This is a genomic window from Listeria grayi DSM 20601, assembly GCF_000148995.1.
Classification (GTDB): domain Bacteria; phylum Bacillota; class Bacilli; order Lactobacillales; family Listeriaceae; genus Listeria; species Listeria grayi.
In genome coordinates this window covers 1-115,343 of the sequence record NZ_GL538352.1, presented here as the reverse complement: position 1 = coordinate 115,343, position 115,343 = coordinate 1, and the positions used below count along the sequence as shown (strand labels likewise).

111 protein-coding genes, 14 tRNA genes, 2 rRNA genes, 2 pseudogenes and 1 other annotated feature (1 of these 130 running past the window's edge) are annotated in these 115,343 nt (G+C 40.8%); of the genes and pseudogenes, 44 read left to right on the top strand and 85 right to left on the bottom strand.

Features of this window, described 5'->3' with window-relative positions:
- The 7 genes from mecA to HMPREF0556_RS00605 form a co-directional block, all read right to left on the bottom strand.
- On the bottom strand, positions 1-343 hold the 5' portion of the coding sequence (gene mecA / locus HMPREF0556_RS00635; protein WP_003754499.1) for an adaptor protein MecA. Its footprint begins 308 nt before the window's first position; only the first 343 of its 651 coding nucleotides appear in the window; its start codon is at positions 341-343; its stop codon lies beyond the left edge, outside the window.
- Positions 344-520: 177 nt separating this feature from the next.
- Positions 521-916 carry a transcriptional regulator SpxA gene (gene spxA, locus HMPREF0556_RS00630; RefSeq protein ID WP_003754497.1) on the bottom strand — a complete coding sequence of 132 codons (396 nt, stop codon included), beginning with the start codon at positions 914-916 and terminating at the stop codon, positions 521-523.
- A gap of 316 nt (positions 917-1,232) precedes the next feature.
- On the bottom strand, positions 1,233-2,168 hold the full coding sequence (locus HMPREF0556_RS00625) for an ABC transporter ATP-binding protein (protein WP_003754496.1): 936 nt from the start codon (positions 2,166-2,168) through the stop codon (positions 1,233-1,235).
- On the bottom strand, positions 2,161-3,240 hold the full coding sequence (locus tag HMPREF0556_RS00620) for an ABC transporter ATP-binding protein (protein ID WP_003754494.1): 1,080 nt from the start codon (positions 3,238-3,240) through the stop codon (positions 2,161-2,163). Before HMPREF0556_RS00620 ends, HMPREF0556_RS00625 begins: the two co-directional genes overlap by 8 nt.
- 15 nt (positions 3,241-3,255) lie before the next feature.
- The gene (gene opp3C, locus HMPREF0556_RS00615; RefSeq protein ID WP_003754480.1) at positions 3,256-4,275 is read right to left on the bottom strand and encodes an oligopeptide ABC transporter permease; all 1,020 of its coding nucleotides are present in this window, start codon (positions 4,273-4,275) and stop codon (positions 3,256-3,258) included.
- A complete protein-coding gene (gene opp3b / locus HMPREF0556_RS00610; RefSeq protein WP_003754479.1) occupies positions 4,276-5,205 on the bottom strand; it encodes an oligopeptide ABC transporter permease in 930 nt (309 codons plus the stop codon). It lies immediately after the preceding gene.
- A 247-nt stretch (positions 5,206-5,452) separates the two neighbouring features.
- The gene (locus HMPREF0556_RS00605; RefSeq protein WP_003754478.1) at positions 5,453-7,120 is read right to left on the bottom strand and encodes a peptide ABC transporter substrate-binding protein; all 1,668 of its coding nucleotides are present in this window, start codon (positions 7,118-7,120) and stop codon (positions 5,453-5,455) included.
- Between the two features lie 484 nt (positions 7,121-7,604).
- On the opposite strand from HMPREF0556_RS00605, the gene HMPREF0556_RS00600 reads away from it, so the two are divergent.
- Together HMPREF0556_RS00600 and trpS are read left to right on the top strand one after the other, a co-directional pair.
- Positions 7,605-7,949 carry a DUF3899 domain-containing protein gene (locus HMPREF0556_RS00600; protein WP_036104864.1) on the top strand — a complete coding sequence of 115 codons (345 nt, stop codon included), beginning with the start codon at positions 7,605-7,607 and terminating at the stop codon, positions 7,947-7,949.
- A gap of 46 nt (positions 7,950-7,995) precedes the next feature.
- Positions 7,996-8,226: a binding site (T-box leader), on the top strand.
- Between the two features lie 79 nt (positions 8,227-8,305).
- Positions 8,306-9,298: a tryptophan--tRNA ligase gene (gene trpS, locus HMPREF0556_RS00595; RefSeq protein ID WP_003754471.1), complete on the top strand. Its 993-nt coding sequence runs from the start codon at positions 8,306-8,308 to the stop codon at positions 9,296-9,298.
- 48 nt (positions 9,299-9,346) lie between these two features.
- On the opposite strand, the gene HMPREF0556_RS00590 is transcribed toward trpS, so the two are convergent.
- From HMPREF0556_RS00590 to HMPREF0556_RS00575, 4 genes are all read right to left on the bottom strand, one after another.
- On the bottom strand, positions 9,347-9,763 hold the full coding sequence (locus tag HMPREF0556_RS00590) for an organic hydroperoxide resistance protein (RefSeq protein WP_003754469.1): 417 nt from the start codon (positions 9,761-9,763) through the stop codon (positions 9,347-9,349).
- Positions 9,747-10,199: a MarR family winged helix-turn-helix transcriptional regulator gene (locus HMPREF0556_RS00585; protein ID WP_040486355.1), complete on the bottom strand. Its 453-nt coding sequence runs from the start codon at positions 10,197-10,199 to the stop codon at positions 9,747-9,749. The genes HMPREF0556_RS00590 and HMPREF0556_RS00585 overlap by 17 nt, the downstream gene beginning before the upstream one ends.
- 120 nt (positions 10,200-10,319) lie before the next feature.
- Complete coding sequence (gene fabF / locus HMPREF0556_RS00580) at positions 10,320-11,561, bottom strand: beta-ketoacyl-ACP synthase II (protein WP_003754464.1); 1,242 nt, start codon at positions 11,559-11,561, stop codon at positions 10,320-10,322.
- A gap of 199 nt (positions 11,562-11,760) precedes the next feature.
- Positions 11,761-12,699 (bottom strand): beta-ketoacyl-ACP synthase III, encoded by a 939-nt coding sequence (locus HMPREF0556_RS00575; RefSeq protein WP_003754462.1) that lies wholly within the window; start codon positions 12,697-12,699, stop codon positions 11,761-11,763.
- A 191-nt stretch (positions 12,700-12,890) separates the two neighbouring features.
- On the opposite strand from HMPREF0556_RS00575, the gene HMPREF0556_RS00570 reads away from it, so the two are divergent.
- A complete protein-coding gene (locus HMPREF0556_RS00570) occupies positions 12,891-13,079 on the top strand; it encodes a YjzD family protein (RefSeq protein ID WP_003754460.1) in 189 nt (62 codons plus the stop codon).
- Between the two features lie 375 nt (positions 13,080-13,454).
- Here the strand turns inward: HMPREF0556_RS00570 and gpmA are convergent, their stop codons facing one another.
- The 8 genes from gpmA to hemE form a co-directional block, all read right to left on the bottom strand.
- The gene (gene gpmA, locus HMPREF0556_RS00565; RefSeq protein WP_003754457.1) at positions 13,455-14,147 is read right to left on the bottom strand and encodes a 2,3-diphosphoglycerate-dependent phosphoglycerate mutase; all 693 of its coding nucleotides are present in this window, start codon (positions 14,145-14,147) and stop codon (positions 13,455-13,457) included.
- A gap of 66 nt (positions 14,148-14,213) precedes the next feature.
- Positions 14,214-16,817, bottom strand: a complete 2,604-nt coding sequence (clpB, locus tag HMPREF0556_RS00560; protein WP_036104855.1) for an ATP-dependent chaperone ClpB — start codon at positions 16,815-16,817, stop codon at positions 14,214-14,216.
- 111 nt (positions 16,818-16,928) lie between these two features.
- Positions 16,929-17,606 (bottom strand): Bax inhibitor-1/YccA family protein, encoded by a 678-nt coding sequence (locus HMPREF0556_RS00555; protein WP_040486354.1) that lies wholly within the window; start codon positions 17,604-17,606, stop codon positions 16,929-16,931.
- 23 nt (positions 17,607-17,629) lie between these two features.
- Entirely contained in the window at positions 17,630-18,400 is a 771-nt protein-coding gene (locus HMPREF0556_RS00550; RefSeq protein ID WP_040486353.1) for a Cof-type HAD-IIB family hydrolase, read from the bottom strand.
- A gap of 64 nt (positions 18,401-18,464) precedes the next feature.
- Entirely contained in the window at positions 18,465-19,250 is a 786-nt protein-coding gene (locus tag HMPREF0556_RS00545; protein WP_040486352.1) for a GNAT family N-acetyltransferase, read from the bottom strand.
- Between the two features lie 113 nt (positions 19,251-19,363).
- On the bottom strand, positions 19,364-19,702 hold the full coding sequence (locus HMPREF0556_RS00540; RefSeq protein ID WP_040486351.1) for a hypothetical protein: 339 nt from the start codon (positions 19,700-19,702) through the stop codon (positions 19,364-19,366).
- Positions 19,703-19,861: 159 nt separating this feature from the next.
- Positions 19,862-20,794 (bottom strand): ferrochelatase, encoded by a 933-nt coding sequence (hemH, locus tag HMPREF0556_RS00535; protein ID WP_003754446.1) that lies wholly within the window; start codon positions 20,792-20,794, stop codon positions 19,862-19,864.
- Between the two features lie 6 nt (positions 20,795-20,800).
- Positions 20,801-21,853: a uroporphyrinogen decarboxylase gene (hemE, locus tag HMPREF0556_RS00530; RefSeq protein ID WP_003754444.1), complete on the bottom strand. Its 1,053-nt coding sequence runs from the start codon at positions 21,851-21,853 to the stop codon at positions 20,801-20,803.
- 186 nt (positions 21,854-22,039) lie between these two features.
- On the opposite strand from hemE, the gene HMPREF0556_RS00525 reads away from it, so the two are divergent.
- Entirely contained in the window at positions 22,040-22,543 is a 504-nt protein-coding gene (locus HMPREF0556_RS00525) for an antibiotic biosynthesis monooxygenase family protein (RefSeq protein ID WP_040486350.1), read from the top strand.
- 57 nt (positions 22,544-22,600) lie between these two features.
- Here HMPREF0556_RS00525 and HMPREF0556_RS00520 read toward each other — a convergent pair whose 3' ends face one another.
- Together HMPREF0556_RS00520 and HMPREF0556_RS00515 are read right to left on the bottom strand one after the other, a co-directional pair.
- The gene (locus tag HMPREF0556_RS00520; RefSeq protein WP_003754440.1) at positions 22,601-23,815 is read right to left on the bottom strand and encodes an ABC transporter permease; all 1,215 of its coding nucleotides are present in this window, start codon (positions 23,813-23,815) and stop codon (positions 22,601-22,603) included.
- On the bottom strand, positions 23,805-24,557 hold the full coding sequence (locus HMPREF0556_RS00515; protein ID WP_003754439.1) for an ABC transporter ATP-binding protein: 753 nt from the start codon (positions 24,555-24,557) through the stop codon (positions 23,805-23,807). The genes HMPREF0556_RS00520 and HMPREF0556_RS00515 overlap by 11 nt, the downstream gene beginning before the upstream one ends.
- Before the next feature lie 165 nt (positions 24,558-24,722).
- Between HMPREF0556_RS00515 and HMPREF0556_RS00510 the strand changes: the two genes are divergently transcribed.
- The 4 genes from HMPREF0556_RS00510 to HMPREF0556_RS00495 all read left to right on the top strand — a co-directional run bounded on the left by HMPREF0556_RS00510 (position 24,723) and on the right by HMPREF0556_RS00495 (position 27,251).
- Complete coding sequence (locus HMPREF0556_RS00510; protein ID WP_003754437.1) at positions 24,723-25,145, top strand: HIT family protein; 423 nt, start codon at positions 24,723-24,725, stop codon at positions 25,143-25,145.
- Positions 25,146-25,203: 58 nt separating this feature from the next.
- The gene (locus HMPREF0556_RS00505) at positions 25,204-25,569 is read left to right on the top strand and encodes a YtxH domain-containing protein (RefSeq protein ID WP_003754435.1); all 366 of its coding nucleotides are present in this window, start codon (positions 25,204-25,206) and stop codon (positions 25,567-25,569) included.
- A gap of 166 nt (positions 25,570-25,735) precedes the next feature.
- A complete protein-coding gene (locus tag HMPREF0556_RS00500; RefSeq protein ID WP_040486349.1) occupies positions 25,736-26,275 on the top strand; it encodes a DUF3267 domain-containing protein in 540 nt (179 codons plus the stop codon).
- A gap of 112 nt (positions 26,276-26,387) precedes the next feature.
- Positions 26,388-27,251 (top strand): peptidylprolyl isomerase, encoded by an 864-nt coding sequence (locus HMPREF0556_RS00495; protein ID WP_003754431.1) that lies wholly within the window; start codon positions 26,388-26,390, stop codon positions 27,249-27,251.
- A 46-nt stretch (positions 27,252-27,297) separates the two neighbouring features.
- Here the strand turns inward: HMPREF0556_RS00495 and yhaM are convergent, their stop codons facing one another.
- From yhaM to HMPREF0556_RS00465, 6 genes are all read right to left on the bottom strand, one after another.
- Positions 27,298-28,239: a 3'-5' exoribonuclease YhaM gene (gene yhaM / locus HMPREF0556_RS00490; protein WP_040486348.1), complete on the bottom strand. Its 942-nt coding sequence runs from the start codon at positions 28,237-28,239 to the stop codon at positions 27,298-27,300.
- 37 nt (positions 28,240-28,276) lie between these two features.
- Complete coding sequence (locus HMPREF0556_RS00485) at positions 28,277-31,054, bottom strand: ATP-binding protein (protein ID WP_003754428.1); 2,778 nt, start codon at positions 31,052-31,054, stop codon at positions 28,277-28,279.
- 2 nt (positions 31,055-31,056) lie between these two features.
- Positions 31,057-32,286, bottom strand: coding sequence for a metallophosphoesterase family protein (locus HMPREF0556_RS00480; protein ID WP_003754425.1), 1,230 nt, complete (start codon positions 32,284-32,286; stop codon positions 31,057-31,059).
- A 120-nt stretch (positions 32,287-32,406) separates the two neighbouring features.
- Positions 32,407-32,757, bottom strand: coding sequence for a YlbF/YmcA family competence regulator (locus HMPREF0556_RS00475; RefSeq protein WP_036104807.1), 351 nt, complete (start codon positions 32,755-32,757; stop codon positions 32,407-32,409).
- A 94-nt stretch (positions 32,758-32,851) separates the two neighbouring features.
- Positions 32,852-34,222: a class II fumarate hydratase gene (gene fumC / locus HMPREF0556_RS00470; protein ID WP_040486347.1), complete on the bottom strand. Its 1,371-nt coding sequence runs from the start codon at positions 34,220-34,222 to the stop codon at positions 32,852-32,854.
- Positions 34,223-34,246: 24 nt separating this feature from the next.
- Positions 34,247-36,355 carry a PBP1A family penicillin-binding protein gene (locus tag HMPREF0556_RS00465; RefSeq protein WP_003754420.1) on the bottom strand — a complete coding sequence of 703 codons (2,109 nt, stop codon included), beginning with the start codon at positions 36,353-36,355 and terminating at the stop codon, positions 34,247-34,249.
- Positions 36,356-36,588: 233 nt separating this feature from the next.
- Between HMPREF0556_RS00465 and HMPREF0556_RS00460 the strand changes: the two genes are divergently transcribed.
- The 5 genes from HMPREF0556_RS00460 (at position 36,589) to HMPREF0556_RS00440 (ending at position 40,893) form a co-directional block, all read left to right on the top strand.
- Positions 36,589-37,020 carry a low molecular weight phosphatase family protein gene (locus HMPREF0556_RS00460; RefSeq protein ID WP_003754419.1) on the top strand — a complete coding sequence of 144 codons (432 nt, stop codon included), beginning with the start codon at positions 36,589-36,591 and terminating at the stop codon, positions 37,018-37,020.
- A 307-nt stretch (positions 37,021-37,327) separates the two neighbouring features.
- Positions 37,328-38,641 carry a hemolysin family protein gene (locus HMPREF0556_RS00455; RefSeq protein ID WP_003754418.1) on the top strand — a complete coding sequence of 438 codons (1,314 nt, stop codon included), beginning with the start codon at positions 37,328-37,330 and terminating at the stop codon, positions 38,639-38,641.
- Between the two features lie 103 nt (positions 38,642-38,744).
- The gene (locus HMPREF0556_RS00450; RefSeq protein ID WP_003754417.1) at positions 38,745-39,512 is read left to right on the top strand and encodes a threonine/serine exporter family protein; all 768 of its coding nucleotides are present in this window, start codon (positions 38,745-38,747) and stop codon (positions 39,510-39,512) included.
- Between the two features lie 22 nt (positions 39,513-39,534).
- The gene (locus HMPREF0556_RS00445; protein ID WP_003754416.1) at positions 39,535-39,987 is read left to right on the top strand and encodes a threonine/serine exporter family protein; all 453 of its coding nucleotides are present in this window, start codon (positions 39,535-39,537) and stop codon (positions 39,985-39,987) included.
- A gap of 21 nt (positions 39,988-40,008) precedes the next feature.
- Complete coding sequence (locus HMPREF0556_RS00440; protein ID WP_003754415.1) at positions 40,009-40,893, top strand: RluA family pseudouridine synthase; 885 nt, start codon at positions 40,009-40,011, stop codon at positions 40,891-40,893.
- Between the two features lie 23 nt (positions 40,894-40,916).
- Here the strand turns inward: HMPREF0556_RS00440 and HMPREF0556_RS00435 are convergent, their stop codons facing one another.
- Entirely contained in the window at positions 40,917-41,822 is a 906-nt protein-coding gene (locus HMPREF0556_RS00435; RefSeq protein WP_003754414.1) for a magnesium transporter CorA family protein, read from the bottom strand.
- Between the two features lie 68 nt (positions 41,823-41,890).
- Positions 41,891-42,769, bottom strand: a complete 879-nt coding sequence (locus HMPREF0556_RS00430) for an aldo/keto reductase (protein ID WP_003754413.1) — start codon at positions 42,767-42,769, stop codon at positions 41,891-41,893.
- A gap of 359 nt (positions 42,770-43,128) precedes the next feature.
- On the opposite strand from HMPREF0556_RS00430, the gene HMPREF0556_RS00425 reads away from it, so the two are divergent.
- From HMPREF0556_RS00425 to HMPREF0556_RS00375, 11 genes are all read left to right on the top strand, one after another.
- The gene (locus tag HMPREF0556_RS00425; protein WP_036104794.1) at positions 43,129-43,749 is read left to right on the top strand and encodes a DUF47 domain-containing protein; all 621 of its coding nucleotides are present in this window, start codon (positions 43,129-43,131) and stop codon (positions 43,747-43,749) included.
- Between the two features lie 11 nt (positions 43,750-43,760).
- The gene (locus HMPREF0556_RS00420; protein ID WP_003754411.1) at positions 43,761-44,762 is read left to right on the top strand and encodes an inorganic phosphate transporter; all 1,002 of its coding nucleotides are present in this window, start codon (positions 43,761-43,763) and stop codon (positions 44,760-44,762) included.
- A gap of 136 nt (positions 44,763-44,898) precedes the next feature.
- Positions 44,899-46,176, top strand: a complete 1,278-nt coding sequence (locus HMPREF0556_RS00415) for a DUF3440 domain-containing protein (RefSeq protein ID WP_003754409.1) — start codon at positions 44,899-44,901, stop codon at positions 46,174-46,176.
- 10 nt (positions 46,177-46,186) lie between these two features.
- Positions 46,187-46,714, top strand: a complete 528-nt coding sequence (locus HMPREF0556_RS00410) for an IbrB-like domain-containing protein (protein ID WP_003754407.1) — start codon at positions 46,187-46,189, stop codon at positions 46,712-46,714.
- Between the two features lie 18 nt (positions 46,715-46,732).
- Positions 46,733-47,161, top strand: coding sequence for a hypothetical protein (locus HMPREF0556_RS12950; RefSeq protein WP_050776970.1), 429 nt, complete (start codon positions 46,733-46,735; stop codon positions 47,159-47,161).
- Positions 47,162-47,246: 85 nt separating this feature from the next.
- Entirely contained in the window at positions 47,247-47,774 is a 528-nt protein-coding gene (locus HMPREF0556_RS00400) for a hypothetical protein (RefSeq protein ID WP_003754403.1), read from the top strand.
- A gap of 158 nt (positions 47,775-47,932) precedes the next feature.
- Positions 47,933-49,396 carry an ABC transporter substrate-binding protein/permease gene (locus HMPREF0556_RS00395; RefSeq protein ID WP_003754402.1) on the top strand — a complete coding sequence of 488 codons (1,464 nt, stop codon included), beginning with the start codon at positions 47,933-47,935 and terminating at the stop codon, positions 49,394-49,396.
- Entirely contained in the window at positions 49,389-50,114 is a 726-nt protein-coding gene (locus HMPREF0556_RS00390; RefSeq protein WP_003754401.1) for an amino acid ABC transporter ATP-binding protein, read from the top strand. The genes HMPREF0556_RS00395 and HMPREF0556_RS00390 overlap by 8 nt, the downstream gene beginning before the upstream one ends.
- A 75-nt stretch (positions 50,115-50,189) precedes the next feature.
- Positions 50,190-51,338 carry a pyridoxal phosphate-dependent aminotransferase gene (locus HMPREF0556_RS00385; protein ID WP_003754400.1) on the top strand — a complete coding sequence of 383 codons (1,149 nt, stop codon included), beginning with the start codon at positions 50,190-50,192 and terminating at the stop codon, positions 51,336-51,338.
- A 98-nt stretch (positions 51,339-51,436) separates the two neighbouring features.
- Entirely contained in the window at positions 51,437-52,729 is a 1,293-nt protein-coding gene (locus tag HMPREF0556_RS00380; protein ID WP_003754398.1) for an NCS2 family permease, read from the top strand.
- A 66-nt stretch (positions 52,730-52,795) separates the two neighbouring features.
- Entirely contained in the window at positions 52,796-53,071 is a 276-nt protein-coding gene (locus HMPREF0556_RS00375; RefSeq protein ID WP_003754396.1) for a hypothetical protein, read from the top strand.
- Positions 53,072-53,293: 222 nt separating this feature from the next.
- On the opposite strand, the gene HMPREF0556_RS00370 is transcribed toward HMPREF0556_RS00375, so the two are convergent.
- Positions 53,294-53,815, bottom strand: a complete 522-nt coding sequence (locus HMPREF0556_RS00370; protein WP_040486346.1) for a type 1 glutamine amidotransferase domain-containing protein — start codon at positions 53,813-53,815, stop codon at positions 53,294-53,296.
- Positions 53,816-54,216: 401 nt separating this feature from the next.
- Positions 54,217-54,396, bottom strand: a complete 180-nt coding sequence (locus tag HMPREF0556_RS00365) for a hypothetical protein (protein ID WP_003754392.1) — start codon at positions 54,394-54,396, stop codon at positions 54,217-54,219.
- Positions 54,397-54,505: 109 nt separating this feature from the next.
- Here HMPREF0556_RS00365 and HMPREF0556_RS00360 point away from each other — a divergent pair, with 109 nt between their 5' ends.
- The 3 genes and pseudogenes from HMPREF0556_RS00360 (at position 54,506) to HMPREF0556_RS13745 (ending at position 55,836) form a co-directional block, all read left to right on the top strand.
- The gene (locus HMPREF0556_RS00360) at positions 54,506-54,853 is read left to right on the top strand and encodes a PTS lactose/cellobiose transporter subunit IIA (protein WP_003754390.1); all 348 of its coding nucleotides are present in this window, start codon (positions 54,506-54,508) and stop codon (positions 54,851-54,853) included.
- Positions 54,854-54,948: 95 nt separating this feature from the next.
- Positions 54,949-55,296: pseudogene (locus HMPREF0556_RS13750) on the top strand (PAS domain S-box protein); the annotation flags it as partial.
- Positions 55,297-55,419: 123 nt separating this feature from the next.
- A complete protein-coding gene (locus HMPREF0556_RS13745; RefSeq protein ID WP_256595519.1) occupies positions 55,420-55,836 on the top strand; it encodes a methyl-accepting chemotaxis protein in 417 nt (138 codons plus the stop codon).
- A gap of 43 nt (positions 55,837-55,879) precedes the next feature.
- On the opposite strand, the gene HMPREF0556_RS13345 is transcribed toward HMPREF0556_RS13745, so the two are convergent.
- The 3 genes from HMPREF0556_RS13345 to yjfP all read right to left on the bottom strand — a co-directional run bounded on the left by HMPREF0556_RS13345 (position 55,880) and on the right by yjfP (position 57,319).
- Complete coding sequence (locus tag HMPREF0556_RS13345) at positions 55,880-56,056, bottom strand: trypsin-like serine peptidase (protein ID WP_003754385.1); 177 nt, start codon at positions 56,054-56,056, stop codon at positions 55,880-55,882.
- Positions 56,057-56,187: 131 nt separating this feature from the next.
- Entirely contained in the window at positions 56,188-56,496 is a 309-nt protein-coding gene (locus tag HMPREF0556_RS00350; protein WP_040486344.1) for a metal-sulfur cluster assembly factor, read from the bottom strand.
- Positions 56,497-56,560: 64 nt separating this feature from the next.
- Entirely contained in the window at positions 56,561-57,319 is a 759-nt protein-coding gene (gene yjfP / locus HMPREF0556_RS00345; RefSeq protein WP_040486562.1) for an esterase, read from the bottom strand.
- 146 nt (positions 57,320-57,465) lie between these two features.
- On the opposite strand from yjfP, the gene HMPREF0556_RS00340 reads away from it, so the two are divergent.
- Complete coding sequence (locus HMPREF0556_RS00340; RefSeq protein WP_003754373.1) at positions 57,466-58,275, top strand: Cof-type HAD-IIB family hydrolase; 810 nt, start codon at positions 57,466-57,468, stop codon at positions 58,273-58,275.
- A gap of 24 nt (positions 58,276-58,299) precedes the next feature.
- Here the strand turns inward: HMPREF0556_RS00340 and HMPREF0556_RS00335 are convergent, their stop codons facing one another.
- From HMPREF0556_RS00335 to HMPREF0556_RS00305, 7 genes are all read right to left on the bottom strand, one after another.
- Positions 58,300-59,202 (bottom strand): YitT family protein, encoded by a 903-nt coding sequence (locus HMPREF0556_RS00335; RefSeq protein WP_003754371.1) that lies wholly within the window; start codon positions 59,200-59,202, stop codon positions 58,300-58,302.
- Between the two features lie 138 nt (positions 59,203-59,340).
- Positions 59,341-59,700 (bottom strand): YisL family protein, encoded by a 360-nt coding sequence (locus HMPREF0556_RS00330; protein WP_003754368.1) that lies wholly within the window; start codon positions 59,698-59,700, stop codon positions 59,341-59,343.
- Between the two features lie 12 nt (positions 59,701-59,712).
- Positions 59,713-60,570 (bottom strand): fumarylacetoacetate hydrolase family protein, encoded by an 858-nt coding sequence (locus tag HMPREF0556_RS00325; protein WP_040486343.1) that lies wholly within the window; start codon positions 60,568-60,570, stop codon positions 59,713-59,715.
- 2 nt (positions 60,571-60,572) lie between these two features.
- Positions 60,573-64,295, bottom strand: coding sequence for a helicase-exonuclease AddAB subunit AddA (gene addA / locus HMPREF0556_RS00320; protein ID WP_003754365.1), 3,723 nt, complete (start codon positions 64,293-64,295; stop codon positions 60,573-60,575).
- Positions 64,296-67,763 carry a helicase-exonuclease AddAB subunit AddB gene (gene addB / locus HMPREF0556_RS00315; protein WP_040486342.1) on the bottom strand — a complete coding sequence of 1,156 codons (3,468 nt, stop codon included), beginning with the start codon at positions 67,761-67,763 and terminating at the stop codon, positions 64,296-64,298.
- Positions 67,764-67,897: 134 nt separating this feature from the next.
- A complete protein-coding gene (locus tag HMPREF0556_RS00310) occupies positions 67,898-68,704 on the bottom strand; it encodes a Cof-type HAD-IIB family hydrolase (protein WP_003754361.1) in 807 nt (268 codons plus the stop codon).
- 23 nt (positions 68,705-68,727) lie between these two features.
- Positions 68,728-69,789 (bottom strand): LacI family DNA-binding transcriptional regulator, encoded by a 1,062-nt coding sequence (locus HMPREF0556_RS00305; protein ID WP_003754359.1) that lies wholly within the window; start codon positions 69,787-69,789, stop codon positions 68,728-68,730.
- Between HMPREF0556_RS00305 and HMPREF0556_RS00300 the strand changes: the two are divergent.
- From HMPREF0556_RS00300 to HMPREF0556_RS00290, 3 genes and pseudogenes are all read left to right on the top strand, one after another.
- Positions 69,783-71,572 (top strand): annotated as a pseudogene (locus HMPREF0556_RS00300) (glycoside hydrolase family 9 protein); the annotation flags it as partial. The gene HMPREF0556_RS00305 and the pseudogene HMPREF0556_RS00300 sit on opposite strands and share 7 nt — an antisense overlap.
- Before the next feature lie 24 nt (positions 71,573-71,596).
- Positions 71,597-72,967 (top strand): PTS sugar transporter subunit IIC, encoded by a 1,371-nt coding sequence (locus tag HMPREF0556_RS00295; RefSeq protein WP_003754353.1) that lies wholly within the window; start codon positions 71,597-71,599, stop codon positions 72,965-72,967.
- Positions 72,968-72,969: 2 nt separating this feature from the next.
- Positions 72,970-74,040 (top strand): SIS domain-containing protein, encoded by a 1,071-nt coding sequence (locus tag HMPREF0556_RS00290; RefSeq protein ID WP_003754351.1) that lies wholly within the window; start codon positions 72,970-72,972, stop codon positions 74,038-74,040.
- Positions 74,041-74,075: 35 nt separating this feature from the next.
- Here HMPREF0556_RS00290 and HMPREF0556_RS00285 read toward each other — a convergent pair whose 3' ends face one another.
- Positions 74,076-74,309, bottom strand: coding sequence for an IDEAL domain-containing protein (locus HMPREF0556_RS00285; protein WP_003754348.1), 234 nt, complete (start codon positions 74,307-74,309; stop codon positions 74,076-74,078).
- Between the two features lie 251 nt (positions 74,310-74,560).
- Between HMPREF0556_RS00285 and HMPREF0556_RS00280 the strand changes: the two genes are divergently transcribed.
- A complete protein-coding gene (locus HMPREF0556_RS00280) occupies positions 74,561-75,163 on the top strand; it encodes a competence protein ComK (protein WP_040486341.1) in 603 nt (200 codons plus the stop codon).
- A 1-nt stretch (position 75,164) separates the two neighbouring features.
- On the opposite strand, the gene HMPREF0556_RS00275 is transcribed toward HMPREF0556_RS00280, so the two are convergent.
- From HMPREF0556_RS00275 to HMPREF0556_RS00260, 4 genes are all read right to left on the bottom strand, one after another.
- Positions 75,165-75,512, bottom strand: a complete 348-nt coding sequence (locus tag HMPREF0556_RS00275) for a helix-turn-helix domain-containing protein (RefSeq protein ID WP_036108436.1) — start codon at positions 75,510-75,512, stop codon at positions 75,165-75,167.
- A gap of 100 nt (positions 75,513-75,612) precedes the next feature.
- Positions 75,613-77,478: a PTS fructose transporter subunit IIABC gene (locus tag HMPREF0556_RS00270; protein ID WP_003754342.1), complete on the bottom strand. Its 1,866-nt coding sequence runs from the start codon at positions 77,476-77,478 to the stop codon at positions 75,613-75,615.
- A gap of 1 nt (position 77,479) precedes the next feature.
- Positions 77,480-78,406, bottom strand: coding sequence for a 1-phosphofructokinase (pfkB, locus tag HMPREF0556_RS00265; RefSeq protein WP_003754340.1), 927 nt, complete (start codon positions 78,404-78,406; stop codon positions 77,480-77,482).
- On the bottom strand, positions 78,372-79,154 hold the full coding sequence (locus HMPREF0556_RS00260; RefSeq protein ID WP_050776969.1) for a DeoR/GlpR family DNA-binding transcription regulator: 783 nt from the start codon (positions 79,152-79,154) through the stop codon (positions 78,372-78,374). Before HMPREF0556_RS00260 ends, pfkB begins: the two co-directional genes overlap by 35 nt.
- A 132-nt stretch (positions 79,155-79,286) precedes the next feature.
- Here HMPREF0556_RS00260 and HMPREF0556_RS00255 point away from each other — a divergent pair, with 132 nt between their 5' ends.
- A complete protein-coding gene (locus HMPREF0556_RS00255; RefSeq protein WP_003754335.1) occupies positions 79,287-80,630 on the top strand; it encodes a C1 family peptidase in 1,344 nt (447 codons plus the stop codon).
- Positions 80,631-80,650: 20 nt separating this feature from the next.
- On the opposite strand, the gene HMPREF0556_RS00250 is transcribed toward HMPREF0556_RS00255, so the two are convergent.
- The 4 genes from HMPREF0556_RS00250 to HMPREF0556_RS00235 all read right to left on the bottom strand — a co-directional run bounded on the left by HMPREF0556_RS00250 (position 80,651) and on the right by HMPREF0556_RS00235 (position 85,118).
- Entirely contained in the window at positions 80,651-81,379 is a 729-nt protein-coding gene (locus HMPREF0556_RS00250; protein WP_003754333.1) for a pseudouridine synthase, read from the bottom strand.
- A 15-nt stretch (positions 81,380-81,394) separates the two neighbouring features.
- Entirely contained in the window at positions 81,395-82,087 is a 693-nt protein-coding gene (locus HMPREF0556_RS00245; RefSeq protein WP_003754331.1) for a histidine phosphatase family protein, read from the bottom strand.
- Positions 82,088-82,194: 107 nt separating this feature from the next.
- On the bottom strand, positions 82,195-83,694 hold the full coding sequence (locus tag HMPREF0556_RS00240) for a peptide MFS transporter (RefSeq protein ID WP_003754330.1): 1,500 nt from the start codon (positions 83,692-83,694) through the stop codon (positions 82,195-82,197).
- A gap of 239 nt (positions 83,695-83,933) precedes the next feature.
- Positions 83,934-85,118 carry an iron-containing alcohol dehydrogenase gene (locus HMPREF0556_RS00235; protein ID WP_003754328.1) on the bottom strand — a complete coding sequence of 395 codons (1,185 nt, stop codon included), beginning with the start codon at positions 85,116-85,118 and terminating at the stop codon, positions 83,934-83,936.
- 150 nt (positions 85,119-85,268) lie between these two features.
- Between HMPREF0556_RS00235 and cbpA the strand changes: the two genes are divergently transcribed.
- The 3 genes from cbpA to HMPREF0556_RS00220 all read left to right on the top strand — a co-directional run bounded on the left by cbpA (position 85,269) and on the right by HMPREF0556_RS00220 (position 88,070).
- On the top strand, positions 85,269-85,904 hold the full coding sequence (cbpA, locus tag HMPREF0556_RS00230; RefSeq protein WP_003754327.1) for a cyclic di-AMP binding protein CbpA: 636 nt from the start codon (positions 85,269-85,271) through the stop codon (positions 85,902-85,904).
- A gap of 114 nt (positions 85,905-86,018) precedes the next feature.
- Entirely contained in the window at positions 86,019-86,933 is a 915-nt protein-coding gene (locus HMPREF0556_RS00225; protein ID WP_040486340.1) for an ABC transporter substrate-binding protein, read from the top strand.
- A gap of 123 nt (positions 86,934-87,056) precedes the next feature.
- Positions 87,057-88,070, top strand: coding sequence for a tagatose-bisphosphate aldolase (locus HMPREF0556_RS00220; RefSeq protein ID WP_003754325.1), 1,014 nt, complete (start codon positions 87,057-87,059; stop codon positions 88,068-88,070).
- A gap of 50 nt (positions 88,071-88,120) precedes the next feature.
- Here HMPREF0556_RS00220 and HMPREF0556_RS00215 read toward each other — a convergent pair whose 3' ends face one another.
- A complete protein-coding gene (locus HMPREF0556_RS00215) occupies positions 88,121-90,238 on the bottom strand; it encodes a hypothetical protein (RefSeq protein ID WP_050776968.1) in 2,118 nt (705 codons plus the stop codon).
- Between the two features lie 151 nt (positions 90,239-90,389).
- Here HMPREF0556_RS00215 and HMPREF0556_RS13820 point away from each other — a divergent pair, with 151 nt between their 5' ends.
- Together HMPREF0556_RS13820 and HMPREF0556_RS00205 are read left to right on the top strand one after the other, a co-directional pair.
- Positions 90,390-91,280 carry a methyl-accepting chemotaxis protein gene (locus HMPREF0556_RS13820; protein ID WP_003754323.1) on the top strand — a complete coding sequence of 297 codons (891 nt, stop codon included), beginning with the start codon at positions 90,390-90,392 and terminating at the stop codon, positions 91,278-91,280.
- Positions 91,281-91,368: 88 nt separating this feature from the next.
- Positions 91,369-91,737, top strand: a complete 369-nt coding sequence (locus HMPREF0556_RS00205) for a DUF1304 domain-containing protein (protein ID WP_003754322.1) — start codon at positions 91,369-91,371, stop codon at positions 91,735-91,737.
- Between the two features lie 48 nt (positions 91,738-91,785).
- Here HMPREF0556_RS00205 and HMPREF0556_RS00200 read toward each other — a convergent pair whose 3' ends face one another.
- Positions 91,786-93,126 carry a 6-phospho-beta-glucosidase gene (locus HMPREF0556_RS00200; protein ID WP_003754321.1) on the bottom strand — a complete coding sequence of 447 codons (1,341 nt, stop codon included), beginning with the start codon at positions 93,124-93,126 and terminating at the stop codon, positions 91,786-91,788.
- Positions 93,127-93,252: 126 nt separating this feature from the next.
- On the opposite strand from HMPREF0556_RS00200, the gene HMPREF0556_RS00195 reads away from it, so the two are divergent.
- Positions 93,253-94,224, top strand: a complete 972-nt coding sequence (locus HMPREF0556_RS00195; RefSeq protein WP_003754320.1) for a LacI family DNA-binding transcriptional regulator — start codon at positions 93,253-93,255, stop codon at positions 94,222-94,224.
- 36 nt (positions 94,225-94,260) lie between these two features.
- On the opposite strand, the gene HMPREF0556_RS00190 is transcribed toward HMPREF0556_RS00195, so the two are convergent.
- The 3 genes from HMPREF0556_RS00190 to HMPREF0556_RS00180 all read right to left on the bottom strand — a co-directional run bounded on the left by HMPREF0556_RS00190 (position 94,261) and on the right by HMPREF0556_RS00180 (position 96,759).
- Positions 94,261-95,616 (bottom strand): PFL family protein, encoded by a 1,356-nt coding sequence (locus HMPREF0556_RS00190; RefSeq protein ID WP_003754318.1) that lies wholly within the window; start codon positions 95,614-95,616, stop codon positions 94,261-94,263.
- A gap of 20 nt (positions 95,617-95,636) precedes the next feature.
- The gene (locus tag HMPREF0556_RS00185) at positions 95,637-95,906 is read right to left on the bottom strand and encodes an ACT domain-containing protein (protein ID WP_003754316.1); all 270 of its coding nucleotides are present in this window, start codon (positions 95,904-95,906) and stop codon (positions 95,637-95,639) included.
- A gap of 100 nt (positions 95,907-96,006) precedes the next feature.
- Positions 96,007-96,759, bottom strand: coding sequence for a MurR/RpiR family transcriptional regulator (locus HMPREF0556_RS00180; protein WP_040486338.1), 753 nt, complete (start codon positions 96,757-96,759; stop codon positions 96,007-96,009).
- 195 nt (positions 96,760-96,954) lie between these two features.
- Here HMPREF0556_RS00180 and HMPREF0556_RS00175 point away from each other — a divergent pair, with 195 nt between their 5' ends.
- Positions 96,955-98,274, top strand: a complete 1,320-nt coding sequence (locus HMPREF0556_RS00175; protein WP_003754313.1) for a 6-phospho-beta-glucosidase — start codon at positions 96,955-96,957, stop codon at positions 98,272-98,274.
- Positions 98,275-98,310: 36 nt separating this feature from the next.
- Here HMPREF0556_RS00175 and HMPREF0556_RS00170 read toward each other — a convergent pair whose 3' ends face one another.
- The 4 genes from HMPREF0556_RS00170 to HMPREF0556_RS13660 all read right to left on the bottom strand — a co-directional run bounded on the left by HMPREF0556_RS00170 (position 98,311) and on the right by HMPREF0556_RS13660 (position 101,368).
- Complete coding sequence (locus tag HMPREF0556_RS00170) at positions 98,311-99,156, bottom strand: SDR family oxidoreductase (protein WP_003754311.1); 846 nt, start codon at positions 99,154-99,156, stop codon at positions 98,311-98,313.
- Between the two features lie 114 nt (positions 99,157-99,270).
- Positions 99,271-100,050 carry a chitin disaccharide deacetylase gene (gene chbG / locus HMPREF0556_RS00165; RefSeq protein WP_003754309.1) on the bottom strand — a complete coding sequence of 260 codons (780 nt, stop codon included), beginning with the start codon at positions 100,048-100,050 and terminating at the stop codon, positions 99,271-99,273.
- Complete coding sequence (locus tag HMPREF0556_RS00160) at positions 100,035-100,979, bottom strand: PTS sugar transporter subunit IIC (protein ID WP_003754306.1); 945 nt, start codon at positions 100,977-100,979, stop codon at positions 100,035-100,037. The genes chbG and HMPREF0556_RS00160 overlap by 16 nt, the downstream gene beginning before the upstream one ends.
- Complete coding sequence (locus HMPREF0556_RS13660; protein ID WP_050776966.1) at positions 100,946-101,368, bottom strand: PTS transporter subunit EIIC; 423 nt, start codon at positions 101,366-101,368, stop codon at positions 100,946-100,948. Before HMPREF0556_RS13660 ends, HMPREF0556_RS00160 begins: the two co-directional genes overlap by 34 nt.
- Before the next feature lie 171 nt (positions 101,369-101,539).
- Between HMPREF0556_RS13660 and HMPREF0556_RS00155 the strand changes: the two genes are divergently transcribed.
- A complete protein-coding gene (locus HMPREF0556_RS00155) occupies positions 101,540-102,097 on the top strand; it encodes a MurR/RpiR family transcriptional regulator (protein ID WP_003754304.1) in 558 nt (185 codons plus the stop codon).
- A gap of 56 nt (positions 102,098-102,153) precedes the next feature.
- Positions 102,154-102,291: a hypothetical protein gene (locus HMPREF0556_RS13480; RefSeq protein ID WP_197531918.1), complete on the top strand. Its 138-nt coding sequence runs from the start codon at positions 102,154-102,156 to the stop codon at positions 102,289-102,291.
- 23 nt (positions 102,292-102,314) lie between these two features.
- On the opposite strand, the gene HMPREF0556_RS12940 is transcribed toward HMPREF0556_RS13480, so the two are convergent.
- The 6 genes from HMPREF0556_RS12940 to HMPREF0556_RS13275 form a co-directional block, all read right to left on the bottom strand.
- Entirely contained in the window at positions 102,315-102,770 is a 456-nt protein-coding gene (locus HMPREF0556_RS12940; protein WP_003754302.1) for an NUDIX hydrolase, read from the bottom strand.
- A 616-nt stretch (positions 102,771-103,386) separates the two neighbouring features.
- The gene (locus HMPREF0556_RS00145; protein WP_003754301.1) at positions 103,387-105,045 is read right to left on the bottom strand and encodes a hypothetical protein; all 1,659 of its coding nucleotides are present in this window, start codon (positions 105,043-105,045) and stop codon (positions 103,387-103,389) included.
- A gap of 2 nt (positions 105,046-105,047) precedes the next feature.
- On the bottom strand, positions 105,048-105,986 hold the full coding sequence (locus HMPREF0556_RS00140) for a dsDNA nuclease domain-containing protein (RefSeq protein ID WP_003754300.1): 939 nt from the start codon (positions 105,984-105,986) through the stop codon (positions 105,048-105,050).
- 302 nt (positions 105,987-106,288) lie between these two features.
- Positions 106,289-107,401, bottom strand: coding sequence for a hypothetical protein (locus HMPREF0556_RS00135; protein ID WP_003754299.1), 1,113 nt, complete (start codon positions 107,399-107,401; stop codon positions 106,289-106,291).
- A 122-nt stretch (positions 107,402-107,523) separates the two neighbouring features.
- Entirely contained in the window at positions 107,524-108,507 is a 984-nt protein-coding gene (locus HMPREF0556_RS00130; RefSeq protein ID WP_003754297.1) for a DUF2971 domain-containing protein, read from the bottom strand.
- 275 nt (positions 108,508-108,782) lie between these two features.
- On the bottom strand, positions 108,783-108,974 hold the full coding sequence (locus tag HMPREF0556_RS13275) for an SMI1/KNR4 family protein (RefSeq protein ID WP_003754294.1): 192 nt from the start codon (positions 108,972-108,974) through the stop codon (positions 108,783-108,785).
- An 18-nt stretch (positions 108,975-108,992) separates the two neighbouring features.
- On the opposite strand from HMPREF0556_RS13275, the gene HMPREF0556_RS00125 reads away from it, so the two are divergent.
- Positions 108,993-109,499: a DUF4411 family protein gene (locus HMPREF0556_RS00125; RefSeq protein WP_003754292.1), complete on the top strand. Its 507-nt coding sequence runs from the start codon at positions 108,993-108,995 to the stop codon at positions 109,497-109,499.
- 199 nt (positions 109,500-109,698) lie between these two features.
- Here the strand turns inward: HMPREF0556_RS00125 and HMPREF0556_RS00120 are convergent, their stop codons facing one another.
- The 4 genes from HMPREF0556_RS00120 to HMPREF0556_RS00100 form a co-directional block, all read right to left on the bottom strand.
- Positions 109,699-110,811: an amidase domain-containing protein gene (locus HMPREF0556_RS00120; protein WP_003754289.1), complete on the bottom strand. Its 1,113-nt coding sequence runs from the start codon at positions 110,809-110,811 to the stop codon at positions 109,699-109,701.
- A gap of 664 nt (positions 110,812-111,475) precedes the next feature.
- Positions 111,476-111,847, bottom strand: coding sequence for a cystatin-like fold lipoprotein (locus HMPREF0556_RS00110; protein WP_040486335.1), 372 nt, complete (start codon positions 111,845-111,847; stop codon positions 111,476-111,478).
- A 70-nt stretch (positions 111,848-111,917) separates the two neighbouring features.
- Positions 111,918-112,511 (bottom strand): hypothetical protein, encoded by a 594-nt coding sequence (locus HMPREF0556_RS00105; protein WP_003754285.1) that lies wholly within the window; start codon positions 112,509-112,511, stop codon positions 111,918-111,920.
- Between the two features lie 16 nt (positions 112,512-112,527).
- Positions 112,528-112,833: a M23 family metallopeptidase gene (locus HMPREF0556_RS00100; protein ID WP_241762095.1), complete on the bottom strand. Its 306-nt coding sequence runs from the start codon at positions 112,831-112,833 to the stop codon at positions 112,528-112,530.
- Here HMPREF0556_RS00100 and HMPREF0556_RS00095 point away from each other — a divergent pair.
- Positions 112,796-113,260 (top strand): tyrosine-type recombinase/integrase, encoded by a 465-nt coding sequence (locus HMPREF0556_RS00095; RefSeq protein WP_003754281.1) that lies wholly within the window; start codon positions 112,796-112,798, stop codon positions 113,258-113,260. The two genes, HMPREF0556_RS00100 and HMPREF0556_RS00095, sit on opposite strands and share 38 nt — an antisense overlap.
- A 105-nt stretch (positions 113,261-113,365) precedes the next feature.
- On the opposite strand, the gene HMPREF0556_RS00090 is transcribed toward HMPREF0556_RS00095, so the two are convergent.
- From HMPREF0556_RS00090 to HMPREF0556_RS00015, 16 genes are all read right to left on the bottom strand, one after another.
- Positions 113,366-113,450 (bottom strand) — tRNA-Leu (locus HMPREF0556_RS00090).
- A gap of 42 nt (positions 113,451-113,492) precedes the next feature.
- Positions 113,493-113,566 (bottom strand) — tRNA-Cys (locus HMPREF0556_RS00085).
- 13 nt (positions 113,567-113,579) lie between these two features.
- Positions 113,580-113,651 (bottom strand) — tRNA-Gly (locus tag HMPREF0556_RS00080).
- 8 nt (positions 113,652-113,659) lie between these two features.
- Positions 113,660-113,731: transfer RNA gene (locus HMPREF0556_RS00075), tRNA-Gln, on the bottom strand.
- Between the two features lie 13 nt (positions 113,732-113,744).
- Positions 113,745-113,817, bottom strand: a tRNA-His gene (locus tag HMPREF0556_RS00070).
- 14 nt (positions 113,818-113,831) lie between these two features.
- Positions 113,832-113,905 (bottom strand) — tRNA-Trp (locus tag HMPREF0556_RS00065).
- A gap of 13 nt (positions 113,906-113,918) precedes the next feature.
- Positions 113,919-114,002, bottom strand: a tRNA-Tyr gene (locus HMPREF0556_RS00060).
- Between the two features lie 19 nt (positions 114,003-114,021).
- Positions 114,022-114,094: transfer RNA gene (locus HMPREF0556_RS00055), tRNA-Phe, on the bottom strand.
- Positions 114,095-114,097: 3 nt separating this feature from the next.
- Positions 114,098-114,173, bottom strand: a tRNA-Asp gene (locus HMPREF0556_RS00050).
- Between the two features lie 3 nt (positions 114,174-114,176).
- A tRNA-Met gene (locus tag HMPREF0556_RS00045) sits at positions 114,177-114,250 on the bottom strand.
- 9 nt (positions 114,251-114,259) lie between these two features.
- A tRNA-Val gene (locus tag HMPREF0556_RS00040) sits at positions 114,260-114,335 on the bottom strand.
- Between the two features lie 14 nt (positions 114,336-114,349).
- Positions 114,350-114,421 (bottom strand) — tRNA-Glu (locus HMPREF0556_RS00035).
- 25 nt (positions 114,422-114,446) lie between these two features.
- Positions 114,447-114,536, bottom strand: a tRNA-Ser gene (locus tag HMPREF0556_RS00030).
- Between the two features lie 4 nt (positions 114,537-114,540).
- A tRNA-Asn gene (locus HMPREF0556_RS00025) sits at positions 114,541-114,616 on the bottom strand.
- A gap of 12 nt (positions 114,617-114,628) precedes the next feature.
- Positions 114,629-114,744: ribosomal RNA gene (rrf, locus tag HMPREF0556_RS00020) — 5S ribosomal RNA — on the bottom strand.
- A 73-nt stretch (positions 114,745-114,817) separates the two neighbouring features.
- Positions 114,818-115,343, bottom strand: a 23S ribosomal RNA gene (locus tag HMPREF0556_RS00015); the annotation flags it as partial.

Below are 115,343 nucleotides of genomic sequence, written 5' to 3'. Positions count from 1 at the left end.
TGCGATTTGGATTGAAGTTTTCCTCGAGTAATTTTTCGATTTTTTCCTCTGCCAATTCATCATCATTCGATAAAGTAATATCAATCGTTCCATCATTTTTGCCAATTGTAGCTTTCGTTACCAGTACCTCTAAACCATGTTTTAAGGCTTGGACTTGAATCCACAATGGACCTTCTGGAGTAAATTCTTCTTCATATTTCAATTCTTCCATCATATCCCAGAAAAGCTCTTCGCTTTTCTCACGGTCATACCAGAAATCTTCTTGTTTGAAACCGCGTTCCTCTAAATCGATGTAAGAGATATAGAATTTGATCGTATTCTCATTGATTCTTTCAATTTCCATCGTTATTCGCTCCCTTCCCTATTGGTTGTTGACAACGAAGGGTAATACATTTCATGCCCCACTTTTCTATTAGTGGAACTATATAGTAGCGCATCTTTTAAAAAAACACAATACATATGCTTTTTATAAAAAAATTGCCGGACTTTTCCGTGCGGAACCATCCAGCAATTTGTTTTATTAATTAACCATTTTTTGAGCTTCGCGTAATTGATAGGTACGTACTTTTCTAGGTAAGAATCGGCGAATCTCATCTTCGTTATAGCCTACTTGGAGACGTTTTTCATCAATGATGATCGGTCTACGAAGCAAACCAGGATTTTTTTGAATTAGCTCAAACAGTTGTTGTAAAGGCAAACTGTCCAAATCAACATTCAATTTTTGGAATGTCTTCGAACGTGTGGAAATAATTTCGTCTGTACCATCTTCCGTCATCCGAAGAATTTCTTTAATTTCATCCAAATTAAGTGGTTCGGAAAAAATATTTCTTTCTTTATATGGAATTTCATGTTCTTCTAACCATGCACGTGCTTTTCGGCAAGATGTGCAGCTAGGTGAAGTGTATAACGTTACCATTAGACATTCACACTCCTTATCAGGTTATTGTCTCATCTATTAATTAATGACAGGATTTGCAGCTCACTATTTGGAAAGAATAGTTTATATCCTTTATTATACACCATTTTTGTGAAATTCTATAGATGTAATTTGAAATTTCTTTCAAATAATAGGTTGTAACGCCGATCATTAGTTAATTTATACCCCTAGTATACATGACTTAAACAAAAATCCAATGAAAAATGGAACTTTTATATTAAATTTTAATGAGAATATTATCATTTATTTCTAATAAAACATCACCTGCTGTTTCCGGCAGGTGATGCAACGATTCTTATTGATTTTTATATTGTTCTGCTTCTGCTTCTGAACAGAAAACAAAATGTCCGGGACGGATCTCGCGCATCTTGATTTCTTCGCCGTCTTTATAGTTATGGATGCTTGGGTCGTAGCTTTGACGTTTACGAGTACGTTCGTAGTTAGGGTCAGGAAGCGGGATCGCAGATAAAAGCGACTTTGTATATGGGTGGAACGGATGGGTATATAGATCATTAGCTGGTGCTAACTCCACTAATTTACCAAAATACATAACACCGATACGGTCACTGATATATTTGACCATCGATAGATCATGGGCAATAAACAGGTACGTAAGTCCTTTTTCTTTTTGTAGTTCGCGCAGTAAGTTAACTACTTGCGCTTGGATGGAAACATCGAGTGCAGAGATTGGTTCATCGGCAATGATAAATTCTGGCTGTACAGCTAGCGCACGGGCGATACCGATACGTTGACGTTGACCACCAGAGAATTCATGCGGATAACGTCCAGCATGCTCTTTGCTCAGTCCAACTGTTTCCAATAATTCATATACTTGCTGCGTCAATTCTGCATCAGATTTGGCAAGTTCGTGAATACGAATCCCTTCACCGATGATGTCTTTTACTTTCATCCGCGGATTAAGAGAAGCATATGGATCTTGGAAGATCATTTGCATTTTTCTGCGGAAGCTATGCATTTCTTTGCGTGATTTATGCGCATGCACATTTTCGCCATTATAGATCACTTTTCCGCCTGTTGCTTCATAAAGACGGATGATCGTGCGGCCAGTCGTCGATTTACCACAACCAGATTCTCCTACAAGACCAAGTGTTTCACCTTTATAAATATCAAACGAGATGTCATCAACGGCGCGAACTTCATTTGCAGTTCCTTGGTTGAAGTATTGTTTCAGATTTTGGATCTCAACTAATTTTTCTCTTGTTTCACTCATGTACTTCTACCCCTTTCGCATGCACTGCTTGCATATCAGGATGAAGTTTTGCGAAGTCTTCTTGGCGGCGCAGAACAGCATCTGGAGGAGTAACCTCTGGTGCGTCCGGATGTAGCAGCCAAGTCGCTGCAAAATGAGTGTCAGACACTTTGAATAGTGGTGGCTCTTCTTCTAAGTCGATTTGCATCGCATATTGGTTACGTGGTGCAAACGCATCTCCTTTTGGAGGATTAAGCAAGTCAGGCGGTGTACCTGGAATAACATATAGTTCTTCTTCTTCACTATCAAGTGTCGGCATAGAGCTAATCAATCCCCATGTATATGGATGTTGCGGATTGTAGAAAATCTCATCAACAGTTCCGATCTCAACGATCTTACCACCATACATAACAGCAACGCGGTCAGCAACATTCGCGACAACGCCAAGGTCATGGGTAATGAAAATGATCGACGTATCGATTTTCTTTTGCAGATCCTTCATCAAATCAAGGATCTGAGCTTGCATGGTTACATCAAGTGCGGTCGTCGGTTCATCCGCAATTAGGATCTGCGGATTACATGCTAGCGAGATCGCGATAACAACACGTTGTCTCATCCCACCGGAAAATTGGTGCGGATATTGCTTGATACGTTCTTCTGCTTTCGGAATACCAACTAATTGAAGTAAGCGTAATGCCGTTTTCTTGGCTTCAGCTTTGCTTATTTTTTGGTGCTTGATAAGTGGCTCAGAAATTTGTTTACCAATGGTCATCGTTGGATTCAGCGATGTCATTGGATCTTGGAAGATCATCGAAATTTCTTTACCGCGGATTTTTTGCATTTGTTTTTCTGAAGCTTTGGCAATATCTTTTCCATCGAATAAGATCTGCCCAGCTTTTATTTTTGAATTACTTTCAGGGAGCAGCCGCATCAGTGATTTTGTTGTAACTGATTTACCAGAACCTGATTCCCCTACAATTGCTAATGTTTCTCCTTTATAAAGGTCAAAGCTGACACCACGAATTGCTTGCACTTCACCAGCGTAAGTGTGGAAGGAAATGTGAAGGTCTTTGACTTCTAAAATTTTCTCCATTTAGCTTCGCCTCCCTTAATCTCTCATTTTCGGATCAAATGCGTCACGAAGACCATCTGCAATCAAGTTAAATGTAATCATGATCAGACATAGAACGATTGACGGGTACAGAATTAGATATGGTAATACTTGAAGCGATTTATACCCATCATTGATCAATGTACCTAACGATGCTTGCGGTGCAGATAATCCTAAACCGATGATCCCTAGAAATGCTTCGAAAAAGATAGCACTTGGAATACTGAACATGACGTTAATGATGATAACACCGATCGTATTTGGTAATAAATGTTTTGTTAAAATTTTAGGTGTCGATTCACCCAATGTTTTCGATGCTAATACGAATTCTTGGTCTTTCAGTTTCAAAACTTGTCCCCGAACGACCCGAGCCATGGTGACCCAACTTGTCATTGCAATCGCAATGATGATGGAAGTGATACCTGGATCTAAAACTAAGAGCATCAAGATAACGACAACTAAGTTTGGAATCGCAGAAATAATCTCTAGCACACGTTGCATGAAATCATCTACTCTTCCGCCGACATATCCGGAAATCAAGCCGTATGCGACCCCAATAATCAAATCACAGAGTGCGGCCACGACACCGATAAGCAAGGAAATACGCGTTCCTGCCCAAATACGTGCAAACTGGTCACGTCCAAGTGTATCGGATCCTAACCAATAATACGTATTTTTTTCGATATGTTTTGTTTTGTATACATTCACGTCTTCCCCACCAATGTCTTGATGACCATTTAAGAATGGTAGGTTATCAAAACCTTGTACCTTTGGTGGCAAACTTGCATGTGGTGCATTTACTTTATTAACTGGATAAGGACGAATCATCGGACCGATGATCGCCATAATAACGATGATCACTAAAATGACCAAGGAAACGATGGCAGCCTTATTTTTACGAATACGAATCCAAGAATCCTGTAGGAAATTAAGACTCGGTCGTGAAATTTTTTCAGCAACTGCATGGTCAACGTGGGCTGGTTGAAATTTTTCTTTTGGTATATTGTGTTCTACCATTTATTTTTTCCCTCCCGAAATACGGATTCTAGGATCAATTAGACCATACAAGATATCTACTACTAAAATAATCAAAATCAGCATTGCTGCGAATAAAATTGTTGTCCCCATGATAACAGGATAGTCATTCGTTTGGATAGAAGAAACGAATTGGCTACCGATTCCTGGGATACCATAGATATTTTCGATAACAAGTGAACCTGTCATCAAGCTTACTGCTAGTGGTCCAATTACCGTAATTAGTGGAATCAATGCATTACGGATCGCATGTTTGATCGCGATCTCAGAACGACTATTCCCTTTCGCTTTCGCAAGCAGGATATAATCCGAAGAAAATACATCGATCAATTCGGTACGCATGAAACGAGCCGCTGTTGCAAGCGGGAACATCGCAAGTGCGAATGCTGGTAAGACCGTATAAGAGAATGACCCCCACCCAGCAACGGGCAGCCATTGTAATTTAGCGCCGATCCAATACTGTAAGACAGTAGCAAATACGAAGGAAGGAACAGATTTACCAATTATCGCAATGAAAGTACTCGTATAATCAGGCCATTTATTTTGGTACATCGCGGCAATAACCCCGAGAATGATCCCAAAAAGTAATCCAAAAACAATAGCTTCTAAAGCTAATAAGACAGATGGTCCGATCAAAGCACCTAAGACTTCCGATACTGGTCTGTTATCAAGTTGGAAAGAAATACCTAGATCGCCTTTCAATAATCCCCCCATATAGTGAAGATATTGAACAGGTACTGAATCATTCAGTCCGTATTTTTCATTCATGATGTGGATTTGTTGATCAGAAAGTTTTTCTTGATTACGATACGGTGTTCCAGGTAAAAATTTCATTAAGAAGAATGTGACCGAAGTAATAATGAAGAGAGTGATCAGCATGTAAAGAATTCGCTTTAACGTATATTTTAACATCTATCTATACACCTCCCGGTAGTAGTTATTTTATAAAAGAACTAATCTTATTTTATGCTCGCAGGCTACTACGCAAGTCTATCATAAAAGCAGGACCAGTTTTATTTTCGATGTTCAGATAGCTAACAGTCGATTCCAATTTTTATATACAAAAAACATTGTACCACATATTAAATATCATCAAAAGGAGAGAGCATATCGGAATATACTCTCTCTCCTCCATCAAACAAAATTCTTATAAGCAGTTTTATTTAGAAATATAAGTTTCTTTGTATGTGTAATCAGGTCCGAATGGATTCTTTTGTAAGTTTTTGATGTAATCTTTTTGTAGGTAAGCATTAGCACGTTGATATAAAGGTGCAATCGCTACGTCGTCAGTTAATAGAACTTTTTCAGCTTTAACCATTAAGTCCCAACGTTTGCTTGCATCGCCAGCATATTTGTTGTCAGCATCTTTGATCAACTTGTCGTATTTAGAATCGGAATAATCCATTCTGTTTTGCGAACCGCCACTTACAAATAGATCTAAGAAAGTAGATGGATCTTGATAGTCAGGTCCCCAACCACTCATAGAGATATCATAATTTTGTTTTTGGTCATCTTGCAAACGAACTTTGAATGGAACGTTTCTTAGTTTAACAGTAAGACCTTTCAAGTTGCTTTCCAATTGGTCTTGGATAAACTCAGAAGATTTTTTCGCATTCTCAGTATCATCACTTGTGAATTCAAGCGAAAGGTTTTTAGTTCCTAGTTCTTTCAAACCAGCATCCCAAGCTTTTTTAGCTTCTTTCGCGTTGTATTCTAAGTGTTTACCAGATTGTTTCGTGAAGTCTTCTTTTGTTTTTGGATCAAAAGCAAATTTAGTAGGTACTAAGTTGTTTGCTGGGATACTACCATTTTGTAGTACTGTGTCAGCATAAGATTGTTTATTAAGTGAAAGCGCGATTGCTTTACGGATGTTTTTGTTAGCAAGCGGTGTTGATTTGCCATCACGTTTTTGGTTGAATTTGATGTAGAAAGTAGATGAATCTTGAACAGTTGTGTAATCTTTATCGTTTTTGTTTTGAGCTGCATAGTCTGCGCTTAAAACTGTACGATCGATTTTGCCTGTTTTATACAAGTTAACGCCAGTATTAGCATCTTGAACAACTTGTACATTGATTTGTTTCAATTTAACTTTGTCTTTATCCCAGTACTTATCGTTTTTCACGTAAGTCCATTTTTTATTTGTACCAGTCCAGTCTTTCAATACGAAAGGACCGTTTGCTAACAAGTTATCGCTGCTTGAAGCGTATTTGTCGCCTTTTTCTTTAACGAATTTTTCGTTAAGTGGGAAGAATGTTGGGAAAGCTAGTAAAGAGTTGATGTAAGAAGATGGTTTTGCAAGTGTGATTTCTAGAGTCTTATCATCTACTGCTTTAATACCCAATTCAGCAGGTTTTTTCTTACCTGCTACGATCTCATCGCCATTTTTGATAGCTGAGAATAGGTAAGAATATGTTGCAGCTGTTTTAGGATCAACAGCACGTTGCCAAGCAAATACATAATCTTTTGCAGTTACTGGATCTCCGTTAGACCATTTTTCGTCGCGAAGTTTAAAAGTAAGGACTTTTTTGTCAGAGCTTACTTTAGGTTCTTCTGCAGCACCAGCAATGGCAGGAACACCATCTTTATCTAATGCATACAAACCTTCGTTTGTTTGGTTAAGTACGTTCAGACCAACTTGGTCATCTGATTTTGTGCTGTCAGCAGATGGAATAAGTGCTGATTCTGACAAGTTTAGAACTTGTTCTCCAGATGCGTTACCTGAGCCTTTCGAACCGGAGCTGGAATCTTTGCCGCCTCCGCATGCTACTAAGACTAAGCTTAGTAAAAGTGTAAATCCAAGTGTTAAAAATAATTTAGATTTTTTCACTTAGTGAACCTCCCTTTTGTATTTTTCCGAAAAATTAATTCGTTTACTATTATACTCTAAGAATTAAATTTTTGTAAATTAAATTTACAAGTAAATTAAAAAAGTGTGAAAAGATACAATTTATTATAATATTTCCAAAAAACTGAAATATTAAGAAAACTTTGATCGCACAGAAATGGCTTCCATGCGCTTTATCTGTTTTCACACTATTCTAATTAAATTTTCTGAAAAAGAGAAACACATTGTCGCTATATTTCAGAAATCAAATTCATTTCATTAGAATAAAATGGCAACTACCTTAAAAATAAAGGTTATTTATATTTATATACTTTTTTTCCAGTGTTGTCTATATCATTTTACAAAAAAAATACGATATTTTTTTAGAAAACTCTGTAATCGTTGATATTACCTCACTTTTTTAAATAAAATTATTTTACTTATTTTTTCGGCGAAGCTGTGCTAAAATTTGATTGAGGTGACTTTTGTGGTAAAACGGATCTTATTATATACAGGAATACAGGAAATAATTATTTTTCTATTGATCATATGGAAAGAAACTGCACTTTCATTCAGGGCTTATAGCAATATTGCTTTTCTGGTAGGGTTCGCTTTATTTCTTATTACACTTCTCGTCTATATCATGCAGACTGGCTTTTTCGACCGGGTACACCACAGTTTCCGTGGGATGCTCCGAAAAGTGCGTGGTGAGGATGAAGACGATCGCTATGCTTCCATGATGCTTTCAGAGCTTGTCTCGCTACGATTTGCTAATTTGATGATCAGTGCTGCGATCGTGACGCTTAGCAGCTTTATTACGGCGCTTCTGTAAGTTGACAGTGCAATCAGCTGTTGGTAAAATAGAATTGAAAATATATATGGATGCGTTGACGAAGAGTAGTACGTCTGATGTTGGTTTTCAAGAGAGTTTGCGGTCGCTGTGAGCAAATAACCGATCAGATCGAATGGACTTCTAAGGACTGTTTGTGAACTAGTAGTAGCAAATGGCGGTACAGGGCCGTTATCCCTAAGATAGTTTTACGGAACTATCTGCTAAGTGGCCGTTTGGCACTTAGGGTGGCACCGCGGATTATACGTTCGTCCCTATTTTTATAGGGATGGGCGTTTTTTTATTTATCTCGGCGCAACTACCTCACGCAGCATGTAATATTAAAGGAGGAAACAACAATGAAGAAAACCGTATTTTCAGGCATACAGCCTACTGGGGATCTGACCCTAGGGAACTACATTGGTGCATTAAAACAATTTGGCCAGTTTCAAGAAGAATTCAACTGTTTCTATTGTATAGTCGATGAACATGCGATCACAGTCCCACAAGACCGGCTGAAGCTGCGTAAACAAACACTTAGTCTAGCGGCATTATACTTGGCTGTTGGACTTGATCCGGAGAAATCGACTTTGTTCATACAATCCGAAGTACCTGCTCACGCGCAAGCAGCGTGGATGATGCAGTGTAACGTCTATATTGGCGAACTAGAGCGCATGACGCAATTCAAAGACAAATCAGACGGCAAAGCAGGTGTGAGTGCTGGACTACTTACTTATCCGCCGCTGATGGCTGCAGATATTTTACTTTATCAAACAGATTTAGTCCCTGTCGGTGATGATCAAAAGCAGCATTTAGAATTGACACGTAATATCGCAGAACGTTTTAATAAGAAACATAATGATATCTTCGTATTACCGGAAATCTACGTGGCTTCTACAGGCGCTAGAGTCATGTCTTTGCAAGCGCCGACTAAAAAAATGAGTAAATCGGATACAAATGTGAAATCTGCCATTTATATGTTAGACGCACCAGATGTCATCCGCAAAAAAATCAAAAGTGCCGTTACTGATTCTTCTGGGATCATCGAAGTCGATAAAGAGCATAAACCAGGTATTACGAACCTGCTGACGATTTATTCTTCGATCTCGGGCGAATCCCCTGAGGCAATTGCAGAACGTTATCAAGGCGTGGGTTATGGACAATTTAAAGCTGATCTGGCTGAAGTCGTTGTCGATGAGCTGGAACCGATCCAAGAAAAATACTATGCGTACTTGGAATCAGAAGAATTGGATAAGATTCTTGATGAAGGCGCTGAAAAAGCTTCCAGAGTCGCTAACAAAACGCTGAAAAAAATGGAAAACGCCATGGGTCTTGGCCGCAAACGACGTTAAAAAAAGCTCTCCTTAAAACGGAGAGCTTTTTCTTTGTTATATTATCGCTTAGTTGATTTTCAATTCAACATCGATGTTACCGCGTGTTGCTTTAGAGTATGGGCATACTTCGTGTGCTTTTTTGATCAATTCTTCTGCTTTGTCTTTATCTACACCTTCAATGTGTCCTTCTAAGACAACGCCTAGTTTGAAGCCTTTATCTTCTGGATCTTCGTATAAAGAGACTGTTGCTTCGATTTGACTTTTCGCGTTGATTTTTTCTTTACTTAAAACAAGTTCTAACGCACTGTTGAAACATGCGCCATATCCTGCTGCAAATAATTGTTCTGGGTTAGTACCACTGCCGCCTTCTCCGCCTAATTCTTTCGGTGCTACGACGTCATATTGGAAAATGTTATCTGGAGAATGTACTTCTCCGCTTCTTCCTCCGGTATTGATGACAGTTGTTTCATAAAGTTTTTTCATTACTAATTCCCTCCAATTGATTCGTTATATCCTTTATACCCTTTAGCAAATGATTATAATCATCGCCAAGGAAATCCAGACGATCTAAACAGCCTTCTACCTCTCGAAGTACTTCTGGGCGAATCTTTTTTGCTTTGTCTGTTAAATGGATCGTCACGTGACGTTCATCTTCTGAGCTCCGAAGACGATCTAATAGTCCCTGACTCTCCATGCGTTTTAACATTGGCGTTAATGTCCCGCTATCCAAGTTTAGTTTATCCCCAAGTGTCGATACGGATAGACCGTCTTCTTCCCAAAGTGCCAATAGCGCAATATATTGCGGGTAGGTAAGCTGGAATTTTTTCAGCGGCTCGCGGTACAGCTTCGTGAATGCCCTAGACGCAGAATAAAGAGCAAAACATAATTGATCCTCTAGTAGTCGATTGCTAGTAGACATGTTCATTTCCTCCTTTTAAAGTTGTGCACAATTAGATTTTACACCATTTAAATAAAATAGCAACTCTTTTGCTCAAAAAAATATCCAGAAAGAAAAATTCTTTCTGGATCATTGTTATACTCAGTCTTCGATTGCTTTGAATACAAGCGTTGCGTTATGTCCGCCAAAACCAAAAGAATTGGATAAAGCAACTTTTACTTCTCTTTCACGAGCTTCATTCGGCACATAGTCCAAGTCGCAAGCTGGATCCGCTTCTTGTAAGTGGATCGTTGGTGCGATTTTTTGATCTCGGATCGTCAGAACAGCAAAAATCGCTTCGATACCGCCGGAAGCCCCTAATGTATGTCCGGTCATGGATTTTGTGGAACTGATTGCCAAAGAACTTGCTTGTTCTTGGAAAACAGATTTGATGGCTTGTGTTTCGTATTCATCATTGTAAGGTGTGCTTGTTCCGTGCGCATTGATGTAATCTACATCGCCGATCGCCACTTCTGCATCTTCTAATGCTGCTTTCATGGCTCTTGCAGCTCCCTCACCGTTTGGTGCAGGTGCAGTGATGTGATAAGCATCGCCTGTTGCTCCGTAACCAACGATTTCTGCATAGATTTTCGCGCCGCGTGCTTTTGCATGTTCGTATTCTTCCAGAATAACGATACCCGCACCTTCACCAATGATAAAGCCGTCACGGTTTTTATCGAACGGGCGACAAGCTGTTTCGGGATCAGGATTAAGTGATAATGCTTTATTTGCTGTAAAGCCGGCTAACGACATTTTGGTGATCGGTGCCTCTGCTCCACCCGTGATCATTGCATCTGCATCACCGCGCTGGATAACTTTGAAAGCATCTCCGATCGAATTCGTTCCTGTTGCACAGGCAGTTACCGTTGTTGAATTGATCCCTTTTGCACCAAAACGAATCGAAACTTGTCCAGAAGCCATATCTGGAATCATCATTGGTACAAAGAAAGGACTAACACGTCGTGCGCCGCGATTGATAAATGTATCGTATTGCGTTTCAAAGGTTTCCATTCCGCCAATACCAGAACCGATCCATACACCTACACGGGCTGCATTATCATCATTGATCTCTAATTTCGCGTCTTGGATCGCCATGTCTGCACTTGCAACTGCATAATGCGTGAAGCGGTCCATTTTACGTGCTTCTTTCTTTTCGATGAATTTTTCTACATCAAAATCTTTTAATTCCGCAGCGATTTTCACAGAAAAATCTTCTGGGTTCAAACGTGTAAGATCGGACACTCCATTTTTACCAGCCAGGGCATTTTTCCAAGACGTTTCTGCGTCATTGCCTAGTGGTGTTACGGCACCGATACCAGTAACGACAACTCTTCTCTTTTCCATTTGCTCATCTCCTTATAATGAATGAAATCACAGAAAAACAACTTCTACCTTTTGATAGGAGTTATTTCTCAAATAGACTTAAAAAATAGTAGTGCAATAAAAGATAATAAAATAAAGTCTAGGCTATTATAACATAATTAAAGAAGCATGTCTTAACTGATTATTTAAACGTTAAGACATACTTCGAGTTTACTTAGTCTTATTTACCGTAGCGAAGAACTAATGCGCCCCAAGTCAGGCCAGCACCGAATCCGACTAAAAGAAGCGCATCGTCATCTTTTACTCTGCCTTCTTCAACTGCGTCTACTAGTGCTAGTGCGATGGAAGAAGAAGAAGTGTTGCCGTATTTATGAACAGTTTTCATTAATTTCTCTTCTGGCAAACCTAAGCGTTCACGGCTTGCTTCCATGATGCGGATGTTTGCTTGATGCGGGATCAGTAAGTCGATCTCGTCTTGCGATAATTTTGCTTTTTCCATCACGCGTACTGCTGCTTCTCCCATTTGGCGAACAGCGAAGCGGAATACTTCTCTTCCGTTCATTGCCAAATGTTTGTTTTCGTCAAGGTTTAAATACTTACCACCGGAACCGTCTGAACCTAAATCGAACGACAATAAACCACGTCCGTCCGAAACTGGTCCCATGACGACTGCACCAGCACCATCACCGAATAATACGGCAGTGGAACGATCTTCCCAGTTTGTGATCTTCGACAATTTATCTGCACCAACGATCAATACATTTTTGTAAGCACCCGTTTGGATAAATTGCGCAGCTGTCACCATTCCGAAAGTAAAACCGGAGCACGCCGCTTCCATATCCATGCCGGCTGCCTTAGAAGCACCTAAGCGATCTTGGATAATATTTGCGACTGATGGAAAAGTGGCTTCTTGTGTTACTGTAGCCACAATGATCAAGTCGATGTCGTCTGGAGTCAAACCTGCATTTTCAATTGCTTTTTTTCCAGCTTCATAAGCCATATCATGTGTATATTCATCATCACGCGCAATGCGTCTTTCTTCTATACCAGTACGAGTTCTGATCCACTCGTCATTTGTATCTACCATTTTTTCTAAATCAAAGTTTGTTAAGATACGTTCAGGGATGTATTTTCCTAAACCCAAAATACCTGCGTTCATTCGATATCCTCCAAAATGATTCTTCTACTTTCCAAATCAAAAAAGAATCAGTAGTTTTTATGACCTGGTACTAATTTTAGCAGAAAACACGTATTTGTCAATGGATTATATTCTGCGATAAGATTTTTGGGAAAAGATTGCGCAATACCAAATTTGTGGTAAAATGTAATGGAGAGAAACGAGGTGGTTGCATGCGTTATATAGTAACAATCTTTTGGGTATTTTTACTTTCATTGATGGCAGAATTCGTTCTTTCTTCAATGCTTAGCGTACCATTCAGCTTTTCAAGAGGCTTGATTATTACCGTTGCGGTTTCTGTGCTGGTAATCGTTCTAACCCTCGTGATGCCGAAAGATAATGAAACTTACGATTTTAAGTAAGAGAGAATCGCTTGAAAGCTATTGAGAAATAGGCTTTCAAGCGGTTTTTTGTTTTGGTTTATGGTCAAATCCTGCTTCCTTGACGACTACTCCATTTTTTCTATAAACCAGGTAATCATCGCTTTGTCCTTTGCGTCGGAAACGGCGACTGCATAAACGGCGTTGGCTTTCTTCTCTATTTTCGGATCGATTCCACGCGCTTTACCAATGATTCTTCAAGTCTTTCAGCATAAGTGAAGCGAGGTTTCCCTATTACACGCTTATTATATTTCAAACAAAAAAATCACTTGAAAGCCTACTGTTAAACTTGGCTTTCAAGTGATTCTATTTTTATTGTTTCCTCTTGTTAAGAGAAGAAGTACGTTTATACGCTTTTTATTTATCGCCTAAATAATATTTATCCGTAGGTTTCAAGTTTTCATCTAGTTCATACACAAGCGGAACGCCTGTTGGAATCTCAACATCCATGATCGCGTCGTCGTCGATATCTTCCAAGAATTTCACTAATGCGCGAAGGCTGTTCCCGTGAGCAGCGATCACTACACGTTTGCCTTCTTTGATTTGAGGAGCAATGGTATCCATCCAGTAAGGTACAACACGTTCTAGGGTTACTTTAAGATTTTCACCAGCTGGAATCGCATGGGTGTCTAATAACTGGTAGCGGCGATCATGTTTTGCATGACGGTCGTCGCTTTCTTCCAACAACGGTGGCAGCGTATCATAGCTACGACGCCATAATTGTACTTGATCGGCACCGTATTTATCTGCTGTTTCTTGTTTGTTCAAGCCTTGTAAAGCCCCATAATGACGTTCGTTTAAGCGCCATGATTTATACACTGGCAGCCATGATTGATCTGTTTCTTCCAATACATAATTCAAGGTCTTGATGGCACGAGTCAAAACGGATGTAAATGCTACATCGAATTCCAATCCTGCCTCTTTGATTAATTTACCTGCTGTTTTAGCTTCTTCTACGCCTTCTTCTGATAAATCGACGTCATGCCAGCCAGTGAATAGATTCAATTTGTTCCATTCGCTTTGTCCGTGTCTGATCAATACTAATTTCATTGCTCACTTCATCCTTTCTGGTTTGTTTGCTACCTATATTGTTCCCGATATTGTGTTTTTCAAAACTTATTTATTTTCGGTATGAAATTGAAATCCTTCTTCTGTCCGTTCAATTGTAACAGTCGAATGTGGCAAGATCTTGCCGGCAACGATATCTCGTGCTAGCGGCGTTTCGATCTGTCTTACGATGTAGCGTTTCAGCGGTCTTGCTCCATAAACAGGATCATAGGCTTCTGAAGCAATAAATGTCTTTGCTTCTTCGCTCATTTCTAAATGGATCTCTTGTTCTGCAAGTCGTCTTTCTAATTCGTGGATCAGTTTATCGACAATGCCTTTCATATTTTCGATCGTAAGTGGTTTGAACAGGATAATATCATCGATACGGTTTAAAAATTCTGGTTTGAAGGAACCCTGCAATACTTGCTGGATATCTTTTTCCAGTTCTGGAGAAATTTCGCCGTCTTTCGTTCTTTCCAGTAGTAATGTCGAGCCGATATTGGAAGTCATGATGATCACGGTATTTTTAAAGTCGACCATTCTGCCTTGCGAATCGGTGATCCTACCGTCATCGAGGACTTGCAACAGTATATTGAAAACGTCTGGATGCGCTTTTTCGATCTCGTCCAGCAAAACGATTGAATATGGATTGCGTCGAACAGCTTCCGTGAGTTGACCGCCTTCTTCATAACCGACATAGCCTGGAGGTGCTCCGACTAAGCGGGAAACAGAATGTTTTTCCATATATTCGGACATATCGATCCGGATCATATGTTCTTCAGAATCAAACATATTGAAAGCAAGTGCTTTGGCAAGTTCGGTTTTCCCTACGCCGGTCGGTCCGAGGAAAATGAAGGAGCCGATCGGACGTTTCGGATCTTTGATGCCGGCGCGGGCACGAAGCACGGCGTTACTGACTAATTCAACAGCTTGATCCTGGCCGATGACTTGCTGATGTAGCAGATCGCCAAGTTTCAGCAGTTTTTCGCGTTCGCCTTCTACCAATTTAGAAACCGGTATTCCCGTCCAGCGGCCAATAATGTCTGCAATTTCATTTTCAGTCACTTCTTCTTGTAAGAGCCGATCGCCAGTTTTGCTCTTTTCGCGGTTTTCAGCTTCCAAAGCAGCTAGTTCTTTTTCTGCTTCTGGAATCTTGCCATGCCTTAGTTCGGCTGCTTTTGTCAAATCATAGTTATTTTCAGCTTCTTCTAATTGATGACGCAAAATATCGATTTGTTCCCGTTTTTCGCGGATCTGGCTGATTTCATTTTTTTCGATTTCCCATTTGGACTGCATTTGGTTAGCCGCTTCTTTGTAATCAGCCAGTTCTTTTTGCAGTTGTTCTAATCTTCTCCTACTTGCAGGATCGCTTTCTTCTTTTAAAGCTGCTTCTTCGATTTCAAGCTGCATGACACGCCGCGTTACTTCGTCGAGTTCATTTGGCATCGAGTCGATCTCTACTCGGATCGTTGCGCAGGCCTCATCGATCAGATCGATTGCTTTATCTGGTAAAAAGCGATCCGTAATATAACGGTCGGATAAGCGAGCCGCAGCTACTAAGGCGTTATCGTGGATATTAACACCGTGATGGATCTCGAAGCGTTCTTTCAAACCACGCAGGATCGAGACTGTATCTTCTAAAGTCGGTTCATTGACCGTAACTTTTTGGAACCGTCTTTCTAATGCTGCGTCTTTTTCGATGTACTGCCGATATTCATCTAATGTCGTCGCGCCGATACAATGTAGCTCACCTCTTGCAAGCATTGGTTTCAACATGTTGCCGGCGTCCATTGCACCCTCTGTTTTTCCTGCGCCGACGATCATGTGGATCTCATCGATGAACAGCAATACTTGGCCTTCGCTTTGTTTTACCTCTTGCAAAACCGCTTTTAACCGTTCTTCAAACTCACCGCGATATTTTGCCCCAGCGATCAGCGAACCAAGGTCTAACGAAATGATGGTTTTATCTTTTAATCCTTCCGGCACGTCTTTTCGTACGATCCGTTGCGCTAATCCCTCGATGATCGCCGTTTTACCAACGCCTGGTTCTCCGATGAGGACCGGATTGTTTTTTGTTTTACGAGATAATATCCGAATCACATTGCGGATCTCGGCATCACGGCCAATGACTGGATCTAACTTCCCGCTGCGGACTTCTGCGATTAGATCGCGTCCATATTTTAATAATGCTTCGTATGTTTCTTCTGCGTTTGGACTGGTCACGCGTTTCCCTCCTCTTATTTGCATAATTGCTTCTTTTAATTGTTTTTTGCTGCATTTTTGTTTTTGGATCGCTTCCGTTATCGGATGATTTTTCTGCTCCATGATAGCGAGTAACAAATGCTCGGTCGACAGATAGCTGTCTTCCAGTTCTTTTTCCACTTTTCCAGCGTCTGTCAAAAGCTGATAAAGGCTTTGGCTCATAGCTTGTCCGTATTGAACATTGCTTCCCGTAATGACTGGCAAACCAGCTAAACCGTTATCCACTGTTTCCATCAACAATTGTTTGTCGATTTCTGCGACTTCGTACACGCGAGCTGCAAATTCACTATTAGCGAGTAATTCATGAAACAAATGATAGCTGTCGATCTCTTGGTGCTGCCATTCCACTGCCAGCGCTTGTGCATCGGCGATAAGTTGTTGTACTTGTTCTGTATATTGATTTGGATTCAATGTCTTCACCTCTTCTTTGACCTATTTTGACCTTTATTTTATTATACGCCTCCCGCTAAAATTTGTCTAATCAAAACATAAAAAAACTCGCCGCCCGAAGCAGCAAGTTTTTTAATCACGTCCAGCAAACAGACGTAGTAAATATAAAAATAAGTTAACGAAATCCAAGTAAAGATTTAACGCTAAGATCGGAACATCATCTAAGGTGATCGTCCGCTTCATCATTTGATTGAAGTCATACACGATATACAGGCTGAATAATAATGCTCCTGCTCCGGAAATAATAGTGGACGTTCCCGAAGTAAGTGGGATAAACATCCCGAAAAGGGTTACAACAACTAAGACGATCAATGCGATCAGTAGAATTTTACCCATTGCCTGCAAGTCTTTCTTTACTTTTGCGCCAATAACTGCAAAGGCGATAAAACTTACCGTCGTGGTGGCAAATGCCATTAGCACAGCATTTCCCGCTCCGATCGCAAAATAGTGAGTAAGCACAGGCCCGATCGTCAAGCCGCTGACGAAAGCAAATGCAATCAAGATCGGATAGCCTAAAACTTTGGGAGCACTTTTATTCGCTCTGACAATAAAAGCCGCCACCAATAAGATGATCTCCGTCAACAACAAAGGAAAATAGAGTTCCGGACTAAGCTGATTGCCAATGCCTGCTCCGATCGATGCGATCAATAGCGATATCACAAACCAATTCAATGTTCGTTGCATGACGACTTCTTTTGGTGCTGCTTGATTTGCAGTTGCTTGTCTGACTGTACGATTCATTTCTTCCATCATCGATCCCTCTTTTCATTCATTTATATCAATTTATAATGCGCAAGTGCTTTCGCAATACCATCATTATTGTTTGTATCTGTTATATAAGAAGCATGTTCTTTGAGTCCTGGCATAGCATTTTCCATAGCTACCGCATAATCTACGGCTTGGAACATTTCGATGTCGTTTTTGCCGTCGCCAAATGCATACGTGGGAATTCCTTCATATCCCATGACTTCGATCAATTTTTCGATCCCGCGTGCTTTCGAACCACCTTTTCGAAGTACATCATTGCTAAATGGTGTATTGCGAACAAATTGCAGTTCTGGGAATCTAGACGGGAAATACTCGTCCCCTGTTTCCAGAAGCAATAATGCCATGTTGATCGTTTCCTTGGCAAACATATCTGGATAGACACCGGGCATGGGTTCGCCCAAATAATCAAAATGTTTTTTGACTGTTTCATTCTGAGCTGTTGCGCCAATGCGCTCGCCATTATAGAAGCAAACTTCTACATTTTGCGATTTTGCTTCGGCTGTTAAGCGCGCTATTAATTCTGGTTCTAATTTATCTTGGTAGACGACCTCGCCTTTATAAAAAGCCAGTTGACCGTTCATCGCGACTGCTGAATCAATTTTGGTTTTTGCCATATTTTTATCGATCTCAATAAGGGTTCTTCCTGTTGCGATGATCGGTACGATGTTATTCTCACGAAGCTTTTCTAAAGCTTCCATCGAGCTTGGCAATAATTCTGCCTCACTATTCAATAATGTGCCATCCATATCAAAAAAACATATTGCATTCGGTTTCAAAGTATCATTCCTTTTCCCTATGATACCTCTATCATATCAATCTTTGCTGGATAAATCAAAAAGCCTATTTATAGATCGCATAGTTGCCGATCTTCACAAAACCAAGTTCTTCGTAAATAGCTCCAGCAACAGGATTGCTATAGAATAAGCATGGTTTTTTACCTTCTGCCAGCAGATCGCAGCTTAGTTTCTTCATGATCGTCTTGGCTAAACCTTGTTTGCGGTATTCTGCTTTTGTCGCTACACCGATTATCATCGCAGAATATGGATTTTCAGCGCTTGACTCTGCTACAGCAACGATCTCACCGTTTTGTTCGATATAATAGATCCGCTTGGTCTTTTCAGCTAATTGCGTGACCATCAGTTCTTTGTCTTCTCTACGTGGCTGTAACTCTTTTATATTAGCCCGCATCTCAATGATCGCTGGTATATCTTCCGGAATCGACGTGCGCACTATTACTTCAGTATTCACTTTGATCCTGCTCGCTTCTTCACATTCGCAAAAATGCTGATCCACTCGCTTCACTGCTAACTCAGGCATGTATTTTTCGAACATGGTCGTTACGCGACTAGCACCCGTTAATATCGGATTCTCATAAGCGAGTATTTTTTCGGCTAATCCTGCTACATCGAAAGCGTCATTTTTCGCATACGGCAAGAAGTTATCGCCAAATTTCACTAAAACAGCTCGCAAGGAGTGTGTGTCATCGAAATCTCCCCATACTTCCTGGATATCGCTGTCATATCCAAAACTAAGGATATCCCCAATCAAAAAAACATTCAAAGCAGCTTCTGATTTCAATAACGCAATTACTTCATCATGATCCTTTTCCAGTAACTTTCTAATCATACTACACACTCCTTCAAAAATTGCTTTCATTTTAAGCCAAAGCAAGGGGGAAGTCAACTTATTTTTTTAAAACAAAAAACAGGCCGTCCGTTGGCCTGTTTTAGAACGTAACATTATTTATAATGAATTTCGCTGATTTTAAGTAACAAGCTTATCGCACTCAGTTTTTCATCGCCGAGATGAAGCTTATTTTCGTCGGAATATTGAATCGGCGCCGCGGTGATTTCCGCTTGCTCCCGAGTGAAATACTCATTATCTAATCCTAGATTCGCAGAGATTTTTTCTACGTATTTTTTAAATTTAACGGGTTTCATTGTTTTATTAGTAGTGATCGCTTTTAATGTTGCCTGCGATAATTTAGTAGCTTGGGCAAAAGTGCGTTCCGTGTATCCATTCCATTTCATATAGATTGCTATATTAGCTGCAATTCTCTCTTTTTCTTTATCTTCCATAATATCCTCCTGTATTGCTTTTCTTGACATACTCCGAGTATGCACGTCCAAGATGAGATATCGATTAAAATCTCATAGTATTCTCGTTAATTTTTAGAAAGCGCTTTCTTTTTTGATAAAAAAAGCAGATAACGACAGCTATCTGCTTTTCAGCTATTTTTACAGCGTTTGATATTTCTTCCAAACCACATTTTTAAGAACAGCAAGAAATTCGTCATCCGCATTTGGCATTGGCGGACGGTGATAAGCTGCTCCGATTTCTTCTGTTACGACTTTACACTCGTAATCATTGTCGTAGAGAACTTCTAAATGTTCTGCCACAAAACCTACCGGCGTGTAAATAAAATGTTTGTAATGATGCTCTGCGAAAAGGTCACGTGTTAGATCTTGAACATCTGGTCCAAGCCACGGTTCTCCAGTTTTACCTTCACTTTGCCAACCAAGTGCATAATTTGTCAAAATCGTTTTATCAAAGATCAATTTTGCTGTTTCTTTCAATTGCTCTGGGTAAGGATCGCCAAATTGCTTGATTTTTTCTGGTAGACTGTGTGCGGAGACCACTAATACGGTTTCGTCTAATTCCGATTCAGGAATACTCTTCGCTACTTTATTGATCCGGTCAGCCCACATTTGGATGAAACTAGGCTCTTGGTACCATTGATTGATGGAGTGGATCACTAAGCCGCCTACTTTTGCTGCTTCATCTTGCGCGCGTTTGTTATAGGCTTCCACGCTGAAACTAGAATAATGCGGCGCTAAAACGATCGAGATCGCCTCTGTGATGCCATCTGTTTTCATCTTTTGAACCGCTTCTTCGATAGATGGTTCAATATGTTTTAGGCCAATGTAAACTTGGAAAGTTACTTCGTCTTGTGCTTCGTTTAATTTATCACCAAGGCCATACGCTTGTGCTTCCGTGATTTTTGCAAGTGGAGATAGTCCTCCGATCGCATGATAACGACTGCGCAAGTCCTCGATCATTTCTTCGGAAGGACGGTGTCCGTGTCTGATGTCTGTATAATAACGTTCGATATCTTCATCCTTATAAGGCGTGCCGTAAGCCATCGCCAATAATCCAACTTTTTTCTTCATCCGTAATCACCTTTCTTTTAACAATTTCTCACTTTCGCTATGTACGAGCGCTGTTAGCTGTTTTAAAGTGCTGGGAGAAACTTCCGGGAAAACACCATGTCCCAAATTGAAAATAAAACCTGGCTGTTTCACGGCTTCTCCAATAATTGTTTTTGCTTTATCAAAGCTTTTCTGAGGTGCGAGTAATAATGCTGGATCTAAGTTGCCTTGCAGGGCCTTTTCAGGCAGAATATCACGCGCTGCTGCTATCGACATACGCCAGTCGATTCCGACAACGTCTATTGGAACGTCATTCCATTCAGGTAAAAGATGTCCGGCTGCTACAGCCTGCATAATGATCGGTGTCTGTGGATGCTTCGCTTTCACTTTTGTTGTGATCATCCGAATGCTAGGCTTGATGTAATAATGATAATCTTCTCTGCTGAGTGCACCGACCCATGAATCGAACAGCTGCACAGCGGATGCACCGGCTTCGATTTGTGCCGACAGATAGTCCGCTGTCATAGTTGCCAGCTTATCCATCAGCGCGAACCAAGTTGCTTCGTCTTGATACATCAATGCTTTTGTCTGGTAGTAATTTTTCGAAGGGCCGCCTTCCACTAAATAGCTTGCTAACGTAAATGGCGCGCCTCCAAAGCCAATCAGCGGGACATCGAGCTGTTCCTCTCGAAGCAGTTTGATCGTTTCCAAGATATAAGGCACTTGGGATTTGGCATCAAATGCTGCCAAGCTTTCCACGTCTTGATATCGTCTGATTGGATGCGCGATCACTGGACCGATACCCGTTTTTATTTCAACATCGACTCCCATTCCTGGAAGTGGACTCATAATATCCTTATAGAGCACAGCGGCGTCTACGCCATAGTTTTCAACAGGCAGTCTGGTCACATAGGAGCATAATTCAGGCTGATGTGTGATCTCGAATAAAGAATATTTTTCTTTCAGTGCCCGATATTCTGGTTGCGACCGTCCTGCTTGTCGCATATACCAAGCAGGCAGACGTTCTACTTTTTCGCGGCGTGCAGCTCGTAAAAATAAATCATTACTAATTTCTTTCATTTCTTATCCTTCCCTTGTTCAATGACACACAAGAATGAACAACATTTACCTTTTATGTTCCGTAAATAAGTTTACATGATATTTATAATAATTCCAAATAAGAAGGCTTCGTCAGGTTTTATTTTTACAAAATCGCGGTATAGTGAAGACAAAAACATTGTTCCCTTTAGAAAGAAGGTCATTAAAATGAAACATGTTTATATTACAATGGGGACGGAACATTATCTTAGACAAGTCTTAGACGAGATCCCATCAAACGGCGTAGAGCTTTTCCAAAATTATGAGCAATCCCTTCTTTACCATGAAACCGAGCAAGAAAATGTTTTTAGGGAAGGCGCCTCATACCGCATTTTGCAAATGTTTGGTGAGCGAAAACACGCAGGCGTTCTTGTTCTGGAATACCTCTCGATCCGCGATGAGGAGATTCCGATTTTTTTAGCGGACTTTGATGCAATGCGCAAACAGTTACTAAAGCAGTTAGGCTTTCAAGCAGCTCGGTTGGCGCAGGAAGTCCACCATCAAAAATTTTTGATCGTCAGCTTTTGGGACTCGGAAGATGCCTATCGCCTTTTTTCCAAAAACGAGCACCATTCCAAAATCATGCAGCGTATCCAACAAGCGGGCAATCAAGCCAATTTCTCACATACAGATATTTATCATTACCCCGCCTTCAGACATGATAGTAAATAAAGAAAAGCCTTCTGTTCAAGAAACAGAAGGCTTTTTAACCTCATAAACTATCATGGCTTACTCCATTTTTTTCAAGCGATAAGGTACATATAGGAAAGTAAATGCGGCTACGAAACCGACATTAATAATCAAGATCCATAGTCCGCCCACGCTTCCATTTTGCGCGATACCTATCAAGCTGAACAAAATAGCTTGTGCCAGCAAAAGAATCCGTAGCAGATGAATATAGCTTCGCTTCTTCACCGCTTCCGTGATCGGGTACAGGCGCTGCATGATCTGACCGTCAAAGTGCTTGATCATTGGAATGAATTGGAAACCGGTCAAATATAAGAATAATAGTGAGAACACGATCGTTAAGTAAAAGCCACTTAAGAAAATCAGCAAGATAACTGCCACCACGGTTAGCCGCAGATAAAGTCCACTAAATTCATTGATTCGTACAAAAGTGCGGCTCCATAAGTAAGCATATGTTTTTCGATTTGCATATGGGATCGGCCGGTAAAGGAAATCTAAATAGGCTCGTCTTCTGACCGTTCCTTTCAAATGCGGAACATCCGTAAATAAATTTACCAAGCGATAGAAACGATTCATTCGTCCTTGTTCTTTATCGATCAGGATCTCCCATCTTAAAATGATCCCTTCTGTCCGTTTTTTCAGCCCCCAATATGAAAGCCCCAATACAATAATGGTCAACGGAATCGTCCAGTAAAAGGAAAAAGCCAACAGCAGATAAATGAGAAGCGCGCTGATAACCACACGTGCAAACATCCATGTCGTATCGCTGTTATCTAGCTTCATGCTCTCCCAATTCGTATAGACATTCCATAGCTTGATTGCGCCAATCGATACGAGCAATAAGAAAAAATGGAAATATGACCGATGTGTAACCCCTACATACATAGGCATTGCTACAGCTAAAATGACGATATACAGATAAAGTTGCATCCAAAAGCTGATGCGCTTTGCCCGCTTAAAATAATCCTGCATCTCTGTTTCTTTCACAATCAAGTAAACGATGTCAGGCTCTTTCAGCAGCGTGATGATCGGACTTATAACTACCGCGATCGTCAACAATGTCACCATTAACGGGATCGCCGGGAACGTCTCTTGAATCGTTTTTACCCAGCCGGCGTAGTAAAAAATCCCTGCACCTACACCGATGACCAGCACAAACAACAAGTGATCGTTGAACATATAGCGCATATAACGAATAAGTTCTGTCGTATAAGCCTCGAATCTTTTCTGCCATAATTCCCGGCTATTAAAAGACATCCTCGTCCACGTCCTCTTCTTTGGTTAATTGAATATAAATCTCATCTAAAGAAGCCCCCTGCATCTGGAACTCCTCTTGAAGCGCTACCAATGTCCCTTGTGCACGAATCTCACCATGATGCAAAATAATGAACCAGTCGCAGTATTTTTCGGCGGTAGCAAGAATATGCGTCGACATCAAGATACTCGCACCGTCATCCCGCATCTTTTGGATCAATTGCAGCAAGGATTGGATCGCCAATGGATCAAGTCCAACAAAGGGTTCGTCTATGATATACAAGGAAGGCTCGATCAGGAAGGCCGACATGATCATTACTTTCTGTTTCATCCCTTTGGAAAAATGCGCTGGAAACCAGTTCAAGCGATTTTCCATTCGAAATTCTTTTAATAGCGGCTGCATTCGCTCCTTCAATTGTTCTTCCGATAAGCCATAAGCCATCGCTGTCAATTCCAAATGTTCTTTTAATGTTAATTCTTCATATAATACAGGCGTTTCCGGGATATACGCAAACTGCTTGCGATATACTTCCGTGTCATCTACCAATTTTTTATCATTTACGGAGATCGTTCCTGATTTTGGTTGCATCAAACCAGTGATATGTTTGATTGTCGTGCTTTTCCCAGCACCGTTCAATCCAATCAATCCAACAATCTGCTTTTTCCCGATCTCGAAAGTAATATCTTTGAGAACAGGCCTTTTAGTATAGCCGCCTACAAGATTTTTCACATCTACTAAACCCATCTTATAGCCTCCTTATCTGTCTTTCTATCATCATAGCATAAAACGTAAATTTTATCATAATCCTAGTTGATACATGCTTTTCTCTCGATTTTATGATAAATTAATGGTAAGTAGGTTGCCTTTTCTAAGGCGATCGAATAATGCCATAGAGAGGTGGCCTAATCAATGGAAGATTGTATTTTTTGCCAAATAGCCGCTGGGAAGATCCCTTCTGCTAAAGTATATGAAGATGAGGAAGTATACGCCTTTCTCGATTTGGGGCAAGTTACCAAAGGGCATACACTTGTGATCCCGAAAGAACACGCACGTAATATGTTTGATTTGCCAGAAGAAACAGCTGCAGCACTTTTCAAACGCATTCCTAAAATCGCCAATGCACTTAAAGAGACATTGCCGCTCGAAGGAATGAATATCTTGAACAATAACGAAGAAGTTGCCTCGCAAAGTGTTTTCCACTGCCACATTCATCTGATTCCGCGCTACAGCAAGGAAGATGGCTTTGGATTGATCTGGCATAGCAACGAAGATGATTTCAACAACGAAGAAGCTCAAAAACTAGCAGCTGAAATCAATCAAAGATTAGTGTAAACTCCCTATTTCAGGGTATACTGAATGTAAGTTCAAATAAACGACGAGGTGAGATTAGATGGATAAAAAATCAACGATCATAGGTATTTTCGCTGGGAGCCTTATTGGCGCTGCGGCTTCCATTTTATTAGCTCCAAAATCTGGAAAAGAGCTTCGCAAAAACATTTTAGACAAATCCGTGGAAGCAAGCGTTATTGTGAAAGAACTTGCTTATAATACAAATGAACTTCTTCAATCTGTTCAAGTTCTTGGTTCTGAAGGTGCTTCTTTGCTGAAAGACGTTTCCAGCGAAATCTCAGAATCTGTGTCTAAATGGAATGAGGATATGGAGCCTGAGAAAAAGCGTCTAAAAGATGAAATCAAAGACATGCAAAAAACGATCTCTGATTTAGAAAAAACACTCAAAAAAGACAAAAAAAGTTGATTTGATTCCCTTTAAAAAACGAGAAAAAACGGCTTCGCTATTTTTCTCGTTTTTTTATTGAAAATAATTATGAAAAAGGGTTGAAATCTAGTTCCGAAAAGACTAAAATACTATGAGTGTTTGCAGAATAAAAACATGGAAGTTACCAGTTATTGGAGGAATAGGAATGCGTTGCTTGAAATCTGTATCTACAGAGCGCCGCGATGAATACAATCGGCTTATTTTAAAAGGAGTTCTCATCGGGTTTGCAGCTTTTTGTATTATTTGTGTCAGTCATAATCTTCTTTATCCAGAAAAATTTACAAACCATTACCCGGTTATAGGCTTCTTAGCTTTACTCGCACTTTACCCACTCCATAAATTGGCACAGTATTTGATTTGTTTACCCTATTTAGATCTACAAGCTTTCAAATGGCGCGTCCACTTCTATATCGTTCCGTGTGTACATTTAAAACGGACAAAAGTTATCCCGAAGTGGCTCTATATCGGTTCATTGTTTTTCCCATTTTTTGCGATCTCTGCGCTATTGATCGGGCTTGCTGTATCGTTACCAATCGCCCATGACTGGCTGTTTTTAACATTGATCGCTGTTCATGTCGGCATGTCATCCCTTGATTTTCTGATCTTGAAACAAATCTGGGCAACACCGAAAAAATGTTACATTGAACATGCTCAAAACGGCGTTTCAATATTAATATCTGATTAAAAATGACGAAATCACATTAGAATTTTGTCATCTTTTCATTTTCAATAAAATTTGTGATATGATAGGAAAGTATTGACAGAAATATATAACTTTTAAGGAGAGTGTTTTTTTAATGAAGAAAAAACTACTATTAAGCCTCGTAATGCTAATGGCTATAGTTGGATTAGCTGCATGCGGCGGGGGCGGCGCAGTCGTTAAATCTGATCAAGGAGACGTTACAAAAGACGAGTTGTACGACGCGTTGAAAGATAAAGATGGCGAGCAAGTACTTCAACTACTTACATTTAATAAAATTCTTGATGATAAATATAAAGTGAGTGACAAAGAAGTAGACAAAAAATATAACGCTGCTAAAGCACAATATGGCGATCAATTTGCAAGTGCTTTGCAACAAGCTAACTTAACAGAAAAAATGTATAAATTAAGCTTGAAAAACGAATTACTTCGTCAAAAAGCAACAAAAGCTTATATCAAAGTAACTGACAAGAAATTGCAAGACTACTACAAAACTTGGCAGCCAAAAATTACTGTTAGCCACATTTTAGTTGCTGACAAGAAAACAGCAGATAAAGTAGAACAAGAATTAAAAGACGGCAAGAAATTTGCTGATCTAGCTAAAAAATATTCTACTGATACAGCATCGAAAACAAAAGGCGGCAAACTAGATGCATTTGGTACTGGACAAATGGACCCAGCTTTTGAAAAAGCTGCTTACGCTTTGAAAGAAAAAGGCGATATCAGTAAACCAGTTAAATCTCAATTCGGCTACCACGTTATCCAATTAGATGAACCTGCTAAAAAAGCAACATTCGAAAAAGACAAAGCACAAGTGAAAAAAGACTACATCGACAGCCAAATGAACAACGCAGAAGTTGTTCAAGCAGCTCTTAAAAAAGAATTTAAAGATGCAAATGTAAAAGTGGAAGACAAAGATCTAAAAGATGCATTCTCCCAATTTACTTCTAAAACGAAATAAAATGAAATAAAGCGCAGGAGCCGATTTGGTTCCTGCGCTTTTTCTTTTACTCAAATGTCGGTTTATAAAAAGCACGGTTATCAAGACCAAAGACACGTTCCGTAAACTCACCCGGCTTCGTATGACGCAATGCTTTGTCCATCATGACCATTGTCGCATCGAAGTTGTCGATTTGGTGCAAGATCTCTGCTTCCCGAACAAGCGGTGGTTTCGGACTGCCCCATTCTCCTTTACCGTGATGTGCTAGCAGGATATGCTTCAAGATGACGACTTCTTCACTATCGATTCCTAACTCTTCCGCTACTTTGCCGACTTCCTCTACGACGATTGAAATGTGACCGATCAGGTTTCCTTCCAATGTATATGTCGTGGAAACCGGTCCTGATAATTCTTTCACTTTGCCGATATCATGTAGAATGATCCCAGCATACAGCAGATCCTGATTGACATTGGGATATAAACCTGCGATCGCTTTTGCTAAGCGCAGCATCGAAACGACATGGAAACTAAGTCCTGAAACGAACTCATGGTGATGCCGCATTGCTGCTGGATATTCATAAAATGCTTCTTGATGTTTTTTTAAAATCGCTCGTGTGATACGCTGTAGATTCGCATTTTTCATTTCAAAAATATATTGCGTTACTTCTTCAGCCATACTCGCTTTGTCGATTGGTGCTGTTTCCATAAACTCGGATGCTTGGACATTATCAAATGGGGATGTTTGTCGGATCTGTCTGATTTTCAACTGCTTTCTGCCCCGATAATTTTGAATATCGCCGACGACATGAACAATTTGTTCCGCTCCGTAGGCTTGTTCGTCCGTTTCTTTGATATCCCATAATTTCGCTTCTAATTCCCCTGATTTATCTTGAAATACAAGACTTAAAAATGGCTTCCCATTACTTGCTGTTCCTTTCACGCTCGATTTTATCAACAGATACAATTCGACCGTACTGCCAACTTCAAAATCTAATAGTCGTTTTTCCAATTTTGTCGCCTTCTTTCTATCTGCATTTTCTTTTTCTCTAGTATAGCACGACACGCTCCATACTTGAAAAATAATCTGAACTTGTTTCATGGCAACTGAACATCAATACTTGATTTTTACCTTGTCGCATTTTTAGTAGATCCATCATTTCCGCTAGACGCTCTTTATCAAAGTTTACAAAACTGTCGTCAATGATGATCGGAAGTGGATATTTGCTATGAAGAATATCAATGAAGGCAAATCGAACTGCTAGATAAAGCTGTTCCTTTGTAGCCTGACTCAATTCTTCCGGAAAGAAAAACACTTGATCGCTGGTTTCGACTTGTAAGCGATTATTAGCAAAACGGACATGAACATAATGTCCTTTAGTCAATTTTTTGAAATAACGGCTCGCAAGTTCGAGTGCTTTCGGCAGTTTATCTGCTTGTAGCCGTTCCAGCGTCCGCTTTAATATCTCCAAGCTGAGGCGGATCGTCATCCATTCTTTTACTTGAGATTGAAGCAGACTCTTTTCTGTATAAAATTCCTGCATGAGCGCAGCGAATGTTCCTCCCGCTTCCAATGATTGGATCTCATGGTTTACACGTGCATATTCTGCATGACTTTTTTCTTGTGCATGGCTGATCTGTGCCAATTCAGCTTCGATCTCAAGCAATTCTGCTTTCAGCGTCTCTTTGGAAGCATATGCCTGCAGCGCTTCCCGGACATTTTGATCAGATTGCATTTCCAAAAAGTGTTTCCGCGCTTTATTTTTTTCGATTTCTTCTGCTTCCTGATGACGTTTGCGGAATGCTTCATCTTCTACTACTCCTGCTTTTTCCAGTAACGCCTCTTTCTCTGCTTGCAAGCTGGCAGCATCACGGCGGATCAGTTCTAACTCTGCTTCGACTTGTTCGAGTTTATCCTCCTGTTTCGTAACGGATGCGATTGCATTTTGATATTCCCGCATTCCTTGTTTCAACAACGTTATCAGTTCCTCGAATGTAGTTGTTTGAAATGGTGGCTTTAGCGCCACGCATCGTTCACGCCACGTTTGTATTTCTTCGTGGATTGCTTGAGAATCAGATTGCAACTGTTGTTTTTGCTTGATTTGTCGCACGCTCGTTTCCAATTTGATAAAAAAAGGATAATATTTTTGATTCACAGCTTCTGCCGCTATTCCCAGTGTTTGTAAAGTAGCATGTATCCGTTCACGTCGCTGCTCATTTTCAGCAAATCTCTGTTGGCATTCTTCCCGCCATATTTCTGTTTTCGCTTGTGATGCATCTAATTGCGTTAATACTTCTTGCCACGTCTGGCGCTTATGTCGTTGCTCCATCAATTCTGCCAATTCACTTTGATCAAAGGCTTGACTGATCGGTTGGCGTTTATTAAGTAGCCATCCTGCTGCTAGTAAAACTGCTAAACCAAATAGCGCAAGCATCCATTTTGAGGGTAGAAAAATTGCAAGTATACCTGTTATTCCCACAGCTAGTAAAGGAAGGAACAACCTGTTACGGTTTGGTTTGACTGCACGGCTCGGCTGGCGTTTCTGCTGCTGTTCTTCCGCCGCTTGGAACTGCTGCCGGCTCCACATCTCCGCTTCTAAATGATCGATCTGTTGCTGCAGCTGGTTTTGTTTGTGCGCTTCTTCTTCCATAAAATAAGCGATCTGTTCCAGACGTTGTTGATTACTTTGTAAGGCTAGCTCTTCTTCCTCGATCTGCTGCATGTATATGGGCTGCCAATTGCGTAGAAGGAGCTCTTGATCAACTTCGAATGCCTGTTCTTCTAGCAAATGATCGATGTCAGCTAATTCTTTCTGGAGGGCAGCTAAACGCTGTAGATTTTCTTGGTAAAGCGGATAGGTTTCTGTAATCGCAGTAATCTCATCTTGTTTGTTCGCAAAAAACGAATAATCCATTTTCTCAGTTTGTTTCTTTAACTGCTGATACCTTTCTTGTAACTGAATATGTTTATTTTTATTTTCTGTCAGCCGGCTATTCAAATGCTCTAAGCGAACGATCCCATCCGTCGGAAAAGCAACCCGCTCTTTATCAGCCAAATATTTTGCCAAATTCGCCCATTCTTGGTAACTTTCCCAATAATCGAGCCAATCCTGCTTCTGGTCATGTTCCAAGCGTAGTGTCTTCTGTCTATTCAGATTGATCTGCTGTGCTTCTTCCAGTTCTTCCTTTTCCTTATAAAGCGTTTCATAGTTGGTATTGTGCGCTTTCGCTTCTTCAAAACGGCTATTCGCTGCTTTGACTGTTTCCAATTGTTTATTGATAAGTGGGTTACGTCCGCTTGGCTTGAAACGTTTATCTAATTCCTTTTGTAATTTTTCGATCGCTTTCAGCAGCAAGTCGGAGCCGGTCATGCTCGTAGCCAATAGATATCGTTCAAAATCTGCCTGTTTCCACTGCTGGATATTTTGCAAAGCATGGATATCAAAGGAGAAGATCGCTTCATAAGTCGCGCGGTCCATTTCGCCGAGCAGTTCATTCCATTTTGCTTCACCATGGATCGATCCGTCTTCCAAATAGAGCGTAACATCACCAGTCGCTTTTCCTTTTAGACGCTCGATCGTTACTGTTCCGAGTGCTGTGTCTGTCAGCGTAAGTCTTCCGCCATATGCTCCCCCGGTTTTTGGCTCCATTCGTGGCGTAGATTGCTGACGAGTAGGAAAACCGAACAAGATGCTGTGGATGAATGCCATGATCGTTGATTTGCCTGCTTCATTCGCCCCGTAAAAAAGCTGCATTGCCTGTAAATCATGAAAATGTGCATCGATCCATTTGCCATAGCCGATAATGTCAATAGCTGTAATCTTCATGCTCAGTCGTCCTCCAATTCTGCGAGTGCCTTTTCTAAATACTGGTTGGCTTCCGTCAGCAACTCCGTCCGTTCTGCTTCAGTGATGTCCGTCAGAAAGCGGTTGATCCCTTTATGAAAATAGAGCTGCTCCATGACTTGGAAAAAAGTACTTTCATCTTGTAGTTCATTGCTGGCGGCTTGCCACTCTTCCCCAATTAGATGTGTTTCCAGAAAAGAGGTTTGGCTTGTTTTTTTCGTTATCAGACGCAGGGAATTGACCCACACAAAACTCGTTTCAGTCTGCTTGCAGTTATCCTGCACTAATTCCAGTAGATCATTGGCAGAAACAGTTGGATGTTCTGCTGTGACTGTCACTTCCATATCCAGCAGATAGGAGCCATCTTGGACAGCATAGCTCTCGATCATTTCCAAAGCTTGTTGAAAAAATGTATTGATTACTTCTGCTGATTCGATCGTAAGTGTAACGGTTTCCCATTGGATCGGAGCCGTAGGGTAAAAAGTCAATGCGGCGCCTTGCGAGTCTAGTTGTACAAGCGTTGCTCCTTTTTCACCACTTTCTTTGCGGTTTCTTCCTTGGATATTACCAGGATAATAAATGACTGGCCCACTCTCTTGCAGCAGCATTCGCTTGTGGATGTGACCAAGTGCCCAATAATCAAAGCCCTTTGATCGCAATTCATTCGTTGTGAATGGCGCATAGACATCGTGCCCATCTGCATGCGTTCTTTCGGAACCGTGTAATAGTCCGATATGAAAATCAGCAGGTTGTTTTTCATATTTATCTAATTGGCTATCCATCACATGTCGGCTACCATAACTGAAACCTTGGATATCAACTTGTGTGCCATTTTTTGTCTGATATAAGTACTTTGCTACTTTTTCGGGAAAAACGGTAACATTCTCCGGTAGAAGGAGTGTCTCACGATTTCCCTTCAAATAGTCATGGTTCCCATGGATCATAAAAACAGGGATAGCAGCTTGTTCTAGTTCTTTCATAGCCTGATAAAAACGTGCTTGTGCTTTGACACTTTGATCATCGCTGTCGTAAATGTCACCCGCAATGAGGACAAAATCGACTTGTTCGCGTATAGCGATCTGCACACAAGCTACGAGCGAAGCAAAGGTGCTCTCTTGGATGATCTTATGTAATTTTTCACCGACGTGACTTAGACCGATAAACGGACTATCCAAATGCAGATCAGCGATATGTAGAAAGCGTACTCCACTCATTTTCCTCAGCCTCCCTAAAAGCGAATATACGTTCTTATTATACTAAAAAAATGAGATCGATGCAATCTAATCCGCATAAAAAAACTCTCGGAAAGTTTCCCTTCCGAGAGTTTTCAGCTATTATTCGCCAACGCTGTAAAGATCTTGCAGAGGTGTCATGATGATCCGGTTCAAATCGTTGATGATCGTGCTCATCGCTTGTTCTTTTTCCATTAAAGCAACGATTGCTTCATCTTTTTGAACTTCATCTGCCACTTGTTGGGCAACGTTGATTGTTTCTTCGTCGATTTCTTGTCCGCTCATTTGTTTTTCTTGGATCGTGATTTGTACTTCACGGAAACGATCGAATTTTTCTTTAGAAGTCGCGTCTGCATTTACAGAACGGTATGCTTCTTGTAAATTCGTAAATTCTTGTGTTTCACGAATTCCTTTTTCTAAATCATTTGCTAGATCATAAATATTAATTGCCATGTCTATATCCTCCACCTAATTATATAGTTTGATTCTTCCTACTCACTATAACAAAAAGAATCCATAGACGCTAGCAGAAACATTGCATTCCCGCTCATTCACCACTATTTGTCATTTTGAGCGGATCGACCCACTCGTCGAATTGTTCTGCGGTGACATAGCCGGTCGCAATAGCCGCTTCTTTTAGCGTTGTATTCTCGTTAAATGCTTTTTTCGAGATAGTTGCCGCTTTTTCATAGCCGATATGTGGATTTAAAGCAGTTACCAGCATAAGTGAATTTTCTACTTTTTCTTTGATTACTGCTTCGTTTGCTTCCAAGCCTTCGATACAATGCACACGGAAAGAGTAGATACCTTCATGCAATAGTTTAACAGATTGTAAAAAGCTCGCAGCAATGACAGGTTTGTAAACATTTAATTCAAAATTACCTTGGCTTGCCGCAAAATTGATGGTCGTGTCGTTCCCCATTACTTTTGCCACTACCATTGTCAAGGCTTCACATTGTGTTGGATTTACTTTTCCCGGCATGATCGAACTTCCAGGTTCATTTGCAGGGATCTCGAGTTCACCGATCCCGCTTCGGGGACCACTTGCTAAGAAACGGACATCATTTGCGATCTTTAGCAGATCGCTGGCCAAACTGCGGAGCGAGCCATGGACGTGATTGATCGGACTGTGGCTTGTTAATGCGAAAAATTTATTTTCATCGGATGTGAATGGGAAATTTGTTTGTTTCTCCAATTCTTTGGCAACATGTTCGCCAAAGGTCGCACTGGCATTAAGTCCTGTTCCGACAGCCGTCCCACCGATCGCTAGCGAAAGCAGTGCGGCACGACTTTCCTCAATAAATTGCTTGCCACGCCGTACCATTGCTTCCCAGCCACTGATTTCTTGACCGAGCGTAAGCGGCGTAGCATCTTGCAAATGAGTACGGCCGATTTTAACGATGGAACGGAATGTTTCTTTTTTCTCAGCAAGCACTTGGGCGAAAGTCTCGATTTCTTTTAGCAGGTCATCGACAACTTTGTAAGCAGCAATGTGCATAGCAGTCGGGAAAGTATCATTGGAACTTTGCGACATATTGACATCATCATTTGGATGAATGTTTTGGGTTTGGAGCTCGTGATTGGCAACATGTGCAATCACTTCATTAACATTCATATTTGATTGGGTACCGCTTCCCGTCTGGTAAATAACGAGCGGAAAATGCGGCATTACATCTTTCTCACGAACAAAATCAATAGCTCGTTCGATTGCTTCAGCTTTTTCAGCAGTAAGTCTGCCTTCTTGATGATTAACTTTCGCGGCAGCTTTTTTTAATTCGAGAAACGCTTGAATGATCGGTTCCGGCATCTGTTCATCTGTAAATTTGAAATTGCGGCGGCTACGTTCGGTTTGCGCTCCCCAGAATTTATCATCGTCTACTTCGATTTCCCCAATACTATCATGTTCGATCCGTGTCATCATTCATCGCTCCAATACTAATTTTTAGCGGCCAAAAGCACCAAATAAATCAGAAATTTTATCTTTTACTTTGCCAACTCCATTTTTGATTGTTTTACCTGCATCAGAAGCCTTATCTTTGATAGAGGACCACATATCGCCTGTGCTGTTTTTCTTTGCTGCTTTTTCTTCGGTGATCCGCGAGGCACTCTCCGTATCAAAGTTCGTCGGTTTTTGGTATTTGAGACCGCTTTGCATCACGTAATGTGCAAGGTTGGCGACCCCATTGGAACTATTGGTCGTCAAATAATGATTTTTATCTGTTTTGTCAAAGCCCATCCAAACGGCACCTACTAAGTTAGGTGTATAACCGACAAACCATTGATCTTTTGTACCGATCGTGTTGAATGGTACTTGCGTAGAACCGGTTTTTCCGGCCATTTCATATCCGTAAACGGCTGCGCTTTTCCCAGTTCCTTCTTTAATAACGTCTAGTAGCATCGATGTCATTTCACTCGACACTTTTTTCGAGATGATCTGTTTATTGTGCGGTTCGTTTTCGTAGATCACGTCGCCAGAAGGAGCAACGATTTTCGTGATGACGTGCGCTTCCGGTTTAGCACCGTTATTGGCAAAGGTTGCATAGGCTGTTGCCATTTCAACCGGCGAAGCACCTCTGCTCATTCCGCCCAGCGCTAGGCCAAGTGTCCGGTCACCATCTTCGGTAGGGATACCGAATCGTTCTACTGATTTGATTCCTTTGTCGATACCGATCTGATCCAACAGCCAGACTGCCGGTGCATTGATCGAGTTAGCTACCGCTGTATACATCGGCACTTTACCTTGATAATTGCCGCCGACGTTGGTTGGTTTGTAATTGCCTTTATAGGTTTTCGGTTCATCGGTCAGTTCGGAGTCTACTTTCCATCCGTCTTGCAGTGCCGGCACGTAAACAGACAGCGGTTTTAAAGTGGAACCAGGTTGAGCTTTCATTTGGGTCGCGCGGTTATAGCCGCGGAATGTGTGCTCCCCTCTTCCCCCGACCAAGGCTCTGATACCGCCAGTTGCCGGATCCAACAAGACTGCCCCAGATTGGACTTTTGTTCCGTCTGAAGCATTCGCTGCAAATAAGTAATCATTTTTGTAAGTTTGCTCGAGCGAAGTTTGGTAGTTTTGGTCAAGTGCGGTGTAGATCTTATATCCTTTGCGCATGATCTCATCCTGAGTCACATCCGCTTTGGAAACTGCCTCATTGATGACCGCATCCACATACCATGGATATTTGTTCGCCAACGGGTCCTTCGAATTATCCTTGAGCGCGATCGTCTGCTTTTGATAGCGTTCGCTGTCTGCTTTCGACAATTTTCCATTTGCGACCATCGCACGTAGCACCATATTTCTTCTATTAAATGCTTTTTCCATGTGATTATAAGGGTCATAGGCACTTGGCGCTTGAAGCAGACCTGCTATTGTGGCTGCTTCTGGAATATTGAGTTCGGAAGCACTTTTACCGAAGTATTTTTGGGAAGCATTTTCTACGCCCCATTCTCCGTTACCGAAGTAAGAACGATTCAAATACATTTCCAAGATTTCTTTTTTGGAATAAGTTCGCTCGATTTCTCGCGCCATAAAGATTTCTTTCGCTTTTCGGGTGAATGTCTGGTCCATTGTCAGCAACGCGTTTTTAGCAAGCTGCTGCGTGATCGTACTACCACCACCAGAAATGTGACCGGAACTAACAAGCCCCAGTGCGGCACGACCAATCCCCTTCAGGTCGAAACCTTTATGTTCATAGAAACGTCTGTCTTCAATCGATACAACAGCATTCTGCAGATTCGGCGAGATTTTATCAATACCGATAAACGTTGCTTCGGTAGAGGAAAGTTCTCCCGCTTTATCGCCGTCCTTGTCGTAAATGATCGTGGCTGTTTCCAGTCCTTTTTTGAGCGTATCGATGTTTGCTGATTTCGCTACGATGACTAAGTAAATAATAAAGCTTAGAATAAGTAATAGACCGATCAGAATCAAGAATTTGATAATATGTTTTTGACGCAGAAAACGCCGAAATTTTCTAAATCCGATTAAAATCCACTTCCAAATAAATGCAAAAAATTGTTTGATATAGACTATCAATTTATTTTCATCATTTTTCAATATAAATCTCCTGTCTTTCTTTTATAGAATAGAACGCTTATTTTAAAGACTAGCTATATTTTACTTGATATTCGGAAGAAACGCCACCAACTTGAGACCTATTTTCGTAACACAAACGTAATATAATGCTTTTGTTTTAGAGATATCGGGTTTCTACCCTTTGAAAAGCGGGTATCAATTACTACTTGAAGAATTCTTTAGCATCAAAAAGTGTTCTTTTACACTTGAAAGGAATGAATAATGTGCATAAGCTGATTTATTTCATCTCTCAAACTCACATCAGAAGCGCGATCGCCGAAGCTTGGGCAAAAAAGCTGCCACTGGTAAATTTCACATTTATTAGTGGTTCCTGGCGCAAGACTGCTGTTACGAATCTTGCAAAAAAAGCATTGCACGAGTATGCAATGGAACCACCTACTCATATTTCATTTGTCCCGAACCGCGAATTACTTATAAATGCCGATTTGATCGTTACCATTTATGATTCTGAATATGAAATCGCTCCAAATTTTCCCGAAGATCTACAAGACAAAGTAATCTATTGGGATATCGACGATCCGGAAAGGCGGCAGGAATTGCTGAACAAATGGGTGTCCTATCAGGAAGTTTGCGACGATATCGCGCTTTCTGTCAAAAATCTTGAGTTTGACTTGATGGATGCTTGAGAAGACCTCCTTCTTTTAGGAGGTTTTTCTGCGTAAAAATGATAAAACAATTGTGTTATTGCCAAATCTAAATTATAATTTAGATTGAACTAACTAAATTTAAAGGGAGGGAAACATTCGATGGGGCAGATTTACTAACACAACAATTAGCAAAACATATACAACAAGTAGACTTCTTTAATAAAAGTGATTTGCTGCCGGATTTTCCAAGTAACCTTTTTTTATTCAAGATGATCTCCTTGTCCAAAAAGAAATAAAAAAACTATAGGAGGTGTTCGCCGTCACAGTTCTGCTGTGCGGCTAACTATTGATATTACTTTTAAAATTCATTATTATTGCGGTGCTTATCGCAATTTCGGCGTTCTTTGTAGCTACTGAATTTGCGATCGTTAAAATGAGGTCAAGTAGACTTGACCAACTTATCGCAGAGGGAAACAAGCGAGCAAAGTTAGCGCGTCATGTGAATACACATCTGAATGAGTATTTATCAGCCTGTCAATTAGGGATCACGATTACTTCCCTTGGACTTGGTTGGTTAGGGGAATCAACGGTGGAAGCAGCGTTGCATCCATTATTTGCGCTTTTGACGATTCCTGAATCAGTTGTCACCCTGATCTCGTTCTTGATTGCATTCATTTTCATCACGTTCCTGCACGTGGTCGTTGGGGAACTTGTTCCAAAGACACTTGCGATCGACAAAACAGAGAGTGTTGCGCTTAGCGTTGCACGACCACTGCACGTCTTTTATCGTGTGATGTTTCCGTTCATCTGGTTATTAAACGAATCAGCTGTACTGATTGCAAAGATGTTTGGCCTAGAACCTGCTTCCGAACATGAAGTGGCACATACGGAGGATGAACTCCGAATCATTGTTGGTGAAAGTTTTAAAAGTGGTGAGATCAACCAATCGGAATTCCGCTATGTCAATAAGATTTTCGATTTTGATGAACGAATGGCAAAAGAAGTCATGATCCCGCGGACCGAAGTCGTTACTGTTGACGCTGGCTCGACGATCGGCGAATTGTCCGAGATCATGCAGATCGAGAGATATACACGCTATCCGGTCATCGATGGCGATAAGGACCATGTGATCGGCGTACTTAATTTGAAAGAGATTTTGTCCGCTTATGTTGAAAATGGAACCAATGCTTCTTTTAGTATCGATCCATATGTCAAACCGATCATTCGAGTGATCGAAACGATCCCGATCAAGGAACTGCTGATCCGAATGCAGCGCGAGCGTTCGCATATCGCGATTTTGCTCGATGAATATGGTGGTACTTCTGGACTGGTAACGGTAGAAGATATCGTTGAAGAAATCGTTGGTGATATCCGTGACGAATTCGATGCCGATGAGATCCCAGAAGTGCGCAAAATCAAAGAAGGTCATTACATCGTCGACGCAAAAGTTTTGATTGATGAAGTCAATAATTTCTTAGGTACTTCCATTGAAGAAGAAGATGTCGATACGATCGGCGGCTGGTTCTTGACACAGAATTACGAAGTGGAAATTGGCGATGAGATCGATTACGGCGGCTATATTTTCCGTATCAAGCAAGCGGAACCTCATCATATCGAATATATTGAGATCATAAAAAAAGAAACACCTAAAGAAGATTAAACAACATCCTGCAGGGTAAAAGCTGCAGGATTTTTTATTTTCCCTACTCCCTTTTTGTAAAAAAGATGATATGATTTGTAATGGAGAATCGAGGCGAAAATGAATGGAAGAAGTTGTAAATACAAATAAAATGATTGCCGCTGTCAGCCTTCTGGCAGGTAAGTTGCTTGTCGAGAACGGTGCTGAGATCAGCCGTACGGAAGATACGATGGAGCGAATCATTCGGATCGCTTTGAATGACCCGGCAAAATCCAGCAAATACACGTATGTGACGCTGAATGGCATTTTCGTAAAACTAGAAGATTTCGGTACAGATTTTTTACGGATCGATAATCGGGATTATGATCTCAACAAGATCACGCAGGTCAACCAGCTATCACGCGATTTCGCACTGCAACACATCACGCTGATCGAATTGTATCAAGCTTTGAAAAAGGTCGAGGCGGAAAAAGCATCGATTCAATTATGGAAGAAATATATTTGTACTGCTGGATTGAGTGGCAGTATCGTATTGATCTTTGGGGGCAGTTTTGTTGATCTGCCTGCTTCGATGATTGCTGGAGTGGTTTCTTTTGCTATTTATGTACTGATTTCTAAATTATTGAACATTCCTTTTTTAGCGGAATTTTGTGGAACATTCGTTGGTGGGATGACCGGTTATTTACTTTTACATTTCATCGGTATTCATACCAGCTTAGTAATGATCGGCGCTGTCGTGCCGCTCGTTCCAGGAATCACGATCACCAACGCCATCCGTGATATTATGGCAAGACATTATTTGTCAGGCATGATCCGAACGGTCGAAGGACTTGCGATTGCAGCTTCACTTGGTGCAGGAATCGCAGTGGTCTACTATTTATTTATTATTTAGCAAAGAGAGGATTGGAAAGCACATGGGCGAAATCGCATATCACTTATTTTTCAGTTTCATTTCTTCCGTCACGTTTGCAGTATTATGCAATGTTCCTAAAAAAGCGATTTTCACTAGCGGAATCATTGGTATGATTGGCTGGATCGGCTATTTTGAAATGACAAAGCATGGCTACGGCGTCTTTTTAGCAAGTCTAGTCTGTTCCCTCTTGCTCGCAGTCGCTGCTCAAATTGCTGCACACCGCTTCAAAATGCCGCTGACTGTCTATTTCGTCCCTGGTTTAGTACCAGTAGTTCCGGGAATCACTTTTTATGATGCTTTCCGTACACTGTTGCTGGGCGATTATTCTGCAGCCGGATTCGTCTTTTTAAATGTCGGCTATGCAGCGGTCGGTTTAGCAGTCGGACTTGTTACAGCAGATATTCTCTGCCGCTACCTGCTGATCCCCTCTATCAAGCGCCTTTCTACCAAATAAAATAAAGAGGAGCATGCTAAAATGATGAATTTAAAAATCCCGATACTTTCGGCTTGGGATAACATAAATGCAGAAACCTTGCTGCGCGATCATTTTCATTTAGGAAAAAAAGCGCGCCATACTTTGCGTATGTCGCATGACGTGCAGTTGAATAACGAACAGCTGACGGATTGGCGCAGGCCACTTCATGCCGGGGATCTATTAGTATTGCCGCTGCTCGAAAAAGCTGTCGTCACATCTGCTGACCGTCCGATCGATATCGTCTATGAAGATGATTTTATCCTCGTTGCCAATAAACCGGCGAATTTAAAAACACATCCCAATGATTCCAGCGAAATAGATAGCTGTCAGCAGCGTGTCCAAGCTTATTTAAATGCAACAGGTCAATCTGGTGCAAGTGCATCCCCTGTCCACCGTTTGGATGAAGCCACTAGCGGCTTGCTTTTATTTGCTAAAAATGCGATCGCCCTGGCTGCGTTTTCCTATCAGTTAGAACAGCGGACCATCCACCGGCATTATCTGGCAATCACGGACAATATCTGGAAGGGACCGGCTAATTTCACTATTCGCAAGCCCATCAGCAGTGATCGTCACCACCCGAACAAACGACGCGTGAGCCCCGGCGGTCAAACAGCAGTGACGCATGTAGCCATTCTTGCCCGCCATCAAGCGCAGAATAATACGCTCCTCGAATGCCGGCTAGATACCGGACGTACCCATCAAATTCGTGTTCATCTGAGTGATGCTGGTTTCCCGATCATCGGGGATTCGCTTTACGGCGGCTCAAATCGTGCCGCGCGGCTGTTGCTCCATGCTAAACAATTGGAAACCTATCATCCGTTTTTAGATAACACGCTTAAGTGGGAGCAACCTCCAGATGATTCTTTCCGATTAAAAAAAGCGTAACCTCATAAAGAGGCTGCGCTTTTTTATCGCATTCTTCTGCGTAAAATAAAAGATAATATGAACCAGCTCACTAAGCTGATTCCGATGCTAATGATCCAGCCCATTCGATTGTGTTCGAGCGGAAGTGGCATATTCATTCCGAAAAAGCCGGTAATGATCGTTGGCAATGTCAGCAGAACGGATAAGACAGTCAAGATTTTCATCGTGTCATTCAAATTATTATTTAAGACATTATTATAGGTGCCTGAAAGCTGCTGGAGGATCTGTGAAGAGAGCTGAGTCATCTCAAGTAATTGCCGCGCTTCGATCAATGCATCATCGAGCTGTTCTTTCTCGAATTCTGTCAGCTTTCGATAAAAGGCCTGCGCCTTGATTTGTTCAAGCAGCATCGTGTTTTGCTTCGAGGCGGAAACCAAATATACGATCCCTGTTTCTAAATCAGATAATCCCAGCAAGTTTTCTTTTGTCGTTTTTTCTCTTAATTTATCATTGATACGCTTCCGGTTGATATCCATTTTTTCCACTAACGGAAAGAAAGCCGCTGTGATCAGGAATAAACTTTTAAAAAGAAAGTGAAAAAGTGATTCTTCATGATGGTTATGTAAGTATTTTTCCATCATGGTGGTGATATATTTCGTATGTTTACTGCTTATTGTGATCAAATAATTATCTTTAACAATAAAAGTGAACGGAAAGGTCTCATAGTTATCGCCAGTTTCATCGAGATTAGGTGCGTGATAAATCAAGAAGAACACGCCCGTATCTTCATCGTATTCGACATGCGCCCGCTCATTTCTATCCAGCGAGTAGCCGATGATCTCTTCATCGATGCCGTAGACTTGATTTAGTTTGGAGAGATCCTCGCCGTTGGAAGCGTCGATATCGATCCATTTATTCGTTTCCGCATTGAATGTTTCTCTTATATCCATAGTTCCTCCTGCTAGCTTTTACTGTTTTGATTAAGTCCGCGTGAACCTTGTCAGCTCACGCGACCAATCTATTCTCTATTCGCCAATTCTTCCCTTTCACGCTCTATGCTTGTCACAAAATACGCCAGATCATCAGGATCAGGTCCTACACGAACATCCCCAGCTAATTTATCTAGCCGTTCCATATCATGGCTGTCCAAGTGGAAATACGAAAGTTCTGCATTTTCTTTCAAGCGTTTTGGATTGATCGATTTCGGAAAAATGATCGTATTGCGGTTGAGATGCCACTGTAGTACGACTTGATCTACTTGTGCGCCATGCTTTTCCGCGATCTTGTCGATCAGTTTATCCTGCATCAATGCGCCTTTAGCAAGCGGCGACCAGGCACCATGGGCGATCCCGAGCTTTGCCATATAAGCACGCAATTCATTTTGCGGCAAAAGCGGATGCGTTTCAATCTGATTGATGACTGGCTTTTCATTTGCGACAGTCAACAGATCATCGAGATGATATTGTTTGAAATTCGCAACGCCGATCGAGCGTACGACTTTTTCTTCTTTGAGACGTTCTAAAGCCAGCCATGTGTCGCGGTATTTGCCGGCGATTGGCCAGTGGATCGAGTAAAGATCCAGATAATCCATTTTCAAGTTCGTCAGCGTTCGCTCTACAGCACGAAGCGTGCTGTCATATCCGAGATCGCCATTCCAGATCTTGGTGCTCAAAAACAGCTCTTCCCGCGGAACATTACTGGCGCGCAGTTCTTCGCCGATCAGCTGTTCATTATTATAAACAGCTGCTGTATCAAATAGCCGGTATCCGATCGCAGCAGCTTCACTGATCGCATCTCGGAGCAACTCTTGTTCATTTAATTTGAATAAGCCTAAACCTATATAAGGCATACGGGCACCATCAGGTAACACAAAGCGACTTTCTAGTGTTTTGGTCACTTTTAAAACCTCCCGATCGTTTGACTTTTATATCCAGTTCTTAGTGGAATAATTATACTACCCAGTATACCGAAAAATCATGCACTCTCCTAATAAAAAAACCAGTTTTTATTATTTTTATAAAAATCGGAGGAAAATCAAAATGATAACGCTTACTATATTATTTCTTTATTAAATTATCAAAAAAGAGTTTTTATTTAATATCATCCTATGTTAGTATTAATTTGTGGTAAATTTCAACCTTAAAATTTTTATATTCTTGTAAACATTTTATACATAAAAAAACGCCGAACGGACGCTCTATTTCTCCTGTTTGGTCCAAACTTATGTATCAAAAAAGATCGGAGGAAATTTCAGAAATGGCTTTTAAAAATAAAAAGGATCGTTTTGCTTCATTGCTACATGATATTGCTGTTAATTTACGGGAAGGTGCTAATTTTTTCGCTTCTTTCAATATCAATTCTATAGATGACCTTCATATATTTTCTGATAAAATCAAAGAATACGAAACCACTGGTGATACAATGGTCCATAAAATTATTATGGAACTGAACGACGCATTTATCACTCCTATCGAACGAGAAGATATGCTTGAGCTTACCAATCGTCTGGATGATATCATGGACGGTCTGGAAGAAACTGCTTTCTCACTTGAAATTTGCCAAATCACTCATTACGACGACTACATGGTCAAATTGATCGAAGCTATCCAAAGCAGCACGGTTGAAATCGAAAGAGCTGTGGATCTAGTATTCGACAAAAAATTAAAAGACGTACGCAAACTTGCTATTAAAATCAAAGATTATGAATCTCACTGTGATGAAGTTTATCGTGAAGCATTGATTGAACTGTTCAAACGCGAACAAGATCCAATCCGCTTGATCCGTCACAAAGAAGTTTATCAAAACCTAGAAGACATTGCAGACAGTTGTCAAAGTGTAGCAAATACACTTGAATCGATTGTCATGAAAAATGCATAAGGAGCTAGATAATGGAGAGTATGTTACTAATTACCGTTGTTATTGTTCTTGCAGCGTTAACATTTGACCTCATAAACGGTTTTCATGATACTGCAAATGCCATTGCGACAAGTGTTTCGACAAAAGCCTTAAAGCCGCGTCACGCTATCGTTATGGCGGCTACAATGAACTTCATAGGGGCAGTTTCTTTTACAGGGGTTGCCAAAACGATCACAAAAGATATCGTTGATCCATTTCGACTGCCACATGGCGAGATCGTCTTGTTGGCCGCACTTCTTTCAGCAATCGCATGGAACTTGCTGACTTGGTACTTCGGTATCCCAAGCAGTTCCTCGCACGCCCTGATCGGCTCGATCGCTGGTGCAGCTATTGCCGCTGCTGGCTTCGGTTCCATTGAATACAGTGGGTTCCTAACGATCATCGTTGGACTGATCGCTTCTCCTTTCATTGCTTTTGCAGTTGGGTACTTGATTTATACGATATTCAAATTAACATTAAAAAATCTAAATTTAGCTTCAACAAACCGTAATTTCCGTTACATCCAAGTCTTTACCGCTGCGTTGCAATCCTACACGCACGGTACGAATGATGCTCAAAAATCAATGGGTATCATCACACTTGCCTTGATCGCTAATGGTTTCCAAACTGGAGACGACGTTCAGCTTTGGGTTCAAGTGAGTTGTGCCTTGGCAATGGCGATCGGTACAAGTATCGGTGGCTGGAAGATCATCCAAACTGTTGGTGGAAAGATCATGAAGATCAAGCCAGTCAATGGTGTAGCAGCTGACTTGAGTTCCGTTATCATCATATTCGGAGCCACATTTATCCACTTGCCTGTCAGCACGACCCATGTTATCAGCTCTTCTATCTTAGGGGTAGGTACATCACATCGTGTCAAAGGTGTTAAATGGGATACTGCACAGCGAATGGTGATCACTTGGATCATCACACTACCGATTTCTGCATTATTTGCAGGTGCGCTTTACTTCCTGCTTCATTTATTTTTATCATAAAACAACGGCTTCGCACCTGCTGCGAGGCTTTTTTATTAGGCTTTTCCTTTCTTGCCCTTGCTTGATTATCCCACTCAATAATAGTATGATATGTTCATAATAATACTTAATATAACTGGGCTAGGAGTGATACTTAATGAATGTACTGGAAGCTGCCCAAGCAAGAATGCGTTACATATTTCAAGAATTTGAGCACGTTTATTTTTCAGTGAGCGGCGGTAAAGATAGTGGTATCATGGTCTATCTAGCTAATCAGATCGCCCAGAAAATGAACCGCACATTCGATATCGTGATTTTGGATATCGAAGCAAACTATACAGAAACCGTTATATTTTTAGAACGCTGTAAACAATTGCCCACTGTGGGAACGGTTTACCATTTTTGTCTGCCGTTTTATGAAGATAACTATTCCAGTATCTTGCAGCCGCAATGGATCATGTGGAATCCGCGGGAAAAAGAACGTTGGATCCATCCTCTACCACAGGATGCGATAACATTGGATAAATTAGATGAACGGCTATTATATTATTTCAATCGCAGCCACGGTAATCCAGACATCTTTTTAAAAAAATTCGGGAAATGGTATCAAGAGATCCACGCCGATTCTACGATCGCATGCGGGATCGGTTTACGCACCCAAGAGAGCCTGATGCGTTATAATGCGATTCAGAACGGGATCAATAAATACCGCGGCAAACAATGGATCAACCGTTCCAAAGATGGCTATTATAAATTCTATCCGATTTTCGACTGGAAGTTTGAAGATATTTGGAAAGCAATCTCCTGTTTCGACTGGGAGTATAATCACATTTACGATCAGATGTATAAAAATGGGATCCCTTTCAAGCACATGCGTATCTGTCAGCCTTATGGTCTACAGCAGCGCATTGGCCTCAAACAATTTGCCGCACTGGAACCGCACTTATGGGAAAAGATCGTCAATCGTGTAAGCGGTGCTAATTTCGGTAGTCTGTATTCTAAAACACATCTGCTCGGCTATGCGAAAACAAAAAAACCGCTCCATATGACTTGGCAGCAGTATACTGTCTTTCTGCTAGAAAGCTATGGTTTTTACAGCGAAAAGCTGCGCGACCATTACCATCGTAAATTTAAGATCCTAATGAATTACTATAAGAAGAAATACGACATGGATGTTTGCGATATGGTAGATGAAGCCAAACAGCGTGAATGGAAAAAAGACGAGCGCTTATGGCATAATTGGAAAAGTCTCGCCCGCGTCCTTGAAAAAAACGATTTTGCCCTGACGACAAGGCAATATAGCCTGACGAAAAAAGATGAACAGGAACTTTATCAACTATATGATGAATTTCACGGTCAGCTAGGTATCGAAGCCCTCAATGGAAAGATTTACCAATCTATCATCAACAAAATGCAACGCGAAACTTCTAAATAAGGTGGTCCACATGACAATGCAGAGTAAAATCACTTTTCCCGTTCTAAATGTAAAAATGGTGCCAATCGATAAAGTCGATGAAAACGGCTATAATCCCAACAAAGTTGCAACTCCAGAACTCGCACTGCTGGAGCGATCGATTCGCGAGGATGGCTTTACACAACCGATCGTCTGTTATTATATCCCTAAAATCGACAGATATAAGATCGTCGACGGCTATCACCGATTTTTCTTGGCCCGAAGACGACTTCAGCTAAAAGAGGTTCCTGTCACTGTCATCGACAAATCGCTTGCTCATCGTATGGCAAGCACGATCCGGCATAACCGCGCACGGGGAACACACAGTATCGAAGGCATGTCGAATATAATCGAAATGCTGATCCGCTCCGGTTGGGATGAATCCGAGATCGCTCTCAATCTCGGAATGGATAAAGAAGAAGTCATTCGTCTGAAACAAAATACTTTTTTAAAAGACATCTTCGCTAATCACGATTTTTCCGACTCCTGGGAAGAATTTGAAGAACGTTACTACAGCTAAGAAAAGGGATGTGAAACTTTGGAAACGATAATCTTTGCTCCCCCCTATAACAAAAAAATCTTTTATCAATACATGGCGCCCTATTTCGCAGAGCGCGTTTGGCAGAAACTCTTTCCCTATCTTGTCAATACACAGGATAAAACCTGGCTGATCGGCAAACAAGGAACACAAGTCTGTGCTTTCTCCTCCTTCGAAAACGGTCGAAGAGGAATCGAGATCGGCGAGATTTACGGTATAGATGAAGCGCACTGGACAAAGATCGCCAACCTGACGCTACGAACGATCAAGAACGAAGCTAGCTATACCCTTTACACGGATATCAGGAAAAACGATACGCACCAACACACCTTCTTTCTTAACAAGGGATTCGAGGTATATAAAGAAACAGCCAACTATATTTTCCTAAAGCGTTCCGATGACTGGAAACAGCGGGCTTACAAGTTTTGATCTCTTCCTCTCATTGTGCTGTTTTTCACTTTGTGATTAGGGAAAAGTTCCTTATACCGTGTTACATAGAAAGAGGGGTCAATAAATGGGGATTTATTATTTTGAAAAACCGTTGATGTTCCAAAAAAAGAAACCTATTCCGATCTATAACAATGAAGAAGAAGTTATTGGCGAGATCACCAAAGCAGCTACACAGATCGCATTTTCCAAAAAGCAGGATATTTACACCTATCATGCCAGCAACAACACAGAAAATGCCTCTGTCACGCTTGAGATCGGCTGGCTTGGCACAGAAGGCGCAACCGTTGTTTTCCATAATTTGGAGGACAGTAGCACGATCGCCTTCCAAGAAGAACTAGGAAATATGGAGGAAGCGCTGTCTATTTCCGGTGAGTGGGAAGGTTCTAGCAAAAAAATCCTAATCTCCCAAATCACTAAAGAAGATCCACTCGTGATCTATGCGGATGATAAGGAAGTTGCAAAAATCGATCAAACGAATGATAAGATGAAAAAATTCATTTCGATCGAAACGGCAGACAAGGATCCTTCCTTGCCGGTCAGTTTATTTATTCTCTGTTATTTTATTCAAAAACTACTCAAAGAAGAATTTTAGCCTATAGAGCTGGCCCTTACCAAGGTCGGCTCTATATTCATTTCTATGTATAAACATCCTTTTTTATACATGTTATTATTATTTTTATAATCTTTTATTGAATAATTAAACATTATGTTGTATTATAATAAGATAATACAAACGATAGGAGCATTTTTATGACAAAAGGGAAATCAACCAAATTATTTATTGCACTCGCTATTTTTTTCACCTTCCTCATCCCTTCGATCCACGCTGCGTCCGCCGCAGAAACAGATCCTTATTTGAAAAAAATTCAGAAAAACGGAGAATTAAGAGTCGGTCTATCTGCTGATTACCCTCCCTATGAATTTCATCAAACTATTAAAGGAAAAGATAAGATCGTCGGTTTTGATATCAGTATTGCAGATAAAATCGCAAAAGATCTAAAAGTAAAACCGGTTATTACAGAAATGAATTTTGAAAGTTTACTCGGTGCTTTAAAAACCGGCAAGATCGATATGATCATCTCCGGGATGTCGCCAACTCCTGAACGAGAAAAAGAAGTAGATTTTTCTGATACATACATGCGTGTGGATCAGAAAGTCATCGTCCGCAAAGTGGATCAAAATAAATTCAAATCCACCAGCGACTTCCAAGGCGTTAAAGTCGGCGCTCAAAAACAAACGACACAAGAAGAACTTGCCCAAAACGAATTGAGTGGCTCTACCGTAATGTCTCTACAAAAAGTTCCCGATATTATCTTAAATCTTACATCGAATAAAATCGATGCCGCTGTACTTGAAGGCCCTGTGGCTGATGCCTATGTTTCTCAAAACAAAGCACTTGCCTATGCAAAAAATGTCAAATTCGCCAATGGTCAAAAAGATACTGCGATCGCCCTTCCAAAAGGCTCCACTGCATTGCAGGATAAAGTAAATGCTTCTATTAAAGATATCAAGGATTCTGGAGCATTGAAAAAATATCAAGCAACGGCAAACAAGCAAATGTTTTTAGAAGAAAGTTTTTTCCAAAAATACAAAGATTACTTCCTGAAAGGAACACTTTACACCATTCTCTTAGCAATTGTCGGCGTGCTGTTTGGATCGATTCTCGGTTCGCTATTGGCATTGATGAAACTTTCTGAAACAAGATGGCTGCGCTGGCCTGCTTCGTGGTATATCGAGTTTGTCCGCGGCACACCATTGCTTGTTCAAATTTCTATCGTATTCTTCGGTACCCAGATACTTGGCCTTAACTTATCTGCCTTCTTATCCGGTTGTATCGCCCTTTCCCTAAATAGCGCTGCTTATGTTGCCGAGATCATTCGTGCCGGTATCTCAGCGGTCAACAAAGGACAAATGGAAGCCGCTCGTTCTCTGGGAATGACTCGCGGAACAAGCATGCGCTATATTATCTTGCCGCAAGCAGTTAAAAATATTCTTCCTGCGCTTGGGAATGAATTTGTTTCGGTTATCAAAGAATCCTCGATCGTATCCGTTATCGGTGTCGGCGAGCTGATGTTCGTGACCGGTGTCGTTCAAGGCGCCAGCTTCAAGCCGTTTATTCCGTTAGTGATCACTTCCCTTATCTACTTTGTACTGACATTCGGATTGTCCAGATTACTAGGGGTTGCAGAAAGGAGAATGAAGACTAGTGATTAATGTTTCCAATCTTCATAAATATTTTGGTAAGTTAGAGGTTTTGAAAGGGATCGATTTAGATATCCAAACTGGTGAGGTGATCGTCGTTATTGGCCCTTCCGGCAGTGGGAAAAGCACCTTTTTAAGATGTTTGAACCTGCTTGAACAGCCAACCAAAGGCACGATCCGCTTTGAAGAAAAAGATTTACTTGCCAAAAACACCGATATCAATGAGCTGCGTCAAAAAATGGGCATGGTTTTCCAAAACTTTAATCTATTTCCACATAAAACTGTTTTAGAAAATTTAACATTAGCGCCACTAAAAGTTAAAAAAACAAATGATAAAGAAGCAAAAGAAAAAGCACTCGCTTTGCTGACAAAAGTTGGTCTCGCTGATAAAGCTGATAATTATCCAAGCAGTTTATCCGGCGGCCAGCAGCAGCGTGTGGCAATCGCCAGAGCTTTGGCAATGAACCCCGATGTCCTTCTTTTCGATGAACCTACTTCCGCCCTTGACCCCGAAATGGTCGGCGAAGTATTGGCAGTTATGAAAGAACTAGCAAAAGAAGGCATGACCATGGTAGTGGTGACACACGAAATGGGATTTGCTAAAGAAGTAGCCGACCGGGTCATTTTTATGGACGACGGCGTTATCCAAGAGGAAGGCACTCCAGATGAAGTATTTAATCATACCAAATCCGAACGTGCACAAAATTTCCTAAGTAAAGTACTCGCCTAACAATAAAAAAGGAAGTGACCATACGATACGGTCCTTCCTTTTATCTATCTACCAACATAAGGAGTGAAATACACAATGAACAGTACCAACATCGCTAAACGCCATCAAGGAACACCCGTCAATATTCTTGCCAACATCGGCACACTTGCCAAAACGACTCCGGATCTGCTGGATCTGTCCATCGGTGATCCCGACATCATCACAGACAAGACGATCATCGAAGCAGCTTTCGCAGATGTAAAAGCCGGCCATACCAAATATACAGAATCTGGCGGAGAAATCACTTTTATCAATGCTGTGATCGATTTTTACAAACGATTCTATCATTTAGAAGTAGCTGCCAATCAAGTTCGTGCCACAGTTGGCGCTTCTCATGCGATGTATTTAGCATTGCAAGTTATTCTTGATCCCGGTGACGAAGTAATTCTGCACGAACCGTTCTTTTCACCTTATAAAGAACAGATCATCCAATCACAGGGTGTTCCCGTTGTCGTTCCTACTTATGAAAAAGATGGTTTTGAGATCGATATCGATCTTTTAGAAGCTGCTGTTTCGCCTAAGACCAAAGCATTTATCTTGAATTCCCCCAATAATCCAACTGGTGCGGTATTTTCGAAAGAAGCATTTACCAAGATCGCTGCACTCGCGGAAAAATACGATTTTTATATTATTTCCGATGAAGTTTATGATGGCTTCAGCTTTTACAGTGATTTTACTCCGATGCTTGCTTTTGCGCCGGAACATACGATTCTACTAGGCAGTCTCTCTAAAAATTTCGCCATGACTGGCTGGCGGATCGGCTACATGATCGCACCACCTTATATCAATGAGGCAGCCAAGCTACTGAATGAAGGCATTACCTATTCAGCACCGTCCCCCTCACAACGGGCAGCGATTTATGCGTTGAACCATGCAGAAACATTAATACCTCAAGTGACGGCTATATTCCAAAAACGCTTGGAATATATCGCAGAGCGTATCGCAGCGATTCCGTATTTGTCACTCCATCCTGTAAAAGGATCCATGTATGCGTTTGTTAATATCACGCGCACGCAGATGAGCTCTGTTCCATTCAGCGAATACCTCTTAAAAGAAACAAAAGTGCTGGTGATCCCAGGATTGGCATTCGGCGAAAGCGGAGATAATTATGTCCGGATCGCTGCCACTCAGCCAATCCCGATTTTGAAAGAAGCCTTTGATCGGCTAGAGGATCTTTCTTTCTAATGAAATTACCAAAACAGGCTTGCTTTTTTACTAAAAAACGAATATTATTGATATTGTGGTTTTAAATTGTTCGTTATTTATAAAGGAGTGTTAACTATATGTTTCGGTTAAAAGAAGCTGGTACAGATGTAAAAACGGAAGTAATCTCTGGTTTTACCACCTTTTTAACAATGGTCTATATTATCGTGGTGAACCCTGCGATCTTGTCCGCAGCGCATGTCCCCTTTCAAACTGTGTTTATGGCAACGATCATTTCTGCTGTGATCGGGACGCTGTGGATGGCATTATTCGCTAACTATCCAATTGCGATCGCGCCTGGTTTGGGAATGAATGCGTATTTTGTTACTGTCGTAACGACGCAAAAACTAGACTATTCCGTAGCATTTGCCGCTGTCTTTGTGGCTGGTCTTATTTTCTTATTACTTTCATTAACGCCTTTCCGGGAAAAATTGATCGAAGCCATCCCGCATAATCTAAAAGCAGGGATAACCGCCGGAATCGGTCTTTTCATTGCTTTCTTAGGTTTTAGAATGACTGGTATCATTGTTGCTAACCCCTCTAACTTAGTAGGACTGGGTGACCTGCATTCCCAAGAAGCACTGCTTGCGATCATCGGTCTAGCGATTACTTTGATTTTCCTTGCATTGCGCGTAAAAGGCGCACTTTTCATTGGCATGATCGCTACTGCAATCATTGCTTTCTTTACTGGTACGTTGAAATTTACGAACGGCTTTGTAAAAATGCCGACAATGCCGGAATTCGTATTTACCAATCCGATTCATGCTTTTGGAGATGTTATCAGCCACAGCCTGTATGCCGTGATCCTCTCCTTCCTACTTATCACGATTTTTGATACAACTGGAACCATGATCGGAGTGGCAAAACGTGCAGGATTGATGCGCGGCGAAAAATTACCTAATGCTAAGCAAGCGCTTCTTGCTGATGCTGTAGCTACAAGTGTTGGTTCTATGCTGGGTACTACGCCGACAAGCGCGTATATCGAGTCGTCAGCCGGCGTTGAAACTGGCGGACGTACAGGGCTTACTACATTTACTGTAGCCATGCTTTTCATCGTATCTGCCTTCTTTGCACCTTTAGTTGGGGCGATCTCCGGAATCTCTGCGATCACTGCTCCTGCGCTTATCGTTGTCGGTAGCATGATGATCGGTGCCGTGAAAGAGATTGATTGGGATACTTTAGATGAAGCCTTTCCGGCATTCCTCGTTATCCTAGCGATGCCACTTACTTCTAGCATTGCGATCGGTCTGGCATTTGGTTTCATTTCTTACCCTGTCTTGAAGGTCTTTACAGGAAAATGGCGTGAGCTCAATCCTTTCTTGATCGTGATCGCGATTCTTTTCTTCATTCTTGTGGCTTTCTTGCCGCATTAATAGACAAACGCCGAAAGTTTTGCTATAAAGGAAGTAAGACTTTATGTGAAAAGAGTGACTGAGCCGTTGTATTTAAAATCATTTTTAGCCGGATTAGGCGGAGCAATTGTTATTTTCTTGATCAGTTTATTTACTTCCAAAGAAATAGGCGCCAATCTATTTTCTTTAGTAACAACGATCTTGATTTTCGGATCGATCATTTTTTCAGCATTATTCACCACCGGTTCTCGTTATCAGAACAATCGGGAGGGACGCAAGAAACAGCTGCGTTTTAGTATTGCTTTCGTGGTCGCCGCAATTCCTTGCTTCATCGGTTTTATAATCAATTTCTATTTAGGGTAAAAAAAGAAGCCAATCTTAGTGATTGGCTTCTCAGCTTGGCGAAAAACGCTCATCTTCGTCGTTAAAGCCTGCGTTCCGATTCACGCGTCACAAGTACGCTCCGCTTCGGTACTCGGCTTTGCCTAGAATCTAATCATTTTTCACCAAGCTGAAAACAGTAAAATAATGATTGAAATGGTATTTTTCTTCAGTCTGAAGCCAATCTTAGCGATTGGCTTCTTTTTATTTAGAAAATGCTTTGATATAGGCAGGTAGATATTCCGGCAGATCCGGGGGACGACGACTTGAAATAATGTGACGGTCTGTTACAACCGCTTCATTATGCCAGATTGCACCAGCATTTGTCATATCGTCCTTGATACCGGGCGTACTTGTGACATTCACGCCATCCAAAATACCCGCGGAGATCAATACCCAGCCTGCGTGGCAAATTTGACCGATTGGTTTCTTCTCACGATCGAAATATTTTATGAAGTCTAGAACTTTCTCATATCTTCTCAGCTTATCAGGCGACCAGCCGCCGGGAACTAATATCCCGTCGTAATCTTCCGGCTTGATTTCATCAAAGCTATAATCTGAGGTTGCAGGAACACCATATTTACCGTGATAGACATGTCCGGCTTCTTCACCAACTAAATCGACTGTTGCCCCCTCTTCTCTTACACGTAAAACGGGATACCATAATTCTAAGTCTTCAAAATCATCGCTGACCAAGGCCAGAATTCTTTTTCCTGTTAATGACATTCTTTTTCCCTCCTTCTGATCTTCTCTCCTGAGTATACCAATTTCAAAAACGGAAAGGAAATAAGGTGGCTTAAAAAAATCCAAAAAAAATACGCTGAAAATAATTTCAGCGTCGCCATCATGTCTATACGTCTGCGCATAACGGGATGAGGCGCAAACAAGAATACATGGCAAATGAGATGAATGAAAACAAATAATGGTTTGACGTTAAAAAATCTATAATAGCAATTATAGACTCTATTGGAAGATGGATACGTCTGCACCACTATAATCATGATAGGGACTCGTCCCCATGAAAATAAAGAACCTTCTTTACTTTCATCAGGAAAAGTTCCTATCTCTAAAATTTATTTTACTACTTTTTCTTAAAATTGCAAGCAAATAAGTTCAAAACTTTCCAATCAGCTAACGATCGACATAATCGTACCGCAAATAATCGCTACTATCGGAACCAATACCCACCATGTCCGATTATCTCTAGGTGCGGGTTTTTTGGTTTCTTCCAAGCGTTTGCGCAGATCCGCCACTTCTAATTCCAGATCCTGTACACGGTCTTCCAGGTCATAGATACGTTCTTCCATCTCAATCTCCTCCTAGCCGTTTCTTTATTTTTATTATAGAATAAATAAGAAGAAACGACCTCCGCCTATAGACTGAAAATGCTGAAAAAGAAAGGAATGGATCAGCCTAATGAGTATTCAAAATGAAGAAGCGATAGTCAAACTGATTTTTCACGGTGGAAATATGCGTCAATTTGCCTATTCCGCAATCGAGGCTGCTGAAAAAAATGATTTCCCTTCAGCTGCAGCTCACCTCCAAAAAGCAGACCAAGAATTTGCAGAAGGACATCAGTGGCAAACAAAGATCGTCAGCAGTGAGCAGCGTGACGGCTTAAACGCCTCCTTCCTACTGATCCACGGTCAAGACCATTTTATGACAGCAAAAGCCGAACTAGAAATGGCAAAACGTTTGGTAACTAGTTATAAAAAGCACGAAGAACTAGCAGCCCGCATCGCAGATCTGGAAAGTGATAAATAAATCACTCCTATTCCCTATAAATGATAATAAATTTACATAAAATAGCTAGTTGTTCGTGTAAATTTGTTTATAATAAAGGAAAGGAGTGATTTACACTGGAAAACGAGGAAAAATTATTTTTTGATGCCATCTTAGAATATGTTCCCGCTATAAAATTCAATATAAATCGAGAAATCATTTATGTGAATACATTGTTTGCAGAAACACTAGCATATGAGAAAGATGAATTACTAGGTAAAACGCATGCAGATCTCTGCTTTACTGATTTTACTGACAGCCCTGCCTACGAAACTTTTTGGAAAACGTTGCTGTCAGGAGAATTTATCCAAGACAAATTAAAACGGAAAAGCAAAAACGGAGAAGTACTTTGGCTACAAGCAACCTATATTCCTATAAAGGAGAATGGGGTTGTCACTGCAATTGGAAAAATCGCCTTCGACATCACGGATCGGATTTTGCGGACGCAAAGCTATAGCAGCGAATTTAGCGAGATCGCTCAAGTGCTCTTAAAACAAGCGGATGCCGGCAAAGAAATTGGAACGAAAGTCCAAACGGAACTGCAATTGATGCAAAATCATCATCAAGAAACGCAGACACAAGTCAATATTTTAAAAGAAGATACGCAGGAAATCCAAGAAATCGTAGCGATCATCAATAAAATAGCAAGCCAGACCAACTTGCTCGCCCTAAATGCAGCAATTGAAGCTGCACGTGCCGGCGAAAACGGCAGAGGGTTTGCAGTCGTGGCAGATGAAGTCAGAAAGCTTTCTAATCAAGTTGAAGCAGCTATCCGCCAAGTAGAGGAAAGCACGAAAAACATTACCGTCAACGTTTCTAAGATGTCCGCAGGGATCAAAGAAATCGAAAAAAGCATCCACACGAGCAAAGAGGAAATCAGTACCAGTATTGATAATTCCACTAAATTAGAAGGATCCTCCAAGCATTTGACAGAAGAAGCATTGTCATTTGAAAAGACAGTCTGATGATCAATAAGCCAAGAGCCGCTATAAATAGCGGCTCTTTTCATTATTCATCCATATGCTCTTTAACAAATGCATAAAATGTGTCATTCAGTTTAGTACCAAAATTATAACTTCCTGCGGCTGTGGTATGCACGCCGATAACCTCATTTTGGCCATTCAAAATAGCTGATCCAGATTGTCCGCCTTTTGTAATAGAACACGATTTGAGTGGCTTGTTCATTTAAATTTCTGCTTCGCTCTTTTGAAAATAACAAAAAAGGTACCTCCTACTATTTAAAAATAATAGAAAATACCTTGTAACTTCTTTATAAACTTGTATTCCTAAGCGAATATCGAGATAATGCGCTAACTTTAACGAATCCCCAGCGCGATTTTCGCATAGCGGGACATGCGGTCTTTTGTCCATGGCGGACTCCATACAACATTAACGTTTGTATCTTTGATTTCAGGAATATCGGCGGTAGCCATGCGGACTTGGTCTGTCAAGATCCCTGCAAGTGGGCATCCCATTGTTGTAAGCGTCATTGTGATCGTACATAATCCATCTTCGTCTAAGTCTACATCGTAAATCAAACCAAGGTTTACAATGTCGATTCCTAGCTCTGGATCGATAACTTGTTCTAAGGCACCTACAATATTTTCTTTGAGCTGTTCATCCATGAAGCCTATGCCTCCTTTTCCAATTATTTGCAATTCATTATATCACATTTGAGAATCATTTTCATTAACTTCCCAATTGTTCTGTAAAAAAGGCTACTGTTTTTTCAATTCCTGCTAGCGTAACTTTATGTTTGGCATTTTCGTCGCTGATAAATTCTACATTGTCGGCTAGTTGTTGTTCTACCAAGGATTGATATAATCGTTCGCTGTATATGTAGGGAACTACATCGTCTTTCTTGCCATGCCACAATAATACGGGGCGGTCTCCGATTCGGTCTAAGCGTTTGGTCAGATCATATGGGGCTAGCTGAGCGATGCGCTCTTCTACAGAATACGGGAAGGTAATTCCTTGGCTGGCTGCTATCTCAGAAAGCTGTTTCGCGTAATCTACGTAATAGGCGCTCCCCATCAAGCTGACCACAGCATGGATATCTTCATAGCGGTTTAAGATGCCTAGAGAGGTAATTGCTCCCATTGACACTCCGCCAACACCGATGCGGGCAATATCTGTTTGTCCTGATTGGATCAAGGATTCTTTCAGAGCAGCAAATTCATCGATATTTCCTTGAATCGCGTCCCAGAAAAAATGTGTCTGTTCTAACGTTCCAGCATCTCCCTTACGTTCGCCGTGATAAGCAGCTTCCGGCAAAATAACGCGAAATCCTTTTTCTGCAAGGTAATAACCGTAATGCAGGTATAATTCTTTTTGACTTTGGAAACCGTGATAAAAAAAGACGGTCGGTAAACGCTTTTGTTCCTGTTCTGCCTGATAAACATTTAAATAAGGAACATTTCCTACTTGCTCGTGTTTGATCTCTATCATTTCCTGCATTTACCTCCTACAGATAACTTTTTATCTGGATAGTTTTACAAATAGCGTAATACATACTATCATAGTAATATAAGGTTATTCTATCATGATTAAAACCTATTCACGAATGATTTGAATTTGGATTAAAGGAGCTTTGTATGGACAAAAAGTTAATTGTACTCGATTTAGACGGCACAACGTTAAGAGATGACCAGACTATTTCACAAACAACGAAGCAAACGCTGCAGAGGGCCCGCAATGCTGGTCATGAAGTTATGATCGCTACTGGTAGACCTTACCGGTTAAGTAATTTATTTTATGATGAACTGACGCTCACGACACCAATCGTCAATTTCAATGGCGCTGTGTATCATCATCCCAAAATGCCTGATTTTGCCGATCGCTATCATCATTCGATCGATCTGAATATCGTTCACGAGCTGCTGGATTTCACAAGCCACCTTCCGCTCCGCAATATTGCTGCTGAAGTAGAAGATTTTGTTTTTATCCGCGAGGAAAATGAATCTGTTCCTGCCTCGATGCACTTAGGTCTGGAAAATGTCAAAATCGGCGATATTCGCCAAAATGTCAATATTGATCCGACCTCCGTATTATTATTCGGACAAGATGAACAGCTAGTGCTGATCCGTAAATATTTGGATAAGCAGCTTTCTTCCAAACTTTCCTATACGACTTGGGGCGCTGCTTGGCCGGCGATCGAAATCATCAAGCACGGTATCAATAAAGCTGTCGGTGTAAAAGCTGCTGCGAAATCATTGGGCTTTGATCGCAAAGATATCATCGCTTTCGGTGATGAACTCAACGATCTGGAAATGCTCGAATTCGCAGGAACTGGCGTAGCGATGGGAAATGGCAATGAGCAAGTAAAAAACATTGCCAATACAACGACGTTAAGTAACGAAGACGATGGCATCGCTATTTATCTACAAGAAAATTTAGGTGTTTAAAAAAGAGCTGAATCAGCTCTTTTTTTATAACATATTATTGCGGTACATCTCCATTGCCAGTTTCTGATCGGCTTCGGAGCGGAAATCCCCGATCACGCCTGATGTTTCCATGATATTGATAAACGCACGAGGGTCGATCTCATTGATAATATGTGTCAGATCATATAACTCATACCTAGTAATAACCATTACCAGCATGTTGATATCATCTTTGGAATAAGCACCGGTCGCATTCAGTACCGTGATCCCCCGAAACATATTAGCATGGATCGCTTCAATAACGCTATCTGCATGCTGTGTCATGATCATCAGCGTCAGTTTTTGATGCCTTGTGTGGATCAAATCGATCACTCGGCTGGAAACGTATAAAGAGATCAGCGTATATAAAGCATACGTCCAATCATAGCGAAATCCAGCAACAAAAATGATAATACTATTTAAGATCAAAAAGTATTTGCCGAATGAACGGCCTGTTTTGATCGTGATATACATGGCAATGATATCCAGCCCACCTGTCGAGATCCCGAATTTAAGCGCTAAGCCAATTCCGGTCGAGCAGATTATTGCGCCAAAAATCGCGTTTAATAAGATATCATTTGAGATCTGCACCTCAGGAATGAGGATCAAAAACAGCGACATAAAGGCGATGACCATAAAACTAAATACCGTAAAACTTTTCCCGACTTTGATCCAGCCGAGTATGGCCACAGGGATATTGAGTAGCAAGATCAGTAGTCCTGTTGCGACTGAAACACCTACCGAATCACGCAGCAGATCTGAGGCTAGCTGAGCAACACCGTTCAGCCCACTTGCATATACTTTTGCAGGGATCAGGAAAAAGTTCATACCGATCGCATTAAGCAGTGCTGCCGTGAGCGCGATCGCCGTTTTTTTCCCATACTCCCGATAACTATTTAAACTATCCATTCTCTTCGCTCGCTTCCTTTTCAAACTCCTTTCATAACATACCAAGTTTTTCAGGAATTGAAAAGCCTTTTTTTTGAAAAAAGGCTTAGATTATTGAAAAATATTTATTCGGATTTTTCATTGTCTTCACACTTACTTTTATACCAATGGATAACCACCCGACAGATAGAAGCCAAGTGCGACTGTCAAAATAACCGAAACAAAGAACAAACTAAAGAACAGCGTAGTCGGTCTGTCTTTTTTTCGATAGCTGAGTAACATTTCGATGATGCCAATCACTAAAATACCTAGCAATATCTTGAATATCACTGGTAAAAGATGATGCGCGAGCCCATATCTTGCCATTATAATACCGCTGCCGATCACGATAATGTAAAACACCCGATTGATCATTTGCAGGATCGTAAATACCTTGTTATTTTTTGGATAGATGCTAAAAGCACTGATTGTTAAAATGACGATTGCTACCCAAGCAATCAAATGTATCACTGCCCACATTTTTTTCTCCTCCTATTGTTGATCTTGTACGAAGTTTGTCAATGTTCCGATCCCTGAGATCGTGATCGCGACTTCATCCCCGTCTTTTAAATAGCGTGGCGGATTAAATCCTTTGCCCACGCCTGGTGGGGTTCCCGTAGCAATAATATCGCCTGGCACTAAAGTATGCCCCTTAGATAAGTCCGCGATCATCCTCGGAATGCTGAAAATCATATCTGCTGTTGTCCCAGATTGTCGTTCTTCCCCATTGACCAGCGTACGAATCGAAAATGGCGCTTCTGGATCAGGGAATGTTTCTTTTGTAGCAATGTAAGGACCGATCGGACAGCTGTTGTCTAAGCTTTTGGCGATATAAAACTGTTTGTGTTTGACTTGCAGATCGCGCGCAGTCACATCATTAAGGATCGTATAGCCGAAAATGTGCGAAACAGCTTCTGCTTCTGATAGATCACTACCTGCCTTCCCGATAATCACTGCCAGCTCTCCTTCATAATCCAAAGCATTCGTTACATTTTGATGTGTTTTGATCACACCCTTATCAGCAACTAATGCGTTTTTACTCTTCGTAAAGACGAGGATCTCTTTTGGGATATCTTCTTTAGAACCCATTTCTAAAACATGCTCCGGGTAATTTTTACCAATACCGATCACATTGTTCGGCGGCAAATATGGTACGGTGATCTCGATCTCAGTCAATGGAATACCAGTTTCCGCTAAAGCGCCAGCAAGAAGTTCTGGCTGAGATTCAATGTACGCAAGCAGATCTGTCGGCGGATCTCTAAATAGCTTTTCCGCCGGGATAACTGCATGTTCCTCCTTTAAAAGTCCAAAATTTTGTTTTCCTTGATAATAATAACTGAGCCACTTCATTTTCATTCCTCCGTTTCCAATTGACACACATGAGCACCGTCAAAAAAGTATAAATAAATATGCTTGACTGGTTTTTTCGTGATTGCCTCGACCGCTTTTTGATATAAGTGCATCTGTACTTCATAGCGCTTTTTAAGTACAGGTTCGGCTTCCAACCAGCCATTCGGAAAGTGGCTGCCGATTCGATCTGTTTTGTAATCAATCAGTGTAACACCATCTGCTTCTTCAAGCATACAATCGATCACACCCTGGATCAAGACGCGTTCTTCAGTTTCTGCTTCCGGATAAATCACGCTTGCTGGCAAATGATAACTGAACGGGATCTCTCGTTCTACCTGTTGCAGGTTTTCGTTTATCAAACGGCCTAGTTTTGTTCGGAAAAAGGCTTGGATCTCAGAGTAGGTGATGCTTTCTTTCTGCTCTGGCGACAAGATCTCTTTTGCTACTAACTCTTCTAGGAAATCCGTCAATTCCTTATCATCCGGCTCATGGGAGAGCGGCAATGACTGCATAACCGTGTGCATCGCAGTACCTTTTTCTGTCGCGGAAAGTCCTTTACGTTGAAGAAATTTAGGCCGATCCAATGATACTTTTTGAATGCCTTCTACGATTTTGGTATCGCTCCAACTGTCTTGCACAGAAAATTGGCGTTTTATTTCCGTAACAGATTGTTTGGCACGGATTTGTGTTTCGACTTGGTTGGGATAAATAAACTCTAGATAACTGTTGATGCTTTCTTTTTCCGGACTTTCGATCGGCACGGTTTTCCCTGCTTGGATATTATCTAAATAGACTGGTTTGCTCGTTTTAGCCTCTGCAGGATTTGTTAGCTGTTCGCTCGCCACTATTTCTAATCCTATTGGCATATCGATCGGCAAGGCCGCTACTTGGCCGGCATCCAATAATTTTGCAAATTCCGGATGGCGGGCAAAAGCACTGCCGATCCATTCTAAATAGGTCTTTCCTTGCAGACGAACTCCGGCCGGCAATATCCAGCCGGTATGACTTGATTGAGTAGCCCACTTAGTTTTTGTTTTTTCCCAATCAGCAACTGTTCCAGTGATGATCAGTTTTTGTTCGGCTCTAGTCAAAGCAACGTAGAGTACACGCATTTCTTCTGCGATCGTTTCCCGATATTTTTTTTGCTTGATCGCTTGCTGCATGATTGTCGGGTAAACGATTCTCTTATCGACATCGTTATAGCGTGCAGAAAAACCGAACTCTTTATCCAGCAAGTATTTGCTATAGATATCTCGCATGTTGAAACGGCGGCTTGTTCCTGCAAGAATAACGACCGGAAATTCCAATCCTTTACTTGCATGGATCGTCATCATCCGTACGACATCTTCTTTCTCGCCAAGCGTTTTTGCCGTTCCCATGTCATCGCCACGCACGCGCATCCGTTCGATGAAGCGGATGAAGCGGAATAAACCGCGATAAGCTGTTTTTTCATATTGGCTACTGCGGTCATACAGAGCACGCAAGTTCGCCTGCCGCTGTTTCCCGCCGGGGAGGCCACCTACGAAATCATAATAATGCGTTTCTTCATAGATCTGCGCGATCAGTTTCGGTAGACTTTCCCGATTGGCGAGATCACGCCATAATTCTAATTGTTTCAAAAAGCGGTCGATGCGGTCTGCTTCCGGGGAGATCGTCGTTTGTTGGTAAAGCAAGAGCGCATCATAAAAATAACCTTTTGGCTTTGCAGCACGGATCTGACCGAGGATCTCTTCGGAAACACCTAATATCGGCGAACGAAGGACCGCAGCTAATGGAATATCTTGATAAGGATTGTCGATGACTTTCAGCACAGCAAGCATTATCCGAATCTCTGTCGCTTCAAAATAGCCGGTGTTGCTGTTGGCATAAAATGGTATGTCATGTGCTTTCATCGCCTCTTCGATATCCGTGGCGCTCGTCATCGCCCGCGAAAGCAAGACGATGTCCCGATATTGGATCGGACGGTATTGCTGCATTTTTTTATCATAGATCTGGAATTTTTCTGTGATCATTTTCTTTATTTTTCGGGCGATCAGCATTGCTTCCGCCTGATTTTTCTGCAATTCTTGCGGAGAGTCAGTCTCTTCAGATTCTCTTTCTTCCTGCTTCATATCTACTAATGCGATTTCCGGCTGATACCGCTCCTCCGTTTCGGGAAAAGCAGCACCCAAAACCAATTCAGCCGCTTCATCATAGTCGATTTCTGCTATTTGGGTATCCATCAACTGCTTGAAAATAAAATTAGTGGTTGTCAGTACATTTTGGCGACTTCGGAAATTTTTCGATAAATCGATGCGGATTCCTGTATTCTCACCATCAACACGATAACGCTTATACTTATCCAAAAACAACGTTGGTTCTGCTAAACGGAAACGATAGATCGATTGTTTCACATCGCCGACCATAAACAGATTTCCCGCTGCTTCTGAAGGTGTCGTTAATAAGCTCAGGATCGTTTCCTGGACCATATTTGTATCTTGGTATTCATCGATCAGTACCTCTTTAAATTTATGACGATACTCTAAAGCGATTTCGGATGGCTCATAGCTTGTTGTTTCCGTCTTCTCGCCTAAAATCGCTAATGCCAAATGCTCCAGATCATTAAAGTCCAAAACGCCACGGCGTTGTTTTTCTGCTAAAAAATCTGCTGCGAATTCTTCTACGAGTTCCGTTAACAACTCGATATCTGGTTTCATTTTTGCCAAGTCCGCCAGATAATTACCCGCATCGCGTTGGAACCACTCCTCGGTAATCGCTTTAAGTTGCTTTTTGGCTCCGTCTCTCGCCTGTTTTGTTTGCTCAATAAGCGATTCATCGTAATTTTCTTTATTTTTGATTGTCGGCAATCTTCCGAATTTCACGCTGGATATCGCTTCTTTTTTTGCCTCCCAATCAAGTGGATAATCATCTAAAAGCTGCTCTAACTGCAGTTTTTCATTTTCTATCAATGGAAGATATACATCAGGTCCGCCCGGTTCTTCGGCAAATTTCAACGCGGTTCGCAGCTCTTCCAGTGCTTGCTCCAAATGGATCCGAATATCTGCTTCGATATAACGATAGAACGGAAGCTCACTTACATCTGCAAGCTCCGTTGTATCATAATAGCTGGCGATCTGCCGCAGCCATGCCACCGGATCTGGGTTTGCTCGCGAAAAATCATATAGGCGAGTTAAGATATCTAAAAGCACATCATCGGAACGGTCATTGGTAAAGCTGTCCACTAAATGGAAAAAACGTTCATTTTCTTCATCGCCATAATGTCTTTCGAGAAGTGCTTCCATGACTTCATCTTGGATCATGCCACTCTCAAGTGGCTCAATCAAACGGAAATTCGGATCGATATCCGCGACATAATAAAATTTTCTGATCACATCCAAGCAGAAGGAGTGCAATGTGGAGATCGAGGCATAATTCAGCAAGGCGATTTGTTTTTTCAAATGTCTGGAATCCGGATCTTCCTGCAATGCTTTTTCTAAGGCGGCTTCGACACGCTGCTTCATTTCGGCAGCAGACGCGTTGGTAAATGTCACGACTAGCAGTTCATCCACTTGGAGTCCCGCTGTTTCATCTTTTAATTTCTCAATGATCCGCGAGACAAGCACGGCGGTTTTTCCGGATCCTGCTGCTGCTGCAACGAGGATATTCTGACCGCTTGCATGGATCGCTTTCCACTGGTCATCTGTCCATGTGGCACTTTCTGGTTTTTCCGGGATAGAAAAAGCCATTTATTCTCCCTCCTCTTCTGCTTTCATTCTTTGGATAACTTGTTCCGGCGATTCATTTTGTAAATAACGGTACGTATTGTTTTCTAAAGATGGATCAAATTGGCAAACCGATCGAAAAGCGCAAAACTGACACGGCGTTTTATCCTGTAGGTTATACGGGTTGATAGAAACAGCACCATCCATCATTTTATTTCCTGCTTCTTGATATTTCCCTCTTACGAATCGGCGCATGGCATCAAATTCTGCTTTACTTGCAGTTCTGGAGCGTGCACTCAATGTGCCGTCGCGCTTCAAGTCTGCTGGGATAACAGTAGATTGCTTGCCCGGTTCCAATGTATTATCCATTAAAGAGACCACTACCGGATCTTCTAAAATAAGCCCTTTCATGCGAAAGTTCTTCTCTAATTCTTCTTCGATCGCCTCTTCCGACAGTTCTTTATCTGTCTGAACGGGCTGATTATGCATATGGAAATAAAGCACCCCAGCCGGCTCTGCTTGTTTGCCGATCAATTTCTGTGCATTTTGAACGACAATATCTAAATATGTTAACATCTGTAGCGCCAATCCATAATAGACTTCCGTCAACCTTAGATCATGGCTGCTGGATTTATAATCGATAATGCGTAAAAAGGAACGGTCCTCTTCTTTAGCAACATCGATCCGATCTACTCGCCCTTGCAGCAATAGCTCCCGCTGTTTATCCAATTTGATCTGCATAGGCGGTAGTTGGCCTTTGATGCCAAAATCCACTTCCAATCCAAGTGGCCGGAAAGCACTGACTTTCGCCTGCTTGTTAAGGACATGCGTTGCTCTGGCGATGATCTGTTCTAATTTATATTGGATATAGGCCATTCGTTTCGTACTTAACAGGATCTCATGCTGGATTTTTGGTGCCAGATAACGAATAGCATCTCTAGCGATTTCCTGACATTCCAAGTCCGTCAACGAGCCCCATTCCTGCTGTCTTCTTTTGATTTCATTCGAGATCCATTCCATTGCGCCATGGAAAACTTCTCCCATATCTACAGCTTGCAGTTTAAACTCGGCGCGTTCTTCCAATTTTAAGCCATATTGTGCAAAATGTTGGAACTCGCAGCTGAAAAATTTTTCCATCCGTGATACGCTGGCAAAAATATTTTCGCCAAATAGATTCGCAGCGGTTTCTGAACGGATCGGCTGTGTGCGGTTCCCATAAAACAAACTGCCAAGCACATGCTTGACGACTGCGCTCCAATCCGATTTTCGGATAAAATAATTGTAAGCATCCCACCAGACACTTGCCACGGGATAGCCGCGTTTATACAACTGCAGCTGAGCGGTAAGCTGGCTGAGCGTTGCTTCTTTCGCGCGTACGTAATCACTTTGTTCCCTTATTGGTAGTAAACTTGGATCATTTAAATAGATTTCTTCTGTCAGCATTTCAAAATGGGCTTTTATTTTGCGGAGATAATTAGATTCTGTAAGTAACTTCCCTTCATCGTCAGCAGCTGGATAACTGAGGTACAGCTGGCTGCTGGCAGTTGTAAATAGACGATAGGCAAGATGTTCTTCTTCGATCAAATGACTAGTCAGCCCAGACCGGATCGGCACCCCTTGCTCTGAAATAGCAACTCTGTCATCATCAGACAATATCCCGCCGTCTTTTTTGCGAAGTGGCAGCACACCATCATTGGCGCCAGCGATAAATAGGACTTTCACGCGTAGCAGCCGTGCCACATCCATATCAGAAACGATGACTTGATCTAACGTGGGCGGGAGCAGTGAAAATTCCAATGCATCAAGACCGGTCGTCACTACTTCCAAAAAGGTATCAAAATCAAGCGGATCGTCTCCCAGTATCTCGACGAATTCATCGAGCATACCCATGACTGCTGTCCAAGCTTGTTCATGTTCTCGCGCCAATTCCAACAAGTCGTTTGCTTCTGCCTGCTCACGCCACATTTCAAGTCGCTCAGCAGCTTGGACGTTTTCTAGGTATCGATACAATGCTGTCCCATAATCGATCCCGCTTACAGCATCTTCAAATGCTGTTTCTAAGGCTTCCAGCGGTTTTTGGATCCGGTAGCGCAATGTATTGATCGTTTCTTGCATCGCTAGTTCTTCATCGGTTTGCGGAGCGAGCTCGATCGTCAGCCCTTTTACTTTCTGATAGATCCAATCGCCTTTCTTCTGCCAGCGCCATTTCGCTTTGATCCCGTTTTCGATGCAGTAATTTTCCAGTAGGTCTGCTTGTTTACGATTGAGCGGATTAGGTGTCTCTAAATCAAAAAAGAATTCTGTACGGATTGCTTGGAAAATATTTTCGTAGCGCCAATTTTGCTGAACCGCTTCTAAAGTGGAGCGGATAAATTCAATAAACGGATGGTCCGCCATCGTGCGTTTTTTATCTAAAAAGTATGGTACTTCATTTCCTTGAAAAGCTCGACTGACGAGGGTCTCATATTTATCGACACCGCGTACCAGTACGGCAATATCTTTATAATCAAATTGCCGGGAAGCGACTAGCTCGCGAATTTTTCTGGCGATCCCTTCTGCTTCTGCCCGGCGATTATTAGCTTGATGGATGTGCAGACTGGTGTTTTCTCCGACATATCGCTTGGGGGCACTTTCTTCTGAAAAAAGAAGCTCCAATTCTCGAAGTTCTGGATCATTCGTTCGTTTGTTTGATTCCAGATGAAGCCGAGGCAAAATCTCAATTTGTGTCTGTCTGGCCATTTCCGTGATACGATCCAAATATTCTTTGCCATGCTGAAATAAGCTATACGCATCTAAGCGGTTGCTAGCAGTTTCATCTGGAAGTGATAACGCGATCCTCACGCTTTCGGATCCCTCCATCAACGCTCCGATCACTGACAGTTCTTGTTCCGTAAAAGAATCAAAGCCGTCGATAATGACCGTTGCCTGTTTGATATATGTGCTGCGTGAAATCGAATTTGTAAGTAGACGTAAATAGTCTTCGCTTTCCATATACTTACCAGCTAGCATATTTTCATAACGATCAAACAGCAGCTGGATATCATGCAATTTATCAGCCGTACTGGTCGTTAGTTCCGGAGCAACCTCGGCAAATGCTTCTGTGCGAAGTTCCGATTGTTTGATTTCTTTGAATAAAGAAGCGATCTCACCGTAAAAGCCGCGTTTCATTGCTGCCCGCTGGAAGATCTTCAACTTGTCCTGTTCTGCTAAAATCGCTTTTCGCAGCACCATTTCGATCCCGCTCTTACTAAGAAAAGTCCTTGCTAAACCGCCCGTTTCCTGCATGACTTTCCAGGCTAAACGATTGAAGCTGAAAACTTGGATATTCATCATACCATCAAGATTGGCAGTTTGAAGAAGCGTATTCTCCATTTGAAATGTCATTTGTTCTGGAACTATATAGATAACAGGGTGCTCGCTAGTCACGGCTTGTTCGATTAAATATGTCGTTTTGCCCGTGCCCGCTCGTCCTGTAATTATTTGTAAACTCATACACTCACCACCGAACATATGTTTTTTATTCCTCTTTATTTTACCATATTATCTGCTCTATTACGAAGGTTTTAATGGCCAAGAAAAAAACAGATTCTCCCAAAAATCAGCAGGAAAATCTGTTTTTACTTTTATTAGCAGATATGTGCCTTCAAAAACTCATAAATGCCTTCATTTTCGTTTGAAGTGGTGACATAAGAAGCATGTTCTTTTACAAAATCTGCCGCATTTCCCATCGCTACGCCAACTCCCGCATATCGTAGCATCTGCAAGTCATTCTCGCCGTCGCCAAATGCGATGACATGCTCCGGTTTCACTTCTAAATGCTGCCGCAGCCTTTCTACCGCATGCTCTTTATCGATTCCTTCGGGTAAAATCTCGATATTATTGAAATGAGAGGACAGCGTTCGGATGCCCGCTACTTTTTCGAGGGCTTCGCGTACTGCCGTCAACTTTTCAGGAAGATCTTCTTCGATTGTGATCGCATTGATGATCTCAGCTTTGTGGTGCTTTACATCTTCCTGTGATTCCAGATGAACCAGTTTCGTTCCATCCACACGTCCCTGCTCTGCTTCGTCTGTAATATAGGAAGGTGGCGTCATCGTATAGAAGACGGTGTTCTCGGAAAAAAAGAATAGCGGCACTTGATGAAGCGTGCAAATATCAAATACGGTTTGGATGCTTTCCGGATCTAATCCTTGTCGGAACAAAGTCTCGCCACCCGAACTGACCACCGAGCCATTTGAACATATAACATTTCCGCTTTCATCTACCAATCGTGCAAATTTATTTGCACTTTGAAACATCCGCCCGGTCGAAACGGCGAAATGATGTCCTTGAGCAATAAGCTCTTGTAATAAAGCTAACGTTTTGGGAGGTACTTGCTGGTCGCTCGTTATCAAAGTTCCGTCTATATCTGTACAAATCAAGTATTTTTCCAATGGCTTAAACTCCTCTTTCGTTTTTATTTAGCTGCACCGCATGATTCACGAACAATAAGTTCCGGTTCATGTTTGATGACAGTCGGCTCATATTCTCCATTCATTGCATTGATCAATTGCAAAACAGCGATTTTCCCTAGATATTCATTATGCTGATCGATCGTTGTCAGCCGCGGGATCTGGAAATCACTGTTCAAAAATTGGTCGCAGCTGACGATCGCAATGTCTTCTGGGCAGCGTATTCCTTGATCCTTCATAGCTCTGATCGCTCCGATCGCTACACTGTCATTGATCGCTACTAAAGCTGTCGGTATATCCCCAGGGGACTTTTCTACCAATTTTGTCAATGCATCATAACCAGCTGGTACATAATAATCCGACAACTCGATCCATTCTTCACGAATAGGATGCGAAAAATTATTCATTGCATTACGAAAAGCTGCTACTCTGGATGTCGTTATTTTCACTCCTTCTTCCCCGCCGATAAAACCGATTTGGCGGTGACCCAAGGCAGTCAGATGGGTAACGAGCGTGGTAACGCCCTTTTTCAGATCACGTTCGACAAAAAGGCAATCTAATTCCTCACGTTTGCTACCGATCACTAGGACTGGAATCTGTTTATGGAGCTGATTTAACGCCTGAACATAACGATCAGATAAATCTTCTTTATCGATCTCGCCGCCGAGCACAAGGACCCCGTCAACTTGCTTTTCCAATATGATCCGCAGATATTCCTCTTCTGCTAAACGGTTTTTCGTTCCGGCACTTTCAGGACCTGCGAGTAATGTGTTAAAAACGATCGTCGAATAAAACTGCTCCAATGCACATTTTTGGATCTCCGCTACTAGCGAAACAAAATAAGGATTGGAAATATCCGGCAAGATCACCCCGATATTCTTTGTTTGGCGGTTGACCATGCCACGAGCAAATACACTAGGGGTGTATTGATACTTATCGATCACATCCTGAATGCGTTTCCTTTTTTCTTTAGAAACAGAAGGACTGTTGTTCAACACGCGGGAAACCGTAGAAACAGAAACTCCACTGAGCCTTGCGATTTCTTGAATCGTTATTTTTTCTTTCATACCGCAGCATTTATTTAGAGACCATTGCTACGCCCGAAAACACGAAGGGCTGGCTACCAAATAAAAATGTATTGAGTTATGCACAAAGTGGCTACAGTTCCGAAGCGCCAAAAACGGCCTTTGCGGAAGCAACTTTTATCGAACAGCCATTTCAGCTGATCGATGATGCCACCGATGATGTCGTGCTGTCAGGGATCGCTTCCCGATTGGAGACCGATTTGGGGATTTTTGCGGTATTGGATTTTTCCGCTCATCGAAAAACTGGTACTTACCGGCTTGAGATCGGCGCACTCCAAACTAGCGGATTTGTTATCGGTGATGCTTCAGAGAAATGGACCAATTCCATCTGGAAATCACTCAACTTTATTTTCTGTGAACGCTGCGGCTATCCAGTACCTGGCAAGCACGCTTCATGCCACGCCGACGTCATTGCCAAACATAATGGTCAGATTCTTTCTTTCAACGGTGGCTGGCATGATGCGGGCGATGTTTCCCAACAACTGATCCAGACAGCAGAAGTCGCAATGGCTCTTTATGAGACAATAGCCGGACAGAAAGATCCATTACTTAGAGGACGCTTGATCGAAGAGGGTGAATGGGGCGTCGACTTCATCTTAAAAACCCGGTTTGGAGATGGCTATCGAGCAACGAGCGCAGGCGTTTCCCGCTGGACTGACGGCTTGATCGGCGGTATGGACGATGCGGAAGCACGCGTACATAACCAAGCATATGAAAACTTTTACCTCGCCGGTATCGAGGCATACATCCATGGACAGATCACAACGAATGATTCCTTAAAGCGGACATTGAAACAGATCGCACAGGAAGATTTTGATTTCGCCCTAATGGAAATGAAAAAACATGGTATCCATCAAAAACCGATTTTCTGGGAACATACCTATCAAACATCGGATAGCCTTTATTACGCTACTGCAGCGTTTTCTGCAGCAATGCTTTATCAGATCACACAAGACAGCAAATATGAAAAGCATCTGACGACTTTCTTAGCTAATATGTTGGAATGCCAAGAACAAAGTGGTATCCGCGGAGAAGATGGCACTACTTATGCCGGCTTTTTCTACCGTAGCAAAGAAAAGAAAATCATCCAGCATTTTAATCATCAAGCGCGAGAACATCTTTATCTATTGGCTTTAGAACAAGCGATGAAAGCTCTACCTGACCATCCTGCTTATCCGACATGGTATAGCGCGGTGGAACGCTACGGCACTTATATCAAACAGATCATGTCGTTTGCAGCGCCGTACCCATTGATTCCAGCAGGTTTTTATCATAAAGAGGAATACCTCGACGATACTAGCTTTGAACTACAACATTTGTTAGTCGACGAGCGGGCCCGCGAAGAATATCAGCTTCAATTCCAAGCAGGAATCCCGATCAACCAAGACATCGCCCTGCGCCGTTTCCCGATCTGGTTTTCTTTCCGAGGTAACAACGCGATCCTTCTTTCAGCTGGAAAAGCTTGTTCGATCGCAGGAAAATTATTAAACGATGAAAAACTGCTTAGAATAGCAGAAGGTCAGCTAGAATGGATCGTTGGAAAAAATCCGTTCGGCCAATCGATGATGTACGGAGAAGGCGCTAATTTCGCGCAAAATATAGCGTATTGAACGGCGAAATGGTAGGCGAGATTCCTGTCGGTATCCAAACATTCCGAAATGAAGATCAACCCTACTGGCCGCAATTCAATAACGCTACCTACAAAGAAGTATGGGTCGGCAATGCCGGTAAATGGCTGTCTATCGTCGCCGATTTAATCAAATAAACCCATTATTAAGGAGGAAAAAATATGCATTCAGAAAAAAGTTTTTCTAGCCGCTTTATCGAAGCATTATCTATTTTTGCCCAAAAAGTCTCTAATCAAAAACACATCATGGCGATCCGCGATGCTTTTGCCGCAATGATCCCGATCACGATCATTGCCGCCTTTTTCTTACTTGTCAATAATGTTTTGTTAGACCCTAAAAGTGGTTTATTCAAGTTCATTCCGAATGTCGAGCATTGGCTTGGCATCGGTACACAGATTTATAATGGTACGCTAGGCATCATGGCATTGATGGCTGCTTTCCTTATTGGGAATTTCTTGGCAAAATCCTATGGAATGGAAGGCCGTGTGGAAGGAATCATTGCGGTCGCAGCTTATGTAGTCTTGATTCCCGCCAATGTGCCCGTAACTAGCACAGCTGGAAAAGCTTTTGAAGCGAGCGGCGTATTGACTCAAGACCTAACAAGCCCGACTGGAACATTCTTAGCGATCATCGTAGCACTAATAAGCACTACGCTGCTTTGCAAATTTTCGCAGAGCAAACGCTTAAAGATCTCCATGCCTGAAAGCGTTCCGCCAGCAATCGCAAAGTCTTTCAATATTTTGATTCCATCTTTCCTAGTACTGACCATTCTTGGTATCGTTGAATTCAGCGCCATGTCGATTTTCCATATGAGCATTCCCGATATCATCGTTAAAGTTCTGCAAACACCGTTAGTAGGCGGTTTCCAAACGCTTCCCGGTATCTTACTTTACGTATTCTTTGCTGGTTTCTTATGGGTTTTCGGGATTCACGGTGCATTCGTGCTTGGCGCGATCTCAGGACCAGTCTTACTTACGTCCCTGCAACAAAATATCGATGCGATCAATGCTGGACAAACACTTCCAAATATTGTAACTCAGCCATTCTTGGACGCTTATGTCTATATGGGCGGCGGCGGAACGATCATCTGCCTCGTTATTGCGATTTTCATCGCTTCTAAACGTCCCGATCACCGTATGATCACAAAATTCGGTTTGATCCCAAGTATTTTCAATGTCAGCGAACCGTTGATGTTCGGACTGCCAGTCGTTTTCAACCCGATTTATGGTATTCCGCTTGTAATCGCACCTTTATTCTCCACTACACTTGCTTATATCGCGACATCGATCGGCTGGGTAGCACCAACTTACATTTTGACACCATGGGTGACACCGCCGCTGATCTCGGGTTATTTAGCAACAGGTGGCGATATTCGCGGATCGATCTTGCAAGTAATCATCATCGTAGTCGGAACATTGATCTACTTGCCATTCGTTATTGCCGCTAACCGAACTTACACAATGGAACCAAAAACACAAACAGAAAAAACAGAACAACCCGCAGAAGCACTTAACTTGGAAGGAGGCAATTGATCTTGAAACCTACAATGATGACCTACATCGCGGAAGAAGAAGCAATGGCAGCAACAATTTTAAGCCAGTATCCCGCCAATCTTCCTGCAGAAATAACGGGAAAAGAATGGCTTGTGCTCGCAACCGGTTCTAGCTTAAATGCCATCAAAAGCGCGAAATATTATATGGAGCGAGTGGCAAATCTGCGAATCACTATCGAAGAGCCCTTCAATTACCGTTATTATGAAAAAATCGATCCACATATTGATCTAGTGATCGGTGTATCTCAAAGCGGTGAAAGCACGAGTACGATCGAAGCGATCGCTCATATCCGTCGTACTTATGACGTTCCAACCCTTGGCTTCACTAGCAAAATGGAAAGCGAACTAGCTCAGTCAGCCGATTTCACCGTCGACATCGGCTGTGGCCAGGAACGCGTCGGCTATGTAACAAAAGGTTTTACCGCAACTGTTTTGACACTGATGCTGACGGCACTGAATCACGGAAAACAAACTGGATTTATTTCTGCCGAGCAAGAAGCAGCAGAATTAGAAATGTTTCGCGACGCAACCAGCGCGATTCCGGCAGTGATTTCCCAAACAGAAGCATTTTTCACGAAATTCGAAAGTGAATTCGTTGCTGCACCGCGCTTTACAGCGATTGGTTATGGACCGGCAGTGGGAACTTGCAAAGAAATCGAAACGAAATTCCAGGAGACGATCCGGGTCCCTTCTCAAGGAGTGGATTTAGAAGCTTTCATGCACGGTCCCTATTTAGAAGTAAACCCAGAACACCGCATTTTTTTCCTAGAAACAGAAAGTGTGGTCAAAGAACGACTGGAATTGTTGCGTGCTTATGAGGAAAAACATACAGCTTACACGTATACGGTAAAATTCGGAACGAGCAACAATTCACGGACATTAGCACTTCCAGACGTTGTCGATGAGTGGAAAGCACCGTATTTGTTAGCTATCCCCTTCCAGATCCTCGCGCATCACATCGCCGAGGCAAAAGGAAATAAACTGACGGAACGAATCTATACAGACTTCGGTGTCTCAGTGAAAAGCAAGACCAAGCCTGGCGATTATGCTTAAAAAAAGACTGCGTATCTTATTGATACGCAGTCTTTTTAAATGTGTAGTTGTTTATCCAGCAGTTGATTGAGTTCTCCGGATAGTTGGAAAAAGGTATCTGAGTCTCTTTTATCGAGTGCTGCATCGATATTTTCACGAAGTAATTCAATCCTTCTCTCTTCTAGGAGCATAGTCATGTAGTATTCGATAAATACGTTTGTTAATTCCTTTTCACCCTTCAGTACCCCAACTTGGTTCATCAATGAGTTAGAAAAATCTCGCATTTCCACGACAATCACTCCTTTATATAGGATTTATTACAATTATATAGATAAAAATAATGTAATCAAGACCTTTTTGTAAAAAAATGCTAAAAAATCCGATTTTTCAAAATTTTACTGACGGTCTTTATTGCTTATGCTATAATTGCCTCACATTAACACAATATAAGTTAATTTATAGCCAACTTTTTTGGCAGTGTTAATCAATCTCTCTTGTACACCTTCACCTTACACTAATTACAGCATTGGAGATGAACAAAATGAATAATGAATCAAAAGCACGACGTATTTACGAAATCAATCCGTATACGATGGTCATCCTGCCTAAACAATCGGGGGAAGAGATTTTTTCCGAGATTTACGAAATAGGTAGTAGTTTTATATCTAAATTTACCCCTTTTGAGATAATTAAAACCAGCTGCAAGTTTTTCGGAAGCAATTTTGAAGGTCGCAAAGATGGGACCAAGCATTTGATCGGCATCACGCATAAGCCGCCGATCATTATCGACGCCATGAATCTTATCTATGCGTTCCCAACGACGTCGCCATCAAAAAATGACTGTGCTTGGATCTTCCCGCAACATATCCAAGAATACGGCGCTAATGAATTGAATCAAACCGTCATTCAGTTTACCAATCATCGCAGCATAGAGATCGACATCTCTACGGCTTCGTTCAATAACCAAATGGCACGGACTTCCATGTTGCATATGAAAATCTCTCAAAAAATGCGAAAAATGGAGAAAGAATTTCCACTTGGCAACATGTATTTCCCGCCAGCTACGATCGCAGCCGAGTCAAGGGCACCATATTCCGTTCCTAAGCCAGAAAACGGCAGCGGTAATACTCCATTTTTCCAATAATTTATTTTTTATGATCGATCGCTTCCATGATTCGTTTCATCATCAGCAGCTGTTCTTCCGAATAGGTATAGGGAAGTTCGAGATACCATTTCTCTAGTTCCGGATTTCCGATCAGCGGGAATGCATTGACAGAATTTTTTTCGCGAAGTCCTGCTACGTCTTCTAGCAAGAAATCAGTCGTCGTTCCTAATTCTTCTGCTAATTTAGCTAAAATGAAAACCGGCGGCCGATGGGTGCCATGCTCATATTTGCTGATCGTCGAGGGTGTCACGTCAATTCTTTCTGCTAACTGCTTTTGCGTAAACCGTTTCTTTTTTCTCAGCTGCGCGACTTTTTGTCCAAATTCCATAACCAGCCCCCCTTTTTCTTTTATTATACCACGAAGCTTCTGTTTTCTAAGCAAAAAAAGAACTGTCTACAGCTTAGACAGTTCTTTCCCTTCAACTATTTTATTTATCAGGCAGTGGCTTTTTCCAGAATCCATAGATAAGGCCTGAAATCACAGCACCGATAATGATTGCTACTAAAAACAATACCGGCTTATTAGCTAGTAAAGATACGAATACGCCGCCGTGTGGAGCAGGTACATTTACGGACCAAAATTGCGTCAATCCACCTGCTGTCATCGCTCCGATCACGGAAGAAACAATAACCCGCAGTGGATCAGCTGCAGCAAAAGGAATCGCTCCTTCTGTAATGAAGGCTGCACCTAACACATAATTGGTGATCCCTGCTTGTTTTTCTTGCTGCGTGAATTTCTTGCTAAATAAGCTGCTTGCAAACGCGATCGCAAGTGGTGGGACCATTCCACCAGCCATTGTCGCAGCCATAAGTGCCCCATCTTGCGTTGCGGTAAATACACCGATCGAGAAGGTATAAGCTGCTTTGTTGAATGGTCCACCCATATCGATAGCCATCATTCCGCCAAGTACTACGCCAAGCAAGACAGCATTAGCGGTTCCAAGATGTTCCAGTGCCTGAATCATCGCAGAATTGATCGTACTGAAGATCGGATTCACAATAAAATACATGAGTGTTCCGGTAATCAATAAGCCAAAAATCGGATAAAGTAAAATCGGTTTTAAACCTTCCAGTGATTTCGGCAATTTGGCAAATACTTTTTTCAATCCAATCACAATATAACCAGCGAGGAAACCTGCTACTAGACCTCCGAGGAAGCCAGCGTTGGAATGGACAGCCATCAGACCACCGACCATACCTGGCATCAATGCTGGACGTTCACCGATACTGCTTGCTATATAACCGGCAAGAATCGGGATAAGGAGTGTGAAGGCACCTTGATCATTGCCGCCAATCGTTGACAGTAATCGAAAGAGTTCGCTGTGCGGCCAAAATCGCTCAATAAGGAAAGATAATGCGATCATGATCCCGCCACCGACTACGAATGGCAGCATATGAGAAATACCATTCATCAGATCTTTATAGATTTTGCTTCCGATCGATGCTTTTTCTGTATTTTCTTCTTTCGCTATGTCCCCATTACTATGATAAATCGGTGCTTTCTGATCCAATGCTGTTTGAATGAGTTGTTCCGGTTTACGGATACCATCGCTTACAGGTCGCTCTTGCAAATGCTTTCCGTCAAAACGAGCCATTTCGACGTTTTTATCAGCAGCAATAATCACACCAGCTGCTCGCTCGATATCTGCAGCAGTCAATCGATTTTTGACGCCTTCTGAACCATTTGTCTCTACCTTGATAGCCACGCCCATTTCTTTCGCTTTATTCTTGAGCGCATCTTCAGCCATATAGGTATGAGCGATCCCAGTTGGACATGCTGTAACTGCTACAACGAAAGGTTGTTCCTCATTAGGAGTTTCTGTTTCTACTTCTTCTCCCGCAGACTGCTGTTCATCAAATAGAGCGATTACTTCATCAGGTGTTTTCGTGTTTTTTAAAGCTTGGACGAAATCCGGATTCACTAATAATCGTGAAAGTGCCGCTAAAGTTTCTAAATGTGTTTCATTTGCTCCGTCCGTTGCGGCGATCATAAAGAATAATTCGGCCGGCTGACCATCCAAAGACTCATAATCGATTCCTTGCTCACTTTTAGCAAAAACAACTGTAGGTACATTTACTGCTTTGGTCTTTGCATGTGGCATCGCGATTCCTTCGCCAATACCAGTCGAGCTTTGGGCTTCACGCTTCATGATCTCTTCTTTAAACAATTTCGGATCATTGATCTTGCCGTTTCTTTCTAAGCTGCTGATCAATTCATCGATAACTGCTTCTTTTGTCGTAGCTTGAAGTGACAGGATCATTGTTTCTTTACTTAAAAGTTCCGTGATCTTCATTTCAGTTCCCCTCCGTCGTAAGTTTGCTAATCTTAACTTGTGGCAATAGTTTTTGAATAAGAGATGCTTTGGCTAAGTCAGTCGAAAAAGCAGTCGCTCCGCCAGTAGCTACTCCGACTTTAAAAGCTTCTACCGCATCATGATGTCTGTCGAATTCTCCCAAGAACCCGGCCACCATGGAATCACCAGCACCAACAGAATTTTCTAGTTTCCCTTTTAACGCTTCCGCAAAGTAGACCTGATCATCGACGAACAAAAGGGCTCCGTCGCCAGCCATTGAAACGATCACGTGTTTTGCACCAAGCGCCAGCAGTTTTTGACCATAAGGAATGATTTCTTCTTTCTTTGTAAAAGTAGTTTCAAATAGTTCTGCCAGCTCATGATGATTCGGCTTTACCAAAATCGGTTGGTGTTCTAACGCCGCTAATAGTTCTTGACCGGTCGTGTCGATCATAAATTCTGCATTTTTCTCATTGCATCTAGTAATGACTTCTTCATAGAAATGATTCCCCAATGCAGGCGGTACGCTGCCGGATAAAATGATGATATCCTCTGCTTGAATCACTTGCAGCCATTCAAAAAACTTGGCTTTTTCTGCTTCTGTGATTGCCGGACCTAATCCGTTGATTTCTGTTTCTTCACCGTGTTTCAATTTGATGTTGATCCGCGTGTCATCTTCAATCGCTGTAAAATGAGTATGGATCCCTTCCTTCAGCAATTGATTATTAATGAAATCCCCTGTAAAACCGCCTAAAAATCCAGTTGCGGTATTTTCGACCTGCAGTTGCTTGAGCACACGAGAAACGTTGATGCCTTTGCCTCCCGGAAGTTTATAATCTGCTTTCATTCTATTCAAATCGCCTAGTTTCAAATCCTCTACTTTTACAATGTAATCAATCGAGGGATTTACTGTCACTGTATATATCATTTTCCACCTCAACTATTTTTGACTTACCTTGATAGTGCGCGAGTTTGCCATTTGGAACCCGATCAATAACCAATGTGGCTTCGTCCAAAGTAAACATTTTTGCAAACAACACGACATCTAATTTACTGGCATCTGCTAACACATAAGATTTTGCTGCATGTTTCTGAGCCGTCTGCTTCACATGAGCCTCTTCGATATCCGGCGTTGTGTAACCAAAATCCGGGTGAATTCCATTTGTCCCAATAAATGCTTTATCAAAATGATAGTTCCCAAGCTGTTCTACCGCAGTAGCTCCAATAATCGCTTTTGTACGGGCTTTCATTTTCCCACCAAGCAAGTAAGCTTCAATGCTATTAGAGACCAACTTCTCCACGTGCATCAAACCATTAGTAACAACGCTAATATTTTTATTCTTTAATAAATCGATCATTTCAAAAGTAGTAGAACCAGCATCCAAATAGATACAGTCATTTTCCTGCACAAGATTAGCGCAGTAACTAGCAATCTTTTTCTTACTTTGAATGTTTATGGCAGATTTTTCGGTCATACTTGGTTCCAAGCGGAAATCTGTCAAAAGTGTCGCTCCACCATGGACACGTTTTAGCATATTGGCTTCTTCTAATTCATCCAAATCTCTTCGGATCGTTGATTCAGAAGTATCCAGTCGCGAGACAAGTTCTTGTGTTTTCACGGTTCCCGCTTCTTTTAGCAAGGTTAGAATAAGTTGTTGCCTTTCTGCATTCAGCATATACCTTCCTCCTATCATGTTCACTTTACCACCAAATTCATTCAAAATCAATCAAAAACAGCCAAAAGCAACATTTCCCAATTTTCTTTCTATTAGCGTTATACTAGAATAGAACGAAAAGGAGGAATTGAAATGGGAAAATCTATTTCTAAAGAAACAAGCACAGCATTTGCACAGAATGTTCAGGCGCATCCCTACTTTCATACATTGCAAAGCAGTGTTTTAAAAAACGGGATCAAAGCGAGCGTCGAAAATTTAAACGCTAAAATCGCGATGCAGCCGGTGTTTTCCAATGAGATCAAAACCGGCGGGGTAACTAATCAAGAGCGCAGCGGAAGATGCTGGATGTTTGCCGCGTTAAATACATTCCGTCATACGATCAGTAATGATCTGAATGCCCCTGATTTTGAACTCTCCCAAAATCATACGAACTTTTGGGATAAATTTGAAAAAGCAAATTACTTTTTTGAAAGCATCATTCGAACTGCGGACCGCGATATCGATGACCGTTTAGTAGCTTGGTTGCTGGAAACACCACAGCAGGACGGTGGACAGTGGGATATGCTCGTTTCATTAATCCAAAAATACGGAGTTGTTCCCAAAACAGCAATGCCTGAAACTTTCCAAAGCAGTCAATCGGCTGATCTAAATGGACTACTCAACAGCAGACTTCGTAAAGGTGCAGCTTCTTTGCGTGCTGCACTTCAAGAAAATGCTACAGACGAGGAAGTTGCCGTTTTGAAGAACTCTCTCTTAGAAGAAATCTATCGCATTTTAGTATACTCACTCGGCGAACCGCCACGTACATTTGATTTTGAATATCGGGATAAAGATGGGAATTTCCATCAGGAACTTGGGCTGACACCGCAATCTTTCTACGATACATATATCGGTATCGATTTAAGCGATTATGTCCCTCTTATCAATGCACCTACCGCCGATAAACCATTCGGTAAAACGTATACGGTCGACTTTTTGGGCAATGTCATCGAAGGTCAGGCGATCAAGTACCTGAATGTAGAAATCGAAACGCTTAAAGCTGCAGCAGCGAAGCAGATCGAAGCTGGGGAATCTGTTTGGTTCGGCTGTGATGTTGGGAAATTCTCCGAACGTTCGCAAGGTGTAATGGATACTGCTATTTATGATTATCAAGCATTGTTCGATTTGCAGCCAGAGCTTACCAAAACAGAGCGCTTAGATTATAAAGATAGTTTGTTGACACACGCGATGGTACTTACAGGTTTCAACCGTAAGAATGATACTATCGATCGCTGGAAAGTAGAAAACAGTTGGGGCGAAAAAGTCGGTAAAAAAGGCTATTTTGTGATGAGTGATGCGTGGATGGATGCTTACACCTTCCAAGTAGTAGTGCACAAAAAACATTTACCGGAAGACCTGCAAACCGCTTTCGAGCAAGATCCTACAGTATTGAAACCATGGGATCCAATGGGATCGCTGGCTTTGATGCGAGGCTAAAAAAACGCCTTGAGGTTCAATTACTCTTGAATCTCAAGGCGTTTTTTTGATAATTGCTCTAGTTCTTCGACTGTCAAAGGCCGATACTCACCGCGTGCTAAATTTTCGTCCAACTGCAACGAGCCCATTTGGATACGTTTAAGATATATTACTTTCTTATCGACAGCCAGAAACATTCGCTTGATCTGGTGGTATTTCCCTTCCTGAATCGTGATCCGAATATCTGTTTTCACACCATTCACTTGCAAGATCTCCAGCTTGGCAGGTTTGCATTGGTAATCGTCTTCTAAAACGATTCCTTTTTTAAATGCGTGGACATCATCCCCGGTTACAACGCCTTCAATCGTCGCTTCGTATACCTTATTGACATGCTTTTTAGGTGAAAGCAATTCGTGCGCAAGCTGACCATCATCGGTCAAAAGCAGCAGTCCTTCTGTATCTTTATCTAATCTTCCGACCGGAAAAACAGCCCGCCCAGCGTCTTTTGGTTTCAAAAGATCTAGCACCGTCTTTGCTTGATCTTCGGTAGCACTGATATAACCGCTTGGTTTATGGAGCATCCAGTAGACGTATTCTTGGTACAGAATTACTTCGTCCTGCACCCTGACGATATCGCTGGTCGGAACTATAGCCTGTTTCCCATCTTGGACACGTTTGCCATTAACGGTAACTTCCGTTTTTTTCAGAAATTGTTTTACTTCTTTTCTACTGCCATAGCCATGATGGGCGAGAAATTTGTCTAATCTCACAACTGATAGCTCCTTTTATACAGTGATTTTGCTTCCTGCTTCGATGTAGCTTGTATCATTGACGCTCTCCACAAAGAAAGTTCCATCGCGATAAACGATCTTGCTTACACTGGCATTGTCGATACCATGAGTTGCTTTCGTGCTGTCTAGTAAAAGCAATAAGTTATGGATCACCATTCCGTGGGCAATAGCCAAAACATTCCCGCCGCCTTGAGCCAGCACTTCCTCGCAGATCGTTACAAGGCCTCGTTTTATTCGCGTTTGGAAAGTCAGGCGATCTTCTGCCATTCCAGTTTCATCGAGTCTCGCTACCGTATCAATGATATAATGGCGATCCACTGTATTTTCTGCTGCATGCAGTTCTTCCAGCGTTGCAAAGCCATTTTCTTTCGCAACTAATTCTAAAACATTCAGATTGAAATCTGATTCGTATTTTCCAAAACCATATTCGCGCAGATCATATAGTTGCGTGATCGGAAGTGCTGTCTGACCGCTTTCTTCTAATACTAAATTAGCAGTTTCAACTGTGCGGCCGCGATCACTCGTGTAGACAGCTGCAAACGACGTATCACGCAGCCCCCTCCCTAGCTGTCTTGCTACTTCGGCTCCTTCTGCTGTTAATGGCGAATCAGACCACCCTTGGATGCGTTCCAAATGATTCAGCATGGTTTTGCCATGTCTTGTTAAATAAATGAGTACTTCTGACACATTAACCCTCCTAAAAAACTACTTACTCTTATTATAACGATAACGATGCCATTATTCCATGTAAAAAACCAGCTTGGCTGCCCAAACTGGTTTTTTAGAAAGCTATGTTAACGTACACCTTGCATATAACGTTTTAAAAGTGGTGTTAAGAACAATATGATAACACCAATCAAAATTGCTACCACGCCGATGATCCCGAAATACAAGACTTCTGTTTTCGCATTATATAATTGAGTGATCTGCGCATTCACACCTTGTCCCATTGCGTTTGTCAAGAACCACAAGCTCATTGTTTGGGAAGAGAATGCTGCTGGAGCAAGTTTAGTCGTAACAGACAATCCAACTGGTGACAAGCACATTTCGCCGATAACACAGATCAAGAAACTGAATGTGATCCACAGTGGACTAACAAGTGCTTTGGCATCTCCGCCGTGTAGAAGGCTTGGGAACATCATCAGGATAAAAGAAGCTCCTGCGAAGAAAACGCCTAGAGCAAATTTCACCGGAGTTGACGGCTGCCGTTCTCCAAGTTTCGTCCATAGCCAGGCAAATACTGGCGATAATGCAATGATAAAAATCGGGTTAAGTGATTGGAATAATGATGGTTCCAAAGACATTCCGAGGAAATCCAAGTTTGTCCGGTCTGCCGCAAAAACAGCGAATACGCTTGATTGCTGCTCTTGGATCATCCAGAATATCACAGAAGTCAAGAACAACGGTATATAAGCAAGCAAACGAGAACGTTCCATTTTGTTTGTTTTTGGGCTTCGGAGCATAACAACGAAGTAGGCGATCGGAATCAGAATACCTAATGTTGTTACCGTATTGATCACAACGCGTAAATCGAAGCCGCCTTGGAATAGAGCGAAAATCGCCATGATGACAGCTAATGCGACTACTAATCCAAGTGCAAATAGTCCGAATTTTCTCCGTTCGGGAGTAGTTAGCGGGTTTGGCGGTATTTTACCAGCATCACCAAGATAACGTTTGCTGGTCAATAAATACACCACTAAACCAACTGCCATACCGATTGCTGCTACACTAAAGCCAGCATGGAAATTAGCTGCACTGTCTTTTACAAAAGAAACAACGATCGGTGCTAAAAAGCCACCTAAGTTGATACCCATGTAAAAGATACTGAAACCACTATCGCGTCTTACATCTTCTGGAGCATATAGATCACCGACAACGTTCGACACATTTGGTTTTAGGAATCCTGTACCGATAATGATAAAGAACATCGAGATAAACAATGCCGCCGCTCCAAGCGGTAGGGAAAGAATAATATGGCCGACCATGATCGCCACTCCGCCCCAAAATATCGTACTGCGAGATCCGAGTACCCGGTCAGCAAACCAGCCCCCGATCACTCCCGACATATAAACAAGCGAACCATAAATCGACATAATCGCCGTAGCAGTCGCTGTATCAAAGCCTAAACCGCCATTTACTACTTTCGTATACATATAATAAATTAAAATTGCACGCATCCCGTAATAAGAAAATCGTTCCCAAAATTCCGTAAAGAATAGGGTCGCCAGTCCTCTAGGGTGTCCGAAGAAAGTTTTACCTTCTTTTGTAGCCAAAAAAATCGACCTGCTTTCCATAGTTTATAGTAGTTGCGCAATTACTATAATCCCACTGATTGTCAGTATTTGTCAATATTTCTCGTGAAATTAATACGTAAAAAAAAGAATATTACTATTTTTGATACAATAGTAATATTCTACATATTCCCATAAATGGCAGACAGAAGCGGAATAGCTTGAAAACACGCTTTTATATTTCCTTCCTAAATCAGCCTCTGCCACCATTTGTCCATCTAATGACAGATATTAAAAATATTTTACAGCGCTCGTGTATAAATTTCTCTGGAAATTTCCAAAGTTTGGTCGCCGCGTTCGGAAATGCTTGTCAATCCGTGTTTTTCTAATTGGGCAACTAATTCCTCTACGACTTCTTCGCCTAGATCATAAGCTTGGAAAGAAGTGCCGATTTCTAAGGATTCAAAGAAAGCACGTGTTTTTTCGATCGCTTGTTGGATTTTTTCGTCATCGCTGCCAGTTAATCCCCATACACGTTCAGCATATTGTACTAATTTATCATGTTTTTCTGCTTTTCGTACTTCTAATAACGACGGCAGAACGATTGCTAATGTCCGTGCATGATCGATACCATACAGCGCTGTGATCTCATGTCCCAAACCATGCGAAGCCCAATCTTGCGGCACACCTTTTGACAATGTACCATTCAAGGCATTAGTCGCCGCCCACATAAAGTTGGCACGAAGGTTATAATCAGGTGTTTCTTCTGCCATCAATTTCGGACCGATCTCGATCAATGTCATCAGCAAGCCTTCTGCAAAACGATCTTGGATCATAGCGCCTACTGGATAAGTCATGTATTGTTCCATAATGTGGACAAACGCGTCTGCCACGCCATTTGCAACTTGTCTTTTTGGTAACGTATAAGTGATTTCCGGTTCTAAGATCGAAAATACTGGGAACGTATATGCGCTTCCGAAAGAAAGTTTTGCTTTTTTCTCTACAAATGTAACCACGCCGCCACTGTTCATTTCCGAACCAGTAGCCGGTAAAGTCAATACCGTACCAAATGGCAATGCTTTGGTGATCGGCTTCTTCTCACCGATACCATTTCCGAAGATATGGATTGGGTCGCCGTCGAAAACAGCTGCTGCTGCGACAAATTTCGTTCCATCAATAACAGAACCTCCGCCGACTGCTAGTAAAAAGTCATAATTTTCCTTTTTAACCAAATCGACTGCCTGAATCAACGTTTCATATGTCGGATTTGCTTCGATACCACCAAATTCGCCAACCTCGCCTTGATGATTTGCCAGCGCTTTTTTCACTTTATCCAAAGTACCGAATTTCTTCACGCTGCCACCGCCATATAAAAGCAATACTTTTTTATCTTGGGGGATCAAGTTTTCCAATTCCGCCAAACGGTTTTTCCCAAATACGATATGCGTTGGATTGTACGCATCAAAATTTCTAATTTCTTCACTCATGTCTAATGCCTTCTTTCTATTATGATATGTTCATCATACACATCATAATCCTTACAATAAATTAATTTGCTTGTGAATTTTCTATACAAAGCTCCCTCTTTAAGTTAAAATGAAAACAGATGATGAAATAAACGAATGGAGTGACTTTTTATGCTTATCAAAAATTTATGTATCCCTAAAATCAATTTAACGACCGTACCAGAAACTGCTACGCTAAAAGAAGCAATTGATCTATTAGAAGAGTCTGGCTATCGTTGTGTTCCAATTTTAGATAAAGATGGTAAGAAATTTTTGGGAAATATATACAAAATGCATATTTACAGACATGCCGCAGAAGGTGGTAGTTTGAACGAACCAGTCACTTCTTTATTAAAGAACGCGACAAAATACATTTCCGTAAATGCTTCTTTCTTTGAAGTGTTTTTTACAATCAAGGAACTTCCCTACATCGCTGTTTTAAATGACAGCGGCGACTTTTATGGAATCCTTACTCACGGGAAAATGCTTGGTCTGCTCCAAGATGCTTGGAATATTGAAACAACCAGCTACGTCCTTACGGTTGCTTCCGGCGAAGTAAAAGGCGCGCTGACAAAACTGACAAAGATCGTCGACCGCTATACATCGATCGCCAGCTTGATCACATTAGACAATCAAAGTGATGACTTCATTCGCCGCGTCATGGTCTCTTTACCAAACGGCGTTACTGAATCATTGAAAAACGAAATTGTCGAACACTTGAATCGTAAAGGTTTACGAGTGGTTGAAGTGGAACGTTTAAAACATTAAGATCCTAAGCAGCTATTGCCGAATACTGGCATAGCTGCTTTTTTGCGTCTTGTTTCTTTCATTTTATTCCGTTATAATGATAATGAAAATCATTTTCATTCCAAGGAGGATATAATGAAGAAAAAACATAGTTGGCAAATTCTTATCACTCTAATCGCATTGATCGCTGTTTTAGCTGCCTGCGGAAACAACGACAAAGCAAGTTCAGAAAAACCAAAAACACAAACCGTAACTGATGCCCTGAAACGGAAAGTAACGATCCCAAAAGATCCGAAAAAAATCGTTGCTTTGCAAAATGTGGCTGAAATATCGATTTTAGGTACTCCCGCAATTGGAACCACTGACGAATATAAAACTACATATCCGGCTGAAACAAAAAATGCGGAAAGCATTGGCGGAGATAAACCAAATATCGAAAAAATAACAAAACTCGCTCCAGATTTGATCATCATCAGCGATTATCAAAAAGATATGATCGAAAACCTAGAAAAAATAGCTCCTGTGTATGCCACTCACTTCGGAGATACTCCTGATCAACATTTGGAGAAACTAGCTAAATTACTAAATCGCGAAAAAGAAAAAGATGCATGGTACAAAAAGTATAATGCAACCTTAAAAAAAGAGCGTGCGAAATTAAAAGCTGCTGGCATCACGAATAAAAAAGCAGCCGTTTTCCAATTTTACGGAAAAGATATTTATATTCATGACCAAAATATATTCTCCGGCTTATACGACAAAGGTGCAGGCTTCAAACCAACTGCAGCCGCTGCAAAAAACAAAGAAACAAAAGCGATTTCTCAAGAAGCGATACCAAACTATGCAAAAGATGCAGACTACATCTTCATCTTAGCTCCAATTGGTGGTAGTGATGCTTCTGTAAAAGACTTGCTGAACGGCGTTTGGAAAGATATTCCAGCAGTAAAAGCGAAACACGTTTACTTAGTAGAGAATAAAAAATGGAGTGATTATACCATCGCTACTCGCCTTTACCAATTAAAGGACAGCGTGGCAAAGGTAACTGGTAAATAATCCAAAAAAGAAGCGACCAAAAATCGCTTCTTTTTTGTTTATTTCGGCAAATGACAGGGTAAATAAATAAAAGGATATTTGTGTAATACTTATCAAAACGAGTGGTAAAGGAGATTGGTAAACATGGTAGAAATAACAAAAGGAAAATTCGACGGCTTACAACGTTTGTCAAACGAAAAAGGAATCATTGCAGCTCTGGCGATCGACCAACGTGGTTCGCTGAAAAAAATGATCCAAACAGCAAAAGGAACGGAAGATAAAAAAGACGTAGAAGATTTTAAACGCCTTGTTTCCGAAGAACTGACTCCTTACGCATCAGCGATCCTGCTTGACTTGGAATATGGCGAAGATGCGATCAAAGCTAGACATAAAGACTCCGGATTATTGACTTCTTACGAAAAAACCGGTTACGATACAACAACACCAGGTAAATTACCTGATTTGATTGCAGATCTCTCTGCATTGCGAATCAAAGAAAAAGGCGGCGATTCTGTTAAGATCTTAGTTTATTATGATCCAGACGAGCCAGCTGAGATCAATGAAGTGAAATATGCTTTCCTTGAAAGAATCGGTGCTGAATGTAAATCTGTCGACATTCCTTTCTTCCTTGAACCAATCACTTATGATGCTAATATTTCGGATTCCCTTTCTGTAGAGTACGCGAAATTAAAACCAGAAAAAGTAAAAGCAGCTATCAAGGAATTTTCTAAACCGCGCTATGGTGTAGACGTGTTAAAACTAGAAGTTCCAGTAAACTTTAAATTTGTGGAAGGTTTTGCTGAAGGCGAAGCTGTTTACACGCAAGAAGAAGCAGCAAACTATTTCAAAGAATGTTCCGACCTCAGCCCACTGCCATTCATTTATCTAAGTGCTGGCGTTACAGCTGAATTGTTCCACAAAACAATCCAATTTGTTAATGAACACAATGTTGAATACAGTGGTGTTCTATGTGGCCGTGCGACTTGGAAAGACGGCATCGAAGTTTACGGCAAACAAGGTGAAGAAGCCCTTCGCGAATGGCTTCGTACACAAGGTAAAGAAAACATCACCTCTTTAGACAAATTATTAAATGAAGGTGCTGTTCCTTGGTGGACGAAGTATGGTTCTTTTGAAGATGTTCACGTAGTAGAAAAATAAATAACAATAAAAAAACAGCTTGTTCCTTGAGGAACAAGCTGTTTTTATGTTTACTTACCGTCTACAACACTACCATCAGGTAATGTCGATTTTCCATTGACATATTTCAAAATAAACGGTCGTCTGATCTCTTTAGTACTTATCCCCGTTCCATTAATAACATGATTGACAGCACGATCAGGGTCATCGCTGCCACCAAGTTCGATCGTACATGCGTTGATCACTTTTACATCTGGTCGATTAGGAACCTCCACACCATTTTCCATTTCCATTGGTGCACCATTCGTTGCTACAAAAACGCCGTAAACCCCGATTCCTTGCGCAAGATGATGTTTGACTTGATTGGAAACTTTATAGGAAGCATAGCCTTTTACTTTCCCATTATGACTCATCCAATCCGATTGTTTTTGCGGATCATACGGGCTTTCGCTTTGATAGAAATAGGTGCTGCCATATTCGCCGTTCCATAACAATTGGTACTTTTGATGATGTTCATTGAACAAGCCGTACATCGTCACACGATCGCCGTTTACGATCATGCCATAATCAGTCTCATTTTTTGTCCAACCCACACCTTGACTGTGGTCCGCACGCCAGATCCATAGGTCGTCGCCGATCACGTCATTGCTGTTGACTTCTACAACTGTGTTTGCACTTGTTTTAATATCTTTGGTCCCACCGACACGCAAGAAAACATCTGTTAATAGCGTCGGATTATTTTTATGGTTCTTATGGGCATTTTTGTCCCCAATTTGTACAAATGTTTTGGAAGAAGTTTCTTGGTCGATCAATAGTCCCGCCAATGTAACGCCGTCAACATCTGCTACTTTTATAGCGCCGCCCTTGCTCTTGTTTTCCAGCGTAGCAAGCCCTGTTCCAAGTATAACGGTATTTGGTTTGGTTACTTTCAATGTTTGGTCGATTTTGTAAACGCCTGGTGTGAAGAAAAGATTTTTCCCTTGTTTCAGTGCTTTATTCAAGGTAGTAGCATTATCTTTCGATGCTTTTGCTACGTAAAAATCTTTTTTCAGATCAAGTGATTTTCCTTTGCCGATACTGTTTTTCTTCCACGTTACGCCTGCTGTGTTTTTTTGCAGTCCGGGAACAAAAACCTTGTATTGATGCTGATTATTAAGGTATAAAAATGGTTTTTCACGAACAACAGGTGTTTTCTTGATATTCGTTACGACTGTTTCCTCAGGTGATTGTTCCCAGTTGCTTGCCGGTGCACCTTTTGTTCCTTGAAGGACACCATTGATCGTTGTTCCATACCAGCTTTTATCTAACTGACTGTTTCGTACATAATATTGTTGCTGCGTTTCTGAACCGACTTTTTGTTTATATACAGAATCTGAAATGAAACCTCCACTCACCCAGCCTTTGTGCCAGTCAAGCTCTGCAGGGCGATCAACTTGCATCCTTCTAAGCGGAGCAGCTTGCGAAGCGCCGTAATTGAACTGATCTTCAAAAGCAGTTGTTGGCTTTTTATTCGTGATCTGGAAGTTTTCCATAGATATCCAGAAATTACATGTACCGTTATTATCTGGAAGCGCTGCTGGTGAAGCTACATTAGCTAATTTTGTCTGTGTTGGGACCGCCCCAAGTCCATTGATCGACGTATAATAGCCGATATTATAGACATGATTCGGCTGCCCTTTCGTATAGTCGCCTGGCAAGAAATATACGCCAAAGCGGTCAGGTCCAAATTGTGCATCTTTTTGCTTTTTATAAATAGCATCCATTTTTTTATTGATGCGAGCTTGATCATCTTGTGGTGAGAAAATAACCATGCTTTCACCAAATAGTTGTTCATTGAGTGATACTTCTAACTGTTTCTTTTTCTTGCCCCGTTTATCCAGACCTACTACTTTATAATAGTTCGCATAATGATTTTTTCCTGGATGTTTATCCGTAAAACTGGCTTTTTTAGTCGTTGCTATCTTTTTCTTTGTAGCATATTTGCTCCCCGCTTTATAAATCGCATACTTGGAAATTTGTTTATCTTTCTTCCAAGTAATTTTCAGTGTCTTTTTCCCTGTCGTGATTTTTCCATTCGTCAATTTCGCTAAACCTTTGTTTTTATCTACGGCTTTCACATTTGGTACTTGAATGGAGAAGCTACCAACTAACAAAATCAATACCCCGATCATCATGATTATTTTTTTCATACATTCATCCCCTTGCATTTATTTCCTTTTTGTATACGCTTACAAAAAAACATTATATCATTCCTATTTCTAATTTCTATCCAAAAGCTCATTTTTTTATTTTCTTTTCAGTAATTATTATTTTATAATAAAATGAAGAGGAGAGATTTTTTTGAAAAATAGAGATGAATTGTTTTTAGAAACCATTATAGAGAAAGTTCCGGTCGTAAAATTTAATACAGATAGAACGGTTAGCTTTGCAAATGACCTATTTGCGAAAACGCTAAAATATGAACCAGAAGAACTGATTGGGAGAGAACATCGGGATTTTTGTTTTCCAGATTTTCACCGTTCACCGGCTTATGAAGCTTTTTGGAAAGACTTGTTAGCGGGAAAAAACTTTAGTAATAATTTCAAGCGGAAAGATAAACTGGGGAACGAAGTCTGGCTGCAAGCGACATATTTACCGATTTTAGAAAATGGAGAAGTCGTTTCGATCGGAAAAATCGCTTTTGATATCAGTCCGCGTATCCAAACGATCCAAAATTTTAGTGATGATTTTGCTTCCGTCGCTCCCGCATTAATGGAGCAAGCGAATTCCGGACAGCGAATTGGTCATGAACTAGAAACGACCTTTGCCGCTATTGAAGCTAGCTACCAATCTAGTCAGGAAAAATTGCTGCATTTATCAACGGAATCCCGGCAAATCCATGATGTCGTCCGGATCATCAATGGAATCGCCACGCAGACTAACTTATTAGCTCTAAATGCCGCGATCGAAGCTGCCCGAGCTGGTGAGGCTGGCAGAGGTTTTGCAGTAGTTGCTGATGAGGTACGAAAACTTTCCGGTCAAGTGGAAGAAGCTATCAAGAAGGTCGAAGATAGCATCAAAGGAATCACTCGCTACACGGGTGAGGTGGAAAAAGGATTTGAAAGTGTGAAAGAAAGTATTTTGACCAGTCAACAGGAAGTCCAAATCAGCTTGACCAATTCTCAACAACTGGAAGCATCGTCCAATGAATTAACTCGTAAAGTATTGCAATTTGTTGAAAAAGTAATGTAAATTTATTTGCAATTCATTTGAGCCTCCTTTCCCTATCATGGTATACTAAAGAGCACTTATTAGAATGTAATGAAAAGGGGCACTGTATATGCAAATCATTAGTTTTATTTTAGTTTTAATTGTAGCTTTAGAACATTTATACATCTTGGCTTTAGAAATGTTCTTTTCTACAAGCAAGGCAGCAGAAAAATCTTTTGGCGTTCCAAGATCTGTTTTACAAATGAAGGAAGTGCAAAGTCTATTTGCCAATCAAGGATTATACAATGGCTTCTTGGCAGCAGGGCTGTTCTGGGGATTGTTTTTTGCACCCGCAGCGTTTGCGACTTCGGTCATCTTATTCTTTTTAAGTTGTGTGATCATTGCTGCTCTATTTGGCACTTTTACAGCCAACAAAGGGATCTTGATCAAACAAGGGATCCCGGCGATCCTTGCATTGATCTTCGTTTTATTAGCTTAATAAAAAAAAGCGCTGGCCCTCGCGGGTCGGCGCTTTTTTCTGTCAACATCAATTCGTTACTGCACTCTTTTGGTGGAACTGTGGTAAATAAGCTTTGTGTGCTTCCAACATTTCATCCAATACTTCTTTTGCTAAATCGCCGCTTGGAACTAATGGATTCAATGTGAATGCTTGCAGTGCTGTCGCATAATCTCCTGTGACTGCTGCTTCGATCGTCAATTCTTCCATCGCTTTCATTACTTGGAGCAGACCTCTTTGCGCTGAAGGGAATTTCCCGAAGTTGATTGGTTCTGCACCATGCCCGCGAATAACACTCGTGATCTCTACTGCGCTGTCATAAGGAACGTCATCGATCGCCCCATTATTGCGCGTCGAAACGACCATGACCGTACCTTTGTTGTTGTAGATCGAATTAATGATCTCGCATGCGGCATCGCTATAATGTGCGCCCCCGCGCTTGGAAAGTTCTTCCGGTTTATGATCTAAATTCGGATCTTTGTATAATTCAAATAGACTTTCTTCTAATTTTTTCACGACTTCGCCACGTGTACCTTCTTCGTGGAAAGATGCTAATTCTTCTTTCAACATCGCATCCGTCATATAATAATAGCGGTGATATGGACAAGGAAGCATCTTCAAATGTTTTACTTGTTCATATAAGAAGCGCATGTTTTTAATATTTTCTACTACTTTACCTGGATTAGCATCCGGCGCATAAAGACCGTCGATCACTTGCTCTGTCAATTCCGTACCATCTTTATCGAATACGCGGTGCCAATGTAAGTGATTGATGCCAGCGAATTTGAAGAACAATTCTTCTTCCGTTTTTCCTAAGACTTCGGAAGCGCTCTTCACTGCTCCGATCGGCACGTTACATAACCCAATCACTTTCTCCCATTTGCCATAACGAAGCACTGCTTCTGTCACCATTCCAGCTGGATTGGTAAAGTTGATCAGCCACGCATTTGGGCATAGCTCTCGCATATCTTCGACGATTCCTAGAATAACCGGGATCGTCCGAAATGCTTTGAACATACCGCCGGCGCCATTTGTTTCCTGACCGATAATTCCGTGGCTAAGCGGAATGCGTTCGTCTTTGATCCGCGCATCCAATAATCCTACTCGAAATTGGGTGGTTACAAAATCCGCATCTTTCAATGCTTCTCTGCGGTCTAATGTTAAATGAACGGTGCAATCGATTCCAGCTGCTTTGACCATTCGTTTCGCCATATTGCCGACGATCTCTAATTTTTCTCTTCCAGCTTCAATGTCGACTAACCATAACTCTTTAATAGGCAGTTCATGATACCGTTTGATAAATCCCTCTACTAATTCAGGTGTATAGCTTGAGCCCCCACCGATCGTAACGATTTTGATACCTTTTGTCATCCTGTTTACCTCCTATTTTTAAAAGCGTTTTCATTACTTCTTTATCGTAATCTATGTAATGCATTACAGGTCAAGCACTTTTTTGCTATAATAAAAAAGAAGGATTCTAAATCGAGGTGTGCATGAGTGGCAAACATTAAAGAAATCGCTAAACGAGCAGGGGTTTCCTCTGCTACTGTATCCCGCGTCATCAATAATAATGGCTATGTCAGCAAGGAAACAAAAGCAAAAGTCGCGCAAATCGTAAAAGAGCTGGACTACGTTCCCAATCGAAATGCAGTTTCGCTGAAAAAAGGGGCGACGAAACTGATCGGCATTGTTGCACCGCTTTTTTCCGACTCGCTGAATGTTTTTTTGAAAAGCTTTACCATCGCTGCCCAAGCAAAAAATTATAATGTAACGCTGTTTGTGACTGGCTTGGATAAATCGAAAGAAATGGAAGCACTTGAGATGTTGCGTCGAAAGCAGCTGGACGGCCTAGTTCTGGCGATTCGTTTGAATGACTGGGATGTGATCGAGCATTATACGAAATACGGTCCGATCGTGACTTGGCAGCGGATCGAAAATAGCAGCGTTGCTTCCGTATTTATGAATCAGTATGACGGCTACATGCTTGGACTGGAGCACCTTTATGCACAAGGATACCGCCGGATCATGAATGTGTATGGCAATATCAATGGATTGAATACAAAAAGTCGCATGGATGCGTATGAAGATTTTTGCGTGAAATATGATTTGGATAGTCGGCTGTTTCCGCATATCCACAGCCAGGCGCATCGCAAGGATGGTGAAAAGCTCGCGCATTGGTGGAAAGCACAGGCCGGCGTGAAACCGGATGCGTTCATTACCTCAGCAGATTTTTTCGCTGCTGGATTGGTAACAGAAGCACGTCGCTTAGGAATCACGGTGCCGGATGACTTTGCCGTATGTGGCTTTGACGATATGGACGTTGCGCATTTGCTGGATATCACTACGATCCATTACCCAGTCGATAAACAAGGCGAAAATGCGTTTACGATCATTAATAATTATTTAAATAATGAAAGCACACCGCTGTTAGAGCTTGATTTTCATTTGGTGGTGCGAAAAACGACATAAAAAAGGCTTGCTCTAAATCAGAGCAAGCCGCTTTTTTTAATTTTTGAAAGAATGGATCGGTGCAGGGATTCGGCCGCCTCGGGCAATAAAATCTGCAGAAGATTTTTCGTTCACTGCCATAACAGGCGCATGTCCTAGTAATCCACCAAATTCAACGGTATCGCCGACTTTTGTGCCGACTGCTGGAATAATGCGAACTGCCGTAGTCTTATTATTGATGACTCCGATGGCTGCTTCGTCTGCGATCATCGCTGCAAGTGTTGCTGCAGAAGTTTCTCCCGGTACAGCGATCATATCCAATCCTACTGAACAGATAGCCGTCATTGCTTCCAGTTTTTCCAAATTCATCACGCCCTGCTCCACTGCTGCGATCATTCCGGCATCTTCCGAAACAGGAATAAATGCGCCGGAAAGTCCGCCGACGTGTCCGCATGCCATAACGCCGCCCTTTTTGACCGCATCGTTCAGTAAGGCCAGTGCCGCTGTCGTTCCATGGGTGCCGACCATTTCCAAGCCCATTTCTTCTAAAATATGTGCCACGGAATCACCGATCGCCGGAGTTGGCGCAAGCGATAGATCGACAATGCCAAACGGTACGCCTAGCTTTTCCGATGCTACTCGACCAACTAATTCACCCATTCGCGTGATTTTGAAAGCAGTTTGTTTTACCGTTTCTGCTACGATATCAAAACTTTCCCCTTTCACTTTCTCCAAAGCGCGTTTCACAACACCAGGACCACTGACACCGACGTTGATCACACAATCTGCCTCGCCAACACCATGGAAAGCGCCCGCCATGAAAGGATTATCTTCTACACTGTTCGCAAAAACGACCAACTTCGCGCAACCTAGACCTTGCGAGTCAGCTGTAAGCTCAGCTGTTTCCTTAATGACCTCTCCCATTTGCCGAACAGCATCCATGTTGATCCCCGCGCGTGTTGAACCGATATTGACAGAACTGCACACCCGCTCCGTTTCTGCTAATGCCTGTGGAATCGACCGAATCAGGATCTCATCACCCTTGTGGTACCCTTTTTGTACCAACGCTGAAAAGCCACCAATAAAGTTTACCCCGACCGCTTTTGCCGCCGCATCAAGCGTGTGCGCATAAGCAACGTAATCTTTGTCGTCACTTGCCCCAGCAATAATGGCGATTGGCGTCACTGAGATCCGTTTATTAATGATGGGGATGCCATATTCCATTTCGATCTCATCTCCGACCTGAACCAAGTTCTTAGCCAAACCAACGATTTTATTGTAGATTTTTTGCCGCGACTTTTCGCCATCGCTATCGATACAATCCAAAAGTGATATTCCCATCGTGATCGTGCGGATATCTAATTTTTCTTCTTCGATCATCCGGATCGTTTCCAGAATTTGCGCTGTTTCCATCGGTACACTCCCCCATTCCTTTATAATTTATGCATATTATTGAAAATCTCTTCTCGCTGAATGTTGATCGTGACCTGGAGTGCCTGTCCCTTCTCATTCAATTCCTCTTTGATATGACTGAAATCCACATGTTCTTCCTGCAGATCAAGCATCATCATCATAGTAAAATAGCCATCCATGATCGTCTGGCTGACATCTAAAATATTGATGTCCAGCTCCGCTAACTTTTGACTGACACCGGCAATGATCCCCACACTATCTTTCCCAATTACCGTAAGAATTGCACGCACTATCCTTCACTCCTTCGATTTTCATTTATTTTCTTTTTAGTATAGCATGAAAAATAATATAACTTCTATCATATATTTATCCACGTGTTTATGTCTATTCTCAAATTTCTTCTTGATCCAACTCCGCCCTGATCTCCCGCGCGATACTCTCGATCGTATAAAGCGCCGGAAGCTGGGAAGTAATGTTAGCTTCGATGTATTTCTCTTTATTGATATAATAAGCGATATTGGCATCTGACAATCTGGCGATGGTCGATTTGGAACTGTTGGTAATGGATATGATCTTGCAGCGCTGTTGCTTCAATTGGTGGATGTAACGAATGATATCCTCATTCTCTCCTTCTACTGAAACAGCGATCAAACAGATCCGGTCGGACAACTTATCAGATAAATGGTCAAATGGATGATTCAGCGGATCTTCAATATTCAAAGCAAGTGTAAATAATGACGAAAAGTATAATGCACCATACTCCGCGATCACGCCGGAAGCTCCGATCCCGACGAATAAAACCAACTCCGTTTCGAGCAGGATCTTGACTGCTTCTTTTACTTTCATTTTAAACTGGGGTTCAGCCGTGCGCTTCAAAAAATCAATATACGTGGTTTCATCTGACATATCCACCTTTGTCTTTTTCTGTTTTTCTGCATAGATCTGCAGTTTTACACGAAACTCCGAAAAACCATTACACTCGAACTTGCGGCAAAAGCGCAAGATCGTTGTGGTACTGACATGGATCTCATCAGCTAAATCCCGGATCCGCATATATACGACTTTATCCAAATTCCCAACTATATAATTATAAATCGACAGTTCTGTGTCATTCAATTCTACATTATGATTTAAAAAAAGCACGTCGACCCCTCCTCTCTGCCATTTTATCATGTAACAAGTCGTTACACAAATGTGACAATTTCCTTTTTTTAAAATCCTTCCCGAACTCATCCAAAAGCCTAGTATTTTTTTGCGGAAGTTCTATACTAGAGATATACAGAAAGCAAGGGCTTACATTTTCGCTTTTGCTGAAAATGATAGAGTGGAGGAATACACATGACTAATGGTATTAAAATCGCTACAATTGGTGGTGGATCCAGCTATACACCAGAATTGATCGAAGGTTTCATCAAACGTCAAGCTGAACTTCCGGTTCGCGAAATTTGGCTGGTAGACGTAGAAGCTGGTAAAGAAAAACTAGAAATCGTTGGTAGCCTAGCAAAACGCATGGTAGAAAAAGCTGGTGCCGATATTGAGATCCATTTAACACTAGACCGCGAAGAAGCTTTGAAAGGTGCCGATTTCGTTACAACACAATTACGTGTCGGTTTATTAGATGCTCGTGTGAAAGATGAACGTATTCCAAACAGTCACGGCGTGGTTGGTCAAGAAACAAACGGACCAGGCGGTATGTTCAAAGGGCTTCGTACGATACCCGTTATTTTAGACATCTGTAAAGATATGGAACGCCTTTGTCCAGATGCTTGGCTGATCAACTTTGCCAACCCAGCTGGAATGGTAACAGAAGCAGTCCTTCGCTATAGTAACCAAAAGAAAGTCGTTGGTCTTTGTAACGGACCGATCGGTATTGAACGCAACATCGCAAAAACACTAGGTGTCGACGTTAGCGAGATCTATGTCGAATTTGTCGGCTTGAACCACATGGTATTCGCAAAAGCTGTTTATCATAATGGTAAAGACGTAACCAGCGATGTCGTTTACAAAATGACAGAAGACGAACAAGGTTCTAATTTGAAAAACATCAATGCTACTGGCTGGGATAAAACATTCTTACGCACACTAAACATGATCCCGATCGATTACTTGCGCTACTACTGGCAAACAAAACAACAACTTGAGGACCAAGAAGCAGCTTATGCGAAACATGGTACTCGTGCTGAAGTTGTAAAAGGCGTAGAAAAAGAACTTTTCGAACTTTATAAACAAGAAGAATTAGCTGAAAAACCAAAACAATTAGAACAACGCGGCGGAGCTTATTACAGCGAAGCAGCTTGTAACTTGATCAACTCGATCTATAATGATAAACGTGATATCCAAATCGTCAACACCCGTAATAACGGCGCGATCCTTGATATCGATCCTGATTCCGCTGTAGAAACAAACTGCGTGATTACTCGTCAAGGTCCGATCCCGCTAGCAAGCGGCCATCTTCCAATTGCGATCAACGGTATCGTTCAAGAAATCAAAACGTTTGAACGCTTGACTGCTGAAGCTGCGGTTACTGGCGATTATGATAAAGCATTACTCGCAATGACGATCAACCCGCTTACACCAAGCGATGCGGTAGCTCGTGAATTACTGGATGAGTTATTAGAAGCGCACAAAGAATATTTACCAAATTTCTTCCAAAAATAAGAAAAAAAGGATTTAGCACAATGGCTAAATCCTTTTTTATGCTTTCGTCGCTAGTTCCGTGTAGACTTCACTCTTTTGCCACAACTGCTCAGCAAGCTCTAAATTATTCGCTTCCCCTTTTGTCGCCTTGATTTTCTTATTATAGAAATATTCCCCAGTAATATCTTTTACTTCCTCTGATGTCGCTAAGTACACCGCTGTTTCGGCTCCCTTTTCCGCTGAACGGAAAAACGGCTTTAGTAGCGCCGTGATACTTTTTCCAAATCCCGTGTCGCGATTTACTCCAAGACTTGTCGCAACTGCTCCTGGATGCAGCGCGTTGACCGTGACATTTGTTCTCGAAAGCCGTCGCGCCAGTTCCCTAGCAAACAGCAGATTCGCCAATTTCGAGCGTCCATAATTTTTCCAAATGCTGAAACGCTGATCAGAATTAAAGTCATCCAAATAGAGCGGACTAAATTTATAAGCTCCCGATGACACCACGACGATCCGGCCTGCATCTGCTGCTTCCATATTCGGAAGAAGTAAATTGGTCAACAAAAAATGCCCCAAGTAGTTGACACCCATCATTTTTTCGAAGCCATCCTTGGTATATTCTTTTTTCGTCGTCACCACACCTGCATTATTGATCATAATGTCAATCACCGGATAAAGGACTTTTAATTGTTCTGCTGCTTCTCGAATGCTTTTAAAAGAACTTAAATCCACAATGTGCAGTGCAATCGTTTGTGAGCCACTCTCACTCACAGCCTTTTTGCGTGCTTCTTCTCCGCGTTCCCTCGAACGACATAACATAACGACACGCATATTTTGCTTTGCCAAAGCGACCGTCGTTGCATATCCCATTCCCGTGTTCGCCCCTGTGATCAGTGCTGTTTTCATAATGATCCCTCCATCTTCTTTCTATTCCCTAAAATATACAAAACCTATCTTCTTCCTGTCAATGTATTCGCTCCCCTATAAAAAAACAGCCCTTTATGAGCTGTTTTTTACTTATTACCTAATATAACTATAATTGATGAGCTGAATATGATTTTTCTGCACAGCTTGGATGATCTCCGGATCTGTCAATATTTCCCATTCCCGAAGCCGCTGAGTCAAATAGCTGGTAGAATGCGTCAAAATCGGATCGATGTATGCCGGATGACAATTGATCTCATACGTATGATCAGAGTCCGCTGCTCCAATTTCTTTCAGGATCAATAATAAATGTTCTTTCGTCGCATTTTCATCATAAAAGGTCGCAATCAATTTATCCGTTGCAGCCACCTCGCCATATAAATCATCGAAATGTTTCGTTTCCGGTGCTCTACTTGCTTTTCGAAGCGGCAATTTATATTTCTTAGCAAGCTCCAAAGCTACTGCTAAGACACGGTCGTCCTTCCCATGGACGTTATGATGCGAATCAAGATGTGACGGTTGATGCCCGCTACTCAGAAATTTAGCGATCTGTGCATCCCATTCCGCATAAACTTCCTCACTTTTTATATGCTCTTGAAATTCTGACTGCGACCAAAACTCACCTTTTTCATTGATAAGCGAGGATACTTCACTTCCCAGCAGCGGCTTTGTAGCCTTTAAAGTCAATGTCAAATGAAGCCCCACATTTAGGCTTGGCGTCTTTCGCGCAATTTCCATAGCCTCCTCAAAATATTCACTCACGACCAGTGCAGTTGTAGAAGACACGATCCCACGCTGATGTGCTGCCAGTATCCCTTGCGTTATTCCAGGCGTATAGCCGAAATCATCCGCATTAACAATTAATTTATTTCCCATCTCATTTTTGCTCCTTTATCTATTCTCTGCGATTTCTGCTTCTCCGCTACATTGATCTTCGCTTCCACACGGTCATTCAGTTTAATGAATGGCAGATAAATCAACGTAGCAATGACGACATCCACGATCTGTAAAATAACACCCCTGAAGGAACCGCCCGTTGATAAATAACCACCAATCAACACTGGCATATTCCAAGGCACGAGCGCCACCGTTTTCGGAACCAACACCGTTCCCATTGCAATATAACCGACAATGATCAATACAATCGGTGTCAGCAAAAACGGAATGATCAGCGAAGCATTCAAAACGATCGGCACACCGTATAGAATTGGTTCATTGATGTTGAATAAAACACCTGGTGTAGCCCCAATGCTTAATTTCCGGGTTGCTTTACTCCGTGAGATAATAATCACCGCAATAACAAACGCAAGTCCGACACCCGTTCCTCCAATACTGACAAACTGCGAAATAAAAGAACTTGTCGCTATTTTCGGTACATCGTAAGCAGAAACACCTTGCGCGAAATATCGGGCATTCTCCTCAATATTCGGTAATAAAATGCTGTCTGAGATCGGACCTAACACATTCGTTCCATGGATACCGAAAAACCATAAGAAACCTCGGGCAAACATTAGTAGACACATTGCCGGTATCGTATCTCCGATTTGCTGAAACGGCGCTTGTAATAATTGATAAATAATTTCTGTTAGCGATAATCCTGTCGTTGCCTTTAATACACTCGCAATCAATCCAACCAGTATAAAAATAACAAATGAAGGAATCAAAGCAACAAAGCCACTTGTAACAGCAGGTGGAACACCCTCCGGCATTTTGATCGTCCAACCCTGTTTCACAATAAAATGATAAATTTCTGTTGTGAAGATCCCGACGATCATGGCCACGAATAATCCCTTTGCCCCAGCCAATCCAACGTTGGACTCCCATCCTTCAAGAAAGGCGTCAAAATCAAAAATGATATCCCTGACATCAGGGCGGAACTGATCCCATCCAATTTATAAGGCTGAGCCAAATAATAGCCGATACTGATCGCAACCAACAATCCCAAGATCCCCATCGTCATGTTGTAGATGATATTTCCTGGTTCTTTCCATGTTTCCGTAAATACCGCTGTCATAAAATCTTGAAATGGCTGATAAGGAAAATTATTGATTAGTGAAGCAACCGATCCTACGATCAAATCAGCCATGATACTGGAAAACGCATCTCGAATTGCTAACATATGTCGCTGCGCTCCGATTCGAGCAGAAATCGGCAGTAAGTATTTCTCCATTTTCGTAAAAATATCATGAAACATCATTCTTCCCCCTTTTTAAGATTATTCCTTTTGACAACGTAAGAATAGCACGAAAACCAGTAGAAATATATGTCATTATTGTAAACGGTTTCAAAATGAAGTATACTGTTTTTTGTAACAGCAGTGAAACGCTCCGTTACAGCACCTATAAAATCAATTTGGAGGCCATAAATGTTATTTCTTGATGAATCCCCTAAGCTCAATGAGACAGATATTGCCATTTACCGCTTTATCCTCAACAATCTAGAGATCACATCCTTCATGAATGTTCGTGAATTAGCAGAGCGAACGCATACAAGTACGGCAAGCATCATTCGTTTCTGCAAAAAGTTTCAATGCGCCGGTTTCTCTGATTTCAAAGCCAAACTACGTCTCTATATCGATAAAGCCGAAAGCCTCAACGAAACAGCTGATTTAGATGAATCACTGATCATCAATTTTATGCAGCGCACCACCGAAAAAATCTATCAGCAGAAAATTGCTGAAGTTGCCAAACTCTTAGCCTCTAAGGAACTGATTTTTTTGATTGGCATCGGCTCCTCAAAAGTAACCGCAGAATACGGTGCCTTATATTTTTCAAGTATTTTCAACATGTCCGTAAGCATCCAAAACCCTTTACTAAATCCAGTCAGTTATATCACTCGTGATCTTGCCAATAAAATCTGCATCATTGCCTATCCGTTTCCGGCGAAACAGAAATCATTATCAATTACCTCACTCATTTTGTAAAATCCGAAGCTACCATCGTCTCGATCACAAACAGTTCCAAATGCACGATCGCCGAAATGTCAGATATCAATATCCCCTATTACATCAATACCGAAAAAATCAAAAGTGCCGATATCACTTCCCAAGTCCCAGCCATTTTTACCATAGAAAAACTTGCTAAACAGGTCAATCGATACCGTTTGAAAGGAAAATAAAAAGGACCCGCACCGGTCCTTTTTCAATTGATAAAATGCATGATCCCCTTGTGTTTCGTTTGAAGAATTACACGTATCACACTTGGTTGGAGCAACTCCCATTTTTCTTTCTCTAACCAAAACAACTCTTGCTTGTCAAAATCTATCGCCGTACTTTCGATATTATCATCATCTACTGCCATTTCATATATAAACAAATATTCATGACACCGTTTAGCTTCATAGGTATAAAAATTTTCAACAACTGCTCTAAAATGAGCTGTATGTGCCCGTAGCCCAGTTTCTTCAAACACCTCTCGGATCACAGCCGCCTCTGTATCCTCACCAAAAACGACTCGCCCGCCAATCAAGGAAATATCTTCTCCCCACTTGGAAACAAGCACCGCATCTCCCCGACGAATTATTGCTGCAACACGAATATTCAACCGTCCTCCCGTCAGCGAGACGGCAAGATCATCCTTTGTTTTTTTAGTATTCATCTTCCCAATCCTCCTTCAAAATCCTTTAGTTTACGAAATTATAATAGTTATTTTTGGAAAACCAACCTTTTTGATAAATATGTAAACTTTTACTTATTTCTATTGGGGTTCCTATATCAGTCCCCGAATCTTGAGCCGTTCCTATTCGCTGTAATGCGCGTTTCATTCTCGTTGCGACTAAGAGAGTAGCGATGTGATCTTTGTTTTGGAATATGGCGTGATTTATGTTCTTTTATATGTGATGTATTATAGCAAATTTCGTAATAGGGAGGGGAGAATAAAACCCCAATGCTACTAAAAGCATTGAGCTACTTGATACCGGCGGCCGGGGTCGAACCGGCACGCCCTTAACGGGCACTGGATTTTGAGGGGTGTGGATAGGGGTTGTTTGAGCTGTTTTTATGGTTTTAAGTGCAGTAAGACCATAAAATAGGATTCAAAGCTATCAAAAGTAAAGAAAAATGGATACTTTTTGGAAACCTTTATTTTCCTATACCAATTATGAAGTCATTTTAGTAATCCTTAATTTTCATTACATAGTATTTTTTTAGTCTATAAGTAGAAAAAATTTTGAGACATTTTTCCAATAATAGAAAAACAACCTAAGTTTAATACTTTAATCATCGATTTCAATAATTTGACTCTGTAAATAAATATAATTCTCATCATTTAAAATAGGCTTACTAATTTTCACTGCATACGAGTGAGATGTATCTAAATGACTCAAATTTTTATTGATAACTGAGAAGAAAGTTTGAATATCTAAATCAATAAAATGTTTCTGCACTGCCTCAAACATTTTAGATTCATTTAAATCCGTGATTTCATTTTTTATAAAAGAATCCATTGCCAAAGGAAATTTAAATTCACTATATTTATCTATCATTTTTGAGTAAGTTAAATATAAAACTAGAAAATCCTTATTCATTGCTGTACCTCCTCCTTCGATAGCAGAAAAATCTAAAAATTTCCTATTATGCAAGTTAGATGTTCCGACCTCTGTTGAAACACTATTTTTTAATATCTCAAAGTTTTCATTAAGAATCGTTTTCTTTTTCTTTAGTTCTTTTCTTAAAGGATTAATTTCTTTAGTATATTCTAATATAGAACTCTCGACTACTGATTTTTCTTTATTCTGTTGAATCTTCAAGCCATTTAGTTCAGATAATACCTTTTGACTGACAAAGTCTTCAATTTTCACTGCCGATTTTAAATCCTTTATTTTTAAGTTGTATTCCGAATATGATGTTTTTAATTTTTCTATTTCCAATTCAATTGAATTTAATTCGCTCTTACCTAATTCAATTTTGTGATTCAACTCATGAACTCTACCTCTAATTTCAAAGTCATTATCTGAAAGTGTTAACCTTGTAAGAGATTGCTCCTTTGTCAAGAGAGAATGACAGTATGTACACTCAAATGCGACTTCCTTGTATCTTTTATCAGTTTTAGAAAGTAATTTTTTTAGTTCATCTAAATCTTGACAATTAATATCCACAGAAATTTTATTTTTCGATAGCTTTTCAGTATACTTCTCTATTTCATTACTAAGCTCATCGGTTATTTTTAAATAATCTGATATTTCTTCTTTTAAACTATCAATATTTTCTGGAGCTGCTTTAGTTACTTGTTTTTGTATTTGATAGTTTTTATAAACAGAATCTACTTGTGATATTTTTGAAACTAAATCCTCCTTTAGTTTTATTGCTTGAGCTCTTTCAAACTCTAAATTTTGTAATTCCACATCAGATACACCTAAAATATTTTCAAATATTACTTTTGGTTGATTTTTATACATGCCTACCTTATCAATTGCATTTTTATAAAATGAGCTCCATGATTTATCTTGATCAATAAAATAAGGAGTCAAAATTGCATTCATATAGGCTATAGATACTTTAGAAGATTTTTGTTCTTGTAACTTCATTTGCATACCTACTTGATTTTGAAACCAAGTTGCAAAGTCTTTTTCATTTGAAAAGATTTCTTTTTTTCCATCATGTTGAACTGTAAAAATTTCATCTTGCCTCTTAATAATAACCTCTTTATCATTTATAAAAATTTTTATTTGAAAAATATATTTTTTGTATTCCCAACCTGTTGGAAATGTAGAGACTCTAGCTCCCAAGGTATAATAAATTGATTTAATCAAACTAGACTTTCCTGCCTCATTTGAGTTACTAGTAATCAGATTAGAACCTGGTTGAAAACTAAATCGATTTGCTTTTTGATTATTGTAATCAAAAATAATGATTTCTTTAATTACTAATTTCAATATTAGCTCACCCCTTCTATGACATCACAATATGCTGAGATACAAACAGCATAACTCGTAATTTCATCTAATTTTTGACTTTCCGCTAATTTCATTACTTCAGAAATCGCCTCAACTTCGGGGAGGTTATCCAAATCTAGTAACTTTAATTTTTCAACAACTTTATTTCTGAGATAGACATATTCAAGGACAATCTTATTTTTTTCTAAATTTATTTTTGCTTTTTTATATTCATTAAAGTCAAATTTTGATAAAATTACACCAAATTTCTCTAAAGCGATAGTTTTTTGTAATATTGGATTAAGTTCTTCTGCAGAAATACGTTTAAAATTCCTGTCATCCTCTTTTTTTAAAATGAATTCTGCTTTTTCTGAAATAATCCTATCTAGATGATCCAGTAAGATATCGGATTTACCATCAATTGAAATATTTTGATCTGCCATTTCCCCTTTTAAGTATGTTCTTGCATTTATCTTATCATTCTTAAAATTAGTGCATATAAGTGATAAATTGTCTGCATTGGGATGATTGATTTGTTTTTTTTGTCCATCAGAAAATAAATAAGATTTTTCAAAAAGCTCCTCTTCATTCTGTTGTTCTTGCATTCTTTTTAAATCATTCTCAGTAAAATGATAGACAACAATTTTATATTTATCTTCCGAACCACCACTATTTAAATTTTTCTCAATAATCGATGGTTTTTCTCCTCCAGATTTCAACTTGGATTTGCTTAAAAGTTTTTTTAACGACATCGACTTCGTGCCTTTTACTTGAATATAAGCATGATAATTTCCATCATATTGAACTTCAAAATCTTCAGATGCTTCTACATAAATTTCGAAATTTGGTTTTTTATAATTTCTTATAGCAACTAAAGATATTACTGCATTTTGATAATTAAATCCTTTTTGAGCAATTGCTCCTCCATTATCAAATCTCATATTTAATCCCTCCCTCGCGAAAACTATTTATCTAATTATATCATGAATATATAAAATTAATGTACATCCGATCATTTCTTAAAAAAGACCATATAATTAGTGGGATTAATTTTTTTGTGTGTAAATGGCTTGGCTAGTAGGGGGTGATTGTGTAATTATTTTTATGGATGTAGGATTTTTTCAGGCATTAATTTTTTTAAATAAAAATATATAAATCATTTAGTTTTTAATACTGAAGATACTTACTTTGTTAGTATAGCTCAATGAATATAAACATCTATGTCTCTTCCATTCCATTAATTTTACATATCATAATTAATCAAATCCCTAATTAATTCGTTGATTGTTATTAAAGAATTATCTATTTCATCTATAATTTTTTTATAATTTATACCTACGGAGTACTCAACCATTTCTTCAAAGTACCGATTTTTATCTTTAAATATAGAGGCTGGAACTCCTTTAATTTCATAATGAAAAATATTATTACGCAATTTATTTTCAAAAGTGAAATACTTACCTTTTTCCTCAACTAGCTGTTCAACTATTTCAACCTGTTTTTCATTAATAAGTGACGCATGATTTCTTAACGTTTGTGAAAGACTATTAACACTAATGAGATATGCTTGCAACTTCGTTCTATAATAAAAGGATCCTGAAACATCAAAGATATCTGGCATTATGATATTTATAAAGTTATTTTGACAGAGTATGTTAAATAAAAACAGCTGCGTATTTATTGGTAAACTGCCGCCTAATACGTTTTTTCTTTTTTTATCATAAAAGTAATAATCTTTGTATTTAAATTCATCCTGCTGTAGCAATACCGACTCCTCTCTATCACCATTATATTCAGAAAGATCCATAACTATCTGATTTATTAGTGAAGCTAACATTCCAGAGTACTCTAATAATTTCGTCCTTTTTTCGTTTCTCGCACCTATTGTTACTACAGTTTTCAAATCCAGTAACTTCTCCAAATATATATTATACTGGCTGGTATTTCCATAAGGAATATCAATAAATGTAAATACACCTAAATCTTCTTGTCCAAATAATTGAATAAATTTCTTTTGAAAATAATTATAATTACTTTCTAAATAATTTTTCCACACTTCACCTTGGTTTTGTAATTTATTGGTTTTTTTATCAGAATATAATTTATAGCTAGCACGTGTTGATTTGACCAATTTTTCAAACGAAATATCTTCAATATCAGGAAGACTAAGCTCAACATTTTGTAATTGGAATGATGTTATTATACCCTCGCAAATAGATGATAAGAATGGGATCATACAGATACTTAGATCTCTCTGACTTTTTGCTTTCGAATTAAATATTTGATGAATAATTTTTCTCGCTTCTGAAGACTCTTGTAAGAGAATGCTAAATGAGATTTTTTGTAAAAGTTCCATAATTTCTCCTGATATTTTTAAATTATTTTAGACATAAATAAATGAAACTCATCCATACTTAATTAAATTAATTTTATTAAGAACTTGTAGAATAAATATTAAAAAATGATAATTATGGAGATTCAATAAGGTAAAATGGAATCAGAAATTTTAGTTTTTAAATATCCGTGAATAGAAAGAATTGATTTGACATCTGAATGTTTAATACTACTTCCTGTTTGAATAACAACCTCAGAAAGCATACTATCAGTCAATGGACAAGAAACATAAGGAACATTACTGCTATCATAAAATTCTGGATTGACTTCATTTCCCTCCGTAAAATTTAAAATAATGAACCTTGCCTCTTCCTCTTGGTAGAGTAAAGGGTTTTTCATCATTAATGCATAAGTAAACAGCGCTTGCAAACAATAATCCTTGATTTCGCTCATATCAACTGGATCAAATTGGTTATTCCTTCTTGCTCTTAACCACTGTAATAAAACAATTTTTAATCTTTTCATTTGTTCTTCCTGATTATATAAAATTTTTAAAGGAATGACATAGGCACTACCTACAGTATAATCATTTAAGTTATCTTTTCCGTTTGAAAAGTGCACTGCTAAACTTTCCATTAGTACCTTCATGTTCATTCTTAAAGCTACACCATTTTTATTTCCATAATTTCCCCATAGAGCTTGAGAAGCCTTATTTTCAGAAAAACACCACAAATATATATCAAATTTTGTAGTATTAACTATACTTTTAAATTCATTTATCTCATCTCCGCTTGCATCAATTTGACTAAGTAGTATTTCACATAATTCATAGGTGTAGTTAAATTCTTTAGGATCGTTCATAAAAGACTTATTCTTAATCCAGAACTTCTTTCCCTCTATAATAGATACTAAGTTTTCATAACTTGTATAATGGTATAGTTCAGTAGTGTCGCTGATTGAAAAATCTCCATAGATATTGTCCAGTCTAGCATACCTTATAAAGTCAGAGTCCTCATCATATATTTCTATTAGAGCCTGCTCCGCAGATTCTGGTAACTTCTCAATCATGCTCCTCATTTCTCCATCTAATTTAGAATAATCAATTACGTCTTTAAGCCTCTTTTTCAATTCAACACTTCCCTACAGAGAGTTATTTGGCACTTCAAGTATAGTATATATCTTAAGATGTTACTGATACAATTTGTACCTCTTCTCTTTTACAATATAAAACAAGAAAAATGTCAAAGTATTTTATTATCTGACTTTTGGGACTGTAAAAACCGAAAACAGACGCTATTCAGATATATAAAAGTATCAGAACCGTTACTAAACACTATATTCCTATATTTAAAATAGCTAAAATTGGTCTGTTTTTGGTCAGTAAATTTTATTAAAAATCCGGTTTATTTCACAACATTCATAAATTCATCAAAACTGTTCGCTACATGGTAAAATACTGGCTCTAACTCATTCGACTCCTCATGATTCCACACAACAGTCTTTGGTTTTTCTTCACTTTCTCGAAAGTCTAAACAAAGAAAATCTCCTGCGAAAAGAACTGCTAGTTGGCATTGGTTACAAAGGCTATAAAACATTGGTGGGGGAAAGATAAAATGACAAAATATTTATTAGACTCAAGTATTTATATAAGCTTCTATGACCGTTATTATAGATTCAACTATTTCCCTAGCTTTTGGAATCAATTAAAATTTATATTAAACGATTCTGTCGCTATCCCTAAGGTAGTCATTTCAGAGACTTTCCAAAGTGAATGGTTTTTAAAATGGCTAAAACTCAATTATGAAAATGAAATAATAAATCACAAAAGTTATTCGCCAGAGTGGGGATTAATATTAAATCATATAACTAACAGTGATCTATATAAAGATGCAGCTTTAACTTCTCCAAAAGGTTGGGCAACAGAAACTATTGCAGATCCTTGGCTAATTGCCATAGCTATAAAAGAAAACTTTACCATTGTTACAGATGAACGAAAAAATCCAAATATTATTCCAAGTAAACCCCATGCTTCTGCTAAAATCCCCGATATCTGTGACGACTTTAAAATTCGTTGCATAAGTATGAACGAATTTTTCGAAGAAATTGCATTATCAATATAAACAGAAATAACCAAGCCCACCCTTCACTGAGAGTGGGCTTCATTTTAAAATCAATAAAAGTAAATAAAAATGGATACTTTTGGAAATCGTTTTCTTTCTATACCAATTCAAATATATCGACGCAAACAGACGACAATGCCAAGAAAAAAGCCCCCTTAATACTCATAGCCGAGTTAAGGGGGCTTCATATTTTTATAGTTTAAAAAGTATAGATATTCACTTCTGAGTAATTTTTAATTGCGTTTCTTAATGAATATTTTTGTCTTTCAGTTGAATGTCCGGCTAATAATATATCCTTAGTTTTACTATTATATGAACTCATTATCATTACGTGCTTTGCCTTTACAGAAATACCTGCAACGCCTTCTAAAAAGATAACTGCACTACCTCTATAAATTTTTTGATTATAAATCGATTTATAATGAATACGATAGTAATTATTACTATAATTAAAAGTATACTTAGCTTTACTTCTCATGTAAGAATTAAAAGTACGAGCTGACATCCACGGAGAAGGATCTGTAACAGACCAGCTGTAATCTAGCTTTTTCGCACTATTAATATTCCAATATTTTTTATTTTTCCTATGTATTTTCCATTTACCAAAAAAGCCAAGTTTTCCTCCAGTATGAAGCGCTTGGGAAACAAAGTTGGTACAATCATTATACTTCCCAGTAAATTTAGGGTAGCTTTTACTATATTTATTATAGTTTTTATACGCCCATTTACCCGCGTTCACTCTATTAAATGCTTTTGCAACATGTGCAGTCTGATTTTCTTTCTTAAATTCATCACCTGTCGCGTCACTAGATTTACCATTTTTCATATTTTTTTCATATGCTTCATCTACTGTCGTCGTTGCTTTTTGTGTGCTAAATAAACTTTTCCCTTCAATTTTATTTAAAAATTCTTCTACTTTTCCATCTCGGATTTCCCCATTACTAACATACCTTTGTAAATATTCAAGAAAAGCATTTTTATCTTGGCTATCTTTAATGTTAGGAATCAGTTTAATAAATGCATACATGACATTTCTCTTTTTATTGAAGTCAGTTGATGTAATAGCTTGATTTAAATTTTTATCTTTATTATATTTTAAGACAATTTTTTGCAATTTAACATCAGCGGAGTAATATTCATTAAGCATATCAATTGTATCTTGTTCTGGATTTTCTTTTTTCTTCTTTTCCTCTAATAAATATTTTTTCACGTAACCATTAGTTGCTGCATTTGATTGGATTCCAAAACTGAAAGTTACACAGCCAATAATCACTAATCCAACTAATAATACATAAATCCCGTTTTTATTCATTTTTGCATCTCCTCTATTTCTTTCTTGATAGTATGATCATAAACCAAATAGACATAAAGATATAATATACACAAATTGTAGCGAGGGCTCTCATAGTAGGTTCCCATATTTCTTGCGTCGCTGTAGCTCTTGCGAAAATATCAGCAATTGCTATATATCCTACTGGAAATACAATAAATACGACCAAAAAGAACCACTTTAGGAATCTCAATAGCTCCAATCCTCCTTTAACTATGACATTATTGTAACAAATGCATCACGTCTGTTACATATTGATAATACATTTATTCACAAGTAATATCAAGAGATAACCAAATATCTTTTTAAATACCAAAAAACACTTAATAATGGATCAGAATCAATACTTGAAATTCGGATATAATCACTCTTCCCTTACTTTTTACCACCACAGGTTCATTATCCACCTTATTAGACCTATAATAAAAAGCACGCTTCCGGCTATACCAATAAGAAGAATAAAGGGACTAAACATGCCTGTACAGGTTGGACAATCTACATGAAATAGATTTTTAAATAGGTTGTAGCAAGATACAATCAGTATTACTCCCAAAACTATAAAAATAGGATGTAATTTAATCGCGATCTCTCCTTACAATTTTCACTTATTCCACAGAAAAAGCTATGAAATTTCAACTGCAAATAGTCACTCTTTAACCTGCTCACCATTTTTCTCATGGTAAACAAGTTTTGCGTCCTCTTTTATATAATTTTTAGTGTCAAAATCTGCACGTTCATATTCTTGTTTTGAATTTGATTTAAAATATCTCTTATAAGTAATCGGCTTGTTCTCATAGTCTTTCCCTGAAAAATCTATTTCAATATACTTTCCCTTATCAAAGACCCGTACTTCCGATTTCTCCCGTTTCATTTGTCTTTTCTCTTCTTTACTCCATACTAATGAATTACTATTTTTAAAAACTTTCTCAATCATTTCGCTGTATTTACTATTTCCGCAACTAGCTAAAATAAAAATACTCAACAGGAAAATCACAATAAATATCCATCTTTTTTTCATTATCATCCCTCATTCTGCTATAAATTTATATGTAAAGGAGGCGATGAACCTCCTTCATTTTAGTATAAGCTCATTTATCCACAAACTCAAGATTATCTATAAGGTTGCTTCTACCATCTATCGTAATAGATACTTTCACAAACCCTTTCATCACCTGTTTTCTTCCAGCTGTTTCTAGTTGACTATTCACTTCATTGTAAACTATAAAATGCGTTGGATCTTGTTGATACAAATAAGGCTGATAATCTTGTAACTTAGATTGTACTTCGTTTTCTTTATTCGGCGTATCACTTTTTGCCTCCAGTAACTTTTCTTGCAGTGTTTTCGAAGAAAGGGATTGAAGTGCTTTTTCTCTTGCTGAAATATCCGTGTACGTGTAAAGTACCTGCAGCGCTTTTTGATTAAAATCTAGTACTTCCTGTTGCTGAAGAATCGCTTCAAGCGCATTCTTCCCTTTTTGTTGATCTGCCTGTTTTCCCGAAGTTTCGAGCTTCAAGCGCTTATTTTCTCGGGACATTTCATTTTTCTTCTTTTGACTATACTTTAATTGCTGGTCTAACTTCTCCTTTTCCTGCTTGAGCTGACTATCTTGTACAAGATAATAACCACTCACACCAACACATAGAATCACAATAATACTAAAACCTGCGATCATTCGCTTCATCTTTTCTCTTCCTCTCTTATTTTTTTGGTACGACGCCAAGAACCGGCGCTGGGTCAATCTGCCCTCCCATTAGCTGTTTACGGATTTCAAAATGAAGGTGGGGTCCGGTCGATTGCCCGGTTGATCCAATTTTCCCGATTATATCGCCTTGTTTGACCTGTTGTCCTTCTTTCACATCAATTTCCGATTGATGGGCGTAAAGTGTCCATTCTTTATTCTTCTTGTGTTCGATCACCGTCACATTCCCATATCCGCCATATCCACTTCCATAGGGCGCATTATGTTTGGCAACGACGACTTTCCCATCATCTGCCGCTTTTATCGGACTGCCAATTGGATTGGCAAAATCTAATCAAACAAAATATTCAAACAGACGCATTAGTATTAATAAATCTTTACTTGATCAACTCGTTGAATGGAAAATGATTCAAAAAAGCACACTCGAAAATTATCTTTTAAAGCAATCTGACGAAACACCTATTTTTCAATTTTCGTCTAATCTAACAAACAAAGACTTAATTTATAGAAAGTTCGCGTCCATATGCAATCGAGATAAGAATCTAAAGAAAATACGAATACACGATTTTAGACATTCACATGTCGCTTTACTTATTGATAATGGTGAAGACTATACAATTATAAAAGAAAGACTAGGGCATTCGAGTATCACGACTACTATTGACGTATACGGTCATTTATTTCCAAATCGACAAAAATCCACTGCAGATAAGCTAGACCAATTCTTTTAAAACCCCACTTATTATAAGTAAGTGGAAACTTTGTGGAAACTTATAGCGTTTTTCTAATAAAAATTAAAAAACCCCAATGCTACTAAAAGCATTGGGGCTACTTGATACCGGCGGCCGGGGTCGAACCGGCACGCCCTTAACGGGCACTGGATTTTGAGTCCAGCGCGTCTGCCAATTCCGCCACGCCGGCACGTTACAAATATAGTATAACTTAAATTAAACTGCTTTTCAATGGAGGCGCCAACCGGATTTGAACCGGTGATAAAGGTTTTGCAGACCTCTGCCTTACCACTTGGCTATGGCGCCATTCAAATGAAAAAGCGGAAGACGGGGTTCGAACCCGCGACCCCCACCTTGGCAAGGTGATGTTCTACCACTGAACTACTTCCGCAAAAAAAACTGGGCCAGCTGGATTCGAACCAACGCGTGACGGAATCAAAATCCGTTGCCTTACCGCTTGGCTATGGCCCATCGTTTATAAAGGGGCGGATGATGGGAATCGAACCCACGAATGCCTGAACCACAATCAGGTGCGTTAACCACTTCGCCACATCCGCCATTATATTAAATTTGGCAGGGGCAGTAGGAATCGAACCCACACTGGAGGTTTTGGAGACCTCAGTTCTACCTTTAAACTATGCCCCTATAAAGATAAAAATGGTGGGGGGAAGTGGATTCGAACCACTGAACCCGAAGGAGCGGATTTACAGTCCGCCGCGTTTAGCCACTTCGCTATCCCCCCGTATGAAACTATTAAAAAGTGGCTTGGGACAGAATCGAACTGCCGACACCTTGAGCTTCAATCAAGTGCTCTACCAACTGAGCTACCAAGCCAAATGGCGGTTCCGACGGGATTTGAACCCGCGATCTCCTGCGTGACAGGCAGGCATGTTAACCCCTACACCACGGAACCGAATTGCGGGGACAGGATTTGAACCTGCGACCTTCGGGTTATGAGCCCGACGAGCTACCAGACTGCTCCACCCCGCGACAATAATATGGTGGAGGTTAACGGGATCGAACCGCTGACCCTCTGCTTGTAAGGCAGATGCTCTCCCAGCTGAGCTAAACCTCCATATGATTTAAAAGTGACCCGTACGGGATTCGAACCCGTGTTACCGCCGTGAAAGGGCGGTGTCTTAACCGCTTGACCAACGGGCCATACAATAAGAATAAGATATAAATACGGAGAGCAAGGGATTCGAACCCTTGAGACGGTGTTGACCGCCTACACGGTTTCCAACCGTGCTCCTTCGGCCAGCTCGGACAGCTCTCCAAAATGGCTCCACAGGTAGGACCCGAACCTACGACCGATCGGTTAACAGCCGATTGCTCAACCAACTGAGCTACTGGGGAATAATAAAACTTGCCCGGCAGCGACCTACTCTCACAGGGGGAAACCCCCTACTACCATTGGCGCAGAGAAGCTTAACTACCGTGTTCGGGATGGGAACGGGTGTGACCTTCTCGCCATAACTACCAGACAATATAAGAGAAAAACATTCTCTCAAAACTAGAGAAGAAAGGTTGTAAAGTTTTCACCGACAATCATTTTTATTGGTTAAGTCCTCGATCGATTAGTATTTGTCCGCTCCATATGTTGCCATACTTCCACTCCAAACCTATCTACCTGATCATCTTTCAGGGATCTTACTTTCCGAAGAAATGGGAAATCTCATCTTGAGGGGGGCTTCACGCTTAGATGCTTTCAGCGTTTATCCCTGCCGCACATAGCTACCCAGCGATGCTCCTGGCGGAACAACTGGTACACCAGCGGTGCGTCCATCCCGGTCCTCTCGTACTAAGGACAGCTCCTCTCAAATTTCCTGCGCCCGCGACGGATAGGGACCGAACTGTCTCACGACGTTCTGAACCCAGCTCGCGTGCCGCTTTAATGGGCGAACAGCCCAACCCTTGGGACCGACTACAGCCCCAGGATGCGACGAGCCGACATCGAGGTGCCAAACCTCCCCGTCGATGTGGACTCTTGGGGGAGATAAGCCTGTTATCCCCGGGGTAGCTTTTATCCGTTGAGCGATGGCCCTTCCATGCGGAACCACCGGATCACTAAGCCCGACTTTCG

What these genes read in the sequence shown, in the direction of transcription:
- spxA (WP_003754497.1), bottom strand. Translation starts at nt 916, where the DNA reads ATGGTAACGTTATACACTTCACCTAGCTGCACATCTTGCCGAAAAGCA.
- HMPREF0556_RS00625 (WP_003754496.1), bottom strand. Translation starts at nt 2,168, where the DNA reads ATGAGTGAAACAAGAGAAAAATTAGTTGAGATCCAAAATCTGAAACAA.
- HMPREF0556_RS00620 (WP_003754494.1), bottom strand. Translation starts at nt 3,240, where the DNA reads ATGGAGAAAATTTTAGAAGTCAAAGACCTTCACATTTCCTTCCACACT.
- opp3C (WP_003754480.1), bottom strand. Translation starts at nt 4,275, where the DNA reads ATGGTAGAACACAATATACCAAAAGAAAAATTTCAACCAGCCCACGTT.
- opp3b (WP_003754479.1), bottom strand. Translation starts at nt 5,205, where the DNA reads ATGTTAAAATATACGTTAAAGCGAATTCTTTACATGCTGATCACTCTC.
- trpS (WP_003754471.1), top strand. Translation starts at nt 8,306, where the DNA reads ATGAAGAAAACCGTATTTTCAGGCATACAGCCTACTGGGGATCTGACC.
- HMPREF0556_RS00590 (WP_003754469.1), bottom strand. Translation starts at nt 9,763, where the DNA reads ATGAAAAAACTTTATGAAACAACTGTCATCAATACCGGAGGAAGAAGC.
- HMPREF0556_RS00585 (WP_040486355.1), bottom strand. Translation starts at nt 10,199, where the DNA reads ATGTCTACTAGCAATCGACTACTAGAGGATCAATTATGTTTTGCTCTT.
- fabF (WP_003754464.1), bottom strand. Translation starts at nt 11,561, where the DNA reads ATGGAAAAGAGAAGAGTTGTCGTTACTGGTATCGGTGCCGTAACACCA.
- HMPREF0556_RS00575 (WP_003754462.1), bottom strand. Translation starts at nt 12,699, where the DNA reads ATGAACGCAGGTATTTTGGGTTTAGGAAAATACATCCCTGAACGTATC.
- HMPREF0556_RS00570 (WP_003754460.1), top strand. Translation starts at nt 12,891, where the DNA reads ATGCGTTATATAGTAACAATCTTTTGGGTATTTTTACTTTCATTGATG.
- gpmA (WP_003754457.1), bottom strand. Translation starts at nt 14,147, where the DNA reads ATGAAATTAGTATTGATCAGACACGGACAAAGCGAATGGAACAAATTG.
- HMPREF0556_RS00555 (WP_040486354.1), bottom strand. Translation starts at nt 17,606, where the DNA reads ATGGAAGAAATGAATCGTACAGTCAGACAAGCAACTGCAAATCAAGCA.
- HMPREF0556_RS00545 (WP_040486352.1), bottom strand. Translation starts at nt 19,250, where the DNA reads ATGATTAGAAAGTTACTGGAAAAGGATCATGATGAAGTAATTGCGTTA.
- HMPREF0556_RS00540 (WP_040486351.1), bottom strand. Translation starts at nt 19,702, where the DNA reads ATGGAAGATAAAGAAAAAGAGAGAATTGCAGCTAATATAGCAATCTAT.
- hemH (WP_003754446.1), bottom strand. Translation starts at nt 20,794, where the DNA reads ATGAAGAAAAAAGTTGGATTATTGGCGATGGCTTACGGCACGCCTTAT.
- hemE (WP_003754444.1), bottom strand. Translation starts at nt 21,853, where the DNA reads ATGAAAGAAATTAGTAATGATTTATTTTTACGAGCTGCACGCCGCGAA.
- HMPREF0556_RS00525 (WP_040486350.1), top strand. Translation starts at nt 22,040, where the DNA reads ATGAAACATGTTTATATTACAATGGGGACGGAACATTATCTTAGACAA.
- HMPREF0556_RS00520 (WP_003754440.1), bottom strand. Translation starts at nt 23,815, where the DNA reads ATGTCTTTTAATAGCCGGGAATTATGGCAGAAAAGATTCGAGGCTTAT.
- HMPREF0556_RS00515 (WP_003754439.1), bottom strand. Translation starts at nt 24,557, where the DNA reads ATGGGTTTAGTAGATGTGAAAAATCTTGTAGGCGGCTATACTAAAAGG.
- HMPREF0556_RS00510 (WP_003754437.1), top strand. Translation starts at nt 24,723, where the DNA reads ATGGAAGATTGTATTTTTTGCCAAATAGCCGCTGGGAAGATCCCTTCT.
- HMPREF0556_RS00505 (WP_003754435.1), top strand. Translation starts at nt 25,204, where the DNA reads ATGGATAAAAAATCAACGATCATAGGTATTTTCGCTGGGAGCCTTATT.
- HMPREF0556_RS00500 (WP_040486349.1), top strand. Translation starts at nt 25,736, where the DNA reads ATGCGTTGCTTGAAATCTGTATCTACAGAGCGCCGCGATGAATACAAT.
- HMPREF0556_RS00495 (WP_003754431.1), top strand. Translation starts at nt 26,388, where the DNA reads ATGAAGAAAAAACTACTATTAAGCCTCGTAATGCTAATGGCTATAGTT.
- HMPREF0556_RS00485 (WP_003754428.1), bottom strand. Translation starts at nt 31,054, where the DNA reads ATGAAGATTACAGCTATTGACATTATCGGCTATGGCAAATGGATCGAT.
- HMPREF0556_RS00480 (WP_003754425.1), bottom strand. Translation starts at nt 32,286, where the DNA reads ATGAGTGGAGTACGCTTTCTACATATCGCTGATCTGCATTTGGATAGT.
- HMPREF0556_RS00475 (WP_036104807.1), bottom strand. Translation starts at nt 32,757, where the DNA reads ATGGCAATTAATATTTATGATCTAGCAAATGATTTAGAAAAAGGAATT.
- fumC (WP_040486347.1), bottom strand. Translation starts at nt 34,222, where the DNA reads ATGACACGGATCGAACATGATAGTATTGGGGAAATCGAAGTAGACGAT.
- HMPREF0556_RS00460 (WP_003754419.1), top strand. Translation starts at nt 36,589, where the DNA reads ATGAATAATGTGCATAAGCTGATTTATTTCATCTCTCAAACTCACATC.
- HMPREF0556_RS00450 (WP_003754417.1), top strand. Translation starts at nt 38,745, where the DNA reads ATGGAAGAAGTTGTAAATACAAATAAAATGATTGCCGCTGTCAGCCTT.
- HMPREF0556_RS00445 (WP_003754416.1), top strand. Translation starts at nt 39,535, where the DNA reads ATGGGCGAAATCGCATATCACTTATTTTTCAGTTTCATTTCTTCCGTC.
- HMPREF0556_RS00440 (WP_003754415.1), top strand. Translation starts at nt 40,009, where the DNA reads ATGATGAATTTAAAAATCCCGATACTTTCGGCTTGGGATAACATAAAT.
- HMPREF0556_RS00435 (WP_003754414.1), bottom strand. Translation starts at nt 41,822, where the DNA reads ATGGATATAAGAGAAACATTCAATGCGGAAACGAATAAATGGATCGAT.
- HMPREF0556_RS00425 (WP_036104794.1), top strand. Translation starts at nt 43,129, where the DNA reads ATGGCTTTTAAAAATAAAAAGGATCGTTTTGCTTCATTGCTACATGAT.
- HMPREF0556_RS00420 (WP_003754411.1), top strand. Translation starts at nt 43,761, where the DNA reads ATGGAGAGTATGTTACTAATTACCGTTGTTATTGTTCTTGCAGCGTTA.
- HMPREF0556_RS00415 (WP_003754409.1), top strand. Translation starts at nt 44,899, where the DNA reads ATGAATGTACTGGAAGCTGCCCAAGCAAGAATGCGTTACATATTTCAA.
- HMPREF0556_RS00410 (WP_003754407.1), top strand. Translation starts at nt 46,187, where the DNA reads ATGACAATGCAGAGTAAAATCACTTTTCCCGTTCTAAATGTAAAAATG.
- HMPREF0556_RS00400 (WP_003754403.1), top strand. Translation starts at nt 47,247, where the DNA reads ATGGGGATTTATTATTTTGAAAAACCGTTGATGTTCCAAAAAAAGAAA.
- HMPREF0556_RS00395 (WP_003754402.1), top strand. Translation starts at nt 47,933, where the DNA reads ATGACAAAAGGGAAATCAACCAAATTATTTATTGCACTCGCTATTTTT.
- HMPREF0556_RS00385 (WP_003754400.1), top strand. Translation starts at nt 50,190, where the DNA reads ATGAACAGTACCAACATCGCTAAACGCCATCAAGGAACACCCGTCAAT.
- HMPREF0556_RS00380 (WP_003754398.1), top strand. Translation starts at nt 51,437, where the DNA reads ATGTTTCGGTTAAAAGAAGCTGGTACAGATGTAAAAACGGAAGTAATC.
- HMPREF0556_RS00370 (WP_040486346.1), bottom strand. Translation starts at nt 53,815, where the DNA reads ATGTCATTAACAGGAAAAAGAATTCTGGCCTTGGTCAGCGATGATTTT.
- HMPREF0556_RS00365 (WP_003754392.1), bottom strand. Translation starts at nt 54,396, where the DNA reads ATGGAAGAACGTATCTATGACCTGGAAGACCGTGTACAGGATCTGGAA.
- HMPREF0556_RS00360 (WP_003754390.1), top strand. Translation starts at nt 54,506, where the DNA reads ATGAGTATTCAAAATGAAGAAGCGATAGTCAAACTGATTTTTCACGGT.
- HMPREF0556_RS13745 (WP_256595519.1), top strand. Translation starts at nt 55,420, where the DNA reads ATGCAAAATCATCATCAAGAAACGCAGACACAAGTCAATATTTTAAAA.
- HMPREF0556_RS13345 (WP_003754385.1), bottom strand. Translation starts at nt 56,056, where the DNA reads ATGAACAAGCCACTCAAATCGTGTTCTATTACAAAAGGCGGACAATCT.
- HMPREF0556_RS00350 (WP_040486344.1), bottom strand. Translation starts at nt 56,496, where the DNA reads ATGGATGAACAGCTCAAAGAAAATATTGTAGGTGCCTTAGAACAAGTT.
- yjfP (WP_040486562.1), bottom strand. Translation starts at nt 57,319, where the DNA reads ATGATAGAGATCAAACACGAGCAAGTAGGAAATGTTCCTTATTTAAAT.
- HMPREF0556_RS00340 (WP_003754373.1), top strand. Translation starts at nt 57,466, where the DNA reads ATGGACAAAAAGTTAATTGTACTCGATTTAGACGGCACAACGTTAAGA.
- HMPREF0556_RS00335 (WP_003754371.1), bottom strand. Translation starts at nt 59,202, where the DNA reads ATGGATAGTTTAAATAGTTATCGGGAGTATGGGAAAAAAACGGCGATC.
- HMPREF0556_RS00330 (WP_003754368.1), bottom strand. Translation starts at nt 59,700, where the DNA reads ATGTGGGCAGTGATACATTTGATTGCTTGGGTAGCAATCGTCATTTTA.
- HMPREF0556_RS00325 (WP_040486343.1), bottom strand. Translation starts at nt 60,570, where the DNA reads ATGAAGTGGCTCAGTTATTATTATCAAGGAAAACAAAATTTTGGACTT.
- addA (WP_003754365.1), bottom strand. Translation starts at nt 64,295, where the DNA reads ATGGCTTTTTCTATCCCGGAAAAACCAGAAAGTGCCACATGGACAGAT.
- addB (WP_040486342.1), bottom strand. Translation starts at nt 67,763, where the DNA reads ATGAGTTTACAAATAATTACAGGACGAGCGGGCACGGGCAAAACGACA.
- HMPREF0556_RS00305 (WP_003754359.1), bottom strand. Translation starts at nt 69,789, where the DNA reads ATGAAAGAAAAAATAACGATTCAAGAAATCGCAAGGCTCAGTGGAGTT.
- HMPREF0556_RS00295 (WP_003754353.1), top strand. Translation starts at nt 71,597, where the DNA reads ATGCATTCAGAAAAAAGTTTTTCTAGCCGCTTTATCGAAGCATTATCT.
- HMPREF0556_RS00280 (WP_040486341.1), top strand. Translation starts at nt 74,561, where the DNA reads ATGAATAATGAATCAAAAGCACGACGTATTTACGAAATCAATCCGTAT.
- HMPREF0556_RS00275 (WP_036108436.1), bottom strand. Translation starts at nt 75,512, where the DNA reads ATGGAATTTGGACAAAAAGTCGCGCAGCTGAGAAAAAAGAAACGGTTT.
- HMPREF0556_RS00270 (WP_003754342.1), bottom strand. Translation starts at nt 77,478, where the DNA reads ATGAAGATCACGGAACTTTTAAGTAAAGAAACAATGATCCTGTCACTT.
- pfkB (WP_003754340.1), bottom strand. Translation starts at nt 78,406, where the DNA reads ATGATATATACAGTGACAGTAAATCCCTCGATTGATTACATTGTAAAA.
- HMPREF0556_RS00260 (WP_050776969.1), bottom strand. Translation starts at nt 79,154, where the DNA reads ATGCTGAATGCAGAAAGGCAACAACTTATTCTAACCTTGCTAAAAGAA.
- HMPREF0556_RS00255 (WP_003754335.1), top strand. Translation starts at nt 79,287, where the DNA reads ATGGGAAAATCTATTTCTAAAGAAACAAGCACAGCATTTGCACAGAAT.
- HMPREF0556_RS00240 (WP_003754330.1), bottom strand. Translation starts at nt 83,694, where the DNA reads ATGGAAAGCAGGTCGATTTTTTTGGCTACAAAAGAAGGTAAAACTTTC.
- HMPREF0556_RS00235 (WP_003754328.1), bottom strand. Translation starts at nt 85,118, where the DNA reads ATGAGTGAAGAAATTAGAAATTTTGATGCGTACAATCCAACGCATATC.
- cbpA (WP_003754327.1), top strand. Translation starts at nt 85,269, where the DNA reads ATGCTTATCAAAAATTTATGTATCCCTAAAATCAATTTAACGACCGTA.
- HMPREF0556_RS00225 (WP_040486340.1), top strand. Translation starts at nt 86,019, where the DNA reads ATGAAGAAAAAACATAGTTGGCAAATTCTTATCACTCTAATCGCATTG.
- HMPREF0556_RS00220 (WP_003754325.1), top strand. Translation starts at nt 87,057, where the DNA reads ATGGTAGAAATAACAAAAGGAAAATTCGACGGCTTACAACGTTTGTCA.
- HMPREF0556_RS00215 (WP_050776968.1), bottom strand. Translation starts at nt 90,238, where the DNA reads ATGAAAAAAATAATCATGATGATCGGGGTATTGATTTTGTTAGTTGGT.
- HMPREF0556_RS00205 (WP_003754322.1), top strand. Translation starts at nt 91,369, where the DNA reads ATGCAAATCATTAGTTTTATTTTAGTTTTAATTGTAGCTTTAGAACAT.
- HMPREF0556_RS00200 (WP_003754321.1), bottom strand. Translation starts at nt 93,126, where the DNA reads ATGACAAAAGGTATCAAAATCGTTACGATCGGTGGGGGCTCAAGCTAT.
- HMPREF0556_RS00190 (WP_003754318.1), bottom strand. Translation starts at nt 95,616, where the DNA reads ATGGAAACAGCGCAAATTCTGGAAACGATCCGGATGATCGAAGAAGAA.
- HMPREF0556_RS00175 (WP_003754313.1), top strand. Translation starts at nt 96,955, where the DNA reads ATGACTAATGGTATTAAAATCGCTACAATTGGTGGTGGATCCAGCTAT.
- HMPREF0556_RS00170 (WP_003754311.1), bottom strand. Translation starts at nt 99,156, where the DNA reads ATGAAAACAGCACTGATCACAGGGGCGAACACGGGAATGGGATATGCA.
- chbG (WP_003754309.1), bottom strand. Translation starts at nt 100,050, where the DNA reads ATGGGAAATAAATTAATTGTTAATGCGGATGATTTCGGCTATACGCCT.
- HMPREF0556_RS13660 (WP_050776966.1), bottom strand. Translation starts at nt 101,368, where the DNA reads ATGTTTCATGATATTTTTACGAAAATGGAGAAATACTTACTGCCGATT.
- HMPREF0556_RS00155 (WP_003754304.1), top strand. Translation starts at nt 101,540, where the DNA reads ATGTTATTTCTTGATGAATCCCCTAAGCTCAATGAGACAGATATTGCC.
- HMPREF0556_RS13480 (WP_197531918.1), top strand. Translation starts at nt 102,154, where the DNA reads ATGTCAGATATCAATATCCCCTATTACATCAATACCGAAAAAATCAAA.
- HMPREF0556_RS12940 (WP_003754302.1), bottom strand. Translation starts at nt 102,770, where the DNA reads ATGAATACTAAAAAAACAAAGGATGATCTTGCCGTCTCGCTGACGGGA.
- HMPREF0556_RS00140 (WP_003754300.1), bottom strand. Translation starts at nt 105,986, where the DNA reads ATGAGATTTGATAATGGAGGAGCAATTGCTCAAAAAGGATTTAATTAT.
- HMPREF0556_RS00135 (WP_003754299.1), bottom strand. Translation starts at nt 107,401, where the DNA reads ATGGAACTTTTACAAAAAATCTCATTTAGCATTCTCTTACAAGAGTCT.
- HMPREF0556_RS13275 (WP_003754294.1), bottom strand. Translation starts at nt 108,974, where the DNA reads ATGTTTTATAGCCTTTGTAACCAATGCCAACTAGCAGTTCTTTTCGCA.
- HMPREF0556_RS00125 (WP_003754292.1), top strand. Translation starts at nt 108,993, where the DNA reads ATGACAAAATATTTATTAGACTCAAGTATTTATATAAGCTTCTATGAC.
- HMPREF0556_RS00120 (WP_003754289.1), bottom strand. Translation starts at nt 110,811, where the DNA reads ATGAATAAAAACGGGATTTATGTATTATTAGTTGGATTAGTGATTATT.
- HMPREF0556_RS00110 (WP_040486335.1), bottom strand. Translation starts at nt 111,847, where the DNA reads ATGAAAAAAAGATGGATATTTATTGTGATTTTCCTGTTGAGTATTTTT.
- HMPREF0556_RS00105 (WP_003754285.1), bottom strand. Translation starts at nt 112,511, where the DNA reads ATGAAGCGAATGATCGCAGGTTTTAGTATTATTGTGATTCTATGTGTT.